This window comes from Pyrococcus woesei (assembly GCF_050496105.1).
GTDB classification, from domain to species: domain Archaea; phylum Methanobacteriota_B; class Thermococci; order Thermococcales; family Thermococcaceae; genus Pyrococcus; species Pyrococcus furiosus.
This window is the reverse complement of record NZ_CP179867.1, coordinates 1,622,243-1,731,944: the sequence shown is the minus strand read 5'-3', so window position 1 is coordinate 1,731,944 and position 109,702 is coordinate 1,622,243. Positions and strand designations below refer to the sequence as shown.

Annotated in this window: 126 protein-coding genes, 1 tRNA gene and 2 pseudogenes (1 of these 129 only partly in view); 65 read left to right on the top strand and 64 right to left on the bottom strand. The window is 40.5% G+C overall.

All coding sequences use genetic code 11. The features are described from left to right. Nucleotides 1-66: 66 nt before the first annotated feature. Nucleotides 67-1,113: a Xaa-Pro dipeptidase PepQ gene (gene pepQ, locus ACMFNG_RS09570; RefSeq protein WP_011012489.1), complete on the top strand. Its 1,047-nt coding sequence runs from the start codon at nt 67-69 to the stop codon at nt 1,111-1,113. Here the strand turns inward: pepQ and ACMFNG_RS09565 are convergent. After that, the gene (locus tag ACMFNG_RS09565) at nt 1,105-1,647 is read right to left on the bottom strand and encodes a hypothetical protein (RefSeq protein ID WP_014835389.1); all 543 of its coding nucleotides are present in this window, start codon (nt 1,645-1,647) and stop codon (nt 1,105-1,107) included. The genes pepQ and ACMFNG_RS09565 overlap by 9 nt on opposite strands. Nucleotides 1,648-1,771: 124 nt before the next feature. Between ACMFNG_RS09565 and gcvT the strand changes: the two genes are divergently transcribed. The 9 genes from gcvT (at nt 1,772) to ACMFNG_RS09520 (ending at nt 9,743) form a co-directional block, all read left to right on the top strand. After that, complete coding sequence (gene gcvT / locus ACMFNG_RS09560; protein WP_430515175.1) at nt 1,772-2,968, top strand: glycine cleavage system aminomethyltransferase GcvT; 1,197 nt, start codon at nt 1,772-1,774, stop codon at nt 2,966-2,968. A 69-nt stretch (nt 2,969-3,037) separates the two neighbouring features. Further along, on the top strand, nt 3,038-3,703 hold the full coding sequence (locus ACMFNG_RS09555) for a DUF257 family protein (protein WP_288073427.1): 666 nt from the start codon (nt 3,038-3,040) through the stop codon (nt 3,701-3,703). Beyond that, nucleotides 3,700-4,368: a DUF257 family protein gene (locus ACMFNG_RS09550; RefSeq protein WP_288073426.1), complete on the top strand. Its 669-nt coding sequence runs from the start codon at nt 3,700-3,702 to the stop codon at nt 4,366-4,368. The genes ACMFNG_RS09555 and ACMFNG_RS09550 overlap by 4 nt, the downstream gene beginning before the upstream one ends. A gap of 90 nt (nt 4,369-4,458) precedes the next feature. After that, nucleotides 4,459-5,103 carry a thiaminase II gene (gene tenA / locus ACMFNG_RS09545; RefSeq protein WP_288073425.1) on the top strand — a complete coding sequence of 215 codons (645 nt, stop codon included), beginning with the start codon at nt 4,459-4,461 and terminating at the stop codon, nt 5,101-5,103. Further along, a complete protein-coding gene (locus tag ACMFNG_RS09540) occupies nt 5,093-5,731 on the top strand; it encodes a TenA family protein (RefSeq protein ID WP_288073424.1) in 639 nt (212 codons plus the stop codon). The genes tenA and ACMFNG_RS09540 overlap by 11 nt, the downstream gene beginning before the upstream one ends. Further along, on the top strand, nt 5,724-6,977 hold the full coding sequence (gene cytX, locus ACMFNG_RS09535; RefSeq protein ID WP_288073423.1) for a putative hydroxymethylpyrimidine transporter CytX: 1,254 nt from the start codon (nt 5,724-5,726) through the stop codon (nt 6,975-6,977). Before ACMFNG_RS09540 ends, cytX begins: the two co-directional genes overlap by 8 nt. After that, nucleotides 6,974-7,771 carry a hydroxyethylthiazole kinase gene (thiM, locus tag ACMFNG_RS09530; RefSeq protein ID WP_011012481.1) on the top strand — a complete coding sequence of 266 codons (798 nt, stop codon included), beginning with the start codon at nt 6,974-6,976 and terminating at the stop codon, nt 7,769-7,771. The genes cytX and thiM overlap by 4 nt, the downstream gene beginning before the upstream one ends. Beyond that, nucleotides 7,768-8,391: a thiamine phosphate synthase gene (gene thiE / locus ACMFNG_RS09525; RefSeq protein ID WP_011012480.1), complete on the top strand. Its 624-nt coding sequence runs from the start codon at nt 7,768-7,770 to the stop codon at nt 8,389-8,391. Before thiM ends, thiE begins: the two co-directional genes overlap by 4 nt. Further along, nucleotides 8,388-9,743, top strand: a complete 1,356-nt coding sequence (locus tag ACMFNG_RS09520) for a bifunctional hydroxymethylpyrimidine kinase/phosphomethylpyrimidine kinase (RefSeq protein WP_011012479.1) — start codon at nt 8,388-8,390, stop codon at nt 9,741-9,743. Before thiE ends, ACMFNG_RS09520 begins: the two co-directional genes overlap by 4 nt. On the opposite strand, the gene shyA is transcribed toward ACMFNG_RS09520, so the two are convergent. The 4 genes from shyA to shyB are packed head-to-tail and all read right to left on the bottom strand — an operon-like array spanning nt 9,740 to nt 13,561. Next, nucleotides 9,740-10,978 carry an NAD(P)-dependent hydrogenase/sulfhydrogenase 2 subunit alpha gene (gene shyA, locus ACMFNG_RS09515; protein ID WP_011012478.1) on the bottom strand — a complete coding sequence of 413 codons (1,239 nt, stop codon included), beginning with the start codon at nt 10,976-10,978 and terminating at the stop codon, nt 9,740-9,742. The genes ACMFNG_RS09520 and shyA overlap by 4 nt on opposite strands. Before the next feature lie 2 nt (nt 10,979-10,980). Then, nucleotides 10,981-11,694, bottom strand: coding sequence for an NAD(P)-dependent hydrogenase/sulfhydrogenase 2 subunit delta (gene shyD, locus ACMFNG_RS09510; RefSeq protein ID WP_011012477.1), 714 nt, complete (start codon nt 11,692-11,694; stop codon nt 10,981-10,983). Beyond that, nucleotides 11,694-12,560, bottom strand: coding sequence for an NAD(P)-dependent hydrogenase/sulfhydrogenase 2 subunit gamma (gene shyC / locus ACMFNG_RS09505; RefSeq protein ID WP_011012476.1), 867 nt, complete (start codon nt 12,558-12,560; stop codon nt 11,694-11,696). Before shyC ends, shyD begins: the two co-directional genes overlap by 1 nt. Further along, nucleotides 12,557-13,561, bottom strand: coding sequence for an NAD(P)-dependent hydrogenase/sulfhydrogenase 2 subunit beta (gene shyB / locus ACMFNG_RS09500; protein WP_011012475.1), 1,005 nt, complete (start codon nt 13,559-13,561; stop codon nt 12,557-12,559). Before shyB ends, shyC begins: the two co-directional genes overlap by 4 nt. Nucleotides 13,562-13,719: 158 nt before the next feature. On the opposite strand from shyB, the gene ACMFNG_RS09495 reads away from it, so the two are divergent. The 3 genes from ACMFNG_RS09495 to ACMFNG_RS09485 are packed head-to-tail and all read left to right on the top strand — an operon-like array spanning nt 13,720 to nt 16,515. Then, nucleotides 13,720-14,556 (top strand): sulfide/dihydroorotate dehydrogenase-like FAD/NAD-binding protein, encoded by an 837-nt coding sequence (locus ACMFNG_RS09495; RefSeq protein WP_014835388.1) that lies wholly within the window; start codon nt 13,720-13,722, stop codon nt 14,554-14,556. Continuing rightward, nucleotides 14,557-15,981 carry an NADPH-dependent glutamate synthase gene (gene gltA / locus ACMFNG_RS09490; protein ID WP_011012473.1) on the top strand — a complete coding sequence of 475 codons (1,425 nt, stop codon included), beginning with the start codon at nt 14,557-14,559 and terminating at the stop codon, nt 15,979-15,981. A 33-nt stretch (nt 15,982-16,014) separates the two neighbouring features. After that, nucleotides 16,015-16,515 carry a hypothetical protein gene (locus ACMFNG_RS09485; protein ID WP_011012472.1) on the top strand — a complete coding sequence of 167 codons (501 nt, stop codon included), beginning with the start codon at nt 16,015-16,017 and terminating at the stop codon, nt 16,513-16,515. Here the strand turns inward: ACMFNG_RS09485 and ACMFNG_RS09480 are convergent. The 15 genes from ACMFNG_RS09480 to ACMFNG_RS09410 all read right to left on the bottom strand — a co-directional run bounded on the left by ACMFNG_RS09480 (nt 16,512) and on the right by ACMFNG_RS09410 (nt 28,268). Next, nucleotides 16,512-17,600: a VIT1/CCC1 transporter family protein gene (locus ACMFNG_RS09480; RefSeq protein ID WP_288073385.1), complete on the bottom strand. Its 1,089-nt coding sequence runs from the start codon at nt 17,598-17,600 to the stop codon at nt 16,512-16,514. The two genes, ACMFNG_RS09485 and ACMFNG_RS09480, sit on opposite strands and share 4 nt — an antisense overlap. Nucleotides 17,601-17,605: 5 nt before the next feature. Next, a complete protein-coding gene (locus ACMFNG_RS09475) occupies nt 17,606-18,079 on the bottom strand; it encodes a hypothetical protein (protein ID WP_014835386.1) in 474 nt (157 codons plus the stop codon). A gap of 472 nt (nt 18,080-18,551) precedes the next feature. Continuing rightward, complete coding sequence (locus tag ACMFNG_RS09470; protein ID WP_011012469.1) at nt 18,552-18,779, bottom strand: type II toxin-antitoxin system HicA family toxin; 228 nt, start codon at nt 18,777-18,779, stop codon at nt 18,552-18,554. Beyond that, nucleotides 18,776-19,006 (bottom strand): type II toxin-antitoxin system HicB family antitoxin, encoded by a 231-nt coding sequence (locus ACMFNG_RS09465; protein ID WP_011012468.1) that lies wholly within the window; start codon nt 19,004-19,006, stop codon nt 18,776-18,778. Before ACMFNG_RS09465 ends, ACMFNG_RS09470 begins: the two co-directional genes overlap by 4 nt. A 282-nt stretch (nt 19,007-19,288) precedes the next feature. Continuing rightward, nucleotides 19,289-20,680 carry an ATP-binding protein gene (locus ACMFNG_RS09460; RefSeq protein WP_223208976.1) on the bottom strand — a complete coding sequence of 464 codons (1,392 nt, stop codon included), beginning with the start codon at nt 20,678-20,680 and terminating at the stop codon, nt 19,289-19,291. 461 nt (nt 20,681-21,141) lie between these two features. Further along, nucleotides 21,142-21,264 carry a hypothetical protein gene (locus ACMFNG_RS09455; protein WP_011012465.1) on the bottom strand — a complete coding sequence of 41 codons (123 nt, stop codon included), beginning with the start codon at nt 21,262-21,264 and terminating at the stop codon, nt 21,142-21,144. A 156-nt stretch (nt 21,265-21,420) separates the two neighbouring features. Continuing rightward, entirely contained in the window at nt 21,421-21,870 is a 450-nt protein-coding gene (locus ACMFNG_RS09450) for a class II glutamine amidotransferase (protein ID WP_288073388.1), read from the bottom strand. A 49-nt stretch (nt 21,871-21,919) separates the two neighbouring features. Then, the gene (locus tag ACMFNG_RS09445; RefSeq protein ID WP_011012462.1) at nt 21,920-22,387 is read right to left on the bottom strand and encodes a class II glutamine amidotransferase; all 468 of its coding nucleotides are present in this window, start codon (nt 22,385-22,387) and stop codon (nt 21,920-21,922) included. A gap of 11 nt (nt 22,388-22,398) precedes the next feature. Then, on the bottom strand, nt 22,399-23,769 hold the full coding sequence (locus tag ACMFNG_RS09440; RefSeq protein ID WP_011012461.1) for a hypothetical protein: 1,371 nt from the start codon (nt 23,767-23,769) through the stop codon (nt 22,399-22,401). Between the two features lie 15 nt (nt 23,770-23,784). Further along, entirely contained in the window at nt 23,785-24,042 is a 258-nt protein-coding gene (locus tag ACMFNG_RS09435) for a DUF262 domain-containing protein (RefSeq protein ID WP_014835383.1), read from the bottom strand. Nucleotides 24,043-24,099: 57 nt separating this feature from the next. After that, nucleotides 24,100-24,657 carry an NYN domain-containing protein gene (locus ACMFNG_RS09430; protein WP_011012459.1) on the bottom strand — a complete coding sequence of 186 codons (558 nt, stop codon included), beginning with the start codon at nt 24,655-24,657 and terminating at the stop codon, nt 24,100-24,102. Nucleotides 24,658-24,861: 204 nt separating this feature from the next. After that, on the bottom strand, nt 24,862-25,515 hold the full coding sequence (gene dprA, locus ACMFNG_RS09425) for a DNA-processing protein DprA (RefSeq protein WP_011012458.1): 654 nt from the start codon (nt 25,513-25,515) through the stop codon (nt 24,862-24,864). Nucleotide 25,516: 1 nt separating this feature from the next. Beyond that, on the bottom strand, nt 25,517-26,224 hold the full coding sequence (locus ACMFNG_RS09420; RefSeq protein WP_011012457.1) for a hypothetical protein: 708 nt from the start codon (nt 26,222-26,224) through the stop codon (nt 25,517-25,519). A 22-nt stretch (nt 26,225-26,246) separates the two neighbouring features. Beyond that, complete coding sequence (locus ACMFNG_RS09415) at nt 26,247-26,630, bottom strand: hypothetical protein (RefSeq protein ID WP_014835381.1); 384 nt, start codon at nt 26,628-26,630, stop codon at nt 26,247-26,249. 147 nt (nt 26,631-26,777) lie between these two features. Further along, nucleotides 26,778-28,268 carry a hypothetical protein gene (locus tag ACMFNG_RS09410; protein ID WP_011012455.1) on the bottom strand — a complete coding sequence of 497 codons (1,491 nt, stop codon included), beginning with the start codon at nt 28,266-28,268 and terminating at the stop codon, nt 26,778-26,780. Nucleotides 28,269-28,338: 70 nt separating this feature from the next. On the opposite strand from ACMFNG_RS09410, the gene ACMFNG_RS09405 reads away from it, so the two are divergent. Next, nucleotides 28,339-28,608, top strand: coding sequence for a hypothetical protein (locus ACMFNG_RS09405; RefSeq protein ID WP_011012453.1), 270 nt, complete (start codon nt 28,339-28,341; stop codon nt 28,606-28,608). 733 nt (nt 28,609-29,341) lie between these two features. Here the strand turns inward: ACMFNG_RS09405 and ACMFNG_RS09400 are convergent. Further along, nucleotides 29,342-29,545, bottom strand: coding sequence for an antitoxin (locus tag ACMFNG_RS09400; protein WP_011012452.1), 204 nt, complete (start codon nt 29,543-29,545; stop codon nt 29,342-29,344). A 116-nt stretch (nt 29,546-29,661) separates the two neighbouring features. Here ACMFNG_RS09400 and ACMFNG_RS09395 point away from each other — a divergent pair, with 116 nt between their 5' ends. The 11 genes from ACMFNG_RS09395 (at nt 29,662) to ACMFNG_RS09345 (ending at nt 40,187) form a co-directional block, all read left to right on the top strand. Continuing rightward, nucleotides 29,662-30,081, top strand: coding sequence for a hypothetical protein (locus ACMFNG_RS09395; protein ID WP_011012451.1), 420 nt, complete (start codon nt 29,662-29,664; stop codon nt 30,079-30,081). A 78-nt stretch (nt 30,082-30,159) separates the two neighbouring features. Next, on the top strand, nt 30,160-31,581 hold the full coding sequence (locus ACMFNG_RS09390; RefSeq protein ID WP_048059091.1) for a hypothetical protein: 1,422 nt from the start codon (nt 30,160-30,162) through the stop codon (nt 31,579-31,581). Beyond that, a complete protein-coding gene (locus ACMFNG_RS09385) occupies nt 31,578-33,743 on the top strand; it encodes a hypothetical protein (protein WP_014835379.1) in 2,166 nt (721 codons plus the stop codon). The genes ACMFNG_RS09390 and ACMFNG_RS09385 overlap by 4 nt, the downstream gene beginning before the upstream one ends. Further along, a complete protein-coding gene (locus tag ACMFNG_RS09380) occupies nt 33,743-36,229 on the top strand; it encodes a DUF2341 domain-containing protein (RefSeq protein WP_011012448.1) in 2,487 nt (828 codons plus the stop codon). The genes ACMFNG_RS09385 and ACMFNG_RS09380 overlap by 1 nt, the downstream gene beginning before the upstream one ends. A gap of 9 nt (nt 36,230-36,238) precedes the next feature. Further along, entirely contained in the window at nt 36,239-36,946 is a 708-nt protein-coding gene (locus ACMFNG_RS09375) for a DUF2101 family protein (RefSeq protein WP_011012447.1), read from the top strand. A 68-nt stretch (nt 36,947-37,014) separates the two neighbouring features. Further along, a complete protein-coding gene (locus ACMFNG_RS09370; protein WP_014835378.1) occupies nt 37,015-37,422 on the top strand; it encodes an ACT domain-containing protein in 408 nt (135 codons plus the stop codon). Between the two features lie 249 nt (nt 37,423-37,671). Then, complete coding sequence (locus ACMFNG_RS09365) at nt 37,672-38,358, top strand: MBL fold metallo-hydrolase (protein WP_011012445.1); 687 nt, start codon at nt 37,672-37,674, stop codon at nt 38,356-38,358. Then, the gene (locus tag ACMFNG_RS09360; protein ID WP_011012444.1) at nt 38,358-38,612 is read left to right on the top strand and encodes a DUF504 domain-containing protein; all 255 of its coding nucleotides are present in this window, start codon (nt 38,358-38,360) and stop codon (nt 38,610-38,612) included. The genes ACMFNG_RS09365 and ACMFNG_RS09360 overlap by 1 nt, the downstream gene beginning before the upstream one ends. Continuing rightward, complete coding sequence (locus tag ACMFNG_RS09355; RefSeq protein ID WP_011012443.1) at nt 38,609-39,235, top strand: pyroglutamyl-peptidase I; 627 nt, start codon at nt 38,609-38,611, stop codon at nt 39,233-39,235. Before ACMFNG_RS09360 ends, ACMFNG_RS09355 begins: the two co-directional genes overlap by 4 nt. Then, nucleotides 39,232-39,741, top strand: coding sequence for a thermonuclease family protein (locus ACMFNG_RS09350; protein ID WP_011012442.1), 510 nt, complete (start codon nt 39,232-39,234; stop codon nt 39,739-39,741). The genes ACMFNG_RS09355 and ACMFNG_RS09350 overlap by 4 nt, the downstream gene beginning before the upstream one ends. A gap of 38 nt (nt 39,742-39,779) precedes the next feature. After that, nucleotides 39,780-40,187, top strand: coding sequence for an RNA-binding domain-containing protein (locus ACMFNG_RS09345; RefSeq protein ID WP_014835377.1), 408 nt, complete (start codon nt 39,780-39,782; stop codon nt 40,185-40,187). On the opposite strand, the gene folP is transcribed toward ACMFNG_RS09345, so the two are convergent. Genes folP through proS form a run of 4 tightly spaced genes read right to left on the bottom strand, consistent with a single transcriptional unit; the run spans nt 40,177 to nt 43,645 of the window. Then, nucleotides 40,177-41,001, bottom strand: coding sequence for a dihydropteroate synthase (gene folP / locus ACMFNG_RS09340; RefSeq protein ID WP_011012440.1), 825 nt, complete (start codon nt 40,999-41,001; stop codon nt 40,177-40,179). The genes ACMFNG_RS09345 and folP overlap by 11 nt on opposite strands. 4 nt (nt 41,002-41,005) lie before the next feature. Next, nucleotides 41,006-41,581 carry a TATA-box-binding protein gene (locus ACMFNG_RS09335; RefSeq protein WP_011012439.1) on the bottom strand — a complete coding sequence of 192 codons (576 nt, stop codon included), beginning with the start codon at nt 41,579-41,581 and terminating at the stop codon, nt 41,006-41,008. A gap of 48 nt (nt 41,582-41,629) precedes the next feature. Next, complete coding sequence (locus tag ACMFNG_RS09330) at nt 41,630-42,190, bottom strand: dephospho-CoA kinase (RefSeq protein WP_011012438.1); 561 nt, start codon at nt 42,188-42,190, stop codon at nt 41,630-41,632. Nucleotides 42,191-42,205: 15 nt separating this feature from the next. Further along, complete coding sequence (proS, locus tag ACMFNG_RS09325) at nt 42,206-43,645, bottom strand: proline--tRNA ligase (protein ID WP_011012437.1); 1,440 nt, start codon at nt 43,643-43,645, stop codon at nt 42,206-42,208. A gap of 67 nt (nt 43,646-43,712) precedes the next feature. On the opposite strand from proS, the gene ACMFNG_RS09320 reads away from it, so the two are divergent. Next, a complete protein-coding gene (locus ACMFNG_RS09320; protein WP_011012436.1) occupies nt 43,713-45,005 on the top strand; it encodes a lipopolysaccharide biosynthesis protein in 1,293 nt (430 codons plus the stop codon). Here ACMFNG_RS09320 and ACMFNG_RS09315 read toward each other — a convergent pair. After that, nucleotides 44,974-45,732: a metallophosphoesterase family protein gene (locus ACMFNG_RS09315; RefSeq protein WP_011012435.1), complete on the bottom strand. Its 759-nt coding sequence runs from the start codon at nt 45,730-45,732 to the stop codon at nt 44,974-44,976. The two genes, ACMFNG_RS09320 and ACMFNG_RS09315, sit on opposite strands and share 32 nt — an antisense overlap. Before the next feature lie 62 nt (nt 45,733-45,794). After that, complete coding sequence (locus tag ACMFNG_RS09310; protein ID WP_011012434.1) at nt 45,795-46,364, bottom strand: DUF523 domain-containing protein; 570 nt, start codon at nt 46,362-46,364, stop codon at nt 45,795-45,797. An 89-nt stretch (nt 46,365-46,453) separates the two neighbouring features. Here ACMFNG_RS09310 and ACMFNG_RS09305 point away from each other — a divergent pair, with 89 nt between their 5' ends. The 9 genes from ACMFNG_RS09305 (at nt 46,454) to sorA (ending at nt 53,394) form a co-directional block, all read left to right on the top strand. Further along, complete coding sequence (locus ACMFNG_RS09305) at nt 46,454-47,416, top strand: ThiF family adenylyltransferase (RefSeq protein ID WP_011012433.1); 963 nt, start codon at nt 46,454-46,456, stop codon at nt 47,414-47,416. A 2-nt stretch (nt 47,417-47,418) separates the two neighbouring features. Beyond that, nucleotides 47,419-48,510 (top strand): tRNA uracil 4-sulfurtransferase ThiI, encoded by a 1,092-nt coding sequence (thiI, locus tag ACMFNG_RS09300; protein WP_011012432.1) that lies wholly within the window; start codon nt 47,419-47,421, stop codon nt 48,508-48,510. An 89-nt stretch (nt 48,511-48,599) separates the two neighbouring features. After that, nucleotides 48,600-49,331 carry a Fe-S cluster assembly ATPase SufC gene (sufC, locus tag ACMFNG_RS09295; RefSeq protein WP_011012431.1) on the top strand — a complete coding sequence of 244 codons (732 nt, stop codon included), beginning with the start codon at nt 48,600-48,602 and terminating at the stop codon, nt 49,329-49,331. Further along, a complete protein-coding gene (gene sufB, locus ACMFNG_RS09290) occupies nt 49,321-50,748 on the top strand; it encodes a Fe-S cluster assembly protein SufB (protein ID WP_011012430.1) in 1,428 nt (475 codons plus the stop codon). The genes sufC and sufB overlap by 11 nt, the downstream gene beginning before the upstream one ends. After that, the gene (locus tag ACMFNG_RS09285) at nt 50,748-51,839 is read left to right on the top strand and encodes a SufD family Fe-S cluster assembly protein (protein WP_011012429.1); all 1,092 of its coding nucleotides are present in this window, start codon (nt 50,748-50,750) and stop codon (nt 51,837-51,839) included. The genes sufB and ACMFNG_RS09285 overlap by 1 nt, the downstream gene beginning before the upstream one ends. Before the next feature lie 129 nt (nt 51,840-51,968). Next, the gene (locus tag ACMFNG_RS09280) at nt 51,969-52,148 is read left to right on the top strand and encodes a hypothetical protein (RefSeq protein WP_014835376.1); all 180 of its coding nucleotides are present in this window, start codon (nt 51,969-51,971) and stop codon (nt 52,146-52,148) included. 104 nt (nt 52,149-52,252) lie between these two features. Continuing rightward, nucleotides 52,253-52,768 (top strand): rubrerythrin family protein, encoded by a 516-nt coding sequence (locus ACMFNG_RS09275; RefSeq protein WP_011012427.1) that lies wholly within the window; start codon nt 52,253-52,255, stop codon nt 52,766-52,768. Between the two features lie 76 nt (nt 52,769-52,844). After that, on the top strand, nt 52,845-53,009 hold the full coding sequence (rd, locus tag ACMFNG_RS09270) for a rubredoxin (protein WP_011012426.1): 165 nt from the start codon (nt 52,845-52,847) through the stop codon (nt 53,007-53,009). A 10-nt stretch (nt 53,010-53,019) separates the two neighbouring features. After that, nucleotides 53,020-53,394: a superoxide reductase SorA gene (gene sorA / locus ACMFNG_RS09265; RefSeq protein ID WP_011012425.1), complete on the top strand. Its 375-nt coding sequence runs from the start codon at nt 53,020-53,022 to the stop codon at nt 53,392-53,394. Between the two features lie 250 nt (nt 53,395-53,644). Here the strand turns inward: sorA and ACMFNG_RS09260 are convergent, their stop codons facing one another. Continuing rightward, the gene (locus ACMFNG_RS09260) at nt 53,645-54,040 is read right to left on the bottom strand and encodes a hypothetical protein (protein WP_430515174.1); all 396 of its coding nucleotides are present in this window, start codon (nt 54,038-54,040) and stop codon (nt 53,645-53,647) included. Between the two features lie 222 nt (nt 54,041-54,262). On the opposite strand from ACMFNG_RS09260, the gene ACMFNG_RS09255 reads away from it, so the two are divergent. Genes ACMFNG_RS09255 through ACMFNG_RS09240 form a run of 4 tightly spaced genes read left to right on the top strand, consistent with a single transcriptional unit; the run spans nt 54,263 to nt 56,233 of the window. Beyond that, complete coding sequence (locus ACMFNG_RS09255) at nt 54,263-54,808, top strand: 50S ribosomal protein L16 (protein ID WP_011012423.1); 546 nt, start codon at nt 54,263-54,265, stop codon at nt 54,806-54,808. A 40-nt stretch (nt 54,809-54,848) separates the two neighbouring features. After that, nucleotides 54,849-55,193 carry a dihydroneopterin monophosphate aldolase gene (locus ACMFNG_RS09250; RefSeq protein ID WP_011012422.1) on the top strand — a complete coding sequence of 115 codons (345 nt, stop codon included), beginning with the start codon at nt 54,849-54,851 and terminating at the stop codon, nt 55,191-55,193. Further along, complete coding sequence (locus ACMFNG_RS09245) at nt 55,190-55,951, top strand: 7-carboxy-7-deazaguanine synthase QueE (protein ID WP_014835375.1); 762 nt, start codon at nt 55,190-55,192, stop codon at nt 55,949-55,951. Before ACMFNG_RS09250 ends, ACMFNG_RS09245 begins: the two co-directional genes overlap by 4 nt. After that, nucleotides 55,952-56,233 (top strand): hypothetical protein, encoded by a 282-nt coding sequence (locus tag ACMFNG_RS09240; protein WP_011012420.1) that lies wholly within the window; start codon nt 55,952-55,954, stop codon nt 56,231-56,233. Here ACMFNG_RS09240 and ACMFNG_RS09235 read toward each other — a convergent pair. The 4 genes from ACMFNG_RS09235 to ACMFNG_RS09220 are packed head-to-tail and all read right to left on the bottom strand — an operon-like array spanning nt 56,230 to nt 59,003. After that, nucleotides 56,230-56,538 (bottom strand): DUF424 domain-containing protein, encoded by a 309-nt coding sequence (locus ACMFNG_RS09235; RefSeq protein WP_011012419.1) that lies wholly within the window; start codon nt 56,536-56,538, stop codon nt 56,230-56,232. The two genes, ACMFNG_RS09240 and ACMFNG_RS09235, sit on opposite strands and share 4 nt — an antisense overlap. A 35-nt stretch (nt 56,539-56,573) precedes the next feature. Then, nucleotides 56,574-57,563, bottom strand: a complete 990-nt coding sequence (locus tag ACMFNG_RS09230; protein ID WP_011012418.1) for a biotin-dependent carboxyltransferase family protein — start codon at nt 57,561-57,563, stop codon at nt 56,574-56,576. Further along, nucleotides 57,556-58,239 (bottom strand): 5-oxoprolinase subunit PxpB, encoded by a 684-nt coding sequence (gene pxpB, locus ACMFNG_RS09225; RefSeq protein ID WP_011012417.1) that lies wholly within the window; start codon nt 58,237-58,239, stop codon nt 57,556-57,558. The genes ACMFNG_RS09230 and pxpB overlap by 8 nt, the downstream gene beginning before the upstream one ends. After that, a complete protein-coding gene (locus ACMFNG_RS09220; RefSeq protein ID WP_011012416.1) occupies nt 58,236-59,003 on the bottom strand; it encodes a LamB/YcsF family protein in 768 nt (255 codons plus the stop codon). The genes pxpB and ACMFNG_RS09220 overlap by 4 nt, the downstream gene beginning before the upstream one ends. A gap of 383 nt (nt 59,004-59,386) precedes the next feature. Between ACMFNG_RS09220 and ACMFNG_RS09215 the strand changes: the two genes are divergently transcribed. Next, nucleotides 59,387-59,698, top strand: coding sequence for a hypothetical protein (locus tag ACMFNG_RS09215; protein ID WP_011012415.1), 312 nt, complete (start codon nt 59,387-59,389; stop codon nt 59,696-59,698). 88 nt (nt 59,699-59,786) lie between these two features. On the opposite strand, the gene ACMFNG_RS09210 is transcribed toward ACMFNG_RS09215, so the two are convergent. Then, nucleotides 59,787-59,874: transfer RNA gene (locus tag ACMFNG_RS09210), tRNA-Leu, on the bottom strand. A gap of 58 nt (nt 59,875-59,932) precedes the next feature. On the opposite strand from ACMFNG_RS09210, the gene ACMFNG_RS09205 reads away from it, so the two are divergent. Continuing rightward, entirely contained in the window at nt 59,933-60,832 is a 900-nt protein-coding gene (locus tag ACMFNG_RS09205; protein WP_011012414.1) for a hypothetical protein, read from the top strand. On the opposite strand, the gene ACMFNG_RS09200 is transcribed toward ACMFNG_RS09205, so the two are convergent. The 4 genes from ACMFNG_RS09200 to ACMFNG_RS09185 are packed head-to-tail and all read right to left on the bottom strand — an operon-like array spanning nt 60,829 to nt 64,914. Continuing rightward, nucleotides 60,829-61,845 carry a methionine synthase gene (locus ACMFNG_RS09200; protein ID WP_011012413.1) on the bottom strand — a complete coding sequence of 339 codons (1,017 nt, stop codon included), beginning with the start codon at nt 61,843-61,845 and terminating at the stop codon, nt 60,829-60,831. The two genes, ACMFNG_RS09205 and ACMFNG_RS09200, sit on opposite strands and share 4 nt — an antisense overlap. A 1-nt stretch (nt 61,846) precedes the next feature. Further along, nucleotides 61,847-62,776: a 5-methyltetrahydropteroyltriglutamate--homocysteine methyltransferase gene (locus ACMFNG_RS09195; RefSeq protein ID WP_011012412.1), complete on the bottom strand. Its 930-nt coding sequence runs from the start codon at nt 62,774-62,776 to the stop codon at nt 61,847-61,849. A 12-nt stretch (nt 62,777-62,788) separates the two neighbouring features. After that, entirely contained in the window at nt 62,789-63,811 is a 1,023-nt protein-coding gene (locus ACMFNG_RS09190; protein WP_014835373.1) for a methylenetetrahydrofolate reductase C-terminal domain-containing protein, read from the bottom strand. Between the two features lie 2 nt (nt 63,812-63,813). Continuing rightward, nucleotides 63,814-64,914: a cystathionine gamma-synthase family protein gene (locus tag ACMFNG_RS09185; RefSeq protein WP_011012410.1), complete on the bottom strand. Its 1,101-nt coding sequence runs from the start codon at nt 64,912-64,914 to the stop codon at nt 63,814-63,816. 141 nt (nt 64,915-65,055) lie between these two features. Between ACMFNG_RS09185 and ACMFNG_RS09180 the strand changes: the two genes are divergently transcribed. Next, nucleotides 65,056-66,408 carry an RsmB/NOP family class I SAM-dependent RNA methyltransferase gene (locus ACMFNG_RS09180; protein WP_011012409.1) on the top strand — a complete coding sequence of 451 codons (1,353 nt, stop codon included), beginning with the start codon at nt 65,056-65,058 and terminating at the stop codon, nt 66,406-66,408. 20 nt (nt 66,409-66,428) lie between these two features. On the opposite strand, the gene ACMFNG_RS09175 is transcribed toward ACMFNG_RS09180, so the two are convergent. The 3 genes from ACMFNG_RS09175 to ACMFNG_RS09165 all read right to left on the bottom strand — a co-directional run bounded on the left by ACMFNG_RS09175 (nt 66,429) and on the right by ACMFNG_RS09165 (nt 69,013). Then, nucleotides 66,429-66,845, bottom strand: coding sequence for a translation initiation factor IF-5A (locus ACMFNG_RS09175; protein WP_011012408.1), 417 nt, complete (start codon nt 66,843-66,845; stop codon nt 66,429-66,431). A gap of 61 nt (nt 66,846-66,906) precedes the next feature. After that, nucleotides 66,907-68,280 carry a sodium-dependent transporter gene (locus tag ACMFNG_RS09170; RefSeq protein ID WP_011012407.1) on the bottom strand — a complete coding sequence of 458 codons (1,374 nt, stop codon included), beginning with the start codon at nt 68,278-68,280 and terminating at the stop codon, nt 66,907-66,909. Between the two features lie 61 nt (nt 68,281-68,341). Further along, nucleotides 68,342-69,013 carry a 16S rRNA methyltransferase gene (locus tag ACMFNG_RS09165; protein ID WP_014835371.1) on the bottom strand — a complete coding sequence of 224 codons (672 nt, stop codon included), beginning with the start codon at nt 69,011-69,013 and terminating at the stop codon, nt 68,342-68,344. A 46-nt stretch (nt 69,014-69,059) separates the two neighbouring features. Here ACMFNG_RS09165 and ACMFNG_RS09160 point away from each other — a divergent pair, with 46 nt between their 5' ends. From ACMFNG_RS09160 to ACMFNG_RS09140, 5 genes are read left to right on the top strand one after another with little or no spacing between them, the layout of a single operon-like run. Further along, complete coding sequence (locus ACMFNG_RS09160) at nt 69,060-69,632, top strand: metallophosphoesterase (protein WP_011012405.1); 573 nt, start codon at nt 69,060-69,062, stop codon at nt 69,630-69,632. A 1-nt stretch (nt 69,633) separates the two neighbouring features. Then, the gene (locus tag ACMFNG_RS09155) at nt 69,634-70,548 is read left to right on the top strand and encodes a hypothetical protein (RefSeq protein WP_011012404.1); all 915 of its coding nucleotides are present in this window, start codon (nt 69,634-69,636) and stop codon (nt 70,546-70,548) included. A gap of 50 nt (nt 70,549-70,598) precedes the next feature. Then, nucleotides 70,599-70,922 carry a hypothetical protein gene (locus ACMFNG_RS09150; RefSeq protein WP_014835368.1) on the top strand — a complete coding sequence of 108 codons (324 nt, stop codon included), beginning with the start codon at nt 70,599-70,601 and terminating at the stop codon, nt 70,920-70,922. 3 nt (nt 70,923-70,925) lie between these two features. Next, a complete protein-coding gene (gene rpiA / locus ACMFNG_RS09145; protein ID WP_014835367.1) occupies nt 70,926-71,615 on the top strand; it encodes a ribose-5-phosphate isomerase RpiA in 690 nt (229 codons plus the stop codon). A gap of 1 nt (nt 71,616) precedes the next feature. After that, nucleotides 71,617-72,549 carry an RsmB/NOP family class I SAM-dependent RNA methyltransferase gene (locus tag ACMFNG_RS09140; protein ID WP_011012401.1) on the top strand — a complete coding sequence of 311 codons (933 nt, stop codon included), beginning with the start codon at nt 71,617-71,619 and terminating at the stop codon, nt 72,547-72,549. Here ACMFNG_RS09140 and ACMFNG_RS09135 read toward each other — a convergent pair. Next, complete coding sequence (locus tag ACMFNG_RS09135) at nt 72,546-73,280, bottom strand: hypothetical protein (protein ID WP_011012400.1); 735 nt, start codon at nt 73,278-73,280, stop codon at nt 72,546-72,548. The genes ACMFNG_RS09140 and ACMFNG_RS09135 overlap by 4 nt on opposite strands. 156 nt (nt 73,281-73,436) lie before the next feature. Continuing rightward, nucleotides 73,437-74,999: a sodium-dependent transporter gene (locus ACMFNG_RS09130; RefSeq protein WP_048059058.1), complete on the bottom strand. Its 1,563-nt coding sequence runs from the start codon at nt 74,997-74,999 to the stop codon at nt 73,437-73,439. A 167-nt stretch (nt 75,000-75,166) separates the two neighbouring features. On the opposite strand from ACMFNG_RS09130, the gene ACMFNG_RS09125 reads away from it, so the two are divergent. Further along, nucleotides 75,167-76,336, top strand: a complete 1,170-nt coding sequence (locus tag ACMFNG_RS09125) for a pyridoxal phosphate-dependent aminotransferase (RefSeq protein WP_430515173.1) — start codon at nt 75,167-75,169, stop codon at nt 76,334-76,336. On the opposite strand, the gene ACMFNG_RS09120 is transcribed toward ACMFNG_RS09125, so the two are convergent. The 6 genes from ACMFNG_RS09120 to ACMFNG_RS09095 all read right to left on the bottom strand — a co-directional run bounded on the left by ACMFNG_RS09120 (nt 76,329) and on the right by ACMFNG_RS09095 (nt 84,234). Then, nucleotides 76,329-77,318: an ABC transporter permease gene (locus tag ACMFNG_RS09120; protein WP_011012396.1), complete on the bottom strand. Its 990-nt coding sequence runs from the start codon at nt 77,316-77,318 to the stop codon at nt 76,329-76,331. The genes ACMFNG_RS09125 and ACMFNG_RS09120 overlap by 8 nt on opposite strands. 3 nt (nt 77,319-77,321) lie before the next feature. Next, complete coding sequence (locus tag ACMFNG_RS09115) at nt 77,322-79,520, bottom strand: NEW3 domain-containing protein (protein WP_149586329.1); 2,199 nt, start codon at nt 79,518-79,520, stop codon at nt 77,322-77,324. Continuing rightward, complete coding sequence (locus tag ACMFNG_RS09110; protein WP_011012393.1) at nt 79,517-80,443, bottom strand: ABC transporter ATP-binding protein; 927 nt, start codon at nt 80,441-80,443, stop codon at nt 79,517-79,519. The genes ACMFNG_RS09115 and ACMFNG_RS09110 overlap by 4 nt, the downstream gene beginning before the upstream one ends. A gap of 5 nt (nt 80,444-80,448) precedes the next feature. Next, on the bottom strand, nt 80,449-81,417 hold the full coding sequence (locus ACMFNG_RS09105) for an ABC transporter permease (protein WP_430515172.1): 969 nt from the start codon (nt 81,415-81,417) through the stop codon (nt 80,449-80,451). Nucleotides 81,418-81,610: 193 nt separating this feature from the next. Continuing rightward, on the bottom strand, nt 81,611-82,759 hold the full coding sequence (locus ACMFNG_RS09100) for an NAD(P)/FAD-dependent oxidoreductase (protein WP_011012389.1): 1,149 nt from the start codon (nt 82,757-82,759) through the stop codon (nt 81,611-81,613). 5 nt (nt 82,760-82,764) lie between these two features. Next, complete coding sequence (locus ACMFNG_RS09095) at nt 82,765-84,234, bottom strand: FAD-dependent oxidoreductase (protein WP_014835364.1); 1,470 nt, start codon at nt 84,232-84,234, stop codon at nt 82,765-82,767. A gap of 173 nt (nt 84,235-84,407) precedes the next feature. On the opposite strand from ACMFNG_RS09095, the gene ACMFNG_RS09090 reads away from it, so the two are divergent. From ACMFNG_RS09090 to ACMFNG_RS09080, 3 genes are read left to right on the top strand one after another with little or no spacing between them, the layout of a single operon-like run. Then, a complete protein-coding gene (locus ACMFNG_RS09090) occupies nt 84,408-84,686 on the top strand; it encodes a hypothetical protein (RefSeq protein ID WP_014835363.1) in 279 nt (92 codons plus the stop codon). A gap of 2 nt (nt 84,687-84,688) precedes the next feature. After that, the gene (locus ACMFNG_RS09085; RefSeq protein WP_011012386.1) at nt 84,689-84,976 is read left to right on the top strand and encodes a hypothetical protein; all 288 of its coding nucleotides are present in this window, start codon (nt 84,689-84,691) and stop codon (nt 84,974-84,976) included. Between the two features lie 15 nt (nt 84,977-84,991). Then, nucleotides 84,992-86,917, top strand: coding sequence for a molybdopterin-dependent oxidoreductase (locus tag ACMFNG_RS09080; protein ID WP_011012385.1), 1,926 nt, complete (start codon nt 84,992-84,994; stop codon nt 86,915-86,917). Here the strand turns inward: ACMFNG_RS09080 and upp are convergent. Together upp and ACMFNG_RS09070 are read right to left on the bottom strand one after the other, a co-directional pair. After that, the gene (gene upp / locus ACMFNG_RS09075; protein ID WP_011012384.1) at nt 86,886-87,584 is read right to left on the bottom strand and encodes a uracil phosphoribosyltransferase; all 699 of its coding nucleotides are present in this window, start codon (nt 87,582-87,584) and stop codon (nt 86,886-86,888) included. The genes ACMFNG_RS09080 and upp overlap by 32 nt on opposite strands. 4 nt (nt 87,585-87,588) lie before the next feature. Next, nucleotides 87,589-88,872, bottom strand: a complete 1,284-nt coding sequence (locus ACMFNG_RS09070) for a uracil-xanthine permease family protein (protein WP_011012383.1) — start codon at nt 88,870-88,872, stop codon at nt 87,589-87,591. A 128-nt stretch (nt 88,873-89,000) separates the two neighbouring features. Here ACMFNG_RS09070 and ACMFNG_RS09065 point away from each other — a divergent pair, with 128 nt between their 5' ends. Both ACMFNG_RS09065 and ACMFNG_RS09060 read left to right on the top strand, forming a co-directional pair. Further along, on the top strand, nt 89,001-89,702 hold the full coding sequence (locus ACMFNG_RS09065) for an IS6-like element ISPfu1 family transposase (protein ID WP_430515106.1): 702 nt from the start codon (nt 89,001-89,003) through the stop codon (nt 89,700-89,702). A 30-nt stretch (nt 89,703-89,732) separates the two neighbouring features. Further along, the gene (locus ACMFNG_RS09060; RefSeq protein ID WP_011012382.1) at nt 89,733-90,191 is read left to right on the top strand and encodes a hypothetical protein; all 459 of its coding nucleotides are present in this window, start codon (nt 89,733-89,735) and stop codon (nt 90,189-90,191) included. Here ACMFNG_RS09060 and ACMFNG_RS09055 read toward each other — a convergent pair. The 4 genes from ACMFNG_RS09055 to crcB form a co-directional block, all read right to left on the bottom strand. Further along, a complete protein-coding gene (locus ACMFNG_RS09055) occupies nt 90,188-92,086 on the bottom strand; it encodes a GNAT family N-acetyltransferase (RefSeq protein WP_014835362.1) in 1,899 nt (632 codons plus the stop codon). The genes ACMFNG_RS09060 and ACMFNG_RS09055 overlap by 4 nt on opposite strands. A 44-nt stretch (nt 92,087-92,130) precedes the next feature. Next, nucleotides 92,131-92,487 (bottom strand): Mth938-like domain-containing protein, encoded by a 357-nt coding sequence (locus tag ACMFNG_RS09050; RefSeq protein WP_011012380.1) that lies wholly within the window; start codon nt 92,485-92,487, stop codon nt 92,131-92,133. Between the two features lie 61 nt (nt 92,488-92,548). Beyond that, the gene (locus ACMFNG_RS09045) at nt 92,549-92,929 is read right to left on the bottom strand and encodes a DUF190 domain-containing protein (protein WP_011012379.1); all 381 of its coding nucleotides are present in this window, start codon (nt 92,927-92,929) and stop codon (nt 92,549-92,551) included. Nucleotides 92,930-92,934: 5 nt separating this feature from the next. Continuing rightward, nucleotides 92,935-93,306: a fluoride efflux transporter CrcB gene (crcB, locus tag ACMFNG_RS09040; protein ID WP_011012378.1), complete on the bottom strand. Its 372-nt coding sequence runs from the start codon at nt 93,304-93,306 to the stop codon at nt 92,935-92,937. A gap of 328 nt (nt 93,307-93,634) precedes the next feature. On the opposite strand from crcB, the gene ACMFNG_RS09035 reads away from it, so the two are divergent. Then, a complete protein-coding gene (locus ACMFNG_RS09035; RefSeq protein WP_430515171.1) occupies nt 93,635-94,672 on the top strand; it encodes a glycosyl hydrolase family 18 protein in 1,038 nt (345 codons plus the stop codon). Further along, a complete protein-coding gene (locus tag ACMFNG_RS09030; protein WP_317259669.1) occupies nt 94,632-96,863 on the top strand; it encodes a glycosyl hydrolase family 18 protein in 2,232 nt (743 codons plus the stop codon). The genes ACMFNG_RS09035 and ACMFNG_RS09030 overlap by 41 nt, the downstream gene beginning before the upstream one ends. Nucleotides 96,864-97,509: 646 nt before the next feature. Here the strand turns inward: ACMFNG_RS09030 and ACMFNG_RS09025 are convergent. Continuing rightward, nucleotides 97,510-98,841, bottom strand: coding sequence for a leucine/methionine racemase (locus ACMFNG_RS09025; RefSeq protein ID WP_011012375.1), 1,332 nt, complete (start codon nt 98,839-98,841; stop codon nt 97,510-97,512). 122 nt (nt 98,842-98,963) lie between these two features. Here ACMFNG_RS09025 and ACMFNG_RS09020 point away from each other — a divergent pair, with 122 nt between their 5' ends. Genes ACMFNG_RS09020 through ACMFNG_RS09010 form a run of 3 tightly spaced genes read left to right on the top strand, consistent with a single transcriptional unit; the run spans nt 98,964 to nt 100,486 of the window. Then, entirely contained in the window at nt 98,964-99,410 is a 447-nt protein-coding gene (locus ACMFNG_RS09020; protein ID WP_011012374.1) for an Lrp/AsnC family transcriptional regulator, read from the top strand. Nucleotides 99,411-99,423: 13 nt separating this feature from the next. Continuing rightward, nucleotides 99,424-99,846, top strand: coding sequence for an ATPase (locus ACMFNG_RS09015; RefSeq protein ID WP_158295418.1), 423 nt, complete (start codon nt 99,424-99,426; stop codon nt 99,844-99,846). Then, nucleotides 99,809-100,486, top strand: a complete 678-nt coding sequence (locus ACMFNG_RS09010; RefSeq protein ID WP_011012372.1) for an endonuclease III domain-containing protein — start codon at nt 99,809-99,811, stop codon at nt 100,484-100,486. Before ACMFNG_RS09015 ends, ACMFNG_RS09010 begins: the two co-directional genes overlap by 38 nt. Here ACMFNG_RS09010 and ACMFNG_RS09005 read toward each other — a convergent pair. Beyond that, entirely contained in the window at nt 100,483-101,064 is a 582-nt protein-coding gene (locus tag ACMFNG_RS09005; protein WP_011012371.1) for a rhomboid family intramembrane serine protease, read from the bottom strand. The two genes, ACMFNG_RS09010 and ACMFNG_RS09005, sit on opposite strands and share 4 nt — an antisense overlap. A 62-nt stretch (nt 101,065-101,126) precedes the next feature. After that, nucleotides 101,127-101,828, bottom strand: a complete 702-nt coding sequence (locus tag ACMFNG_RS09000; RefSeq protein ID WP_430515106.1) for an IS6-like element ISPfu1 family transposase — start codon at nt 101,826-101,828, stop codon at nt 101,127-101,129. 237 nt (nt 101,829-102,065) lie between these two features. Here ACMFNG_RS09000 and ACMFNG_RS08995 point away from each other — a divergent pair, with 237 nt between their 5' ends. Further along, nucleotides 102,066-102,347, top strand: coding sequence for a hypothetical protein (locus ACMFNG_RS08995; protein WP_237718475.1), 282 nt, complete (start codon nt 102,066-102,068; stop codon nt 102,345-102,347). Nucleotides 102,348-102,365: 18 nt separating this feature from the next. After that, a complete protein-coding gene (locus tag ACMFNG_RS08990; protein WP_011012367.1) occupies nt 102,366-102,509 on the top strand; it encodes a hypothetical protein in 144 nt (47 codons plus the stop codon). A gap of 619 nt (nt 102,510-103,128) precedes the next feature. Here the strand turns inward: ACMFNG_RS08990 and ACMFNG_RS08985 are convergent. Continuing rightward, the gene (locus tag ACMFNG_RS08985) at nt 103,129-103,500 is read right to left on the bottom strand and encodes a type II toxin-antitoxin system VapC family toxin (protein WP_011012366.1); all 372 of its coding nucleotides are present in this window, start codon (nt 103,498-103,500) and stop codon (nt 103,129-103,131) included. Beyond that, complete coding sequence (locus ACMFNG_RS08980) at nt 103,473-103,709, bottom strand: antitoxin VapB family protein (protein WP_014835359.1); 237 nt, start codon at nt 103,707-103,709, stop codon at nt 103,473-103,475. The genes ACMFNG_RS08985 and ACMFNG_RS08980 overlap by 28 nt, the downstream gene beginning before the upstream one ends. Before the next feature lie 96 nt (nt 103,710-103,805). Between ACMFNG_RS08980 and ACMFNG_RS08975 the strand changes: the two are divergent. Next, nucleotides 103,806-104,803, top strand: a pseudogene (locus tag ACMFNG_RS08975) (hypothetical protein); the annotation flags it as partial. Continuing rightward, entirely contained in the window at nt 104,803-104,937 is a 135-nt protein-coding gene (locus ACMFNG_RS08970; RefSeq protein WP_430515268.1) for a hypothetical protein, read from the top strand. The pseudogene ACMFNG_RS08975 and the gene ACMFNG_RS08970, both read left to right, overlap by 1 nt. Before the next feature lie 71 nt (nt 104,938-105,008). On the opposite strand, the gene ACMFNG_RS08965 is transcribed toward ACMFNG_RS08970, so the two are convergent. The 3 genes from ACMFNG_RS08965 to ACMFNG_RS08955 are packed head-to-tail and all read right to left on the bottom strand — an operon-like array spanning nt 105,009 to nt 105,894. Further along, nucleotides 105,009-105,386 (bottom strand): hypothetical protein, encoded by a 378-nt coding sequence (locus tag ACMFNG_RS08965; protein ID WP_011012361.1) that lies wholly within the window; start codon nt 105,384-105,386, stop codon nt 105,009-105,011. Beyond that, entirely contained in the window at nt 105,325-105,675 is a 351-nt protein-coding gene (locus ACMFNG_RS08960) for a glycosyltransferase (RefSeq protein WP_223209026.1), read from the bottom strand. Before ACMFNG_RS08960 ends, ACMFNG_RS08965 begins: the two co-directional genes overlap by 62 nt. Before the next feature lie 42 nt (nt 105,676-105,717). Beyond that, nucleotides 105,718-105,894: a hypothetical protein gene (locus ACMFNG_RS08955; protein ID WP_011012360.1), complete on the bottom strand. Its 177-nt coding sequence runs from the start codon at nt 105,892-105,894 to the stop codon at nt 105,718-105,720. A gap of 354 nt (nt 105,895-106,248) precedes the next feature. Between ACMFNG_RS08955 and ACMFNG_RS08950 the strand changes: the two are divergent. The 3 genes and pseudogenes from ACMFNG_RS08950 to ACMFNG_RS08940 form a co-directional block, all read left to right on the top strand. After that, nucleotides 106,249-106,696, top strand: a pseudogene (locus tag ACMFNG_RS08950) (L-threonylcarbamoyladenylate synthase); the annotation flags it as partial. A gap of 22 nt (nt 106,697-106,718) precedes the next feature. Further along, nucleotides 106,719-106,973, top strand: coding sequence for a hypothetical protein (locus ACMFNG_RS08945; protein ID WP_011012356.1), 255 nt, complete (start codon nt 106,719-106,721; stop codon nt 106,971-106,973). A 338-nt stretch (nt 106,974-107,311) separates the two neighbouring features. Next, nucleotides 107,312-107,809: a KH domain-containing protein gene (locus ACMFNG_RS08940; protein WP_011012355.1), complete on the top strand. Its 498-nt coding sequence runs from the start codon at nt 107,312-107,314 to the stop codon at nt 107,807-107,809. 183 nt (nt 107,810-107,992) lie between these two features. Here the strand turns inward: ACMFNG_RS08940 and ACMFNG_RS08935 are convergent, their stop codons facing one another. Both ACMFNG_RS08935 and ACMFNG_RS08930 read right to left on the bottom strand, forming a co-directional pair. Then, nucleotides 107,993-108,943 carry an ABC transporter ATP-binding protein gene (locus ACMFNG_RS08935; RefSeq protein ID WP_011012354.1) on the bottom strand — a complete coding sequence of 317 codons (951 nt, stop codon included), beginning with the start codon at nt 108,941-108,943 and terminating at the stop codon, nt 107,993-107,995. After that, a protein-coding gene (locus ACMFNG_RS08930; protein ID WP_011012353.1) for an ABC transporter ATP-binding protein crosses the window boundary here: on the bottom strand, nt 108,936-109,702 show its 3' portion. Its footprint extends 202 nt past the window's final position; the window shows 767 of its 969 coding nt (coding positions 203-969); its start codon lies off the right edge, out of view; the stop codon is at nt 108,936-108,938. The genes ACMFNG_RS08935 and ACMFNG_RS08930 overlap by 8 nt, the downstream gene beginning before the upstream one ends.

Sequence of the window (109,702 nt, the reverse complement as noted above, 5' to 3'; positions counted from 1 at the left end):
CATAATTATGCAGTTAATTTTGGCAAAATTTTTATTGTTTTCTCCCTTAGGGGGTGTGGTGGTTGTATGAAAGAAAGACTTGAAAAATTAGTTAAGTTTATGGACGAAAACTCAATCGATAGAGTTTTCATAGCAAAGCCCGTGAACGTTTACTACTTCTCTGGAACTTCTCCCCTGGGAGGGGGATACATAATAGTTGACGGTGATGAAGCCACTCTTTACGTTCCAGAATTAGAATATGAGATGGCAAAAGAGGAAAGTAAGTTGCCAGTTGTAAAGTTCAAGAAGTTTGATGAGATTTATGAAATCCTAAAAAATACTGAGACTCTTGGAATTGAGGGAACGCTCTCCTATTCTATGGTGGAGAACTTTAAGGAGAAGTCCAATGTTAAGGAATTTAAGAAGATTGATGACGTGATAAAGGATCTTAGGATCATCAAGACAAAAGAGGAGATAGAGATCATAGAGAAGGCCTGTGAAATTGCTGACAAAGCAGTTATGGCTGCCATTGAGGAGATAACAGAGGGGAAGAGGGAGAGGGAAGTTGCGGCAAAGGTGGAATATCTAATGAAGATGAATGGGGCAGAGAAGCCCGCATTTGACACAATAATTGCAAGCGGCCATAGATCAGCCCTCCCCCATGGAGTCGCAAGTGACAAGAGGATAGAGAGGGGCGATTTAGTTGTTATTGATCTTGGAGCACTCTACAACCACTACAATTCAGACATTACTAGAACAATTGTTGTAGGCTCCCCCAACGAAAAGCAGCGGGAAATTTATGAGATAGTTTTAGAGGCACAGAAGAGAGCAGTTGAAGCTGCAAAGCCTGGAATGACTGCAAAGGAGCTCGACTCTATAGCTAGAGAAATAATCAAGGAATATGGCTACGGAGATTACTTCATCCACAGTCTAGGCCATGGTGTTGGACTTGAGATTCATGAGTGGCCGAGGATTAGCCAGTACGACGAGACCGTGCTAAAGGAGGGCATGGTCATAACGATAGAGCCTGGCATATACATTCCGAAGCTTGGTGGAGTTAGAATTGAGGACACGGTTCTCATAACAGAAAACGGAGCCAAGAGGTTAACAAAAACCGAAAGAGAGCTACTCTGAGAGTATTTCAAGTAGAGCTAGAGCTGCTTTCATATCAATTTTTATCAGCTCCGTGTACACTGGGTCGAGTTTTCCATTTATGTAGACTTTCCCTTCTTTAACCTCCACATCAACAACTCCATAACCTATGGGCTCTATCCCTCCTCGGCATACGTTCTCCAGTATGCTTAAGGCGAGTAAAGACTCTCTATGCTCTCTTGACAAGTGCTCATCCTCGGCAATGTGCCTTGTGTGACCTGTAGGAATTCCAAATAGTCTCGCTAAGTTCCATCTCCTAATTTTCTTTAACCTTCTATCAAAAGATTCGCCAGCATTTTTCCTTATTTTTTCCATAGAAGACTCCAAAAACTCCGATAACTCCTCAAGAGTTAAGTCGGCATTTGGAGGGATATCAAAAGCTCTTTTAACAACTTCAGCCTTTCTGATTAATGTAGCTATTCTTTCAACTTTCTCAACCCTTAAAGCTAAGTAGGCATCTAAAGCGAATGTTCCTTTCTTTGACCTAAAGATCACATAGGGGAGTATTCCTTTCATCAAATCCTTTGTTTAAAAAAACTGTTTATATCCCTTTCTTTCTTGTCAGATTGTCGAAACAAAAAGCAAATTTAAAGCACAAAAATTATATTATGAAAGTAAAACTTCCAAGGGGGGTGATTACATGGCAAAAAGGGTTCACCTGTTTGATTGGCACAAGGAGCATGCAAAGAAGATAGAAGAGTTTGCAGGTTGGGAAATGCCAATATGGTATTCAAGCATAAAGGAGGAGCATTTAGCTGTGAGAAATGCGGTGGGAGTTTTTGACGTTTCTCATATGGGAGAAATACTATTCAAGGGCAAAGATGCCCTTAAGTTCCTACAATATACCACAACAAACGATATTAGTAAGCCTCCCGCAATAAGTGGGACTTACACCTTAGTTCTAAATGAGAGGGGAGCAATAAAGGATGAGACCCTAGTGTTTAACATGGGCAACAATGAATACCTAATGATTTGTGACGCAGACGCATTCGAAAAGCTTTACGCTTGGTTCACTTCCCTCAAGAAGACCATAGAGCAGTTTACAAAGCTCGATCTTGAGATAGAGCTCAAGACGTATGACATAGCTATGTTCGCAGTTCAGGGACCTAAAGCTAGAGATTTAGCAATGGATCTCTTTGGCATAGACATAAACGAGATGTGGTGGTTCCAGGCTAGATGGGTTGAGCTTGATGGGATAAAGATGCTCCTCTCAAGGAGTGGATACACTGGAGAGAACGGATTTGAGGTTTACATAGAGGACTTGAACCCATATCATCCAGATGAGGAGAAGAGGGGCAAGCCCGAAAAAGCCCTTCACGTTTGGGAGAGGATACTTGAAGAGGGGCAAAAATATGGAATAAAGCCCGCTGGTCTGGGAGCTAGAGACACTTTGAGGCTTGAGGCAGGATACACCCTATATGGAAATGACACAAAGGAGCTCCAACTTTTGAGCACTGACATAGATGAGGTAACTCCCCTACAAGCAAACTTGGAATTTGCCATCTACTGGGACAAGGACTTCATTGGGAAGGATGCCCTCCTTAAGCAGAAGGAGAGAGGCCTGGGCAGGAAGCTCGTCCACTTCAAGATGCTTGAAAAAGGCATACCAAGGGATGGATACAAAGTGTATGCAAATGGAGAGATCATAGGAGAGGTAACAAGTGGAACGTTGTCTCCTTTACTAAATATAGGAATAGGAATAGCCTTCGTTAAGGAGGAGTACGCAAAGCCGGGAGTTGAAATTGAAATTGACATAAGAGGAACAAGGAAGAAGGCGATAACGGTAACTCCTCCGTTCTATGATCCAAAGAAATATGGGTTGTTTAGGGAGGAGTAACTTCTTTCTTCTTCATTTTATAACCAAAAGGTATATATTTTTTCTTGCCTAATTTATTTGGGGATGCTAATGGATGATGTCATTTTTGAGTTATTAGATTCAATACAATTCGGCGAGACAGTTCTTTTAGAGTACCACACTTCCTTTGCTCCCGAATTCGTCCTTCTAAAGATAGCTGAGTATGCAAAAGCCAGAAACCTTCCACTTGTTATAGATGACAACTTTGATACTCTACCGCTCATAATTACTCGACTAAAAGTTCTTGGGATAAAGAAAGATATTCTAAATTCTGAAAATGTTTACGTGATAAAGACTGGAGGAAAAACGAAAGTTGGAAACGTCTTAGTTCATATAAAAGATGTCTCTGAACCCAGGATATACGTTCAAGAATACAGAAAAGGATTCCAACAACTTTCAAACATTGAAAGGTTCATAAACGTTGTATTTGGTCTTGAAAGATTATTCATGCTAATGAAGAATCCCCTCGAAATTTATCTTTCCATTACTGACATTCAAAAGTACCTTGGAAATAAGAAAAGAAAAGCATTTTACGTGATGAATGCCAATCTCCTTAGTTCTATAAACCCCATAGTGAAGCACGAATTTGAGAGAATTGCAAGCACTATAGGTGAGATTACAGCAGTTCACTCAACGGCCTACATCAAAATTCCCAAGACCATGAACCTCGAGCTGGTGGGAAATGAAGTAACAATTGACATGGGTGATGAGCTATGACATTCCAACTTCTTAATGATTTTATCAAAGATAAGCTCTTTGGAGAGACAGTATTACTGGAAAACTATTCTTACCTGGGAGTTGAGAGCCTTCTTTCCATTATAATTAAAGTTGGAGAAGAGCTTAATGTGCCAATTCTTGTCGAAGATGTGCTTGATACATTCTCCGTATACACAAAACACTTGGAGATGCTGGGAATAGCGACACCTGAACTCAAAATTTTAAAAATTGGAGGGAGTGGAGAAGAAGAGGGTATTGTTAAGAGAATTCCATTTGAGCTCGATATTCCAAGGTATCTTCTAGAGTATGGCAAAGCTTTCGAAGAGGTTGCGCCAAGGGAGAAATTTATAGACCTAGTTTTTGGCTTGGATAGACTATTCCTCTTAACCGAGAACCCAACCGATATTGCAAAGCTTCTCAACTCGATTAAAGATTTCGTGAGGAATGAAAACAGAACTGCCTTCTACTTTATCGAGGCTAATCTCCTAAAAGTAACAAAACCAATAGTTTTGCACCACTTAGAGGACATTGCCACTTCAGTAGTTAGGATAAATCAAGAAAAGAACATACTAACGTTTGAGCTAGTTAAGGATAAGTGGAGCGTAAAGAACAAGATTAGTAAGATAACAATTTCCTTCAGAGACATTCTCAGGGGAATTTTGTAGCCTTTTTATTTTTAAATGTTTTATAACTTGGTTTTTGAATGTAACAAAAGAGTTATAAAAATATAGTGGGAGGTATTCTAGGGGTTAACTATGATAACGACCAGACTTAGAGAGGAAGTTAATGAGATATGGGAGAAGATATTCAAGCACAATTTCGTAGTCCAACTTTACGAAGGAACACTTCCCCTCGAGAAGTTCAAGTTTTACATCCTTCAAGACTTCAACTATCTAGTTGGCCTTTCGAGAGCCTTAGCAGTAATAGCTTCAAAAGCTGAATATCCTCTCATAGCGGAGATACTCGAACTTGCTAGAGCTGAGGTAACAACAGAGATGAAAAACTATGAAAGCTTACTCCATAAACTTGGCTTCACGCTCGAAGATGCAATCAAGGTTGAGCCAACACTAGTAAATTCAGCCTACATGGACTTCATGCTCTCAACTGCTTACAGGGGAAGTGTGGTTGAGGGATTGACAGCTCTTCTCCCATGCTTCTGGAGTTACGCTGAGATTGCCGAATACCACAGAGAAAAGCTGGAGAGAAATCCTGTAAAGATTTACCGCGAGTGGGGTAAAGTTTACCTCAGCGAAGAATACCTAGAACTTGTCAAAAGGCTGAGAGAGATAATTGATTCCCAGGGAGGAGAGTACGAGAGGCTTAAGAGAATATTCATAACTGGGAGCAAGTTTGAGCTTGCGTTCTGGGAAATGGCCTGGAGGGGTGGCGATGTTTTCTGAAGAACTCCTCAGGGAGAACTGGGATATCTGGGAGAAGTTTCTCCCCCATAGATTTCTCATAGAAGTGGCAGAGAATACAATAAGGAGAGAAAGCTTCGAAAAGTGGCTGGTCAACGACTACTACTTTGTGAAGAACGCTCTAAGGTTTATGGCACTACTAATGGCAAAAGCTCCTGACTACCTCCTTCCCTTTTTCGCGGAATCAATATACTACATTTCAAAGGAGCTAGAGATGTTTGAGAAAAAGGCCCAGGAGCTGGATGTTTCTTTGAATGAAGAAATTGATTGGAGGGCAAAATCCTATGTGAACTACCTCTTAAACGTTGCCTCCCTGGGAAGCTTTCTAGAGGGATTCACAGCCTTTTACTGCGAAGAGAAAGCCTACTATGAGGCATGGAAATGGGTTAAAGAAAATTTAAAGGGGGATAGTCCCTATAAAGAGTTTATAAACCACTGGAGCTCCCAGGAGTTCGGAGAATATGTAAAAAAGATTGAGGAAATTCTTAACTCCTTGGCCGAAAAGCATGGAGAATTTGAGAGAGAAAGGGCAAAAGAGGTGTTTAGGGAAGTTTCAAAGTTTGAGCTGATATTCTGGGACATAGCCTACGGAGGTGAAGAAAATGTATGATATTAAGCCAGTTAAGGAGAGAATATTCGATTTCTGGAGCAACTTTTCAATATGGTTTGGCGCTGATTTTGGAATAGCTGTAATTTGGGCGGGAGCACTACTAACTCCCTACCTCTCGCTTAAAGAGGCCCTCCTCGTTATAATCCTTGGCCACCTCCTGGGAAATGCCGTAATGAGCTTGATAGCTGTAGAAGGGCAGAGAACGGGGCTTCCAACAATGGTCCTCTCAAGAGCTCCCCTGGGAGGTAAAGGATCAGTTCTACCTTCGATATTGAACTATCTCCAGCTCATAGGATGGACGGCAATAATGCTGATAGTTGGTGGGAAGGCCTTAGATGTAATATTCCCAGGGACTTATAGGCTATGGATATTAGTCCTAGGTATATTAGTTACGCTGTGGACCCTTTCTGGACCTGAGAGATGGAGATGGCTTGAAAAGCTTTCAGTAGTCCTCCTGGGAATATTGAGCGTTTGGCTTCTCTATGTGATATTCTCCAAATACTCATTCTCAGAACTTTGGAACAGGCCAGGAGAGGGAGGGTTGCCATTGTTAATAGCCCTCGACCTTGTAATAGCGATGCCCCTAAGCTGGGCTCCAACGATAGCAGATTATTCAAGAATGGCGAAGAGTGAGAGAGATGCAGCCTGGGGAACTTACCTCGGCCACTTAGCCGGTTCAGCCTTCTGTTACTTCCTGGGAGCCTTGAGCAACATAGCTGTTAAGCAACCAGATCCAATAAGCATAATAGCCACTTACGGCCTTGGAATTCCAGCTATGCTAATGGTCCTTGTCTCAACATTGAACACAACCTTCATGGACATATATTCTGCAGCAATAACGTGGAAGAATATAAACCCGAGAGCAAACGCAAAAACCCAGGTAATATTGGTTGGTGTCCTGGGAACTCTGCTAGCCTTAGTGTTCCCAGTAGATAAGTACGAGTCCTTCCTTCTGCTAATAGGAGGAGCATTCGTCCCATTAGCTGCAATAATGATAACGGACTTCTTCCTTGTAAATAAGGGAAGGTATGAAGTTGAGTCACTCCTCGAAGATAGGAAAGTCAAGGTAAGAGGAATAATCAGTTGGCTAATTGGGTTCCTCCTCTACCTGGGACTCACAATGGAGGCCTTAATTGGAGTGAAAGTACCAGTCTTAAGCGATTTAGGCAACTCAATAGGAGCAAGCATTCCAGTCTTTTTGATCTCTGCCATAATATATTACCTCCTTGAGAGGTGGGGAGAATGATTAGCGTCGGGGAGGCCTTAGCTAAGGTTAGGGAAAGAAAGCCCCTAGTCCACAACATTACAAACTTCGTAGTTATGAACACCACAGCGAACGCTCTCCTTGCCCTTGGAGCATCTCCAGTCATGGCACATGCAGAAGAAGAGCTCGAAGAGATGGTAAGGATTGCTGATTCAGTAGTCGTGAACATCGGAACTCTCGACAAATTCTGGATAAATTCTATGATCAAAGCAGCAAAACTAGCCAAAGAATATGGGAAACCCCTTGTACTAGATCCAGTAGGAGCCGGTGCAACGAGACTTAGGACGAAGACAGCTCTAGAGGTACTAAAAATAGGAGCTACCATAGTCAAGGGGAACTTTGGAGAGATATCCGCTCTGCTAGGAGAGGAAGGAAAAACTAGGGGAGTGGACTCCTCCACATATGACCCAGAGAGAGCAAAAGAATTGGCATTGGCTGTAGCTGAGGAATTTTCCACAATTGTTGCCGTTACTGGTAAAGTAGACTATGTAAGCGATGGTAAAAGAGTTTATGCAGTCTATAATGGCCACGAGCTTCTTGGAAGGGTTACGGGAACAGGATGTATAGTAGCGGCACTTACTGGAGCCTTCGTTGCAGTAAATGATCCGCTAACTTCAGCTGTCTCATCCTTGGTTGTCTTTGAAGTAGCAGCTGAAAAAGCAGCTGAAGAGGCAAAAGCCCCTGGAACTTTCCATGCTAAGCTCTACGACTGGCTCTACTTGCTAACCCCAGAGGATGTAGAAAGGCTAAAGAAAATTGAGGTGGTAAAAGTATGAACCTAAGGAACAAGCTGAAGCTCTACGTTATAACAGACAGAAGACTCAAGCCCGAAGTTGAGAGTGTAAGGGAAGCCCTGGAAGGAGGGGCTACTGCAATTCAGATGAGGATAAAGAACGCCCCAACAAGAGAAATGTATGAGATTGGAAAGACTTTAAGACAATTAACCAGGGAATACGACGCCCTTTTCTTCGTCGATGATAGGGTAGATGTAGCTTTAGCTGTCGATGCCGATGGAGTTCAGCTGGGGCCCGAGGACATGCCAATAGAAGTAGCTAAGGAAATAGCACCCAATCTAATTATAGGAGCATCTGTATACTCCCTTGAAGAGGCCCTGGAAGCTGAGAAAAAGGGAGCTGACTACTTAGGAGCTGGCTCCGTCTTTCCAACTAAGACAAAGGAAGATGCGAGAGTTATAGGCCTAGAGGGATTGAGAAAGATAGTTGAGAGCGTTAAAATTCCCGTAGTTGCAATAGGAGGAATAAATAAAGATAATGCGAGAGAAGTTCTCAAGACTGGAGTTGACGGAATAGCCGTAATATCCGCTGTTATGGGTGCTGAAGATGTTAGAAAGGCTACAGAGGAGTTAAGAAAAATCGTAGAGGAGGTTTTAGGATGAAAAGGTTAGTGAAGACTGCCCTCACAATTGCTGGGAGCGATAGTGGTGGAGGAGCGGGAATTGAGGCGGATCTAAAAACCTTTACAGCCTTTGGAGTCCACGGCCTAGTTGCCATAACCTCAGTTACTGCCCAAAACACCCAAGCAGTTACGGCAATCCACGATATTCCTCCAGAAGTTGTGGCAGAGCAGATAAGGGCCGTGGCCGAAGATATAGGGGTTGATGCCGCAAAGACAGGAATGCTAAGCAATGCTGAGATAATTAAAGCAGTGGCAAAGACCGTGAAAAACTACGACTTTCCACTCGTAGTTGATCCAGTAATGATAGCTAAGAGCGGAGCTCCCCTCCTTAGAGAGGACGCGGTAGATGCTTTAATCAAGTACATTCTCCCCTTGGCAACGCTTGTAACCCCAAACAGGTTCGAGGCAGAAAAGCTGAGCGGGATGAAAATTAGAAGCGTTGAGGATGCAAAGATAGTTGCGAAGAAAATCGCAGAGGAAACTGGAGCAGAGGCAGTGATAGTTAAGGGAGGACACATTGAGGGAGAGGAGGCAGTTGACGTTCTCTACCACAATGGAACTTTTAGGGAGTATAGAGCCCCAAAAGTTGAAGGTTGCACTCACGGTACTGGATGTAGCTTCTCCGCTGCCATAACAGCAAACCTAGCGAAAGGTTTGGGATTAGAAGAGGCAATAGAAGTTGCGAAGAAGTTCATAACCTTGGGCATAGCTATGGGCCACAGGATAGGACATGGTCATTGCCCAGTGAATCAATCAGCTTGGATAGAGATTCCTGCAGAGAAGTGGAGAATTTATGAAGAGTTAACGAATGCAGTGAGAGAATTCGAAAGCATTAATCCAGTAAGGCTAATTCCAGAGGTGGGAACTAACTTCGTCTACTCACTTCCACTTCCCTACGCCAGAAGCACTAAAGACGTTGCGGGGGTTAAGGGGAGAATCGTCAAGTACGGAAACTCAGTAAAGGCCGTGGGCCCTGTTGAGTTTGGAGCAAGCGACCACCTAGCTAGGGCTGTCCTCACTTACATGAGATTCTACCCAGAGTACAGGAGTGCCATAAACATTAGATACTCCAGAGAAATAATAGAAGAAATAATAGAGATAGCCCAGGAGAGGGGATTCAAAGTTTCATTCTACGATAGAAGAGAGGAACCAGAGGAGATAAAGGCCAAAGAAGGAGCAACGATACCTTGGGGAATAGAGACCGCGATAAAGAGGATAAAAGAAAGGCCCGACATCATCTATCACCTAGGGGATGTAGGAAAGGAGCCAATGATATTGGTGTTTGGTAGAAATCCAAGGGAAGTCCTTGAAAAAATAAAGATGTTAATTTAAAGCTTGACGAAGTGCACTGAACAGGAGATACACGGGTCAAAGGCCCTTACAATTACCTCAAGTCTCTTCTTCATATTTTCTTCAGACTCAGAGCCATAAAGCCTCTTTGCCTCCTCTAGAAGGCTTAACTCCATTAAGCGCTGGTTGAATGCCGTTGGAGTTATTGTATTTGACCACACAACTTTACCGTTCTCAATTCTGTAGTGGTGAACTAAGACTCCCCTTGGGGCCTCCACATATCCAACTCCTTCTCCGCTCTCCTGGGAAATCTCACCATTTCCTCTTTCAATGCCTTCGCTGAGTATTTCTTCAACTAATTGGGGAACTCTCTCCAAGGCATAGAGAAGTTCTATGGCCTGGGCCAGATTGTTGTAGATTACATACTTGCTCTCCAACTTATCCCTATACTCCTCCAACATTCTCGCCGCTTCTCCTTCTATTGACTCTCCCTTTAAGAGCAACCTGGGAAGAGCACCGACAAACACGGGGTTTCCTTTGTAGTAAGAGTGCTTTGCAAAGCTGTATCCGACTGGAACCTCGTCCACTTCATAATATTGGACTCTCTCTCCATTAATGATTAGTTCATCACCCCACAAGTAGTCTGAAGTAGCCATTAGAACTTCACCAACAGCTCCTCCCGCCTCCTGGGAAGCGAAGATTCCAACTATCCTCCTGGCAAACTTTATTAAAGATTTTGAATGCTCGGCAATCTTTTCAAGTTCCTCTTCACTCGGATACCTTCCAAAACCTCCAGGCTTTATGTTTATTCCGTGAATTTCCCTCCCACCAATTAGCTCTCTGATGGCATTTCCAAACGCTTTTATTGTCAAACCTTCCTTAACTAACTCTCCATGCCTCGGTATCATGGAAATAGCATCTGGGTAGCCAAAGACATCTGGGAGGGCAAGGAGGTAGAGGTGGAGTGCATGGCTCTCAATTATCTCTCCCCAAAGAGCTAATTCCCTAAGCTTTTCCACGCTCTCGGGAACATCTATTCCTAGGGCCTTTTCTATTGCTCTAACAGAGGCCACCGAATGAGCTATGTAACAGATGGCGCATATTCTGGCCTCTAAATCTGGAACATCCCAATAATCTCTTCCCAAGGTCAAAATCTCAAAAAACCTTGGGCCTTCTACGATTTTTACCCTAGCATCCTTAACCTCACCGTTTTCAATTACTATCTCTGCCTTTCCATTCCCCTCTACCCTAGTAAACTCATCAAGCTCGATTATCATAACTACCACCTCGCAAAAGTCCTTAGTTTCCTAGCAATCTCCTCATCAGGAAGAATTTCCTTAAGAACTTCGAACATTCCAGGAACGTTGTTGTCCAAAGAAGGCCCCCTACACCCAATGCATCCCAGTCCATAAGATGGGCACTTCGCATTGCACCCTCCAGCAGTTACTGGACCTAAGCAGGGAATTCTCTTCTTTAGAAGAACGCACTCATATTCATTCAACTTACACTCCAAGCAGACGGGATAATCCTTAGCTACAGGCTCTATACCTTTTGCTATATCTATCAAAACTTGGAAAACCTCTTCTTTATCATATGGACATCCTGGAATAGCAAAGTCTACGGGAACATAGTCCGTCACTGGTTTTGGATTCAAGAGTTTTACTGGGGGCTTTCCATTCCCATAAACTCTTCTGTAAGCCTCTTTCGAGTTTTCAATTACTCCTTGAACGCTTCCATGAGTTGCACAAGTCCCCAAAGCTATCAGATATTCGCTCCTATTCCTTGCATCTCTTAAAACCTCCAAATCCCTCTGTGTCGATACAGTTCCAGTTACCAAAGCAACATCAATTTTTTCCCTGCTCTTTTTGGAAGTTGCCATGTGGAATTCAGCTATTTCATAGAACTCGAGGAGGTCGAGAAGCTTATCATAGAGGAATAGTAGGTTGAGCGCACATCCACCACAGTCCGTAAGTTCAAAAACACCCAACTTCATCATATCAACCCCCTTGTGGAAAGAGCATCCCAATAAGTGAAAACGGGACCATCCTTACAGATGTACTTAATGGATACACTCGTTCCAACTATGCAGTGACCACACTTTCCAACTCCACACCTCATTCTTCTCTCCAGTGTCATGTATATTCTCCCTGGAGACAATCCCCTATCTAGCAGTTCCCTTATCACATACTTGTACATAACAGGAGGGCCACAGATTAAAGCGTAAGAGTTTTCAACGTCGAACTCCTCTCCCCTGAAGAGGTCAGTTACGACTCCTTTGCACACCTTCTCCGAAAAGCCCCTTTCTAAGTAGATACAAGAAGGAGTCTCTACTTCGTAAGCAAGCTTTACGTGGCAGTTCAACTTTTCCCCATGCTTTAGGAGGTGAATTATTTCATCCCTAAAGAGGATATCCTCGTAGCTTTTTGTACCGTAGAAGAGGTATATCTTCTCATACTTTCCGCTGTCTATTGCATACCAAAGAACGCTCCTTAACGGAGCCATTCCAAGTCCACCCGCTATTAGGATTAAGTTTGATCCCTCCATGAGATCCATGGGAAATCCATTTCCATACGGCCCCCTTATTCCGATAATATCTCCCTCGTTCATTTTGTGTATGAACTTTGTCATTCTCCCCACTCTTCTGATGCAAAGCTGTATTGGCCTTCTTGTTGGAGAGGAACAGAGGCTTATGGGAAATTCTCCAAACCCCCTTATGTCAACTATTACGAACTGCCCAGGTTTGAATGTAAAGTTTTCCTCAATTTCGTTGTCAAGGAATTTTAACGAGAACAACTTTTCCCGAGAGGTGAGTTCCTTCACCTCAATAATTCTTGCATCATAACTCCTGTAGGGGTTCATATCAACCCCTCCCTAACCTCGTCGAGAACCTTAACGTGCTCTATTCTAGCCGGACAGAACTCATCACACCTTCCACAGCCAACGCAATTGAAGCCTGCCTCAGGATCAAAGTAGTTCTTGCAGTAGTATCTATGCCTAAATCTGTCAAGCCTCGTGGGCCTAAAGTTATGACCCCCAGCAACTAGGCCGTGGGTGGGCATAAAGCAAGAATCGTACCTCCTCATTCTCAGGGCCTCATAAGCCCTTACCCAGGTGTCACAAACTTCGTAGCACCTACAGGTGGGGCAAACAATGGTACAATTCCCACAGCCCAAGCATTTTTCAGCATATTTCTTCCATACCTTACTTGTAAACGCCAAGTCAAGAATATCTGCAAGTCCTTCCTTGTTTAAGGACTTCTTGAATGCCTTGGCTCTTTTCTCTTCAAACTCCTTAAAGTTTCTTAGGTCTTCTTCAGTCACATCGTCAAAAATATCTTGATTCTCCCATACGAACTCGTGACCCTTTACACTCCCAACCCTAACGAGCCATCCATCGGGCAATTCATGGAGAAAGATGTCAAACCCATCCATTGCAAAATCTGTTCCAAGGCTCTTGCAAAAGCAGTATTCATCGGGCATGCAGCTTATTCCCACGATAAAGGCATTTTTTCTCCTTCTTTCGTAGTATGGGTCTGGCGGATTTGAGAGATAGACTTTGTCGAGGATCTTTATACCGTGAATATCGCAGGAATGAACACCAAAGAGGACAAACTTTCCATCCCCATCAACTTCAGTAACTTCATTTTTCTGAATTTTGAACATAGCATCCCTTGGCCTTATGAAGAACTTCTTTGGGGGAAGTATTGTTCTCGTATAGTCAAGACTTAGCTCGTCAATGCTGTTTACTTCTTCAAATCTATAAGTTGAATTATGTCTAACAGGCCCATAGACCCTGCCAACCTCTTTTAGCCTGTTAAAGAATTCTGGGAAATATTCAGAATGTAGCTTTACATATCTCAACTTTTCTCACCTCCTTTATTATTTTTGTTACATAAAACTCATGATAAGAATTTCCAAAACGTCATTTTGACAACCTTAGGTTTTGAACAAAAGGTAAAGAACTCCGAAAGAAATTTTTATTACCTTAGGAATTTAAATCTTGTAGGGTGATGTGCATAATGTTCAAAATTTTAAGAAAAGAGAGGCTTGCTCCAGGAATTAATTTGTTTGAAATAGAATCTCCAAGGATAGCAAAGCATGCAAAACCTGGACAATTCGTAATGATTAGGTTGCATGAAAAAGGGGAAAGAATACCCTTGACAATTGCCGACGTTGACATAAGTAAAGGTTCAATTACAATTGTCGCACAAGAAGTTGGAAAAACAACCCGTGAGCTAGGAACTTATGAAGCGGGAGACTATATACTCGATGTTCTAGGCCCCCTGGGAAAACCAAGTCATATTGACTACTTTGGAACTGTGGTTATGATAGGGGGTGGTGTTGGAGTAGCTGAGATATATCCTGTAGCAAAAGCTATGAAAGAAAAGGGAAATTATGTAATCTCAATACTTGGTTTCAGGACTAAAGACTTAGTTTTCTGGGAAGATAAACTAAGATCAGTCAGCGATGAGGTTATAGTGACTACAAATGACGGTAGTTACGGAATGAAAGGATTCACAACCCACGCCCTTCAGAAGCTCATAGAAGAAGGGAGGAAGATAGACCTAGTTCATGCGGTTGGCCCGGCAATAATGATGAAGGCAGTTGCAGAGCTCACAAAGCCCTACGGAATAAAGACAGTTGCAAGCCTAAACCCGATCATGGTTGATGGGACTGGGATGTGTGGGGCTTGTAGGGTTACAGTTGGTGGTGAAGTCAAGTTCGCATGCGTAGACGGCCCAGAATTCGACGCACACCTTGTCGACTGGGACGAATTGATGAATAGACTTGCTTATTATAGAGATCTGGAAAAGATAAGCCTTGAAAAATGGGAAAGGGAAAGGAGGATGGTCTAAATGCCTAGGCTTATTAAAGATAGGGTTCCTACTCCTGAGAGGTCTGTTGGGGAGAGGGTTAGGGATTTTGGTGAGGTTAATCTTGGTTATTCTTGGGAGTTGGCTTTGAGGGAGGCTGAGCGTTGTCTCCAGTGTCCTGTTGAGTATGCTCCTTGCATTAAGGGTTGTCCTGTGCATATTAACATTCCGGGTTTCATTAAAGCCTTGAGGGAGAATAGGGATAATCCTAGTAAGGCTGTTAGGGAGGCTCTTAGGATTATTTGGAGGGATAATACGTTACCAGCAATTACTGGTAGGGTTTGTCCCCAGGAAGAGCAGTGTGAGGGTGCTTGTGTGGTTGGAAAGGTTGGTGATCCAATAAACATTGGAAAATTGGAGAGGTTCGTGGCTGATTATGCAAGAGAGCACGGGATTGACGATGAATTATTACTAGAGGAGATTAAGGGGATTAAGAGGAATGGGAAGAAAGTCGCAATCATTGGAGCTGGGCCCGCTGGCCTAACTTGTGCCGCAGACCTGGCAAAAATGGGTTATGAGGTAACAATCTACGAAGCCCTCCACCAACCAGGAGGAGTACTAATATATGGCATTCCCGAATTTAGGTTACCAAAGGAGATCGTCAAGAAGGAGCTTGAGAATCTGAGGAGGCTTGGAGTTAAAATTGAAACAAATGTTTTGGTAGGAAAAACTATTACATTTGAAGAGCTTAGGGAAGAGTACGATGCAATATTCATAGGAACTGGAGCTGGAACGCCAAGGATATACCCCTGGCCTGGGGTAAATCTCAATGGTATTTATTCTGCAAATGAGTTCCTCACGAGGATTAACCTAATGAAGGCCTACAAATTCCCAGAATACGACACTCCAATAAAAGTCGGGAAGAGAGTTGCGGTTATAGGTGGAGGAAACACAGCAATGGATGCTGCTAGGTCAGCACTAAGACTAGGGGCTGAAGTTTGGATTCTTTACAGAAGAACAAGGAAGGAGATGACGGCTAGAGAGGAAGAAATAAAGCATGCCGAGGAGGAGGGAGTTAAGTTCATGTTCTTGGTAACCCCCAAGAGGTTCATTGGGGATGAAAATGGAAACTTAAAAGCTATAGAGCTGGAGAAGATGAAGCTAGGAGAGCCCGATGAAAGTGGAAGAAGAAGACCAATTCCAACAGGAGAAACCTTCATAATGGAGTTCGATACAGCAATAATAGCAATAGGCCAAACCCCGAACAAAACATTCTTGGAGACCGTCCCAGGGCTTAAGGTGGATGAGTGGGGTAGGATTGTTGTGGATGAGAATTTGATGACTAGTATTCCTGGGGTTTTTGCTGGTGGTGATGCTATTAGGGGTGAGGCTACGGTTATTCTAGCAATGGGCGACGGGAGAAAAGCAGCAAAAGCCATCCACCAATACCTAAGCAAAGAAAAGTAACGTTTTTATTCCCGCTTTCATTCTCTTTTTTAGGTGGACATATTGGGCAGAGCTGTTAGAACTAAACCTATTGAAATCGTTGGAATCAAGATAGGGGACAAGGAGGCACTAATCAAGGATCCAGACGACGAAAAGATGGTATTTCAAGCGATAATAGACATAGACGAGCTCATTATGAATATTGGAGTTTTGGCAATGAAGAGAGAGAACAAGTTTCTTGGATTGATGAAAGGGGATTTTGAAAAGGATTGGATGGTCATGATTGAGATTCCTTCAACCTTTAGAGTCACCGAATGGGGAATTGGGAACTTTATGGGAAAGAAAGGAAGAACTCTTGCCATCAAGGGAAAGGGATACGTGAAGTATTTCAAATATAACCCTAGTTCCGATGAATTTATCTCCAAGGGTAATATTAGAACGGACTTGATTATGCTTGCTGGAAATACTTCATTTAGAAAGCTTGGGAGGGATTATGAGATTATAGAGAGAGGATTAGAAACTTTCAAAATATCCCTCAAAAATTTGGGAATTTAAAGTGTGGATATGTGAAAGAGGCTCTCCATTAACCTTCCGAAGAGATAGCTCAGAAAGGCCGCTCCTAAACCCGTGGATATCATCTCGACGACTTTCTTCTTTATTGAAATTCCCGAAATTGCTGATATTACACTGGCAACTATTGCAAGAGCAGTACCAGCTAAGAGAATTGAAAAGGGCAACGCTGTCAAAGACGATGAAGCAATGAAGTATGGTAAAACTGGGAAAGCAACACCCGTTAGATAGGCCAAGCCCGTGTAGAGGGCAGAGCGCAACTCATTTTCCCCACTCTCTTGAACGAGAAGGTTTATGAGTGCATCCTCATTTGAGGACAGCTTTTCAACGACCTCTTCAACAACCTCCTCAGGGATTCCCGTCTCTAAAAGCTTTCTTGATAACTCTTCCTTTGCCTTTTCTGGTGAAACTTTAAAGAGAACTTCCATCCTCTGCCTAACGCTCTCGTTCACTTGCCTCTGTGATCTAACTGAGATGAAAGCCCCAATTCCCATAGAAAGTGCTCCCGCAACACCAACTATTAAGCCACTAATCCCTACTACCCTGGGATTGTGAAGGTAAACTGCTGAAAGTCCAGTGACAGCTCCCAAAAGCTCCACGAGGCCATCATTCATTCCAAGAACAAAATCCCTTATGTTTTCTGTATGAAAGCGTTTTTTGCTCTCATGGAAGAAGCGTTCATGCTCAAGTTCATCTAAAATTACCTTTGATAAAATCTTTCTCTCTTCCTCGCTAAGCTGATATTTGGTCAGAAAGTTGAAGTACTTTTGAATGGCCGAATTTTCGCCCATTTCAAGCAGAGAAACAATAATTCCCGGGCCAAGAAGTTTCCTAAGGAGCTTTACAAAAAAGAGGTTAATCTTGTTGATTTTTGGCTTTTTGGGCGTTCTTCCCCTTTTAATTAAAAACTCATGCCAAAATCTTGCATGATTTGACTCAATTTTAGAGAGCCTCAGAAATTCTTCTCTTAATTTGGGATCTTTTTCACTGTTTCCCAGGTAAGCGTAAAGGATAGAGTCTTTGTACTCGTCCTCGTAAAATTTGGTGGCAAGATTTAGCATCTCCTCCATTTGCCTCACCACTTGTTTCCTCTATACCCTATGAACATCCCCCTAAATGCCATGCCCATAAATTCTTCAGCCAGAAATCCATCAAAAAACTCTCTAGTTTCCTCTTCGCTCAACCACTCTATGTGTTCGGGAATTCCTTCTTCAAAGTAATAAATGAGCTCATCTGAACTTCTCTTGACTATATCAAGAGTGTAAATCTTCTTTCCAAGCTCTTGGGCCTTTCTAACTTCTCTGCAGACTAAAGAGGAGAACTTTCCTAGGATTGCAACTGCCACAAAGCATTCAGCATCCTCAATCATGTGGCTCGTATCTTTAATTCCATAATCCGAGGGGATGATAACGTTTGTTGAGCTGAGCTTTTCCTCTATTATTTCTAGTATGGCTTTCTCAGTCCTTGTGTGGTACAACAAGACAGGCTCACTTAAGTATACTAATGGTCCTTTTTTCTCCTTCTTTCTTCTTTTTAGGAAGCTGAACATTGGAAACACCTCAGGTGGGGACTATACCTCATCATCGACCCCGTTTCAGCAGGGATGACACTCTTCATCGGTTACTAACATCAAACTCCCTTCTTTAGGCTTTATTTCCCAAACAGTTGGAGATGTTGTCATCGGTTACAACTCACCTTTCATCTCAACTTTATGAAGTAATCCGTAGAGAGACTTAATAATCTTTTTTGTTTTCTCAAACATACCAATATCACCAGTAATTGTTATACGTCATCGGTTACTGTTCAAATTTCTTTTCTTCATGACTCTCCATCTGTACCTCTACCCCGTGTATTTTCGTGTTTGAGCATGTAAATTTTCCTGAAGAAATTTCTTCACACTTGTTCTTAAGTCGAGACCGTAATATATGCCACTCTCTTCATGCCATCACCAGCGGAAGTAGTATGTCCGATATCGGTAGAAAGTCAACTTACCACCGACGCTTGCAAAAATTATTAGGATCTTAGGGATCTTCAAGAAGCTTAATAAAAATCTTTACTGAAACCCCAACCTCTCGAATGATGGCCCTGAGAAGACCAGTCTTTATCCTCTTGTGCAATGGGATAACAATGATTTTTCCACTAGGTCCCGTGAGCACAACATGAGAACCCTTTTGCCTTGCAGGCACATAACCCAGCTTTCGAAGGGCTTTGATAACGTCTTCACCAGAAACGTCTCTCGGAAGCTTCATAATGAAACCTCGACAATTTGAGTCTTGTCTGAGTGCTTGACAAACTTCTTCAAGGTCTTGCCCATTCGTCTCTCCTCGAGTACTTCGAGATAAAGCTCAATAGCCTCCTTTATGTTTTTTAGAGCTTCCTCTTTAGTTTCCCCTTGGCTCATGCAACCGGGAAGTGCAGGAACATATGCCACATATCCCCCTTCTGGTTGCGGCTCGAGAATGACCTTGAACTTCATTTTCCCACCAATTTGTATTCTGCACAAGTGGGGTTAAATATCTTTCCCACCTCTTGTTTATATGTTGTTGTGCACTGTATAGTACTCTTGGATTCTGAACTTTTACCTTACCTTGGGCTTATCTAAATCTAAGTTAAGCAAAGCTTAGATATACACAACATATCAAAGATTTCCAGGCAAATCTCTCTCGTTTCTTATGGGTATTGTGCTGAACAAAGTGAACACCCCAGCACTAGTGACAGGCTATCACTTTCAAATGTTTAAAGCTCTGGGAGATAATTTTCATAGCATCAGTAAAAAGAGCTCCCTTGGTACAAACCATACTTCTCCTTTCTTTTTCAAAGGACCATTGTAGATCACCACACCACAATTTAATCCCGTCTTCTTCATAGTCTTAATAACTTGGCGGAGACCCTTCTTTCCCCAGCCAACCTCAATTACAATTCCTCTGGATTGCCCTTTCAGGATAAAATCTGCACCTCCTTTTTGGGCATCATAGTGAAGCCCCAACTTCTTCTCCTTAGCGAGTAAGTGGAGATAAAGTGCTACGGCATCCTCAAGAAGCATGCCAAGCGTTTTTGAATCCCTTTCAAAGAGTCCAAACTCGTAAAGCACTGCACTCCTAAGCATTGGTGCCAAAAACTTGTACTTTGGAGTCTTTCGAGCAACTTTACCTAAAGAACCGTAAGCCCTTACTGGGAAGATAACCTCAAGATCCTCGAGCTTCTCAATCAGCTTCTCTACCGTTCCCTTAGCAAGCCCCAGCGTTGAACTTAATTCATCATATGCTAAGCTCTCACCGGAAGCAAGAAGAAGTAACAGGCCAAGAGCCTTTTCCCGTGTCGTCTCAGAAAGTCCCTCGAGCACTAAATCAACTTCGACAATCTTTCTCAGTATTTCATAAGCATCTTCAAGCGGATTCTTGGAAGTAAGATAAATGGGTAGCGAGCCTTGAATGAGGTAATCCTCAACATCCTTTTCAGTGAACTTCAGTAGGACTCCATCAAGCTTCTCTTCGACTCCGGAGAAATCACAGTTGAGGAATGCATGTTTTAGAGCTGCACTAAGTTCCTCAGGGATTTGAAGGCCACGCTTGAGGAGCAGATACTCGGTGAAGGTAAGAGGCGGCACTCTAAGCTTCTTGGCTCTTCTCATCAAGTCAGGATCGAGCTTAAGAGGGAGTGAAGAGGATCCAGTAACTACAATCATGAGATTGCTTGCGGAGTCGTAAAGGTCTTTTACTGTGATGCCAAAGTTCTCATCATAGTGGGCTTCGTCAATGAATAGGAAGGTAGGCTGACTGAACTCTTCAATTCTTTCACCGAGGAGACGTTCGTATGCTTGAACAAAGTAATTTAGGCTTATTCCCAGTGGACGAAGCTTGTCGAGGGAAACGTAAACAAGTCTTTCTCTTGGGATTTGAGGAAGAAGTTTGAAGTATATCTGAGCGAGCATGGTGGTTTTTCCGACACCCCGGAGACCATAAAGGACGAGGAGTTTATTCTCCCGTGTTCTGAGGAATGATTCAATTTCCTCTTTAAGCTTTGCGAGAGGTTTCCTTTCAGGTCGTTTTTCCCCAGTTGGGGTAAAAACGTACTTTCTAAGCCTGGCCTCGGCTGTATCAATTGTCCTCCTCACGATGCTTTCTACAAGTTTTTCCTCCACGCCTCTCATCTTAGTGTAGTTCATTGCAATAGGATAAAAACCTATCGTTTTATACTATACAATTGATATTAAGTGCAAACTAAGTGTGAAGAATCTCCAGTTTTTCTGTTTTTCTCAACTCGCTAGCGGAGATGTCACCTATGTCCTTTGCTCTGCTGAGAAAAGTCACGCCTCGAACAAGACTCTATTTCATAACTCCAGCAGATTGAGTATGTAAATCTTTAGGAGCTTTTAGTTGCCAAGGTCAAAGAGGAGTCGTCACTCCACAAGCCGTCAAGAATTGAAATTTCCTTGGGTTTTGGATAGTTCAGTTCCATCTCAAGCCTGCTGGTGAACTGGAAGGTCAAGGCTGAAGGCATCTCCAATAAGGATTCCTCAGAGACCGCCCTCAAGCCTTGAGCGGAGCACACTCACCACCTTTCAAACTTGCCATCATTAAAATCCCCGCTCTCTACCCTTTCTCCACTTGGTTAATGAACCCACTCCCAAAGAATAGCCTTTCCGAACTTTGTATCCGTTTCAACTAGCTTGTAGCCGGCATTTACTTCCATGCGATTGATTTCCTCGAATGTTTCCTTATCAACCTCATACACCTAAACCCTCAACCTTCCTCTGCCCTTGACAGCATAAGGAAGAACGTCAACGTAAAAGGTCATAGCCCTCAATCCAGTCCTCGCCGAAGAATCTACTGTTCTTTAGGTAGCCATGCAGCGGCTTACTTTTCCTCAGGGTGCCGTAAACTGTTATCATCATGCTCCCATAATCAGTTTAACTATCGCTCTCCCGTAATTGTTTATTGCAACCCTATTCTTGGTTATTTTCAGGAGTTTTAATTCTACGAGCCGTTTAACGGTCTCGTCGAGCTCGACGTTCTCCCCGTTCAAAACTGCTCTGAGGACTTGTATGGCTTCCCTGTCAAGCATTGGCTCGATTTTCCTGCCAATCTTGAGTAGCAAAGCGTCGTCCCTGAAAATGTAGGAGATTCTTTTTTCTAATTTTTCCCAGTTTTCATCGGTGAGTCTTCTTGTGGCTACGAGGTATGCATACTCGTCCTCAGCTTTCGCCTCTCCAATTGAGACTTCAAAGTCCTCGCCAAGGAGCCTTGCACGACCTTTGTGCGGCGGGTGACGCTTCAGCAGCCACTTTCCTTTACTCGGATAATGACTATATGCAAAGAGATATCTTCCATTGCTCATCAGAACGTTTAGTGTCCCGTAATCGCTGAGTTGGCTTAAAAGCTGATATAGTTTAGTGAAGAGCTCTCATGGTTCCTATCCCCTCCAAGTTCTCCATTATGTAGCAGAATGCTGCTTCTGAGTCCGTCGTTCCTAAAGGCTTGAAGCGTTTGGGCAGTTCTTTAACACCGTTCAGTACTCCATTGTGGGCGAAAATCCACTCATCATACTGTCCAATGCTTTTAATTCTCCTCACAAAAGGATGAGTGTCCAGGTAGTTGATTTCACTGGTGGCGAATCTTACGTGGCTTATGATAATTTGGCTCCTTATGTTAAGTCTTGGAAGTGTGAGGGCAATCATACTTTCGTAAGCCGGGATAGGTTGTTTTATCAGTGAAGCGGCTCTCTTTCCGTTGACAGCTGTTAGATACCAGCTAATGCCCCAGCCGTGGGGGTTAAGCTCGCCTTTCCTTACAAAGCCCCGCCACGTGAAGTTTACGCTCACCCCTTTGTTTGCGTTAACGTCGAAGAGCTCACACATATCCCCGTCCCTCACGGTACTACTTCGTAAATCCTAATTACTATCCTATTGCTTCCGAAGTCAAAGTCTCTCCTAAATCTGCAGATTACTGTAGGCTCTGGCCAATTGGTGGGCTCTCCCATACTAGATTCTACTCCTCTAATTAGCCACTTAGCTCGTTTTTCTGTTTTTGTTTTGTTTTTAAAGAGGATGTAGTCTTTGGTTAGTTTGAATCCCTTATTAGTTTCTAAATCAAAGAACTCCTCTAGACAGTTTCTTGGGTTGCGGTAATATCCTATCATCTCATCATCTACTACATAAACAAAGTATCTCTTTGTTTTTTCACTTGACTTTACTCTGAATGATGCCAACCTTAATAAATCCGCAAAGGCTGAACCAGCTATTTGTGACCTTGGAATATTATTTCTACTAGGGATTTTTGTTTTAAATTTCATCTCGAATGCTAATGCCGGCCTGTTCTCTTTAGCAGCTACAAATGTGTCAAGCTTTGCATATTTTCGGTTGGGAACTTCTGGATGAGGATATTCGAGATAAACGTCGAGAGGATCTATTCCTCCAACAGTTGTCAATGCATGGAACATCATGTATCTAATTGTGTCCTCGCTTTCTTGGTGAATTTTTTCAAGCTCAGAACACTTCTCAACTATTGCTCTGAGTCTCTCTTCTACGAGAGAAGCAAATCTCTCAAAAACACTGTACATCTTTTTGTCAAATTCATTAGGTGGAAATTGTAGTATTGGGAGTTCGATAATGTTGCTACCAGAACCCCCTTCTGTTGAATCCTCTCCTGTTTCTGGTGTTATTTTGGCTACCCTAAATCCAAGCCTTCTTAGATACCTTACGGCTGCATGGGTATTAAACTCGGCTGGATCCAAAAACTCACCATTGGCATATTTGTTTGCTAGAGATACCACATACTTTGGGGGATACCTCTTGCCATTATATATCAGAGAGTAACTTTTTCCTTTGAATTTTCCTGAGACTCCATTCTTATCAATTTCTTCGATAGCCTTTAACACATGTTCCTGGGAAATATTTTTGGAAATTGGCATATTAACCACCTCCCTCCTACCTTTAAATCTCCCAGCTTTCTCCATTTTTAGAAGTATTGCTTTATTTTCCCACATTTCACTAGACCATTCAGGATTTTCCGTACGAACGGGAATGACGTAGTCTAGATCAATTTCATCAATCGTTCTCACTAGTTCCTTGTCTATCCTAAATTCAACTATCTCTTTTATGAAGTTTGATAGATCAATACCTCCTGTTTGGCTCTTGTAAAGCCTGTATCCATCTCCAGTTGGGTGGATAGAGATGGGAATCTTCAAAGAGAATTCTCTACCTTTTCTTGTTATTTTCCAGCCATTGAAGAGCAGAAGCAATGAAGTTAACCTCTGTTATCCGTCAAGCACGTAGTAGCTGTCGCCTCCGTGACCTACTGTAAAGTCTGCTAAAGGTGCTGAGAATGGATCGTCCGTTATGAACTCCTCCCTTGATGGCTTCCAGAAGAGTGTGGATCCTATTGGATAACCATGAATGATAGAGTCTATCATGGACTTTATGTCGTCTTCGTCCCAGACATAATCACGCTGGAATGCTGGAAGATAGTAGTTGTTTCTTTCCTTAAGACTCTTCCAGAGGTCAAACACTCTCATTTTTCGACTCTGAGGTTGAAGAAACTCATGCCTCACACCTCTTCAGCGAATGTTGATCTAAGAAAATGTATGGATGGTAGTAAAATTAGTTTCTTTTGAAATCATTTTCCTATTAAAAGTTTCGTTGAGTCCACTGAACTCAAGGAGGTTAATTACTTGATACCTGTTCTTGATGACATTTGCGGTAGAGTCTGGAAAAGCTACAAAAAGTACTGTCCTGCCAAGTTCTCTCGCTTTTTCTGCAAGGGGCAGAAAGTCTCTGTCACCTGAAACGATTATGAGAGCATCAATTGCGGGCCTCTCATAAAGTATGCTCATCCCATCAACTATCATGGTTGCATCAGTCGTGCTTTTTGGTCCATTTTCCTTCATAGTAGACTCCGCTAAGACGACTTTGATACCCATTTTTTCTAAGTTGTTGGCAATGTGAGGATTTTTTAGGAATATGAACGGGTTTGCATAAATTCTGGCTATTGTGACTTCATAACCAAGAGATTTGAGATACTCAAAGAATTTCCTCCAGTCAATATCTCTATCAAGTTGCACTTTTCCACCGAGGGCATTCTTAAGGCACATCACAACATTTTCACCATCAATCAACACAGCCGCCTTCATCCTCCCCACCTTTTCCGTAATATTATGCAAGCAGTTTTTGTAATGTTAATCTTCTTCATTATGTAATATTGTTGTTGTCATATTTAAGTTTTTCGGTTTAATAATTTGAGCGATCATGGTTATGATTTCAACTGACTTAGAGGATGTTACCTTTGAGGACATCAGGAGGTAATGCTCTCACAACACTACTGCCTTGCAAAGCCTTTAGAAGTCTAAAATTGGAAAGCCCTCATTTTTGAGCTTTGCATTCCCACTAGCTGGAAGATTAGTTACCAGAATAATCCTCCTCTGTTGTTTGGCAAATTTCACTGTGTGCATTGTCCCGTCTTTCAACTCAGATTCAATGACCACTACAGCAAATGAAATCCCACTAATTATCCTATTCCTGCGGACAAAATGATACTTTTTCGGTTTAGTACCTTCAGGTAGCTCCGAAATAAGAAGACCTCCACTTCTAATTATCTTCTCAGCAAGTTTTTCGTTGCTTTTTGGCACAATATCGTTTACAGGAGACGGAAGAACGCCAATTACATGGGCCCCAGTCTTCAAAGCAGTCTTTATGACAATTGAATCAATACCCAAAGCGAGGCCAGAAACAATAACAAATCCTTGTTTTGCATAAAATTCGGCTACTTTTTCAGCATAATACTCTCCCCTCTCACTAGGCTGTCTTGTGCCTACAATTGCAACTGCTGGTTTGTTTAGTAATCTAACGTTGCCAATAGCATAAATTATCTTCGGAGGATCTTTTATCTGTTTTAAAAGAGGGGGATAATCGGGGGAATCAATTGGTATCCTGGTGATCTTCCTTCTAGAGGTGCTTGGGTTGGTGTATTCGATAAGCTTTTTTTGAGTCAAGTTACCTCACCAATTTTGTCCTTGCCAAAGTAATTAAATACACTTTCGATGCCCCACATTCAAAAATTATTCTTACACATGCTCTTGCGGTATCGCCTGTGGTGAGTATGTCATCAAAGAGCACGACTTTCATATTCTCTAACCTTTGTTTGCAGGTAATTGAAAGGTAATGATCTCTTTCTATAGGACGTTTGTTTGGGGATGCTAAATGGGATTTTTGAACAGAATACCATCTTTGCAAGATTCTAGTACCATTTTTGATTTTCAATTCATTGGAGACATAGTCTACTAGTAATTTGTGCCCAAGACTAATCTCGCCTTTCTTGCTACTGGGTATTGGGATTATTATGTCAGGTTTCAGCTTTTTAAAGCGGATTAAGTTAACAACATCCTCTGCAAATTTTGAAATTACATTTAAGTACCCCTTCTTAAAATCTAAAACGCTTTTGGAAAACTCATCTTGTTGCGTCTTATTTTGTGGTAGATAATAGCCCAAGAAATAGTAAGGGACTCTCTTACCGTTAATCCACAAGTCCTCAGAATGAAACTCCGGAACTTTTTTAGGATCATAAAGTGGGAGCTTTATTATCGTTTCAATGTCTTCAGTCCTGAGGATTTCCATTTCGCAGCCTCTGCAAACAAAAATAGTACCTCTGGGAGTTTCTCTGGACGTCATCAAACTCCCACAATTAGGACAGAACTTCATCATGTAGTCACCTCAAGGCTTTAAATTAAGGAGATAAACAGTTCAAATCAATTTTTAACCAATCAAAACCCTCTTCAAGTCCTTTCATTAAAGAATCATTTTTGAAAATTTCAACATATTCAAGCAGAACTCTTGCTTTTGAGACATCCCATTCAATTTCTTTTGCCAACACTTTAAAGCAGTGTTCTTGAGTAGTCTTCTCGAATTCTTCACTTGCTAATTTCTTAGTGCATTCCCAACAATCAGCTACGAGGTAATCAATCAACGCTTCAAATAATACTTGTCCATTTTCACGGCCTCTCATTCCCCTAGCTGTGGAATACACTCTTGTTCTTTCATTTTTCTCATGTACAAGATCCTTACTCCCAACAATTAACCTTGGCTCAGTAAAACTACCAATGGTCTCCACCCTATCACCTCTTCCGTAATATTATACTAGAAACTTCCGTAATATAAAATTTTTGCATTTTGTAATATTGTTGTATTTTAAATTTTTCGGTTTTTCATAGTGCATGCCTCTTCAAGTACTAGAATTAGGAGACAAAAAGAAGAAAAGTTAAAGCTGTTCTTTGAGAATAAGTTCTTCCAAGATCTCTTTTACTTTCTTTCCATAGAACAGCTCCAGTATTCTGACGAGAGGCTTTGGAAATGTTGTTGTGAACACTTCAGAGGGCTTTGAAAACGCTGAGAGCAAATCCTTACCCCCCTCTTGCCTTACAAGCAGATAGTCAAGAAATGCATCGACACCCTTAGCAACACTGAGAATCTCTAACACTTCCTCATCAATTTCTCCTTTCTCGACTTTTGCCCTCGCTTCAGTAACCTTTTCATCACTTAACCCTACAGCTTCATAGTATGCTTTTTTAGCAATGCTCCTTAATCTTTCAAGATTCTCCTTAACTTCATTTTTGCTTGGCCTTCTCTTGAGAGCTATTCCATCTATCTTAAGCTCTCTTTCTGAAAACTCCATCCCAAATAGGGGTAGGGGATAGTCCTCAAAACAGTAGGGCAGAAATTCAACATGCATGAATTCTTGACCCCCTTCAGGATAAATAAACGGCTTGGTGCCTTCTCTGAATAATATCTCTATCTCTTTGTCAAAGTTATGGCAGAAAATGCTCTTGTAATCATCAAGAGTCAAAGCTTCATCCCCTTCAAGCTTTGCCTTTATCTTTTCAATAACATGAGGACAATCCACGAAGGCATTAAAGAGAATCTTCTTGTGAAATTTCAGTACAATTTCTGGTGGAAATTCTTGAATTGCTCTTATTGGGTACTCAAACACAACATAGTAAAAGTCGAGAGTATTCACTTCTGGACCTAACCTTAGGAATATCTCATTATTCTCTTTGAAAACACCCACGTATGTGTAAAAGAACGCCTCAGGGGTTTCAAAATCGCTAGCGACGGTTTTCTCAAAAAGCAAGTTCACGATTTCTTCTGGAATGTTATCCTGCTTGACGTAGGCTTTCACAAGACGCTTCAAGAAATAATGGATGTGCTTTAAGTCAGAAACACTTATCGGTTCCTCATGTTCATAAATTAGTATGTACTTCCTGCCTACTTCATCCTCATTAAACGTCCTCCTCTCCTGCAGTTTCTCCAAGCTGTCAAGGGACTCCTTAATCAGCAAGTAAGCCCTTGGAGTGATTATCCCTGCCTCGTTCAATTCATCAATGAGGCTTTTAGTTGCATTGATCAAAAGCCTCCTGAGAATTGCTGATGGGGAAGTCTCATGCTTGAGTGCCAAAGCGTAAAGCTTCACCCACAATGGAAACGAAATCCTGAGGGAGAGGAGTTTTGGAGTGAGGTTTTTCTCAAGCTCTTTAAGGTAGTCTTTTTTCGAGGACTCCATCAGCTCTTTTGCCTCAGCAAACTTTTCCTCCTTTACGAGCTCTGAAATTAGCTGTTGAATTTTGTTCTTCTCAATAAATTTTGACTCTTTTGTTTCAAAGTCGTAGTACGGTACTTTACCTGTCAAGGCTGCAATGTACTCCATGTCTTGTAAATTTTTGTAATTTAGTGTATTAATATCCTTGTATTTCATAATCTTCACCCAACTGTAATTTAATAGAAAAGTATTTAAAGTTTGCTAGAAATGGTCTATTGGTGATACTGTGGTTGTAGTCCGGGTTCTTAAGCCTTCTGAGATTAAGGCTTCTTATCCAAACTGGGCTGAGATTCTTGAAGAAACAGGATGGTGGTTTGAGGAAGGTGAAATTATAGTTGTCGAGCAGGAGAACAAGTTGGAAGAATTGAAAACAATTCTGCATGAAGTTTTTGAGTTTTATCTTGAGAGGTATTTTAGATTTTCTCACGAGCTTGCCCATCAATTGGCCTTTAATCTTGAGGAGTTTGCTGAGAAGTATCTAAAGAAAGTGCAGTAATTTTGCATTACGGAAATTTTAGGTTGTTAAGTGGAGAACAACTTCCATACAATAGTGGTCAGAAACTTACCATATTTCTGGTAAAAATTTCTGAAGCCTAGAATTTCAAGAAATTCTGATTTTAAGGGCTCCTTGAGGGTGTTTGTTGTATTTTGGGGTGGATATTGGCAAGTGTCCAAGTTGTGGTTCCTCTAAGCTGATTTACGACTATGAGCGGGAAGTTGCAGATATTGCAAGGGTTACTGAAGTAACCGTTTTTTATTTTATGTCTAAGTTATCCCAAATACACTGAGAATATTATTAAATATGCCTGGTTTTCGAACGCTTTTGCAGGTTTGTAGTCTTCCTCCGAGATTTCATGCATTGTCTTTACCAATCAAGTGACTACTCTAGCGCTTCTTTCTCATAAGGAACTTTTTGAATTAATATTTTGATTCAACTTCTCCAAGATTTATGGGCTTGATTTTAACTCTTCCAGCACTTCTTTAGGTGTTTGTGCTTCATTAATAGTAGCACAGCAGAAATCCCATTAATTATGCTTAGGTTTGTTTTGAGAGATAATTAATCTAGCTAGTTTACAGCTAAAACTCATTGTTTTATGAGTTTTCATAATTGTCGTTTTGGTTCACTAGTTTTTTTATCCTGAGAGCCAAGATAATCTAATATTCTACGAGATAATGCCTTTGCGTTCTCGTCACCAATCCTACCCAGAATATAAGAATCTACAAAGACTTTAGAGAGATTCATAGTGGGTCTCCTTAAGCTTCTTATAATCTATACCCTCAACTTTCTCGATAATCATTGAATCCAAGATTTTCTCAATCTCCTCCTCATCAATTATCTTAATGATGACCTTTGAATGCTCCTTGAGCTTTAACTTTTTCCAAGGATAAGTAGTAAAGCAGAAAGAATAAGGTTTAGAGGGTTTGAGTATCAATGTGAATTTGGCAGGAGCTAATGTTAGTTCTCCACTATCATCTTAAGGTATCAAAGAACTTATTCTAGGAAGGTTTAAATGCCTATTTCTTTATAACGTGAAAGGAGGTGCACAAAATGATAAAGAAAATCACGATCTCAGATCTCATTAGAATGGGAGATGAAAAGGAAAGAGAATGGTTCATGTTTCACGCTGAAGTAGAGAGAATCTTCAACGATACCGAAATTGTGGGGATAAAATATCAGGCAACGATTACCTATGTTATTGGAGAGTTAGATGAAGATGTTCTAAATACAGTTTTTGAAAGTAACTGGAATAAAACAGCAGAGGTACTCAAAAAGCATGAAATCGAAGTTGAAGATATAAAAATTGACAAAAATGAGAAGAAAGTAGAGATAAAGCTCAAAACTTCTGGAATAGTATATCGGGAGGGCCTTTTTGAATTTGAAGATATAAAAGAGCTTTTAAAAGATGTACTAGCGAGAAAGATTGAGGAAGCGTGGATCAGTGTCTTGCAAGAGCATGGATACATATAGATGAATCAAAATCGTTAAATAAGCCATACACAATATAATTATGAAGTGGTGGGAGCGTTGAGGGGTCAAGTATTTTCCATGGATGCACTGGTCTCAATGGTAATTGTAGTTATGATAATTGGAACGGTCTCTGCTACATCGGAGAGCATAAAGAATGAGATAGTTTCACTTATCGATTGGTATGAGAGAGCTAACGTAGCTGAGAATATGTTGGATGTTCTTTTAAAGAGCCCAGGTGAGCCCGAAGATTGGCATCTAGATATCTCAAAGTTGGAAGTTGTTGGACTTAGAAGTTCTAACAGGAGCTACGCTCTAGATTATCTCAAAGTTATGAAGCTTTCTTCTCCCGAGGTTATTGGAAAAGCCATAGATATTTCCAACGGGAAAGACTTCATGCTTGAGGTCTTTCTCTCAAGATATAATGTTAGCATTAACGGGACTTTTCCCAGAGTATACCTTGCAAATGTTACTTTTGGACTTGATAATCCTTCTGGTGGGGCCAATTTTAGAGTGGAAAGCCCAGATGGAAGAGACTTTACCGTTAGCTACATTCTCTTAAGAAGATCTGACGGAACCGAATATGAAAATGAAGAAGTCTGTAAATTAGTAAAGGGAAACGTACTAAAGCTTGGTAATAAAAATAATAAAAAAGAGGATGAAAGTTATATAAATTATATGAAGATAATAACAACAGAAAGCACTTCAATAGATGATAAAAAAGACGATAGGCCTCCTATCATTGTACCTCCGGGAACTGTTATAGAGATATTCATTCTCAATAAAACAAGTGACCTTCAAATTAACTTCAATCCATGCTGGCAGACGTTAAAGATTACTGGACAGGGAAACGTCGTAGTCACTGTTTCCGCATACGACAGCACAGTTCCAAATATCCTAGGAAACTACACATTTGCTCAAGTTGTTGAACTTCAGGATATTCCTACTTTGTCCTTTAGCGTGATAAACGGAACTGTTATCAACGATAAAATTATAATCGAGGCATCAATGGAGCGTTCTCCCTGGGTAGAAGTGGAAAAGAGAACAGTGAGCATTGAGACCTTTCTCTACGACCTCTCAGCAAATCCATCCTCTGAAGTCCCTATGATCTATGGAGTTCTTAGATCTCAACTTCCTGCGGGCTCTTACCTTAAGATTACAGTTCCCGATCTTCCAGGAAACATGTCCTTTGTAGTGCTATCAAAATCCGATATGAGTGGACTTATGATATACAGAATGCCTTTTGAAAACATCGTTAGAGCGGTTGTAGTTCATGGAAACACTTCAATTCACTATACTGGAAACAGTACTTCGATATCAATACCCCTAAAAGATCTCTTTGGCAATCCCCAAGAAGGAGATACAGTTGCAATGTGGCTCTACTCTTTGGAGGGATGGGACAGAGGTTCAGTAAAGATAGAAATAATTCCAGATATTAAGTGGGCGCTTGCTCCAAAATTAGACGCTGCTATAATAAAACTGTGGGTGTGGGATGATTCATGAGGAAGGGATTCATATTTACCCTCGATGCTCTCCTAGCCTTACTATTAACAACTGTAGTTGTAGCTGGTACTTTTTCCCTACTGAGGACTGAGAGAGAGGTATATTCAAGTTATTTAGTCTCCCAATACCAGCATACTGCAGAGAATGTTCTTATTGTTCTTAGGACGGCACCATTAAACCAGCTAGTCTCGTCTGAAATAATTTTAAAGTGGAGTGAGAGTGGAATATTGGATTCCGAAATAGTCTCACCAGATATGTCACCCTTAGATATCGTTGCTACTTATTGGGCAACAGATCCCATATTTCCGGAAAAAGATCTAAAGCATAAGGCTGAGATAATTTTAGGCTACATCCTTAACCAAACTTTGAAAGGATATAACTACGAACTCTTGATTAATAATTACACGAGCCCATATCTGAGAAGAGTTGGAAGCAACTACTCTAAAGCTCCATATGTTTCAGAGGCCACTCTTCTAATGAGTGGTTATGCATACAATCAGACCCCCAGGGGATATATGGCAAGGGCATACTTAACTAGAGCTACATCCGTTAGAGAAGACTTATTCGGATTTATGAGAGTTCTTGCTGAGGCCTGGGCAGGAATAGAATGGAAGAACACATTACATATATGGAGTAACGAGTTATATGTAAATGCAACCATATACCTACCTATTGATAGCAAAATTTTAGAGGCAGATGGAAACTTTGTAAAAAGAAGTGACGAAAAAATGGAGGTCTATATTAATGGGAACAGAGTATCTCTAACCTCAGGGGCTCCAAATGCCCCCGACATAAAAGATTACCTCGTTCCTGGGGACAACGTGATAGAATTCAAATTTTATAATTCCTCTTCTTATTGGGAAATGGGTATAGGAAGCGGTACAACAATATATGTGAAATACCTAAGTAGCATTCCATATGTAGAAGACCCGGGAGTCATAAAAATTTATGACGTCACCTCCCAATATACAGGGTTTATTTACTTGCTTGAAAACTTCGTCCCAGGAGATATTGAGAGTATAAATATGAAATTTAAAGTTAAAGGGGCTCAAGTAGTTAGGTTATACTATGGATTAGGAGAAAATCTTTGGCTAATTTCCGAGAAATACGTTGATCCCGCATCAATCGAAACTGTGGAGTTTACTGATGATGAAATACGAGAGGGATTATCTCGGATAGGAGTGTCGTATTCAAATCTCTCCAAGATGGTCTTTGACTTTGTATTAGCTGTTGATGCCAAGTATGACGAGAACATTGGAAGATTTCTTTATGGAGGAGGTTATTACTTTATATGGTATAATGGAGAGTATTACCCTATAACCTGTCCTGACTGTGGAGGGGTAAGAACTCGCAGACTCTATGGATATCCAGACTCCATAATTGAAATTAAGTACACGCCAAAAATCTTGAGAACTCCCTACAGCATTCCAGTATCAATAAAGGTAGGCTACTCGGACATCAAATACTCTGATTACACTGGATGGGACTGTGGAACTGATACATACAAGAGTCTGAGCTTTAAGTATACCCTCCCTCCCTATGCAGAGCCCTGGTATGTAGATCTCTGGGTTGGCTATTGTTTTGCATCAAGCACTACCCAGAGGCTAATTGAAAATAGATACGAGTTTTACAGCGGGCCAAATGGCGTTTATTCATTAAGAATTGCCTATACTAGGTTAAACGAGCAGTATATGATGATTCCAAATCAAGAAAACACATTCACAGCAACACTTGATGTTGGAGTAGACGAAGGGGGAACATCTTATAGAAAGGGGGCTACTAGGGGAGTAGTAAAGTATTTCCTAAATGCGTATGCTGGCTATGGAAAGGTCTTTCCAAAGTATATACGGGAAGGATGTGGGGGATATAATATAACATACCACTGGACTGATGGCATAAACGTTTATGAGGATACAATAACAGCAGGTGAAGAGCCTTATTGCCAGTTAAGTGCAGAAGAACTCCTCGAAGGAAGCAAACAATATGCCGTAGATGACGCCATAATTAGACTCTTCAAGAATCTTGGAGGGTACGGGACTAGGGACTCACCAATTACAGTTAAGCTCCCAGAAAATGTGAATATAGAATTTGCGTCAATGGGAGAGATTCCAGGTTTATTCGAGCCAATTCAAATAACCCTTAGAGTATGGAGGGAGAGTTAATGAGGAGAGGGTTCATCATAAATTCTACACTCTTAATTCTAATTATCCCTCTTCTTCTATTGGCAGCAACATATGCCGAGATATCCTCCTATGTAATGCATTCCCAAGCAGAAAGATCCCAAGCAGAGAGAACGTACAGCGTTGTGAATTTCCTTGAAATTGAGCTGGAAAAGAGCGTTGAAATTTCCGGAAAAAGAGCAATCATTGCTACCATTGACTATGTAGCTACTACTACAAACTTTATCAGTGGAATGGCTAACAAAACAATTGCCGAGCTGATATTTTATGGACGTTCCTCTTCTCTTCCAGGGTACGATGCTACCAGGATAATGGGCAATCAAACTCTTGAAGCATGGCTTAGTGGAGTTGAAAGAATTCTAAAGAAGCAGGGATATATACTCAAACCTTCAAAAGACGAAATACTTGCAAATACCGAAATTCTGGTTGCACCCCTTGATGCTTTCACAATTGTTATCAAGATTAGAATTCCCAACATCACCATAGAAGATCTTTCTGGGAAAGTTATTTATAGTGGCTCTCTACCGAGAAAAGGATATGCATACTCCATAGTAAACCTAAATAATCTTGAAGATCCTTTCCACTCCGCAATGACAAAGGGTAGGTATAAACGCTCATTGAGAGCCTGTGAGTACGCTTATTCCAACATATCTCCCCCCTTTACTTTTGCCGAAGGTGAGGGGATTGGAAGTGGAGTTTTAGTTGGGAGATTTGGCATTGAATTTATTTCTAACGCTACCCATATAGTGGATTCCGACACAGGTTACTATATCACAAATCTTACAATTAATGGTGTTAAAGTAAGTCCGAGAGATTTTATTCTTAATAATGGAGATAGGGGAGTTTTGGTATTTGAGGGAGGAAAGGGAAGCGAAGTTAGATGGTGTTCGTCACTTCAGTACAGGATAAACTTGACTATCCAAAATAACGTAGGAATTGACTTAGATGATTATCAAATACCATTATTAATATCTACGGCAAAAGGATTTACACAGGAAATTCTCGACTTCATATTTTCAAACACCCAAACTACCAATGATCAAGATATATTCAGAAAAGGCGCTGCAATCGAAATTTATGACTCAAACTGCAATCCGATTCCATTTTGGATAGAATACTGGGATCCAACAAACCAGAAAGCACTAATTTGGATTAGAGACAGCATTCCGAATGGAGGCAGAAAAACGTATTCACTGTACTTTGGTAGCGGAACACCAACAAAAGGAAATGGAGAGGCCGTATTCATATTTTTTGATGACTTTGAGGATTCTACATGGACGGACAAGTGGGAGGCTGTTGATGTCACACCAACTCAAAGCAACGGGGAACTTTATATTCAAGGAGGTAATAATGTACTTGCAGTAAAAAGTAAGTACTATATTGGATTTACAGGGTCATTCTCTGTAAGGTTTAGAATGAAAGGAGAGATAAGGATTATAGGGAATAAAATAAATTGGGACAGTGGAGTTGGAGTAGAAGACAACCAAGGAGGTATCCTATTGTTCACAGATGATATAGATCCTAATGTTATAAATGGTAATAAAGATTCCGGTGAGGGAATAGCTATTCATAGACCCTGGCGGAACTACCTAACAACTGGAGACTCTGGACGTTCTGATATCACTACTTACCACACCTATGAAGCCATTATGAATAATGTTAGTGAAGGATATTATGATGCAAAATTTAAAGATGTCCTTGACAGCAATGCAAACTCACAAAACAGATTAAACGATGATTATAATGAGTATTATAATTATTATTATCTAAGGATTTTTTCTGAGCTCGCCTACATTTATCTTGTCACGGATAGTGAATACGATTATATTTGGACATACTATGACTATGTCTTAGTTAGAAAAAGACCCAACACAGATCTACTCGATGATCCCTACTTTAATGGAATAACGTTTTATTGGAAGAGTACAACTCCAAGTGATGTAATTGAGAGCAAACCAACAACTTCCGCAAAAGAGATAGTTAACGCCTCAGTCTACGACATTCAACCTTTCATAAGCTGCCTTGAAGATCAAAGGTATTTTGCACTCGAAAGTGGATGGTCATTCTTTGAGAGGCTCGAGGGGAGTAACGCAAATCACGACAAATACGTAGCATTAGCTCATAAAATGCAAGAAGAGCTAAACTACAAGCCTCCTAGCGGATACTACCCAATAGGCCTAGTAAGCTTTATGATACCTCATCCTTCCTACGACCAAAAGCTTTCCACTCTTATGGCCAATTTTGGACTGACAATAACTAATGTTAGCAGTGCAGACTACTATTTCCTTACATATTACTTCAGACATGGAGATAAAGTTGAAGGATATAGAGTTTGGGGCATATCTTTCGGAAGTTATTCGGGAACAAATCTATCACTAATTCCGTTCTTCCTCGATGAGAATACAGCTAAAGAAATATTCGGACCAAGAGGAGCATGTGAACTCTTATATGGCTATAATTGTCAGTGAGGTGAAATCATGAAACTGGAAGAATTCTTATACCTCCTGGGCGAGAAGATAGAGGTAGGAATCTGGAAAATTTTCTATATAACCAAAAACCTTCTTCTTCCCTCTCCTTCCCAGGAACTCCCTAGATCTATCCTGGGAAGATTAGCTAAGAGAGCAAAGACTCCCCACGAGCTACTTAGCTTAAAGCTTCAGTTAGTCTTCTTGGTGTATCTAATCTTTAGCTTGCTCCTTGTGTTCATGAATTTTTGGAAAATTTTTATAGTTGTGGCCTTTTTTTACTTCCTCTACCTGAGATATCTTCTAATTACGAACAGAGAATTTTTCATCGATTATCAACCCTATAGAGCATTTTATCTAAGCCTATCAATTATCGCAACAATATCGTACGGTGGATTTATTATAGTAAGAGAGTATTCAACTTCACCCTACCACTACTACATATACTTACTTGCAGTTTTAGCTACTGTTCTAGTCTTTAGGCACTGGTTTAAGTCAAAGTATGGGAGAGATTACACTTATGGAGTTGTTGAAGAAGTTAAGGGGGACTTAGTTAGAGTTTACGTGCACGATGACATAGCAGCCAATGTTAAGCCCGGCTACTATTGGCTTCCAGCGGTTCCCGACGCAGAGCCTGGAAGGATAGTTAAAATATTGGTGGAGGAGCAAACGCTTAGAGGAGCAAAGCCAGTGAGAATAATTGAAGTGTACATGGAATAGGCTCAGGGGGTGTTCACCTCATCACTCTTCAGGTGGCTTGCTATTCATCATCGCCGGAGGTGATTGTGTTGAGGGAGTACCTCCTTATTAAGATTCATGAAGATGGAGTTATTAAAATTCCCCAGGAGCTCGCCTATGAGGTTGGCCTAGTTAAAGGAGCTTACTTTTTGGTTGAGATTGACACAGACATCAAGGAGCTCCACGTTGAGAGGGTTGCTCTCCCAGGGAAAAAGCTGGTGGAGATTGAGCTTGTGGTTGAAGATAAACCTGGAGTCCTTGCAAAAATTGCAGGCATTTTGGGGAAAAATGGAATAAACATCTTGTTTAACGAAGCCGAAGAGCTCGAATCATTGGGACTATCGGCAATAGTTGCTGTCGTTGACGTTAGTGGGGCAAAGATATCACTAAAAGACTTGGAAAGTACACTAAAAGAAATAAACGAGGTTAAGGAAGTAAAAATAGTGGAGATAGAGTGATGTCCCCTCCCCGACCGCCCCCCGCTCACTTCTCACGGGGGTGTGAGAGGGGAGGGGCATTCTTAACATCTCCAAACCAAATTATAAACCTTATTGAGTTCCCGCACATAGTGCCCCTGGGACAAAAAATTTTAAGGTGAAACTCCCAGGAGATAAAAAGGGCGATGAAGAGTTTAACCCCTCCTGACGGTTGCGCTCCCCCGGATGAGGAGGCGGTCCCCCCTGGAGCCCTTCTTTGAGGTGAAAACTATGGTTCCGATCATAATAAAGCCGGACATCTTAATGTTAAAGGGAGAATATCTTGATTCCAACATATACTTTCTAAAAAGTGGGAAAGAGCTGCTGATAGTTGATAGTGGAACGGGAGTTTTTTGGAATAGATATCTAAGCATAGCTCAACAGGAGGGATGGTTTAAGAACATATCTAGGGTTGTGATTTTCAATACCCACGAACACTTTGATCATGTTGGGGGTAATCATATTTTCATGAAATTCTTTAAAGAAAAAGGAATAGAAGTTGAGTTTGCTTCCCATAAAGATACGGCAAGAACACTCGAGGAGGGAGATGACTCAATAATCTTATCTTACCATTATGGCAGAAAGTACGAGCCCCATCCAGTAGATATTAAGCTTAAGGATGGAGATCTTCTCTCCATAGGGGATGTTAATCTAACGGTAATTCACACTCCAGGACACACTCAGGGGAGTGCTTGCTTATACTATGAAGACGAAAGAATAATGTTCTCAGGGGATACAGTTTTCTTAAATGCATATGGAAGGACAGATTTGCCAACGGGGGATGAAGAAGAACTGATAAGATCTCTAGAGAGACTTGCAAGATATGAAGTTAGACTTGGCCTCCCTGGGCATGGAAAGTTAATAGATGATTGGAAGTCTAACATCTATAGAATACTCGACCATCTGGAGGGGCTTTAATGAGAAAAGGGAGCGTAAAAGAAGTTTTAGCAAAAATAAAATATGATCCCAGGGAGAATGAGGAAGATTACTTTATAATAATCGAACACAGAGGAAGTTATGGCAACGTTAGAAAAATACCAGTCTCATTGATTGAGCTCGGTCACGGTTATTTCTTTGTTGGAGAAACACAAATTCCGTATCATAGGATACTTAAGGTTGTTAGAAAAGATGGGAGGGTAGTTTGGGAAAGCAGGAAGAGGGGGTTAAAATGAAAGTATTAGTTACCGGGTTTGAGCCGTTTGGAGGAGAGAAAATTAACCCCACCGAAAGAATAGCAAAGGATCTTGACGGGATTAAGATTGGAGATGCCCAAGTATTTGGGAGAGTCCTCCCAGTGGTCTTTGGGAAAGCCAAGGAAGTATTGGAGAAAACATTAGAGGAGATAAAGCCAGACATAGCAATTCATGTGGGATTGGCCCCAGGAAGGAGCGCAATAAGTATAGAGAGGATAGCCGTCAATGCTATTGACGCTAGAATTCCGGATAATGAAGGGAAGAAGATTGAGGACGAGCCAATAGTCCCAGGAGCCCCAACGGCGTATTTCTCTACACTTCCAATAAAGAAGATCATGAAGAAGTTACACGAAAGAGGAATTCCCGCTTACATCTCAAACTCCGCTGGACTTTATCTCTGCAACTACGTTATGTACCTAAGCCTCCATCACTCAGCGACTAAAGGATATCCAAAGATGAGCGGATTTATACACGTCCCTTACATCCCAGAGCAGATCATAGATAAGATAGGGAAGGGCCAAGTGCCTCCAAGCATGTGCTATGAGATGGAGCTTGAAGCTGTTAAAGTAGCCATAGAGGTTGCGCTCGAGGAGTTGTTATGAGAGCCAAAATAGCTGTAGTCCTAATTTTATTTCTCTTCTTTAGTGGGTGCACAAGCAGAGAGAATGAGCTTCGAGGAAAAGTCGTGGGAGTTGTAGATGGAGATACTGTCTATGTAGAGCTTGAGAGTGGGGGAAAAGTCAAGGTTAGGCTTGTGGGTATAGATGCTCCCGAGTTAGAGGAAGAAATAATGAGGCCTGGGGAGTATGGAAACATAACCAACACCTCATGCCTTCTCAAATATGGGAAGATTGCAAAGGATTACCTCAGGAACTTAACCCTGGGCAAGGAAGTTGTTCTCATAATGGATAGATATCAAGGTGAGCGGGATAAATATGGAAGATTGCTCGCTTACCTCTATTTAGATTCAACTGATGTCAACGAGCTTATGGTGGAGAAAGGACTTGCTAGAGTATTCTATGAGAAAAAATTTGAAAAAATGAAGGAATATTTAAAGAAAGAAGAAATAGCGAGAGAAAACCGATATGGGTTGTGGAGTTGTAGTTAAGTTTTTAATTGGAATTTTACTCCATGGTATCGATGAACATGTTTGAGGAAGTTGAAGTTGAGGCCTATGTTTATCCCACAGAAGATATAGAAAAGGTAAAGAAGGCAATGCTTAACTTAGTCCCAGGGCTAAAGTTTGAAGCTTTTGATAAGGGAGAGTACATGATTCTCGTTGGAAGGACAAGGGACAAGAGAGCTTTACAAAGACTTTATGAGCTCTTTAGGGGGCAGCAGATACTTGATACTGCCAGAATGATGCTCGAGGAGGGTTACTTTGGCGAGGAGATAATAATTAAGGTCCACAAGCAAGTGGCCTATGTGGGGAAGGTAAACTTCAACGAAGAATCACCTCTAGGTCCGATAACAATAATAATAAGAACGAAGGAGCCGCAAAAGCTAATGAAATGGCTAGCTCCAAGGACTAAGGACGGAGTTCCTATAGAGTGAATCTCCGAATGAAGTCTGCAACCTTTATTACATCTAGGGTTTCTTTGACGTCATGAGCTCTTATTATGTTTGCTCCATTTAACACAGCTATCGCCGTAGCGGCCAAGCTTCCTTCAAGCCTTTCACTTGGATCCTCCCTTCCCGTTATAGCTCCAATGAATGACTTCCTTGATATTCCAACTAAAATTGGAAGTCCAAAGACTTTCAGTAACTTTAAATTCGCTATTACCTTCGAATCCCAAACATACCAGGGAGGATATTCGGGCCTGAAAAATCCTATGGCTGGGTCTATTGCTATGTTCTCTTTCTCTATCCCGTTTTTGTATGCTATCTGAAGACTTTCCTTCAAGGAGTCTATCACTTCATGAACTGGATCTGAAAAGTTCCTTACATTTTCTTGATGTGCACATATAACGACGGGGACATCATATTCTTTAACAACTTTAACCATCTCTGGGTCTCCCTTAAGCCCAGTTACATCGTTCACAATGTCTGCCCCAGCTTTTATTGCTTCCTCAGCAACCTTAGCATTAGTTGTGTCAATACTTATCGGGACATCTACAGCATCTCTAATAGCTCTTATAGCTTCAACGGCCCTTCTAATTTCCTCTTCAACTGGTATCTCAGTTTCTAAGTAGGGAGCAGTTGATTTTGCGCCAATATCTATAAACGCCGCCCCCTCTTCAACCATTCTTACCGCTGTTTCTATAAGCTCTTCTCCTCTCTTCACACTCCCCTTGAAGAAGCTTTCAGGGGAAACGTTTATGACTCCCATTACTTTGGGAGTATCTAACGAAACTCCAGCAAACTTCATGAAATCAAAGCTCCTCCTCTTCTTCCTCTAGCAGTCCATACTTATCCAATTCTCTCAACAGCTTTCTCACTGCCTCCCAGGCATCTGCTTCACTCTTTGCACCAGAACAAACGATCTTTCCAGACGAGAATAGGAGAATCACTGACTTTGGTTCCTTGACTCTATATATCACACCTGGGAACTGCTCTGGTTCATACTCACAGTTTGGCAAGGTTAAGGCTACCACGTCTAAATTAAATTCCCTACCAATGTCACCGCTAAACACCATATTCTGCACATCTATCTGTGGTGCCCTCTTGAACTTAACTCCAATGCTCTTCAGCTTTTGAGCAAGCTTAGCTACAGCCCTTTCAATGTCTTGAACGCTTTTAGCGCCGGTAACGACAAGTTTTCCAGAGCTGAAGATCAAGAGAGCAACCTTCGGATCATCGAGATGACAAATAATACCTGGGAACTCTTCAGGATTGTACTTAGAATTTGGGCACAAATCAAGAACTTTTTCAAGGTCGAGCTGAGCGAAAAGATCGACGGAAGCAACTATGTTCTCTATCCTGAGCTTAACCTTGCTCATATCCACCATCTTAGCACCCCCTTTAAAAAGCCTTTTATAAATACCTAGGTTAAACTTTTAAATCTTCCCATCAAAAATCATGGAGATTAGCTTCTCTATGTTTGCCTTTAATTGATCAAAACCACACTCATTAACTATTATGTAATCCGCTAGGGCTATGACCTCTCCAATGCCGAAGTTTAACTCCTTCCTATCTCTCTCTACAAATTCCTCCCAGGTCTTCGGATCATCACTTCTCTGCCTCTTTAATAGTCTCTGGAATCTAGATTTTGGAGAGGAATGAATTGCCACAACCTTTATCTCTTCGTTTTTGAATTCTTTTCTGAATTCTTCTACTTCGTAGGGACTTCTAACCCCCTCCACCACAACAACTGGATTTAGTTCCAATAATTTCCTAACCTTGGGTACTGTAAGAATGGCGACAGCTCCTGGCCCCAATTCTTCCCTTACTTTTAAGCTCACTTCTTTTAATCCTTCGGGAGTCTTTGGAATACCCCTTTTTTCTGCCTCCTCCCTAATTGCATCCCCCATTGAAACAACAGGTATTCCTCTTTTTTCGAACTCTCTAGCCACAACACCCTTTCCCGAGCCTGGCATTCCTGTCAAAAGAAGTATCATGGGGGAGGAACCCCCTCAGTACGTTCTTGCAAACCTAGCTATGAATTTAGCTTCCCTACCACATACGGGACACTTCTTACCTTCCACCCTTGCACTCTCCTCAGGATAAGGGATTCCAAGCATTTTAGCCTCCAGCTCCTCTTCCATTTTAAGTCCACACTCCTCCTCTCCACACCATGGAATCTCCACTATACCTCTCCTGTCATTGAATAGTTCCTTGGCCTCTTCAATTGTGTCAACCCGTTTGATGTGGCTCTCCAACCACTCTTTGGCCCTCTCGTAGAGGTACTGCATTATGTCATCAAACAGCTCCCTAACTTTATCAACTAGCTCTTCCCTTGAAACCGTTATCTTTTCGAGCTTGTCCCTCCTTGCAAGAACAACGGTCTTTTCAGCGGCATCCCTCGGCCCAACTTCAATTCTCACTGGAACCCCCTTAAGCTCCCAATCGTAAAACTTCCATCCAGGCCTCTTGTCTCTCAAGTCTAAGTGCACCCTTATTCCAGCAAGCTTTAGCTCTTCCTCAATCTCTCTTGCATATGAGTAAACTTCCTCTTCACTTCCCTTCTTTGGGATTGGAACTATAACAACTTGGATTGGGGCTATGGTTGGTGGAAGAACCATTCCCCTGTCGTCTCCGTGAATTGCTATGACTGCAGCTAGCAATCTTTCACTCATGCCAAACGTGGTCTGGTGAACGTAGTCGTGAGTACCGTCCTCCTTCTCATAGAGGATGTTGTATGCCTTGGCAAAGTTCTGCTTATAGTTGTGCATCGTTCCTATCTGCAAGGTTCTTCCATCGGGCATTACAACTTCAGCTCCCAGGGAGTAGTAAGCTCCTGGGAACTTGTCCCATTCTGGCCTTTTAGATATGACATATGCTATTGCTAGCTTTTTCATTAGGTTATCAAAGATCTCAAGGTCTTCCTTTATCTGTCTCTCTGCATCTTCAAAGTCTGCATGAGCTGTGTGGGCCTCAAAGAACCTGCTAATTTCCCTAACTCTAATTAGAGGCCTAGTGTGCTTTGTCTCATACCTATACACGTTGACTATCTGGTAAACCTTGAAAGGCAAATCAGCGTGAGACCTTATCCAGAGGGCAAACATTGAGTACATTGCAGTTTCACTTGTTGGCCTCAAAACTAATCTAACATCCAACGGCTCATGGCCAGCATGGGTTACCCAGAAAACCTCTCCCTCAAAGCCAGCAATATGCTCGGCCTCCTTTTGGAACTCAGTTTCAGGGATTAAAGCTGGAAAGAGAACTTCCTGATGGTCCGTTCTCTCCATCTCTTCATGAATGAATTTTTCAATGTTCTTCATTATTTTAAGCCCATATGGAAGCCAGACGTTCATTCCTTTTACAGGGTACCTTTTGTCTAGGATTCCAGCCTCCTCTATTACTTCATTAAACCACTCACTGAAGTTTTCACTCCACTTCTTTCTCTCTACCATCCAACCCACCTAAGGTAAAGCGGGAGATTATTTTTAAATAAGTTTTGTTAATTTTCGCTCGATATCCATGGACAGAAAGAAAGTTATGGTGAGGCATTCAATTGCAAGTTTAGTAGCCTTAGGAATATTTGGGGGGAGCAGATTCCTATATAACGTCATCATAGGGAGAAAGTATGGGGTTGAAACCCTTGGATATACTAACTCTATAATTTCGCAAGCATTTTTTGTAGCTGGATTTTTGGCATTTTTCTCAGTTGGCCTGGGGAAATTTACCTCCGAATTCCTGGGAAAAGGAGAATACAATAGGATAAAAAAGCTCACCGGAATTTCCTTCACGTTTCCCTTTCTGGGTTTAATTCTAATTCCCTTAAACTTTCATGTCGCTCTGCTTTCAGTACTAAGGGCAATTCAACTAACTTTTAGAAGCTTTATTTATGGACTTCACAAAGGCGAACTTTATGCTTATTCTGTTATATTAGCCTTCCCATTTTTCCTCCTTGGCTTTTTAGATGGACCTCTTCTTCCTTATTATCTCCTCCTGGGAACAATTGGAATTTTCTCACTCTCTTACCTTGTATCGAGAAGCTTAATTGGTCTCCCAGGGAGAGAAGATACTAAAGCACTTATTGGCTTTTCAACATGGGCATTTCTAGGCACTATTGCGGGGATATTTCTACTACAAGCACCCTATTTTCTTACGGAAAAGCTTGCAGGAAACATCGAGGCGGGAATAGTCTCTGTGGCGCTCTCAACGGCGTTCCTACTTTCTTACCTCCCACAAATACTCCAATCTGCGATAGTCCCTCTCTATGCCTATGACTACGCTAAAGGGGATGATAAAGCAATAAAAGAACTGGCCGAAAACTCAACTTTACTTTTATCTCTTTTCTCCTCCCTACTAGTCTTTGGATTAATTTTTGCAAAGTCATTTGTTGAGGTGCTGTTTAACATTAAGATGGGAGCAGAACTTCTTTTAGCTCTAATAGGAGTTGAGTTGTACATAGCATACAATCCACTGATTAACCTTCTAACAGCAACGAAGTTTGTGAAAAAATCAGCAATATTTTCTCTGATTGGTGCCATGGTGTCAGGAATATTTTGGATTCTTTTAATCCCCAGATTAGGAGCTATAGGAACCCTTTTAGGCCTCACCCTTGGTTACGCAATAATTTTTGCACTGGTCTTGTGGGAAAGCAAGAGAAAATTCAATATAAACGCGAAAATACTAAAACCAACCCTTTTAGCTATTCCTCTACAATTGTTGTCCCTAAAATTCCCTTATACAATTTTGATTTACCTTATTACAGAAATAAAGGATATAGAAAAAGTTATGGCCTTCCTCCGTGATATAAGATCTTAATGATTTCCTCAGGTAAGCCTTCTGCCCTAATTCTTTCCTCGATTATCTTCTTATCGTATTCAACCTCTATGAACTTTGGTTTTAAGGTATCTACATCAACTAAGGCAAATGTTGCCTTGTGTTCCTTTCCAGGCGGGAAGCCAACGCTTCCTGGGCAGACAACTCTTCCGTATCTTGTCATCGCATCTACCGGATACATCGGACTTGCTACTATGAGCATTTCGTAGTCTTTTACGGGCCTCATAATGGCCTCGTAGTAGCTGGTGGGTTGCTCAGCAAGAACTTCTCCGTCGAAGGGGTTTATAGGACTGCCATAGACTCCAAATACCTCATTGCCTCCAATTTTATCAACCAGATATATTGGAAGATCCCTAAGGTACTCTCTTCCCTCATGCCCAAGCTTTTCCCAAGTGAACTTTAAGGCCTTCTTTACATGGCCAGGAAGCTCGAGCTTATCTATATACCCAGGATCTGTGGCATGAGGATCACTCATTGCAATTATCTGGTCATATTTTCCTCTAATTATCTTCACATTTTCCTTCTTGGTCAAGTCTTTTATAACCTCAATAACCTCTTTTGGATATGGGAACAAGCCAACTATGTTTCCTAAAATATAGTACTTCTCAATCTCGTACCCTTCCTCTCTCATCTCCTCTATTCTCGATAATGCTGCTGTTAGTGCCGGTAAGTTTCCCGCTATGTTTGCAAGTACTGCAACGTACACCATTTTCCCACCTCCCGATTTTTCTTACCAAAATTAACTAAATTCTTAGGGGTTTTTAAATGTTTCTATTCTTTGACTACTTCTCTTATTCTTCTAATGCTCTCCTCTATATTATCCTTATCAAATTCAACGAATATTGCTTCTGGAAACCTTGCCATTAATATTTCAAACAAGAGCCCAGGAGCATTAATAACTTTGAAGTTTTTTGTCAACTCTTTGTACTTCCTCAATCTCTCTTCCTTTGATAGGTAGAAGAACTCCTGAACAGCCACATAAGGAAATTCATCAGGATTGCTAGAGGTCGTTGTGAAAACTCCACAAGTGGGAGATCCCTTAACTCCAACAAACACAACTTTTTCTGGCTTTTCTTCCGTCAACACCCTCCCTATAAAATCGGCGATTATCTTTGATCTTTCCCTCGTTCCCAGCCTTTCTAAGACTTCTCTACTCATTGGAGGTCTCGGCCATCCTACGGCTAAGAGTTCTGGACAGGGATAAAGGAAAATAAACCATTCATCACTAAGCTCAGCTAAAAGTTTTCTCAGTTCACTTGATGTTTTGTATTCTTTGTCTTTAGGACCCCTGTAAACATAGAAAGGAGTTAAGAGGCAAGGTGCCACTACCAAAATCTTCATGTATCTTACTTAGTTTTGAAGTCTATAAGGGTTGCTGATCATCAGTTAATTTATTAATTCCCAAATATCAATCTAAGTAGGGTGAGAGCATGAGAATTGACTTTTCAAGGCATTTTCCCATAATAGGAATTGAAGGACAGAGAAAACTCCAAGAGAAAAAGGTTGCTGTTGTAGGAGCTGGAGCTTTAGGAAGTTGGGAAGTTTACTTTCTCAAAAAATTGGGGGTTGGTGAAATAATAGTAGTGGATAGGGATTTTGTAGAGGCGAGTGATATTCCCAGAACAATCTATACGGAAAAAGACATTGGAAGGCCAAAGGTTGACGTGCTTAGAGATAGGTTTGGTGTTAAAGGATATTTCGAAGATTTAAACCCAGGAACTCTTTATCTCTTAGACGAAGCTGATCTCATACTTGATGGGACGGACAATATATATACTAGACAGGTAATAAATGACTACGCAATAAAAACTGGAAAACCATGGATATATGTGGGTGTTTTAGCTACTTACGGCAATATAATGCCAATTATCCCAGAAAAAACTGCATGTTTTAGGTGTATAATGCCCAAATTGCCCTCCCGTCCTCTACCAACATGTGCCACAGCAGGAATCATGAGCTATGTACCCCCACTAGCTGCTGCAATTGCAGTAAGCCTCGCAACGAAAATCCTGCTAGGAGAGGAAGTCAAGAGCGAACTCATATTCTTTGACACAAAAACACTAGAATTTGAAAAAATTGAGATTCCCAGGAGAGATGATTGTCCTGCATGTGTTAGAAAAGAATTAACATTTCTGGAGAAGCAAATAAAAATCGAGAGAATGTGTGATGGATCAATACAAGTAGTACCTCCTGAGAGGCTTGAGGTAGACCTTGAAGATCTTGCTAAAAGATTAGAAGAAATGGGAATTGAATACATTTTGACCTCTCAGTTTATCCAGTTTGAAGATGAAGACTACGAAGTTCTTATATTCAAAGGAGGGAGAATGATTATAAGAGGAGCAGAGGATGAAAAAACTGCAAAGAACATTTTCGCCAGATACTTAGGTGGATAACAATGATTATTGTTAGATATGGTGAAATTGCAATAAAAAGGGGAAAACGAAAAGAATTTGAAAAAAAGCTAGCTGATAATATAGAAAAAATACTCAAGAGAAAAGGAATTCCAGGAAAGACAAAAATTTCAAGGGGTAGGATATTAGTCGATGCTCCAAATGAAGCTACAAATATAATTGCAAAGACGCCAGGAGTAGTTTCTGTATCCCCAGCAGAGGTTATGGAATATGAAGAGATTCCAAATTACCTTAAAAAGACTCTTATGGGTTTTAATCCAAAAAGCTTTAAAGTAGAGACGCAGAGATTAGATAAAACATTTCTAAAAACATCTCTTGAGATTAACAAAGAAATTGGAGAATTTGTAGTGAAAGAGTTTGGGTGGAAAGTTGACTTAGAAAATCCTGAGTTAGTTATAGGAATAGAAATAATTGATGGAAAAGCCTACGTGTTTTTCGAGAAGATTAAGGGAGTTGGAGGGCTTCCTGTCGGAACTCAAGGAAAGGTAGTTGCTCTAATAAGTGGAGGAATTGATTCTCCAGTGGCAGCATTTTTAATGCTGAAAAGAGGAGCAGAAGTAATAGCCCTTCATTTTGATCAAGGAACTAATGCCAAAAAAGTTGTGGAGAAAGTTGTCGAGATACTTAGTGATTACTCCCCTGAGCCAATAGAGTTAATAGTAGAGAATCATTTTGAAATTTTGAAACCTTATGTTTCAGTGCTAGCCAAACTTCAAAAAAGAGAATGGACATGCATACTCTGCAAAATTGCAATGTTAAAAAGAGCAGCAGAAATTGCAAAAGAAGAAGGAGCACTGGGAATAGTTACGGGTGACTCCCTGGGTCAAGTTGCTTCTCAAACGCTTAGCAACTTATTCATAGAAACCATCAGTGTGGATTATCCAATATACAGGCCATTAATCGGTTTTGATAAAGAAGAAATTGTTTCAATAGCAAAAAGAATAGGTACCTACGATGCGTTCTTGGAGTACCCCTATTGTGAATGTCCCTTTAGACCCAACAGAGTTATTACACAAGGAAAGATCACTGAATTTTATTTTATAAGAGATGAGCTTAGAAAAGAGGGTCTTCTGTAACCCTCTATATTTTACCCAAATTTGGGTAAGAAAGACTTAAAAATGTATATTTTTACTCAAAATTAGACAAGTTAGGAATGGTGATCACCATGCTAAAAGTAGAGAATCTATGGGTTAAAGTCGAAGATAAAGAAATACTCAAGGGCATTAACTTAAATATTGGAGAGAACGAACTCCACGTAGTAATGGGACCTAATGGAAGTGGAAAATCGACCTTAGCACTAACAATCGCTGGCCATCCCAAGTATAAAGTTATACAGGGGAGTATACTATTCGAAGGAGAGGAAATAACGTCGCTTCCTCCAGAGGAACGTGTAAAAAAAGGAATATTTCTGAGCTTTCAACACCCTGTAGAAGTAGATGGAGTAAAGATAATTCATTTCCTACAGAGAATTCTCAAAAATCTAAAAGGAATGGACGAGATAAAAGCATATGAAGCTATTTACACGGCTATCAAGGAACTCGGTCTAGATGAATCAATTCTAACGAGGTTTCTAAATGTAGGATTTTCAGGAGGCGAAAGAAAGAAATTAGAGATGCTTCAGGCTTATTTAGTAGAACCTAAACTTTTGATTCTTGATGAACCTGACAGTGGGGTTGACGTCGATTCTTTAAAGACAATAGCAAAAATTATACGAAGACTTTACGAACGGGGAACGTCAGTGCTTTTGATTACCCACTACGGAAGGATATTGGAGTATCTAAATCCAACAAAAGTCCACGTAATAAAAAATGGAAAAATAGTAGCCTCAGGAAGCATTGATCTTGTCAAAATTATAGAAGAGAGAGGATATTCGGCGGTGGGGGACAATGAAGAGTAAAAGTCACTTAGAAGAAATTCTAAAAGCGGGATCCTTAGAAGAAATCTTAGGTACTGCCGTTCCGTATCCTAAAGAGATTGAGATAAAGGGGAAAATTAGTAGAGATACTATTGAAGAGTTATCTAAAGTTAAAAATGAACCCTCCTGGATGTTAAGGCATCGATTAAAAGCCTTAGAACTCTTTGAAAAATTGCCCATGCCGAAATGGGTCGTTGGAATTGAAGAACTTGATTTGGATAACCTAGTATTATACACCAAACCTGAAATTCAAAATGAAGTAAGAGATTGGGATGATCTTCCTGAAAACATTAGGAAGACGTTTGAAAGGCTAAACATTCCAGAGATAGAAAAAAGGTTTCTTTCCGGATTAACCGCTGTATTTGATAGTGAGAGTATATACTCAAAATTGAAGGCAGAGTTCGAGAAAAAGGGTATAATTATGGTGCCAATGGAGGAGGCTGTAAGAAAGTATCCTGACTTAGTCAAGAGATACTTTGGAAAAGTCTTTCCTCCTGGGGATCATAAATTTGCAGCCCTTCACCATGCTCTCTGGAGTGGTGGGGTCTTTGTATATGTTCCAAAGGGAGTAAAGATACCATTTCCAATTGAGGCGTTCTTTGTAATAGGTTCTGCGTTAGAAGGGCAATTCGAGCACACATTAATAATTGCAGATGAGGGAAGTTATCTCCATTTCATTGAAGGATGTAGTGCTCCAATGTACAAGGGATTTTCATTCCATGATGGAATGGTTGAAATCTATGCCCATAAAGATGCAACTGTTAAGTTCACTACGATCCAAAACTGGAGCAGAAATGTGATTAACTTCAATAATAAACGTGCAATAATCGAAGATAATGCATACGTAGAGTGGATTGAGGGAAGCATAGGAAGTAGGATAACTTATACATACCCATCGAGCGTACTTAAAGGCCCTGGAGCAAAAACTACCCAATATGTAGTTTCCCTTAGTAATGGACCTTATTTGAAAGATACTGGAGCAAAAACTTGGCATTTAGCTCCTAATACTAGCTCAAAGATAGTTTCTAAGAGTATAAGTGCTAACGGAGGCATTAACATATATAGGGGTCTTGTGAGGATAATGAAAGGCGCAATAAACTCAACAGCAACTGTTTCTTGTGATTCACTAATATTGGACAAAGAGAGCAAGGCCTATACATATCCCCACAATCAGAACGATGAGCCAACTGCAAGCATAATACATGAAGCAACTACAGGGAAATTAAGCGAGGACAAGCTCTTTTACTTAAAGGCTAGAGGAATTAAAGAAGAAGAAGCAAAGAGTCTAATTGTCCTAGGTTTTATCTCTGAAGTTCTTGAGGATCTGCCTTTTGAATATGTGGAAGTTTTGAAGAAAGTTATCGAGCTAGAATTTAGCGAGATTGGAGGTGTTGGTTGATGAAAGTAAATCTAGAAGGATTGACCTACCAGAAGTATGGTGATAGCCCAACAATCAAGAGCTATACTAAATGGCATTTATTCGAAGAAAATTCTCCTCTTACACTCCCAACTCAAGCTCCTGGGAAAAAATTGGGAATAAGGGGACATATAATTTTTTCTGGTAGTGACGTAGAGTTTAATCTACCTAACAACATTGAAGTGGGAGAAGGGAGCCTAAATTTATCTCACTCCCAGGAGTCTAGAATTCTAGGATTTCATTTTTATGCCCTGAAGAAAGCTTACAAGATAAGAATAGAGAGAGACTTAAGGGAGCCACTGATTATAGTTTCCCATCTATCAGAAAAAGCATTCGTCAGTCATCATTTAAGCATTGAAATTGAAAAGGCCTCTGCACCAATTATCCTCTACGACATATCCGAGAAGGGGACAAAATCTTTAGTAGTGGAGCTGGCAATAAGAGAGGGGAGTTCTGAAATATTAACAATTGGAAACCATTCCTCTCTATCTCACTTCCTACTGAGAGCAATCTTGGACAGAAACTCAACGCTTAAAACTTTCACCATAATAAAAGGAGGAACTATGAGTCATCACAGAGAAGACTACTCCCTAGAAGGAAAGGAAAGCAAACTTGTTCTTGCAGGATTGCCTGTTGGCATAGGCTCCGCGGTAGACTATATTACAAATATTGTCCATTATGGAAAGTCCAGTAAAAGCAAGATACGAGTACACGGATTTTCCTATAAAAATGGATGGGTGGTCCATAGGGGAACATCAAAAATCTCTGAGGAAGCAGAAGGAGCAAGTAGTGAGGTTTCTTCCCATGTGATAATTATGGATAGAGGTTCCCTTGGAGTTAGTGTTCCTATGCTAGAAGTGGACACTGGGGACATTGAAAATGCATCGCATTCATCAAGTGTTACACAAATAGATGAGGAAGCATTATTTTACCTGAGATCACGAGGACTAAATAGAGAGGAAGCCCTTCGATTATTAATATATGGAATTGGAGAAACTTTAACTAGCAATTTGTATTTCTTAAAAGGAAAAGCTAGAAGTACAGTAATCGACGTAATACAAGCTCTCATTTAGTCATTGTTTTTAGAGTGGCATACATTAATAATCAAAAGGAAGCTGAACCTCTTACAACTTTGAAAAAGGTTTATAAGGGAAACTTAGAAAATAAAAATGCCTAGCAATGAATGAATGGAGGTGAAGGAGATGGTTGAGCTACTAGTCAAGTCAAAAGTTAAGGAGTTTGTTTCAAGCATCGACAAGGATATGAGAGTAAGCCCGGAATTCTATGAAGCCCTCGAAGCTGAAGTCAAGGCCCTCATCGAGAAAGCCGTTAAGAGGGCCCAAGCTGAAGGCAGAAAGACTCTCTATGCAAGGCATGTTTAACTTCCTTCTACCTATTTTTTCAGTTTTATTCACGGCATATTTTTTGAACTGATTTTAAGAAAAAGTTAAATATTGAAGGATATAGATATATTCTGGTGGTCCACATGGTCGTGAAAAGAACAATGACTAAAAAGTTCTTGGAAGAAGCCTTTGCAGGCGAAAGCATGGCCCATATGAGGTATTTGATCTTTGCCGAGAAAGCTGAACAAGAAGGATTTCCAAACATAGCCAAGCTGTTCAGGGCAATAGCTTACGCAGAGTTTGTTCACGCTAAAAACCACTTCATAGCTCTAGGAAAATTAGGCAAAACTCCAGAAAACTTACAGATGGGAATAGAGGGAGAAACGTTCGAAGTTGAGGAAATGTACCCAGTATACAACAAAGCCGCAGAATTCCAAGGAGAAAAGGAAGCAGTTAGAACAACCCACTATGCTTTAGAGGCGGAGAAGATCCACGCTGAACTCTATAGAAAGGCAAAAGAGAAAGCTGAGAAAGGGGAAGACATTGAAATAAAGAAAGTTTACATATGCCCAATCTGTGGATACACCGCTGTTGATGAGGCTCCAGAATACTGTCCAGTTTGTGGAGCTCCAAAAGAAAAGTTCGTTGTCTTTGAATGATATTTATTGTTTGACAACATTGGTTCGAACCATAAACCTTATAAGATCTGAATAATAACATCTGGATGGTGGTATCATGGCAAAGTGGGTTTGTAAGATATGCGGATACATATATGATGAAGATGCAGGAGATCCAGACAATGGTATTTCTCCTGGAACTAAGTTTGAGGAGCTACCAGATGATTGGGTTTGCCCCATTTGTGGGGCTCCAAAAAGTGAATTTGAAAAGTTAGAAGATTGAGGTGGTGGAGATGATTAGTGAAACCATAAGAAGTGGGGACTGGAAAGGAGAAAAGCACGTCCCCGTTATAGAGTATGAAAGAGAAGGGGAGCTTGTTAAAGTTAAGGTGCAGGTTGGTAAAGAAATCCCGCATCCAAACACCACTGAGCACCACATCAGATACATAGAGCTTTATTTCTTACCAGAAGGTGAGAACTTTGTTTACCAGGTTGGAAGAGTTGAGTTTACAGCTCACGGAGAGTCTGTAAACGGCCCAAACACGAGTGATGTGTACACAGAACCCATAGCTTACTTTGTGCTCAAGACTAAGAAGAAGGGCAAGCTCTATGCTCTTAGCTACTGTAACATCCACGGCCTTTGGGAAAACGAAGTCACTTTAGAGTGACGGTTTTCATTCCCCTCCCCCGCCTACTTTTTATTCTTTTATGATAGAAGTCAGTAACCACTTCTTCATCAAATTTTCTGGAGAATTATGAAAGTTGACTGTAAATATGTTGAGTGGGTATTCACCTCCCACTTCCGAATCTCCAAAGAAGCCAGTGATGGAGAAATGGATCACAGATCTCAAATTCTCCGTTAATGCGGTATATCAGCTCCTTCTTTGAGTACTGAACTAATGAAGCTGAGCTAAACTTTTATAAGGAACTCAGAAAGTCCCCTTCTCCTCTAGCTATAGCTAGAAGAACCTTCTCCTGGGAGAGAGGAAGTGAGCCCCATATCTCGATGTAGCTGGCTTCACTATCCTTGACTAGTTCTTCAAACGTCTTTTCTACGTCTTCCATTTCAAGACTTCCCTTGAGCTTTCTCCTGGAACTGAAGACCACAACCACTCTCTTCCCAAGATGTTCTGCTAGCCGTTGGGGTAGTCCCAGTGACTCATCAAAACAAATTTCCTCTTCTCCAAAGGTAAATTCAAAAATTATCACGTTCTGACCACTTAAAATCTCCACCTTCGGCTCTTCGAGCTCCTTTTTTCTATCTGCAAAGTTCTTACCTATAACAGGTTCACCGTATCTGAAGGGATTCTCCATTACAGTTTTAGCTGTAACAGATGATGTTGCCTTGCGAGTAGGGTAAATTTTAGATCAACAGGCAAAATCATTAAGATCTTAGAACGAATGTTTTTGAGAGATTACTTGTTTACACGACAAAGCTTCCCAGCCCCAAGTTAAGTCTTTTTCTCTTTGCCAAAACTTTTATAAGTCTACAAGCTTGTTAGGGAATAGGCTTCACTATCACCGGGAGGTGAGAATATGGCTCTAAGGCCAGCCAAGATTGACAGGTATGTTGATAAGCCTGCATATACCAGAAGGGAATACATTAGAGGAGCCCCAGGCCCAAAGATAACCATCTTCGATATGGGAAATCCTGCTGGAGATTTTGAGTTTGAGGTTTCACTTCACACTGCTGAACCCGTTCAGATAAGACAGAACGCTCTTGAGGCCGCAAGACAACAGGTTAACAGATACCTACAGAAGAACGTCGGTAGAAGCAACTACCACTTCAAGATTAGAGTCTACCCATTCCAAGTGCTTAGAGAAAACCCAATGGCTACGGGAAGAAAAGCTGACCGTTATGGAAACGGTATGAGAAGGCCATTCGGTAAGCCAATAGGACTTGCTGCTAGACTAAAGAAGGATCAGAAGATCCTCTCAATAAGGGTTAACAGACAGCACCTTAAGTTCGCCATAGAGGGGGCAAGAAGAGCTGCAATGAAGTTCCCATGCAAGTGCTACTACAGAATATACGACAAGGAAGGAAACGACGTAACAACAAAGATTCTCTCCCAGAGCCTATAACTTTATTACCTTTTTCTCCCCATTTTAATTTGGTGATTAGATGAAGGCTAGGATTATCTATAGAGCTTCTTTTGATGCAGCACACGCAGTTAAGATTGAAGAGTGGGAAGAACTTCATGGCCATACATTTTCTCTTGAAGTTGTTGTTGAAGGAGAGATAAAGAAAGGATATGTCATGGACTTTCTTAAGCTTAAGAAAGTAGTTGATGGTGTTGTAAAGGAACTCGACCACAGAAACCTCAACAAAATTATGGACAATCCAACTACGGAAAACATAGCCCTTTGGATATCTGAGAGAATTAGAAAGAACCTCCCAGGTGATGTAAAGCTCAAGAGACTTTCCCTTTGGGAAGGTAACGAGTTTGGAGTGGAACTGGAATGGTGAAGGTAATCTTGGGGGAAATATTCAATAGTTGGCAGGGAGAAGGAGGGAGTGTTGAAGGCTCAGCCTTTGGAAGGAGGCAGATATTTGTCAGGTTTGCTGGGTGTGATTTAAGGTGTACATATTGTGACTCTCGGAAGTATATAGATCCCAGGAGTGTAAAAAAGTATAGAGTTGAAGTGGAGCCATTTTCTGGAAAGTTCAAATACTTTAACAACCCCGTAGACGTGGAAGAAGTTATAAAGTGGATTACAAAGTTAGATACCGGAGATATTCACTCCATTAGCTACACTGGAGGAGAGCCAACGCTTCAAATATTGGGCCTTGCCTCGCTAATGGAAAAAGCAAAAGAGCTTGGCTACGACAACTTTCTGGAAACTCATGGGGGCCATCCTCATCTAATTAAGAAAATAGCCTACCTAACGGATTATGCAAGCGTTGATATTAAAGATGAAAGTGCGAACGCGACCAAAGATTGGAGAAAGCTGGTAGTTAATGAAATAGCTAGTACAAAGATTCTAAAGGAGGCTGGAGCAAAAGTATATGTTAAGCTCGTTGTAACAAGAGAAACTAGGATTGAAAACGTGCGTTGGTATGCAGAAATGCTAAAGGGAATAGCTCCAATGGTAATACAACCAAAAGAGCCCATGGATATGCCTATAAAGAAAGTTATGGACTTCTACAATGTTGCCGCGAAAATCATGGGGAAGAAGAATGTTAGCCTGAGCTTTCAAGTTCACAAATACTTAGGGGTGCTTTAAATGGAGGAACTATTTGAGTATTTGGAACTGCTTAGAGCGAGGATGGAATTTGCAGAGATGTTTTATGGCTTCAGAATGAACTACATTCCCCTCTACATTAATGATGATATTATCGTGCTCGACAAAAACGATGGTAAGATAAAAAGGCTAAGCACCAAGCAAGAGCTTAACAAAGATGAGTTGAGGAAGTACCTTCCAAAGATTAAGAAAAACATTGAGAGTGGGTTTGTAGATCTACTATTAACAATGAACTTTCACTCAATCCAAACTCCAGAGGATTAATACAGCATTTTCGCCATTTGGGCATGAGGAACTCCCTGTATTCTTAAGACCCTACTCTCATCTATGTACCCTAGCTCAATGGCTTTCCTAACAACTCTTTCTCCAGTTAAATTTGCTATGGTGGCTTCCTCAAGAAGCCTTCCAAGCTCTTCTACATCCATAAGTTCCCCTTTGTAAAACCTCTCCTTAACCTCAAGCTTGAGTTCCCCTTCTCTAAACGTTTTTCCAAGCAATTCTTCATCACAAGCAGCCACTAGGACTTCGCCCTGGACCCTATAGACCTTCACATACATCCTTCCAGCCATTTCTTATCCCAGCTTATAGAAATAAGGAGAAGTTATTAATCTTCCTCCATACCAGCGAAGATTAGGAATTCTTCTTTTCCAACCTTAATTCTGTAGAGATTCCATTCATCTTGGAGAGCTTTTCTTATTGCATTCATTATTCTCTCACGCTTCCTTAACTCTTGAACTGCTTCATTTACACTAACTGCCTTAAATCTAAGCTTTTCTCCTGGCCTAGTTTGAACCACCATTGGGATATCGACTCTTATCACAGTCGCTATTTTTGCATATCCTCCAGTTGTCTGTGCATCCGCCAACATTATTATCGGTTTCCCGTTTGCTGGAACTTGTATGGCTCCCCTAGGAATTGGTTCAGTTATTATATCCGCTCCCTTTTCGGAATGTTCTATTCTAGGTCCCTCTAACCTGTATCCCATTCTATCTGATTCAGGAGTTACAGTGTATTCAGAGGTGAGAAAAGTCCTCATTCCCTCTGGGGTAAAATGTTCTATGTTCGGCCCCAGGATTACCCTAACAGTCTTATCAAACCTCGGTCTTAATTCCTCAGGTAACCTTTTTCCCGCTTTTCCCGTTAGAAGGGAGTAGCCGAGCTTTAGTTTATCTCCAGGTTTGAGCAAGCCTCCAAATTTTGCCCTTAAGTAAGTGGAACAACTTCCCAAAATCTTCCTGCACTCAATTCCCCCCGAAAATGCTATGTAGCCATACATTCCTTTGCTTAACCTCACCGTAAGTACATCTCCTCTCTTAGCCCAATAACTCTCCCAGGGCTCCAACTGGGTATCGTTTAGATAAAGTGTGGCATCTCCAGTGACTGCAAAAACAGCCGAGGTGTGAAATTTTATGGATATTCCTCCCGCGGTGAACTCTATTAGCGGAGTATTGTCAGGATTCCCCACTAAATAATTTGCAATTCTCGCGGAAACTTCATCCATAACTCCGCTTACAGGTACACCGTACCTCTGATATCCCCACCTTCCCAGGTCTTGAACTGTGGCAGAAGTTATAACAGAGAGTACTTCAATCATTTCCCCACTCCTCCCTGTAAATTTCCCAGAATTCGTTCTCATCTATTGGGACGAATTTCACATAATCTCCAGGAGAAACGATGCTGGGGGGAATTTTTTCTGGATTAAAAGTTCTCAAGGGCGTTCTTCCAATAATCCTCCAGCCCCCTGGGCTTTCTATAGCGTACCATCCAGTCTGCTTTCCTGCAATTCCTACGCTTCCAGCAGGAACTTTTAAGCGAGGCTTCTCAAGCCTCGGTGTAGCAATTCTCTCATCCATTCCACCCAGGTAAGCAAATCCTGGGAGAAAGCCAAGGAAATAAACCCTATAAAGCGGTTTTGAGTGAATTTCAATTACATCATCCACACTTAATCCATTGTATTTAGCTACGAACTCTATGTCTGGCCCGAATTCCCCTCCATAAGCTATGGGGATTTTAATGATTCTTTTTTCCTTCCTTTCAACTTCATTAATCTTGATTTTTCCTATGATGTCTATAACTTCTCGATAGTCTATCATTAAGGGATCAAAGTAAACATAAAGAGCCGAGTAAGAGGGAACAACATCTAGAAGCCATTCAGGATTGTAGTTCAACAAATAATCTGCCAAAGCATGAACTTTTCTGTTTGTTTCTTCGCTGATATCTTCGCCAAATATTATCGCAATGCAAGAGTCCCCAACCACTCTAACTTTCATTTTATGAAATCCCCCATCGGGAGTACCTTTACTCCCTCCTCCTCTAGTCTTCTTCTAATATAGGCGGTAATCTCTACTGCTTTTGGATTATCTCCGTGGACACAGATGGTATCAACCTCTAACTCAATCCATTCTCCATTAATAGCTCTGATCCCTCCATCTTTGACCATTGAAATTACTCTCTCCGCTATTTCTTCCTTATCTTCTATAACTGCCCCAGGCCTTGACCTTGGAACTAAAGTTCCATCTGGATTATAAGCCCTATCGGCAAATCCTTCTTGGGCAACTCGAGCACCCATTTCCCTTGCTATTTCCACGACCCTAGAACCTGCTAAAGTCACAACTATCAACCTCTTGTCAAAATCCAGAATGCCCTCTATGACTGCCCTAGCTAAATCTTCTTCTTTTACCATCGCGTTATATAATGCCCCATGAGGTTTAACATGCTGTAATTCTAGACCTTCCGCTTTGACAAAAGCATATAATGCCCCTATTTGATAGAGTATATAGTTCCTAGCTTCTTCTGGAGTTAATTTCATATATCTTCTCCCAAACCCCATTAAATCAGGATACCCAGGGTGAGCTCCAACTTGAACATTGTTTTTCTTAGCCAATCTTACAGTTTTTCTCATTACTAGTGGATCTCCAGCGTGCCATCCGCAGGCAACGTTTGCTGAAGTTATGTATTTCATAACTTCATCGTCTAAGCCAAGCTTATACCTCCCAAAACTTTCCCCAAGATCTGAATTTAAATCGACCTTCATGAGAGATCCCTAAATATACTAGTTTTGGACTTAATTAATGTATTCCTGAGGATAACAAAGAAGAGATAATACTCAATATCCGTTCTGATCAGCCAAACTTTTGTTAAGCTTGTGAATATTAAAACGGCTGCCATCTTCATTGGCTGGCTTTCTGGGGGAACGGTTACTCTCCAAATCTTCGCTTGGGCTTAAACCCCCACATACTCGAGATCACCACTACACCACAACAGATAGCACGCTTTACGCTTTTTTTAAATTATTTAGAGAACACCTCATCCTCCACCTCCCATCCCACGTCCTCTTTTTCAGCCTTTTCTATGAAAGCTTCGAGAGAAGTATCCTCTATAAATGACTATGGACTATCAAACCCATGAGGTGATACTATGAAGCGCTGGGGACTAATATTTCCTACCCTCTACTTTTTCTTCCTTTTCATAATGATTTTTGTTTTTAATTTCCCTCGAGAAGTGACCCGGCAATGGATGTGGATCCAAGTGGGAGGTATAGTATTTATGATAGCTTTGGGATTGTACTTTGATGGATATGCCTCCTTAAAAGAGGTAATAACAATTGGAGCCTTCACACTCTTATGGCTAGGGCTATCTTTTACTGTGAACATCAGAAAAGAATACTTCACACTTTTAGGTCTCATTATAGAGCTTGTTTTAGATTTAGCACTTCGGGAGGGAGGATAAAATCCACTAGTTATGCTCCCAAGAGTTTAAAATTAGGGAGGAGAGGAGCTCTTTTTTAAGGATTTTTCAATATCATGTAGAAGTAGAATGGTGCGGGGGCGGGGATTTGAACCCCGGAACCCCTACGGGACGGGACCCTAAATCCCGCGCCTTTGACCAGGCTCGGCAACCCCCGCAAGTCCAATGTAATAACATAAGCATAGGTTTATAAGCTTTTATCTCCAATCTTATATTATGAAGCCCTATCTCCATAGATTTATGCGGGACTTTATCATGGGAGATACTCCAGAAGAAGTCTCTGAGCTAGTTCTTTCTACACTCAATGAGTTTTCAATTGACTTAAGAGAAATCTTGGAAATCAACGACTATCCAATCAAGATCACAGTCATTGACACCTGGGAAAAAGTTAGAGGGGACAGGATAATTGTTCTCCCTTACAGTGAGTTAACAGATGATGGAAGTCTATACTTTCTCAAGCAAGATTTGGAAGAGGCCATGGATAATCCTGATCTTGAAAAACTCAAGTTGCTTGCCTGGGAAATGCTAGTTTCAAAGGTTTCATATCTCTTATATAAGAATTTTGAGGAAATAAGAAGCTTAAATAACAGAAATGACATAGCAATCTTAGCCTCTCTACTCACAACAACAACTTTACTCTCTCTTGACGATATAAAAACAATAGCAGCTACCCTTGAAGCTAAGATATCTGTAATAAAGGAGGATTTGGAGAGTGTAGATGTCCTCTTTTCGTCAATAGATGTTCTCAGATATGATGAACAGGAAGCAGTATACAATGAAGTGAGAATGAAAGTTATTAGAGCGGGAGCCCAATTTCTCGATGCTTCCATAATTAACTGGATGTTTCTTCAAGCTATTACTTTAGCCCCATTAATAGATCCGAAGAATGAGATAAAAAGGCTAATTAAGGAAAGAGTATTTTCAGGGGACTTGAGCAAAAAGCTTGACGAAGTATTCAGTGGCATTTGGGCATTTTATGACCTGATAAAAATAGTGGGGAAGGGAAGATTTGAATTAGTTGAGCTTAGAGATAAAATACTGGAGTACAGGCAACGGCTTGGACTTGAATTTTATCCCTCCACCCAAGACTTCTTTGAAAAAGCCACTGTTATTTAGATATCTTTCAAAGTTCTGAATTCTATTGTTGTCTTTCCTTCTTTTTCTAGTTCTTTTCTCACACCTCTGACTGCTTGAACCATGTTAACAAGCTTTTGGTATGCAATCTTTCTATCCAGGAGCTTTAGACCACAGTCAGGGTTTATGTAAACCCACTCTGGTTCAAGGTAAGTGAAGACCTTCTTTATTGCTTGCCTTATCTCCTCTACACTCTCCACCCTGGGATTGTGAACATCAACTACTCCAAAGCCAAGCTCCTTATTTGAAAGCTTCTTAAGGAAGTCCATGTCTCTAAAGTTTCTATTTGCAAATTCCAGCGCAAATTGAGTAACCTTAATTTCATCAAAGTAATCGGCCAGAAGATTGTAGTTTGAATAACACACATGCAGTCCCACTTTCATTTTTATGCCTTTTACAGCCCTATTTATAGCATCTACAGCTAATGGAACTTCAGAGGGATGATTAAGCATTGCAGGTTCATCCAGTTGGACAAACTTTGCCCCGTGCTTTTCAAGTACCTTAAGCTCTTTGTTTATTATTTCAGCCAGATCCATGACGAAACTCTCTTTATCTGGATAATACTCATTGAAGCTCCACTCGGCAATTGTATACGGTCCAGTTATTGGAATTTTTACAATCTCTCTAGTAGTGTTTTCCTTTACCCAAAGAAATTCATCAAGCACTAGAGGCTCCTCGTATTCCAACTTATCTACAGCAGCCGCCTTATTAAAATAGGCATTCCCCCAGACTCTTACTGGCCCATAAAACTTAAATCCCTTAATTTTTGAAGTAAAATACTCGGTCATCTCACTTCTTCCCATCTCACCATCCCAGGGAATGTCAATGCCAGCTCTTTCATGCTCTCTCAACACCGAAATGCTTGCATCTCTAACCGCTTCCTTAAAATCTTCTTCTGGAATTTTTCCTAGTTCTCTTAGCTTGTACATTCTAAGCAACCATCTAGGCTTTGGGTAACTTCCTATAACACTTGTAGGAAGAATAGGAAGCTCCATTTTACTCACCTCCAAGCCTACCTAAAAGTCTCAGCTTTTTCCAAGCGACACTTTCAGGAAGGAAATCTAAAAGAGTGTTAGGTGTAACGTATATAGTTTCAAACTTTGCCAAGTACTTCCTAATCTTATCCCTAAGCCTATCTGCCCTCTCCATTTTTGTTGTTCTGGCGTCCACTATTCCAAGCCCTATCTCTCCACTGTATTCTTCTGGAACTGAACCTTCTATTAAATCAACGTTGAGTATAACTCCCTCAGGTAAAACTTGAGGAGTTCCAAAGTACGTTACTACCCACAACTTCTTTATCCTTCCAAGGTCTTCAATTATGTTCTTTGCAACTTCTTTATCTACTCTGTCCTCGATATTCTTAGTAGCTTCACTTATCTCAGCCGCCAGAGATGGTTCCTGAAGTTCCACGATTTTAACATCTAACTCTTTTATTAACTCCCCTATCACCTGGGCATAAGCTTCGGCAAGGTCGGTTAGTGTCTTATAGTACTCGTTGATTGAGTGGTATGCAAGAGTTACGGGGCCAGGTAACACAGCCTTCAATGTAGCCTCTGGATAAACATCTTCCTTTATCTCCTGGGCTATTGAAATCCACTCAGGAATTGGGTTTTCTTTCAACGCTATCTCTCCCCTAACTACAGGAGATCTATAGAAGAAGTTGTTTTCATAGAATTTGAAGAGGCCATTCACCTCTATACCATCAATGAACCTTATAAATGGGTTGAAAATATCGTCCCACCTGTACAATCCATCTGTTATGACTTTGATTTTTGCATCCCTAAGCTTCTCAAAAGCTCTTCTTGTATATTCTCTATACGCTTCTTCTAACTTCCTCTCATCTAATCTTCCTATGTAGTATTGCTCAAGTTTTTTAGCTAATCCTATTGGTCTCGGCAAACTTCCTATAAGGGCTGGAACAATCATTCCTTACACCCCCTAAAGCAATTCCTTCAGCAAATCTAACACCTCGTTCAATTTTTCCTCCCACCTAGTCTCTTCAAAAACAATGACGTTAATTCCCCCAAATTCAAGGGAAGAAATTTCCTCCACTATTGCTCTAATATCATCACCTGTCTTTATCCCCATTTTTCTTAGTATGGGCTCTAGTTCCCTCTTTAATGGATAAAGAATTGAAACAACCACTGGAACTTCATGGGGAGAATACTTAAGTGCTTCCTGGAGTATTTTTGGAATTTCTCTTACAACTTTTCTATTGGCAACCACTTGGCTTATAACGAGATCAGCGCCCGCAATAATTTTTCTTGCCAATCTTTTTCCTTCTAATTTTGCCGGATAGTTGGGATTTACAGTTCCTGCTATAAATGGACGCTCTTTAACCTCAACTCTTTCGCCTGTGGGTAGAACGCCAGAAAACATCAACTTTGCCAGCCTTATCATGTTCGCCGAATCCAAGTCAAATACTGGTTTTCCTTGGAGTATAAATCCTGACCAGTCACCAGTTGTTATTAATATACCCTCAAAGTCAAACTCTAGAGCTGTTCTGAATTCTGAAGATATTGCTATCACATTTCTGTCCTTAGCTGTTAGGTGGGGCATAACAGAATGTCCCTTCGATTTTAGCCAAGTTCCCAGGGCTGTAGGAGATATGTGAGGGTAACCTAATGGATTGTCTGGAATTGTGTAAAGATCGCCAACTTTCCTAAATTCCCTTACTCCTTTTTCGAACAACCTAATGGGAAATTCGACTGAAATAGCCTTTCCCCGCCCTAGATTTTTTATAAAGGAGCTTCTCTTGATCTCAACTTCTTCCCCTTCGAAAATCCTTTCCATCTCTAAGACTACAGGGTGCTCTACCAATAGAGGAGCTCCATCTAAAAGCTCAAATTTTTCCATTAGAGAGTACCATGGACAGAGATTTGAATTTACCTCACACTTTCCATCGAGTGCTCCTCCACAGGGACCGTTTAGAAGATCCTTTGGACAACCAAACACCCTCACACCTAACACCCCTTAAGGGCCCTATCTAAGTCCTCTATTAGCTCATCAACCTCTTCTATTCCCACAGAAAGCCTAATTAGACCATCCGTTATTCCAAGAAGGTCTCTAGTTTCTTTTTCCATGTTCTTTACGGCGCTTTTTACAGGATAAGTTGCAAGACTTTCCACACCTCCAAGAGAGGGAGAGGGAAATATTTTCTTTAGGCTTCTAAGGAATGCAAGTGCGCTTTTTTCACTTCCCAGGTCAAAAGAAACTACTCCCCCATAAAGATCCTTCCTAAATAATCTCCTAGCTATGCCATGATAAGGATCACTAGGTAGTCCTGGGTAGTGTACTTTCCTAACCTTTGGATGATCCTGCAGGAATTCTGCTATTGCTAAGGCATTTTTACTCTGCTTTTCAAACCTAACATTTAGGGTTCTCATGCCTCTTTCAACCATCCAGGCGTCAAATGGTTGGATTATCGTTCCCAATCTTCTCCTCCAGTCCCATAAATCATTTAAGAATTTTCCATTCCAAAGAATTACACCACCAGTAACATCGTTGTGTCCCGCAATGTACTTTGTCAAGCTATGAACGACGAAATTAACTCCATCTTCAAGGGGCCTGTAGAGGATGGGGGTAACAAATGTGTTGTCAACTATTAAAGTGATTTCTTCCTCTCTGCATTTTTTAGCAACTTCCCTAACGTCGATTACCTTTAAAGTTGGGTTAGTCATTGTTTCAATGAAAACAAGAGTTGTATTGGACGTTATAGTTTCACAAATTTTTTCTGCTGAGGGATAGGCAAGCCTTACTCTAACTCCAAATTTTTCTAAAAGCTTTGGTACCTCAATTGTGGTTCCATACCCCTCCATTGACATAACAATTTCGTCTCCAGCTTTAAGCAAGGATAGGAACAAAGTCGAGATAGCCCCCATTCCACTGTTAAATGCCAGGGCATTCTCAGCATTCTCTAGCTTAGCAAGCTTATCTTCCAAATTTCTTACTGTTGGATTTTCTTCCCTTGAATACTTTAGCTCTGTACCTCTTTCAGTAAGATAGGCATCCCCTATCTGCTTGAATACTGCAGTCAAATAGATAGGATAATGAAGAGGCTCCATTCTCTCACCTCTACCAAGACTTCTAAATTTACTTTATATATTTTTCGACATAAAAATGACACATAAATATAACCACAAAGAATTAAACTTGCAAAAGTAACTGGGAAAGAGTTTATAAAGAACTCTTAAGACGTAGCGAACATGGAGTTATTTTATCGAGTCACAATACATGAGATAGTCGCTGATGCTCTAATGTTGGTAGAGGAGAAAGAACTTTCATCTAAGCATGCTCTGGAAAAAATTTTCAAAAAAGTTGAAGGCAAAGATAAGGAGAAGGCTAGAGGAATAGCTCATGCTTATGTCTTCGAAATTGAAAAGTGGAGAGCCAAAATAGATTTTATCATAAACTCTGTTCTTAGGGGATCAAAAGTTGAAGATTTAGATCCTTATCTAGCAAATCTCCTTCGAATTGGAGTTTTTGAAATGAAATTTAAAAAGATAAATCCAGCAATTGCGACTGATTCCATAGTTCGGGTTGTTAAGGAAAAGTTTGACTTAACTCGGGCTAAATTTGCAAACGCTATTCTCAGGGAAGTTGAGAAGTTCAACGTTGAGAAGGCCTTAAAGCGGCTAAAAGAGAAGGACAGAATAGAATGGTTAGCCGTTAGGTTCTCCCATCCCAGGTGGTATGTAGAGTATGTAATAGACCTACTTGGCTATGATGAGGCAGTTAGACTCCTCCTAAGCAATTTAAAGCCTCAAAGGTATTATGTGAGGATAAATTCCCTAAAAGCTGATATTGAAAAAGTAAAGAAATACCTAGAAGAGAACGGGGTAAGAGTAGCATATACTCCTGTAGATGATGTTCTCAAGGTTCTAGAATATGAAAAACCCATAACAAAGTTAGAAGGGTACAAGAAAGGATACTTCGTCATTCAAGACTTAGCATCTGCATATGTAGCCCATGTTTTGAGTCCTGAACCTGGAGAAAGAGTGCTAGACTTAGCAGCAGCTCCTGGAAGCAAAACATTCCATGCTGCCGCTTTAATGGAGAACAAGGGGGAGATTGTGGCAGTGGACTATTCCTATGAAAGACTAGTTAGAATGAAGGAAAGAATGAAGAAGCTTGGAGTTAAAAATGTCAAGCTTGTTTATGCAGATGGGCAAAGTTATATTGACAAAGAAAAGTTTGATAAGATAATTCTCGATGCCCCCTGTTCTTCTTCTGGCACCTACAGGCAGTTTCCAGAAGTAAAGTGGAGGTTTAATGAAGAAAAAATAAAAAGGATAATCAGTGTTCAAAGGAACATGCTCATAAATGCTTTTAGAAACCTCAAAGAAGGTGGAGAAATGACGTATTCCACATGTTCGGTGAGAATAGACGAAAATGAGGAAAATGTAATGTTCGGCTTAGAAAGAGGTTTTGAAATAGTGGATTATCCCTTCTCCTGGGGAGATAAGGGATTTTTAGAAATCGGGGATAAAACGTTTAGAACTTGGACTCATAGACATGACTGCAACAGCTTTTTCATAGCAAAGCTAAGAAAACCTTGAAAAAGAGAAAGGAGAAAAATTCACTCCTCTTCTCCTTTAATCCTCATGATCTTAATCCTGCCAAGAGTTTCCCAGTATTCGACGTTGATACCTTCCTTTATTTTGTCCTTTATCTCCTCTTCAACTCCTGTATCTAACGGAACTTCGAACATTTCATAGGTCTCCATGTCCATAATTTGTACTGTGTCTGGAGTAACTGCGATAACTTGGGCTGTTCTCTTGTCAATTATTGGAACATCAACTTCTGCACTTGTTGGCTTGACAATGCTTCTAACTTTTCCATCAAATATTCCAACAGCTTCAATTCTTGCCTTTGCTGATCCGTGTTTTCCGGGAGAGGACACTGTTATGTTGACTATTCTACATGGCTCATCGTCAATAATTATATACCTTCCAGGTTTGAGCTTACTCACTTGAACTTTTGTCTTATCTCCCATCTTCATCACCTCTACTTTTGTCGAGAAAAAAATGAAAAAGTGTCATTTATTAGTTTTTTGATCATCTAGTGGACTTTAATAGGAAATTGTTAAACACTAAAGGAGACAGTAGGAGGAATCCTAGGACTATTCCAATTAATGCTACATCTCCACCAGATTGTAAAGCTGGAACTAAAGCAACGATAAAGAATATTGCTATCAATATTGCAAATATTGCTTCTGCAACTTTTCCAGAGCCTTTAGTGGCTTTCAGAGCAGGTAGTGACTCAATTAATGCAAACAGTGGAAGCATTAGAGCTACAAGAACTACTAGAACTTCCTTTATAGCAGGTAAAGATAGCAGAGTGCTCAATATCCCTGTAATGATAGAAACTATTAGGATAGCATTTTTCCTTGTCACTTGGAACATATCTGAAATTATTTGCCCTCCCGTTTCTATTAAAACTAGCAAAGTTGTGAAGCCAGCAAAGAACAATGAGATCATTAAGAATGCAATTATATATGTTCCCCCTTCCATTCCAAGCTTTCTTAGGATATCTGGTATTCCATATACAGTGTCTATAAGTCTAAGAAAGTTCATTCTTTCGGGAGAAGTATATTCTCTCCACAAGGGGAGGAAGTATTTGTCGTATACATCAAGAGCTTCCATGGCTTTTCCTTTCTCAAATGCCGACCAATAAGCTTGATGAGCGGCTCCTATTGAGTACGTAAGTATCAATGCTGCGGAAAGAGACAACAGTGCCTGCAGAATTACTACAACTGCGAGCACTTTTTTTATGTCAAATTTCCACCCAGAAATCGTCATTCCAATAATATAGTAGAATCCAACACCTAGACCAAACATCATGAGAGTCGTTAAGAATGTTAGGACGACTGTCCTCATGTTAAGTTCTCCGCTAAATGAAAATACTGTTTCTAAGGTTGTTCTTACGAATTCCCTGGAAGTCTCCTTTACTACAACTTCGCTGACCTTTGAGCGTAAGAAGAATACGGAAATTATAATCAGGATTATAAGCAGTATAGAGAAGATGGCTATTGCATCAAGAGATCTCCCTCTGGTTCCAATTAATATAATCATTGCAACTAGAGCAATGATTAGTCCAAATCCAGGGGCTCCAATGCCAAATAGTTTTTCAACCGCCAATCCTGTATAATGAGCCACTACAGCAGAAACAAAGAACAGGAAACTTACTAAAACTACTGAAACCGCTGGAAGTCTAGCACTCTTCACCATAAATTCATGGATTCTGTATGTTTTTTCTTTAATTGAATTTATCTGTCCAAGTACTCCAGCAACTACAACTGCGGAAAAGACTAGCATTAGTACTAATCCCTTTAAGCCAATGGTCATGTATATTTTTGGAATCACTGTAAATGTCCATATTCCCAAAGTATATCCTACAATTATAAAAATCAAGTACAAGCTCCTATTCATCGAGCCTTCCCCCCGTTCATCTTTATTTGTCTTTCTCAATACAAAATATTATAAATCTTTTTTACTTTATAACCTCCCACTCATAAGAAACTATGACCTCATTTACAATTGTCCAGGCCATTAATGGTTCTCTATAAAGGCTTATCTTCACTCCCTCCACTTTGCTTCTGAAGTCTCCATGAGGAAAGCCCCCAACTATAACAACAGGCTTTTTAAAGCTAGCCAACAGTTTTCCAAAGTGTTTCGGTATCATAAACTCTCCATTTTCGTGCATTATAAATACAGCATCTGGAGATATCTCATTTATTAACTCAGCTAAGGTTTTCTTTTCCAATCTTAAGAGCTGTAAATCCTCCGGAACTACTTTCTTCTCAAACAAACTCTCCATAAGGCCAATAAACCTGTTATAATTTCTTGGAAGTCTAGTAGAAGGATCTACGTAAATCACTTCATCATTCCTTGTGTGAACGTAAACTCTAAGCCTATCCTCTTTATTAAGGATACTATCCAAAGCATTTAATAGGCATATATGAACAATATCGGGCCTTCCCCTCCTTTCTCCATCCTCTAACTGTCTCAGTGCTGCATGATGATATGTAGAATCAAGGATTATTTTTTCTGGCTTCTTTTTTCTTCTCTTGGCATAATTCACAATGGCTGGATGATCAATTATACTCTCAGGAACTAGCTCAAGTTCAGAGTCTGCTATAATTAGATGAAGTCTCTTCTTCACGTTTTCACCCCTAAATAAATAAAAACATGAACACAAAAATTTATTGATGCTCTCCATATTAAGGAAGAAAAATAGGAAAATTGAGGAAATAAAGAGAGGAAAAAGAAAAATAATGCACATAAGTGATACCCCTAGAAGTGTCTACAAGTTTCTTGGAGAGCTAATAGCAGAAACTCAGCCTGACGTGATAATTCACACTGGAGATTTAGTCGACAACCTAAAGCTCGAAAGAAAACCATGGCTTAAAGAGAAGTATGCAGAAAGTCTCAAAAAATTATCCTTTATCTTTGGGAAGTCTGGAGCTTTGGTGTATATAGTCCCAGGAAACGAGGATGATGTTGAATTAATAAAGAGAATTATTCTCAATTCTATTCTTGTAAAACCAGGGTCAGTAATAAAATTGTACGGCTTAACCTTTGCGCTCTCGCACAAGCCAGAAGACATTAAGGAAATACAGGCAGATTTTAAGTTGTATGGACATGACCCTAAATGTTTCGAGGGGTTAAATGGTATTCATTCTGTGAATTTTATAATAATTCCAGAGAAAAAAGTCGTTAAAATAAACTATCCCCCTGGGACAAATTTTGATAGAGGATACAGAATTTTTAGGGGGCTATAACATGAGAAGTTTTCGATTTGGTCCGGGAATTATTTGTGTAAAAGGGGATAAGAACAAAATACTGAAGAAAACAAAGACAACTCCTCTCTCCCTTTCAGAGGCTCTTGCCAAAAGTGATGAGTTAGATACTATTATTGTTCTGAACACCCAAGAAGCAATATTAGTTAAGATGTATCCCTGGGTTGCTCTTCAAAATATAATTCACTACGTAGAGGATGCTGAGAGTAAAGGAATAATCATCCTAATTAGAACTCCTAATCCTTCTAAAACCAGCGAGATTATTAAGGAGAGACTTAACGGAAAACTCCTAGATCCGATCGAAGCAATATTAAATTCCTCCTACAACGAAACTATATTAATGCTAACGAGAAGGCCCATTACAAGGCCAATAAGGATAGAAGATGTGGAGGCTTCCCTACTACTTCCATACAACTTCCACCGCGTCTACGGAAGTATAATCCTTGAGATTCCATTAATTCTAATGGAGACATTAACAGAATGGAAGGAGATCATAATAAAGGTTTACGACACAGCAAGAAAATACCGAGAAAACATAGAGAGGTTAATAATCGCAGTTGAAGACTTAGACCTTGGATTTATAGTAGGAGAAGGATGGGATTGGGATTACCCACGACCTCTCCTTAAAGTCCCCGTATACAAGTTAAAATTATTCACCTGGGAAGATCCGAGGAGGATAAAATTCCTCCTTAAGGGATTGGAATACGTGGGTTACAGAAGACTGTGTGATATAGACGTAATAGTGGAGAATAAAAAGATAGAATGGATAGAACTAGGAAAATTTAGATCAAAGTTTGATCTCGCAAGCAGGGCTAGAGAAGAGTTGGAAAGAAGCTTAAGCGAGGAAGCTTTGGAAAAGATAAAGAGTATAGAAGAGAAGTTATTATCGAAAGGCTAAAAATTTTTAAGAGAAATAACACAACAAAAAGCGCTAATGGGGGATGAAAAGTGAATCCGGAAAACAAGATGATGTTAATGGCATATGGGATATTTGCAATTGCAGGGATAATTAGCGGAATTCTAGGAGCTTACGCTCCCCTAGGATGGATAATTGGGTGGATAATATACATTCTCGCCCCAAAGCTTTTACTTAACCTAGTTCCAGACTTACCCGAAGAACTTAGGAACGAAAGAGTGATACTCAGAAAAACATTTTGGAGCTTTTTCTTCTTCTGGCTATACTTTACAGGACTTACATACACTCTTATAACTAACTATGAACCAGTAGCATATTATGAGAAAGCTCTTTACTACAACATAACGAAGGGATGAACTATGAATGTGGAAGAAATGAAAAAGGCCGTGGCAAGGGCAGCACTTGAGTTTATAGAGGATGATATGGTGGTTGGACTAGGAACAGGCTCCACCACAGCATACTTTATAAGATATTTAGGAGAGATGATAGAAAAAGGAAAAGTAGAAGATATCTATGGAGTACCCACCTCCTATCAAGCAAAAATTCTTGCTATGGAAAGTGGGGTGCCAGTTCTTTCATTGGATCAAGTAGATGCAATAGACATAGCGGTAGATGGTGCTGATGAAGTAGATCCAAATCTTAACTTAATCAAAGGCAGGGGTGCTGCCCTCACAATGGAAAAAATAATCGAGTATAGGGCTGGAACATTCATCGTGCTGGTGGATGAGTCAAAGCTTGTCGATTATCTCTGCCAGAAAATGCCAGTTCCAATTGAAGTTATTCCAGCTGCATGGAAGGCGATTTTAGAAGAGTTAAGCATATTCAATGCAAAGGCTGAGCTCAGGATGGGAGTTAAAAAGGATGGTCCAGTTGTTACTGAAAATGGGAACTTTATCATTGATGCAAAATTTCCAAGAATAGATGATCCCCTCGACATGGAAATCGAACTTAACACTATCCCAGGAGTAGTTGAAAATGGAATTTTTGCCGATATAGCGGACATAGTATTAGTAGGGACAAAAGAAGGAGTAAAAAGATTAGAAAGGTAAAATGTTGGAGAAACTTTTTTCCCTCGGTTATTCTAAAACTTTTGCAGAAAGATACTATCAACTTTGGGGTGAAAGAGCTATAAGAATTGCTGAGGCCATGGAAAAACCCTTGCCCAGGTGTTTTAGAGTCAATACGCTTAAAGGAACTATCTCAGAGATAACTAAGAGATTAATGAAGAAGGGGTTCCAATTCACCAGAGTCCCCTGGGCAAGAGAAGGATTTTGCTTAACTCGTGAACCATTTTCAATAACATCCACGCCTGAATATCTAACAGGCCTCATCTATATTCAAGAGGCAAGCTCAATGTACCCCCCAGTTGCCCTAGATCCAAAACCAGGGGAGATAGTTGCAGACATGGCCGCGGCCCCTGGGGGAAAAACCAGTTATATGGCCCAGTTAATGGAAAATAAAGGATTAATCTTTGCCTTTGATGTAGATGAGGAAAGGTTAAAGGAAACGAGGCTTAACCTCTCCAGGTTAGGGGTTTTAAACACAATTCTTATTCACAAGTCATCCTTGTATATAGATGAGCTAAATATGAGCTTTGATAAAATCCTCCTCGATGCTCCATGTACCGGTTCTGGAACAATTCACAAAAATCCTGAGAGAAAGCACAATAGAACGTTAGATGATATAAAATTCTGTCAAGGGCTTCAGATGAAGATGATAGAGAAAGCCCTTGAAGTTCTGAAACCCGGAGGAATTTTAGTCTATTCAACATGCTCGTTAGAACCAGAGGAGAATGAATTCGTAATTCAATGGGCCCTAGATAACTTTGATATTGAACTCCTTCCCCTGAGGTATGGAGAACCTGCCTTGATTAATCCCTTTGGCATCGAGCTCAGTCCAGAAATAAAAAAGGCAAGAAGATTTTATCCTGACACTCACAAAACAAGTGGATTTTTCATAGCTAAAATTAGAAAGAAAGGCTAGAGAAATGCATGCCTATGTTTTGTAAGTCCATACAATCCATAAGCTAACAAGGCAAAGTCCACTATAGAGAGTATTATTACAACATAGGCATAAACAACTATAAATGTCTCACTTTTGCCCAGATACTCAGCGGCTGTTCTTATAGCCTCTGGATCTCTCAAAACTCCATAGAACATCCTAATTAACATTGGACTCTGAATCATGGGTATTGGAGCGACTGCATAAGCAAGCATTAAACCTGTATATCCTCTTCTCTGCAAGCTCAGCATTGAAAGAATCGCTGGAATTGCTAAAATTAATGCAGTTACTGCTAATTCGGGCCTTGTAGATAGTCCAGCTAGAACAAAATAAAGCGCCATTCCGAATATAAAAGACCTGTAAGCCTTTTTAAGCTTTCTTAGCATCGTTGGTTTAAAGTCGTAGAAAGCAGTTTTAGAGTATAAGTTCATTTTCTCCACAGCTTTGATGTATTCCTTTTCTCCCATTCTCTCTATTGCCTTATCGTTGGTGTTGTTCTTTATCTCCACTGATCTCTTCCTCAAAAATTCCGCCATTTGAACGTTGTCATTTTCCACCTCTCCACTTAACTTAAGAAAGTTCCCCGAGGCTTCTTCCAACAGAGAGATTAGCTTTCTCTTTCTTTTCTCCTCAAAAACTTTAACCTTCTCAAGTTTTTCAATTGTCTTGATCAGGTTCTCAGAAACCTCTTTAAGAATCTCTGGGCTCTTCACAAAAGCACACCCCCAAATAAAAAAGAAAAGAGAAAACTAAAAAGCCTTTAGGCTTTTGCTTGTTCGGCCTTCATGAGCTTACTTATACTCCAGCCCATCATGATGAATATTATCAGCCACGCAACTATCATGTACACGGCCCACATATTCTTCACCTCACACTTTGATTATCACTTCGTTCTTCGCTAGCTCTTCTCCGTACTTCTTCTTAATTGCATAGTAGGTTTCGATTGCACCAAGGAGGAGCATTGCCACTATTGCGATCTTTGCTGGTGTTTCTAATGTCTTGGAAACTAGGTCAGAGAATGTTCCGAACAGTGGAAGAGCGATGAAAATTGGAGCAATTATTACGGTAATCCACTTGTAGATTGTTGGAACGTTGATGTATGCTCCCTCGTGTAGTTCCCTCCAGAAGTTGTCAGGCTTGAACAGCCATACTCCAACTATTATGTCAAACAGTGCAAGTAATGCTAACTGGAAGTTTATCCATGCATCTACCTGATCAAGGTAACCGCTAATGTACACTACTGGGATTCCAAGGAGGAAGTATATGACGAACACAATCCAAGTTCCAGTCTTTCTTGATATTCCTAGATCTTCCTCCAGTAAAGCCGTTAGATAGTTGTACATAGCTATTGCTGAAGTAAATCCTGCAAACCAGAGGAGGAGGAACCATAAGGCTCCAAAGAACCTACCTGCAGTTCCCATCTGAACAAATATGTTTGGAAGGCTTGTGTATGAGAATCCAAGTCCAAAGTTCTCTGAAATCCATGCTAATGCAGCATTGCTACCCTGGGCAAGAACATCTTCCGGCACAATCTTTGGAGCGTATGCTACAGCCAATGGAACTGCAATTGAACCACCGAGAACAACTTCAGCAAACTCGTTCAGTGAAACTGTAGCTAATCCTGAGAGTGCAACATCATCTTTTGGTCCAAGATACGAAGCATAGTTCTGTATAATACCCATTCCGAGAGAGAGTGTAAAGAATATCTGACCACTTGCCGCAAGCATTACTTCCCATAGGTGATCCTTTAGATAGCCCCAGTTTGGTGACCAGATGAACTCGAATCCCTTAATTGTGGACCAGTTGGGATCTCCGAGGGGTGATCCCAATGCAAAGACGTAGATAACTAAAATGATTGCGAATATGTACAATAGTGGCATCATTACCTTGACCCATCTCTCAATTCCCTTGCTTACACCTTGGCCAACTGCTATTGCTAGTAAGACCACAGTAATGCCCCAGAATAAGAACACCAGTCCATGGTTACTGAGGTAGCTAGCAAAGAACTCTGCCGTATTCTCCACATTGAAATAAGCTCCACTAATGCTAAACCATGAGTAAGCTGCCGACCATCCAATTAGGTGAAGGTAATAGCTGTTAAGTAGAGTTGTTGTTGCAAATGCTAGAGCTCCACCAATGAGACCGAAGAATAGTGCACCCCTTGGCTTTAGGGTTTCTCTTGCCATCAGATAAAAGGTTGGGCCCAATGTTCCGTGACCGTATTTACCTCCATATCTTCCCTGCACCCACTCTACCCACATCACTGGAATTCCAAGGAAGAACAGTGCCAAGAAGTAAGGAACCATGAATGCTCCTCCACCGTTCCCAGCAACCTGGGTTGGGAACCTGACGAAGTTTCCTAGACCAATGGCATTTCCTGCCATCGCTAAAATAAGTCCAATTTTTGTTGCCCACCTATCTCTCTGCTCCATTCGTGACCACCTCCAGAATTTTACAAATATCTCCATATTTTCACCGATATATAAACTTTCTCCAGGACAATTGCCGAAAAATGACAAAAATTTGGTTTTACAACTTTGTAAATCATAAAATATAGGTTTATAACTCCCAGGATTATATTTTATCTGGGTGAAATGCCATGGCACTTAGCGACAAGCTTGATTTAGTTAATCCCTCTGAGATTAGGAAGCTCTTCGATTTGGCCGCTGGCATGAAGGATGTAATTTCATTGGGAATTGGAGAGCCCGACTTTGACACTCCAGCTCATATAAAGGAATATGCAAAGGAAGGCCTTGACAAAGGCTTGACCCATTATGGTCCTAACGTTGGATTACCTGAACTTAGGGAAGCCATAGCAGAGAAGTTAAAGAAACAGAATGGAATTGAGGCAGATCCAAACAGTGAGATAATGGTTTTAGTTGGGGCGAATCAAGCCTTTCTAATGAGCCTAGCAACCTTTCTAAAGGATGGGGAGGAGGTATTGATCCCAAGTCCAATGTTCGTGAGTTATGCTCCCGCGGTAATTTTAGCAGGTGGAAAGCCAGTGGAAGTTCCCACATATGAGGATAACGAGTTTAGAATAAACGTCGATGATCTGAAAAAACACGTTAGCGAAAAGACAAGAGCGTTAATAATAAACTCACCAAATAATCCCACTGGAGCAGTGCTAACTAAAAAAGACCTCGAAGAAATAGCTGACTTTGCAAATGAGCATGATCTAATGATAATAAGCGATGAAGTTTATGAACACTTCATATATGACGGAGCTAAGCATTACAGTATAGCAGCCTTGGATGGAATGTTTGGGAGAACAATAACAGTTAATGGCTTCTCAAAAACGTTTGCAATGACCGGATGGAGACTTGGCTTTGTAGTAGCGCCTTCCTGGGTAATTGAAAAGATGGTAAAGTTCCAAATGTACAACGCAACGTGTCCAGTAACCTTTATACAATACGCAGCAGCCAAAGCACTAAGAGACGAGAGAAGCTGGAAGGCAGTTGAGGAAATGAGAAAGGAATATGAGAGGAGAAGGAATCTAGTGTGGAAAAGACTTAATGAAATGGGACTGCCCACAGTTAAACCTAAAGGAGCATTTTACATCTTTCCAAGAATCAAGGACACTGGATTGAGTAGCAAGGAGTTCAGCGAACTAATGCTGATGGAGGCAAAGGTGGCTGTTGTCCCAGGAAGCGCCTTTGGAAGAGCTGGGGAAGGATACATAAGAATAAGCTATGCAACGGCATATGAAAAGTTAGAAGAAGCAATGAATAGAATGGAAAAAGTTCTAAAGGAGAAAAAGCTCATCTGAGATCCCGAGTAAGAAATCTAACGTACGCTATCGAAAAAGGAAACAGAAGTTCAATTATTAGTATTGCCAAGTTGTTTATCCCATAGCTAAGGCTGTCGACCAAAGGAAGGTACTCATAGTAGCCCTCCTCACCAGCAAATGTATACAACATTAGCTGAGCAAAATGCATCACGGGATTCAGATAGCTAATTCTCCTTTCCCATGCATCCTTTTTTTCTTGCCACTCCCTATACAAATCATAGCAGTGCTCAGTTGTTGTTTCTGTTGTTACAACTTGTTGCCCATTAATTTCCACAGTCCTCGTTACCATTATAGGATGACACTCGGGAGGATCTCCCACTATGGACTCTGCGATATTACCTGCTACTATTGGATATATTATAACAAAGAATATCACGAGACCAACTGAAATCAGAAGGGCAGTCTCTGGACTCTTTATTAGTGTTGAGATCATAATTCCAAAGCTCAAAAAGACAAGTGTATAAGTTAGTATAAACACCGAAAGCACGAAAAGCCTTGCAACTGAAAATCCTTCTACGGGAATTCCAAAGATTAGAGATAGTGCTAGGGTAAATATAAACCCGACAAATATTACAATCAGGAGAGCTATGGCGTTTCCCAAAAACTTGCCATTTATTACCTGATCCCTATAAACTGGATGACCAAGGAGAACCTTAATTGTTCCCTCCTTAATCTCTCTGTTTATTGAATCTGCACCCAAGAGTATTCCCAGGAGGCCACCAAAAAATACCCAAAGATTGGAGTTTGTCATAAATATTTGGGAAATTGGTGTCATGTAGACCCATCCGCTAGCCCCCATAATGCTCTGATGAACTACACCAACCTCTTCCCCAACCCATTCTTTTGAAAAATAAATTGCAAGGCCAAGAAAAATTAAATAAACGGAGAGCAAGATTATGAATCTCTTCGTTTTAACTGCTGTATAAAGTTCCTTTAATGCTATGTTAAGTTCAGCCTCCATAGATTATCTCCTCCCAACCCTTCTTATCATGATAATTACTACAAGGAATGCGACTATCAAGAGTGCTAGGCCAATGTAAGCTGAGGTTGATCTTTGCCTTACAACGACTCTAAGAGTGTCTTGCCATTCCTGTTGGTCGGAGGTGACCTTAATGGTAACCCTGTATTCTCCAGCAGGTGTTCCTTCTGGAACCTTTACTTTTAAAGTTGAAGTAAAGCGATCCTTTGGAGCCACCATCGGCGCTGAATCTGGATCAACTTCAACTTTCCATCCTTGAGGCGCTGAAACTTCTATCTTAACATTGGTTACAGGTGCGTTTCCATAATTAACGACCTCTATTTCGGTGGTTTTCTCTTCTCCAGCAGTTATGCTAAGGCGATAATTCATTAAGTTGACGTACATTTCATAAGTGCCAATTAAGTGAACAGTAATTGGTATTTCCTCTTTTGTTCCACTGCTAATGCTCTCCACTATAATAGTCAAGTTATAGTCTCCTGGAAGTGCATTCAAAGAAGGATAGACGCTTAAGTAGACATTCTTTGATTGTCCTGGGTCTACTTCAACTTTGTTCACCTCAAGATTACTATCTGGACTTAGAGTAAACATTGCATTCCAATTTTCTGGAAGGCCCCTTACTGAGAGTCTGTACTCATCGCTATTTTTACCAAGATTCTCAATTGTTATCAGGAATGGAGGATTTGGAGTTCCCAGAAGAATCGAATATACGTCAGATTCTGTGTCTACTGCAAAATAGTAAGGTTTCCTCGAAAGGATTATCTTAACGTCCTTAACTTCTCCATCTTCAACTTCTACTTTTTTCGAAGCTTTTTCATACCCCTCTTTTTCCACATAAATTTCATATTCCCCAGGTTTAATCGAGATTTCTGCCTTTCCACTTGAATCCGTTCCCATCTCCTTATCCCCAACAATGACTTTTGCTTTGGGAACTGGATTACCTTCTTCATCTATGATTAGGATGTTAAGTGTGGCATTTTCCCCCTTGTATGTCTTATAGATGTTGACAAAGAACGTTACAACTTTTGTTTCTGAGTATTCATTTCCGCTAATTGATAACGTTACAGGAATTTCATACCTCCCAAGATCGGCTCCTCTTGGAACATCCAAACTTATTTCAAGGGTCTTCGAGTCTTCTTCACTTAGGTGAATCATGCTAACTCTGCTTCCCATATATAGGCTATGGGCATCCCACCCTTCAGGGACCCCTATCTCTACACTCACATTGGCTTCGATCGTACTTTGTATTACAAGGGGGAATTTAATCTCCTCTCCAGCCTCTGCATCCTGGGAAATTATTGAAGTAATAACCTCGACTTTTCCTTTTCTAGTTTCTCCTTTTACATCGATAACTACTCTGTGAACTTCTGAATTAACCTTGAACTCAATTATTTCTCTTCCACTGTACTCCTCTGGAATTTGAACATTCAGTGTTAAGGTTACAGCAGACTTTTTTGGAATTTCAATGCTCCTTACTGCAATTCCCTGATAAAGAAATTCTGCACTCCAATCTTTGGGAATTCTTAAGAATTCTAAGGAGATTACGGTGGAGTTATCTCCTCTATTTTCAATAACTATTGGAAAACTTAGAACGTCTCCTGGTTTAGCGACAACTTCCTTGTAGGGAAAAGAAACACTAATTTCGAATGTTTTTTCCCCTTTAACAGTAACTTGAGGTAGTTCATAAATCACTAGGCTTTTTCCAGTGAACTCTAATATATACTTGTCTACCTTAACTGACTCGTTAGCTTTTATGTAAAATACTGATGTACCGCGCTCAATTGTAATTTCTGTAGAGTTTACTTCCAGTACCTCAAAGTTTTTAACAAAGCTACCTTTTTCCACCTTGTATTCTTCTCCTATGGCTTTCCATAGAACTACAATAAATAATCCTTTTTCTGCATCATAACTCCCACAAGAGACAATTAGATTTCCTGTTTCAACTTCTGCACCAAAGTCAGCTTTCAATATCTCTTTTATTGAGTTGTTGGCTTCAATAATTACATAAGGACTGCCGTCAATCCCAAACTCGATTCTAATTAGGTACTCATTAATCTGCAGTTTCTGATCTTCTTTAAGATGTCCAGAGAAAACACTAACCTTCTTGACGTATTCTTGTGCCCCAAATACTGGAAGTGCAGAGAGTAGGAAAAGCAACACCATGGCAAAAGCAAAAAACCTTTTCATTCTTCGTCCCCCCTCTTATAAATTGTTCTTAAGAACACGTCCTCCAAACTTGGCTCCTCTACTTCAAGGCTTAAAATTGTGATATTTCTCTTCTGTAGTTCCTCACTAATATCTTCTCTAATGTCGGATTTTGCAAATATTATTGCCTTGTTTTCGGACAATTTTTCAATCCTAATAATTTCTGGGTGAACGATCTCTGGTATAGGTTGTTTAGTTTCCACCTTAATCTCATATCCTTCAAGCTCCATAAACTGCTTTTTAATTTCTTCAAGGGTTCCAACAGTTCTTAGTTTTCCCTTTACAATTATGCCCACTTCATCTGCAAGCTCCTCAACCTCGCTTAACACATGTGAAGAGAAGAATATAGTCTTCCCAGCTTTTTTCTGTTCCCTTATTATACTCTTTACAAGATATGCTCCTTCAGGATCCAAGCCGCTCGTAGGTTCATCAAGTATCAATAGATCTGGATCATTAATCAATGCCTGAGCTAAGAGGAGCCTCTGCTTCATTCCTTTGGAAAATGTCTTAACCCTTCTAAATCTCACATCCCACAGACCGACAAGTTTTAAGAGTTCCTCTATTCTCTTTTCTTTTTCTTGCCTAGACATCTTGTAAAAATTGGCAAAAAATTCGAGGTTTCTCCATGCTGTTAGTTCTTCATAAAGCGTTGCATTCTCAGGCAAAAAACCAAGCCGCTCTTTGGCCTTTATGGGTTCTTTAAATATATCATATCCAAAAATTTTTATGGAACCGCTATTTGGAACTATCAGCCCAAGCATGCTAAGTATTGTCGTAGTTTTGCCAGCTCCATTTGGACCTAAAAATCCAAAGGCAATTCCCTCTTTCACGTTCAAGGTAAGACTATCTACTGCCTTAAACTTTCCATAACTTTTTGTTAAATTTTCAATCTCAATAACGTACATTTCTATCACCTCAGATCTAGCTTAATGAACTTTAGGTAGCTTAGGAATAGGGAAATAAACAATGTAACTATTATCGGAATTAAGTCGGGGAGGCCTAGAATTATTCCCTCGATAATGCTTCTATCCTCAACTATGCTAACACTTTCTTCACTTCCCCCTAAAAATGTCAAACTTCCTAAGATGTCCTCTCCAGCCTTTGAACCATATATAAGGCTACATATTTCCCCAAAATCCGTAGGAAGAGATAAAATGATGATTTTAGAATAAGTTGAATAATACCTGTTTATCCACTCCTGAAACTCTCTGTTTTGAGTAAAAACAGGCGTATTGTTCTCGTATTCAACGATTAAGCTTGGTGGCGTTCCTGCTGTAGCAAAGGCCACTATTGAGGCAACTATCGGGATTACAAAGACAAATATTATGAAAACAAATATCCCAGCAAGCAGACTATTAGTTGGATTTCTCATTATTACCGATAGAAGAATACCTAATGCGTAAAGTGCCACTCCATAGAGTATTGTAATTGGATAAATTGCGAGAAGCCTGCTGATATCATATCCAGTTACTCCAGCACCAAATACGAGCGCAATTCCTATCATAAAGACATAAAAGAGTCCCACGGTTACAGCAATAGTTATAGCCCCTCCCAGAAGTTTTCCAAAGATTATCGTGTCCCTATAAATAGGCTTAGCTCCAAGAACTTTAATTGTGCCTTGTTTTATCTCAGAATTTATAGCTGTTGAAGCCAAGAGAAGGGAAAGTAACGTTACACCATAAACGTAAGCAGTGGAAAATGACGTGAGGAAGAGTTGCTGAAATGGAGTCTTGAACTCAAAGCCAAGTGTGTTCATTATTGAGTTCAGCTGACTTATGAATACCACTGCAATTACTAAAAATATTCCTAAAATAACGTAGAATCTTTTTGTTCTAATGCTTATCTCGAATTCTTTAATCGCTATATTCAGTACTGACACATTATCACCCACTCTTAAAAATTTTTTGACATTGAAATTATTCCACAGCATCACTCTCAAAAAATTACACACATACTTAAAAATTTTTTGACATTGAAATTATTCCACAGCATCACTCCTAGGATAATATAACTAATGATCTTTCATGAGCCTGCTATCAAAAAAGAAGCTAAAAACTAAAAGAAAGAAGATTTCAACCCATTTGAAGAGCAACAGTTCTTAATTCTCCCCTTTCAAATCTGTGAGGATCGTACCACTCTACTGGAAGTTCTGTCTTACCTTTTGTGATTAAATCAGCAACCATCTCAGCTACCGCTGGAGCCATCATAAATCCATGCCCTGAAAATCCTGCAGCGATGTAATAATCACTTACACCTTCAACTTTCCCGATAGCTGGGTTACTGTCGGGAGTTTTTGCGTAATAACCTGCCCAGGTTCTTAGGATTAGTAGATTCTTTAGAGCTGGTATTATCTTTGAGAAATAGTAGCTAACTTCTCTTAGAAACTCATAAGTTGGAGTCAAGTCATATGTTGGCCCCACTTCATAACCAACTCCTCCTATAATCCCTCCATGCGCAGTTTGTGTTAAATAAGCGTGACCATACTTGAAAGATATGACCATCGGCTTTATAGTTCCTCTTTTAATCGGTTGGGTTATCACTGCTTGATGCTTGTAGGGCTCAATTGGAATGGAAGTTTTAATACCAGCCATAGCATTTATCAACTTTGCCCATGCATTAGTTGCGTTTACAACAATCCCCGTCTTTATTACCCCTCTATTTGTTTTTACTCCCTTAATCTCATTATTTTCGATGATAAATCCCTTTACCTCCGTGTATTCAAGTATTTTTGCACCATACTCCTTTGCCTTAAGTGCAAAGGCCGTTGTAGAGTGAAACGGATCTGCTTTTCCATCCGTTGGATTCCACGAAGCTGCGATTACTTCGCTTATATCCAAGAGTGGAACTATCTCCTTCGCCTCTTCTGGGGTTATCAACCTAGTAGGAACTCCAAATTTGTTCTGGATCTTTATGTTTTGCTTAAATATCTCAACTTCCTCATCATCATACAATAAGAAGAGGTAACCTGTTTGCTCGAACTTAAAACCATATTCTTCACTGTACTTCTTCCAAAGCTCTACAGAGCGCTTCATAACTTGAACGTTTGCTTCATCGTTAAATTGCTGTCTAATTCCCGTTCCACATCTAAAAGTTGAGCCAGAACCAATGAACCTCTTCTCAACGAGGGTAACTTCTTCTCCTCTCTTAGCGAGCTCATGAGCTATCGTAACTCCAACAATACCCCCACCAATCACGACAATTTCACTTTTTTCTGGAATCATCCCTCTCACCTCCTAGATAGAATTCCTAACTTTACGGTTTTTATTGGGGGCCTTGCCACAGGTAGGTCTATTTCACCTAGCTTAATTCCCGTAACCTGGGAAACAACTGCTGCCCCATTGAAGAGGCAGAAACGTCCCTGGCAAAAGCCCATAGCTAGATGGGTTAACCTTTTAATTATTTGAAGATCTGTTATGCCCTTTTCGACTACATCATATACCTTTCTTAAGGAGACATCACATCCACATATCTGGACGTCATCCAAGTTCAGCTTGTTTATTGGGATTTTTGGCACAGGAAGAGCTTCAGGTTCAAATTCCTTAAGCTTTTCTTTGTATATGCATGGTTCTGAATCTATTCCAAATTCCCTAAGAATATATGCTCCAACTAGCCTTCCTTCCAGGTAATTTGTATAGTGGGGCTTTATCGTCACTGCACTGCCTGCTACATATACCCCCTCTCTAATCTGGTTATATTCATTTACAACGGGCCTATAATATCCCCTCCTAAAGTGTAATTTTCCTCCTGCCTGGGTAATGGGATTTATGTCAGGCCTTTTACCATCAGCAAATATTATTGCATCAACCTTGTACTCATTTCCATTGAAGTCAATAACCTTCTCAACCTTCTCTTTCCCTTCAACCCTTTTTACAGAGGGCACCTCTACGTAATCAATTCCCCATCTCTCGAGTTCATATATTACTTCCTCCGCCTTACTTCCAGTAACAGCTACATTCCAACCTGGAGCTACTTCCCAAACGTTCATTACCTCAAGCGCAAAATCACGCCTAAAGACCCCAGGCATGTCGTTGTTTTCAAAGAGCATTATGTTATCCACCGCACCAGTAGCTAAAACTACCCTTTTAGCCAGAAATTCTATTAGATTATTTCCTTTAGTTGCTGGAACTAGAAAGTATTCCCCTTTATCAAAAACTCCCAGGGCAACTGTGCCAAGATATACATTAGCTTTAACTTCTTTAGCGAGCTTATCAACGACTTTTCTTGAGCTTTCTTCAAAGCCCTCCGCTGTTGAAGTCTTTAAAAACATATCCCCACCTAACCAGCCTTTCTCCTCAACTAGTGCAACGTTTAGGTGTTCCTGCATCTCAAGAACAGCTCCCAGCCCTGCGGGGCCACCGCCAATTACTAAAACATCAACCACAACTTGTTTTACTTCTCCATCCTGTGGAAGTGGTTCTTCGTGAAAATCACCGTAGGTTTGTCTTTGTACTTTCATTCCATCTTTAACCTTTGTTTTCCTAGCATCGACACCCTTTACTCCATTTATGATCATTGGGACTGGACCAAAGGTAAATGCCCCCCTTTTTCTTCCTTCTAGGCTTGTTGTTAGCCAGTATATTCCATTGGCCAATAGTGCAACGGGCAATTTTTCTCCTTCATAGGCTTCCAGTTCCTTCCCTTCGAAATATATCCTAACTTTTTTCTTCTTCTTTTCCGTTAAGTCTAGTGGCCTCAAGTTTCTCACCTCTTTGAAATAATTTATTCCAAGCAAATATTTCGAGAAATGTCTTATAAAGAAATTGGAATATAATTAATGAAAATTTTTTCAATTTTAACGCTTCAGAAAGGCCTATAAAGGTTCGAAATATGAATAATCTAATGATAAAAGTGAAACTAAGGTGGTTAAAAATGCCCATAATTGGGTTTGCCGAAGTTAACGCCACTATTCACGAGATACCCTCTCTAATAATGGAGAACCTAAAAGAATTTGGAATTGAGGTTAGCTTTTATAGGCATCATTGGGCAGGAGATTTGCCTTTTGGACTGTTAATAATTGAGAGCAACAAAGGACCCCTAGCTATTAGGTGGCACTTTGGAAAGAAGTTCTCTTTAAGACTTGAAGAGGTTAGTGAAGAAGCATTTGAGGAGTTTGTTGAAGAGACTCTAGACTACCTAGGAGGTGATTAAAAGTGAGCGTTAAAGAAAAACTTAATTATGTAATTAAGGAATTCAATAGATTACATGGAAGTGAAGCACAGGCTGAAATCAAAGAAATAAAGGGAAAAGAAGTTATTATTGAATTCAAGGGTACTTTCTGTAAAACGTGTGGGCTCTATGATTATTTTGACGACATTAAATGGGAAGCCCTAGATTTCGGAATTAAAATTAGGCCTGTAGAAGTGTTAGAGAGTGAAGAGGACTTTGAAAAAGGTAGATATGTAGTTCGATACATTTTAGAAGATCAAGGCAGAGATTAGAGAGGGAGAAGAAAAATGTTCTCAGCTTGCATGAGAGACTGCTATGATACATGTGCAATTATAAGCGAGTTTAAGAACGGTAAACTAACTGTAAAAGGCAATCCGAAGCATCCAATAACAAGAGGATTTCTATGCCCAAAAGGAGCCTTGTTGCCAAAGTGGTTTCACTCTCCTGAAAGGTTAAAAACTCCCCTGATTAGAAAAGGGAAAAGAGGAGAGAACAACTTTGCAGAAGTTTCTTGGGAGGAAGCAATTAAACTTGTGGCCAAAAAGCTGAAAGAGACAATAGAAAAATTCGGAAGTGAGAGCATCCTTGTATACAGATACGCTGGAGATAGAGGAGTTGTTAACTACAACTTCCCACTGAGGTTATTTCACTATTTAAATGCAAGGACAATTGAAAGCGGAATTTGCGATAGAGCTGGTCAAGAGGCATTGAAAGATGTCTATGGAACAGCTGTTGGCCTTGATCCCGAAGAAATTCCCAATCATAAGTTAATTGTTTATTGGGGCATAAATGCATTTTGGACTAATCTCCATGGCTTTATGCTTGCCAAGAGGAACAACGTAGAAATTTGGACGGTTGATGTTATTAGAACTGAAACTGCAAAGAGGAGTTCTAAGTTCTTCCAAATTAAGCCAGACACTGATGTTTTATTTGCACTGGGTATCGCAAAAGTTATGATAGAGAATGGATGGTACGACAAAGAATTCGTGAAAGAAAACGTGTATGGATTTGAAGAATTCAAGAATTACATAAAAACATTATCCCTTGATTACATAAGTAAAGAAACAGGAATTGAGGTTGAGAAGATATTTGAATTTGCTCAGGAATTTTGGGAGAAGAGAGGGATAATTCACATAGGATATGGATTCCAAAGATCACTGGCTGGAGGAGAGGGTGTTAGAGCAGTCTCCCTTCTTCCAGCTCTTGTAGGCCACAAGTTTGGCTTCATTTATGACATGGTCACAATAGATAAGAGCTATGCTGAAGGAAAGTTCTTAAGAACAGAGCCAGAGAATCCTCTACCTCAAATGGAGCTCGCGGAAGCAATTGAGAGCGGAGAGATAAAATTCCTCTACATCTATAATTCAAATCCTTTGGCTAGTTATCCAAATCAGAACAGATTAAGGAGGGCTCTTGAAAATGCAGATATTTTCGTTGTTACCCACGACATCTTCATGACAGACACCGCTTTATACTCGGATGTAGTCTTACCTGCCAACACATTCTTTGAAAGATTTGACATAGTTGACTCCTATTATCATAGGTATGTGCTATTAAATGAGCCCGTGGCCAAAGGCCCTGGGAAAAGCAACAGTGAAGTAACGAGATTGCTTGCAAAGGAACTCGGTATTAATAACCCATATATATACGAAAATGACGAAGAAGTCGTTAAAAAAGTCCTGGAAATTAATGGTATTAGTTTTGAAGAGCTAAAAGAGAAAGGCTTCGTAAAAGTTCCCCAAAAGGAAAGAGTTTGGCCCACTCCCAGTGGAAAAATTGAGTTTTACTCCCAAAGAGCTGTAAAGAGAGGTCTGTCTCCTTTCCCCACTTACAAGAAGTTCAGAGGAAAATACCCCCTAAGGTTACTAAGCCCCACATATAGAATGACAATAACAAGCCAGTACCACAATACCTATGGGATAATAGATGAAAAAATTTACATGAATCCCAAGGATGCCCAGGAGAGGAAAATAAAAGATGGGGATAAAGTCATTGTTTTCAATGAATATGGAAGGGTAATAACAAGGGCAAAGATAACCGAGGACGTTCCAAGAGGAGTTGTTGTCATGTACAAAGCTTTCTGGCCTTCACTCCTTGGCTGGAACGTTAACTTCCTAACAACAGACAAAAAAGTAGAAGAGTATGGAAAGGCCTCAGCTTTCCACTCAACATGGGTTGATGTTACTCTATATAGTGAACCTGAGGAAGGGTAGTGATTTTCACTGGCTCTCCAAAAGCCCTGTCTCCAGCATCCCCCAATCCTGGGAGAATATAACCTTTATCATTTAATTCCCTGTCTATCTTGGCGACGAAAATTTCAACCTCCGGGAATTTTTCTTTTATTCTTGTAATTCCCTCTGGAGCAGCTAATACTCCAACAACTAATGTCCTCTTTGGAGTTCCGTATTTCTTAACTTCCTCAAGAACTCTTAGTAAAGTTGAGCCAGTTGCTATCATCGGATCAGCCACTATAACGGTATCCTCAGGAGTTATCTGGGGAATCTTAATGTAGTTCATCTCGATTTCGAACTTTGGAGGTTTTCCTCTAGCAGCTGAGACTATTCCAACTCTTGCATGCTCAAAAACTTTTATTAGTCCTTCCATAAATGGTATGGCCGCCCTCAGAACTGTTATTATTACCACATTCCTTCTATCTTTGACTATTATTCCCTCGGTTTCTTCCAATGGAGTCTCAACCTTAACCTTTTCTACGTCCATTGTCTTTGTGATCTCATACCCCATGTATCTTCCAAGCTTGACAAGGCCTTTTCTGAACTTTATACTGTCGGTGTCTTTGTCTCTAAGTTCCGTTAGTATTTCCATAATATAGGGAGAATCCTCAAAGGAATAAACTCCACCCCATCTCTTATCCTCAATCATATTATCACCTCAACACCTGCTCTAACACAATAGCCGTTATAGCTCCAACGGCCATTCCAGACTCCAATATGCTTGCAATTATTTGTGGGAAGTGTTCCAAGAACTCTGGTGGAAGCTGTGGAGCACCAAGTCCTGCAATTAAGGCCGTTGCTATTATTATTGTGTTCCTGTCATTTAGTTCTACTTTCTCCTTAATTAACCTTAGCCCTGTAACGCTAATCATTCCATAAAGGGCAAGGGTAAGACCTCCAAGCACTGGGGCAGGCATTGCAGCTAACAATCCCGCAAATTTTGGGAACAGAGAGATTACAATGAGTATAATCCCACCAACCTGGACAACGTATCTACTCGCAACTTTTGTAAGAGCCACTAGTCCTATGTTCTCTGAATAGCTTGTTGTTCCACATGCTCCCAATACTCCAGCAATTGAACATGCAATTCCTTCACTCATTATTCCCCTATTTATGTGCTTATTAGTTATGGGAGCCTCTGCAATAGCTGAGATTGCATGATAATCTCCAACGCTCTCTATAATGCTGACCATGAATGCAAAGAGCAGAGTTATAATTGCCCCCACATCAAATACTGGAGTTCCCCACGGGAATATCTTTGGAACACTGACAACTGGAAGCTCTTTTACTAGCTGAAAATCTGCTAATCCCAGGGGGATGCTGACTAAATATCCCACAAATGCTCCAACTATAACGGGCATTGCCCTTAATGTACCTCTGCTTTTTAGAGCAACGTACACAGTTGTTCCAAAGGTTATAAGAGCAACGATTGTTGCTCTTGGAATGCTCGCTCCAGATGGGTCGGCGAAGTAGTTAAAGAAATACTTTACCGATACGTGAGCCAGAGAGAATCCTATAAGCATTATTGTAACTCCTGTAACTACGGGCGTAAAGAGCTTTTTGATTTTCCCTACTATTCCCAGCCCACCAACTAGAGCCTCTATTATTCCGCCAACTATTAGGGCTCCCTGGGTAGCGGCCATTCCAAGGCTCTTCCCTATGCTTATCAAACCTGGGATAAATGCAAAGCTTGAACCTTGGACTATTGGATACCTCGAACCAATTGTGGTTTGGAGAATCGTTGCAATTCCCATTGCCAACAAAACGGCCTGGATCATGGTTGCTATCTCTCTTGTCGAAAGCCCTACTGTGGTTCCAACTACTAGTGGAACTGTAACTGTTGCTCCAAACATTGCAAGGACGTGCTGAAGCCCAAAGAGAATAGCTCTTTTTGGTTCAACTTTCTCATCTATTTTAACCTTAATGTCAGGACCCATTAAAGCCCGCTCAAAGTGTGTTAGAAAACCTTTAAAAAACTTTCTTTTAGTGCTTTGATACTGTTAGGATAAGCTGTGGGGTGTCAGGTTTAAGTTACTGGCAGTACTTTAGAAAAAGAAGGGGGAACATGAAGTCTGAAACCATTATTTACTGGGTGGTTTCAGCCTTAAAACCCTTTCGTCGCAACAAAATCCCACCAGAAAAGAAAATCAGGGGAGTAGAATTATACCTGCGAGGCCTCAGTTACCGGCAAACCGCCAGAATACTCAAAATCAGTCACGTAACAGTCTGGGAGGCAGTCCAAAAACTCGCAGAAGCAGTTTACAAGCCAAAAATCCTCGCAGTCAAAAAACAGCGAAACTTCATCGCAGTTGACGAAACAGTAATAAAAATCAACGGGAAGAAAAGATACCTCTGGGCTGCAATTGACGTTGAGAGCAAGGAAGTTTTAGCAGTCTGGATTACGACTGTTAGAAACTGGTGGATTGCCAGGGACTTCATTCTAGTTGTTTTAAAGTCGTGTGAAGGGCAGCCTGTCTTTCTGGTTGACAGGGCGAGCTGGTATAAGTCTGCTTTTAAGAGTTTGAGGTTGGGTTATCTGCATGTGACTTTCGGGCCGAGGAACAGTGTTGAGCGCTGGTTTAGGACGTTGAAGGAGAGGACGAAGCGTTTCTGGAATAATTTCAGGGGTAAAGACTGGAGGAGGGTTCATAGGTTTGTTTTTCTGTTTGCCTTCTGGTATAATTTTGTCAGAATTCATTCTAGTTTTGGTGATCCGCCTGGTGATGTTACTGAATGGCTTCAGGAGGTGATGCCCCAGTTATCCTAACAGTATCAGTGCTTTATAGGGGAAGTACAAATGGAGTATGAAGAAAGCATTGAAAGTAAATTGCTAATGACACTCACTCTCATCCCTTTTTTAATGTCAATATTCATAATAGGATTCGCTACTTCAGTTCTTGGAGAAGAGATTCCAAAACAAGTTATCCTTTTTGTAGGAGGCGTGTTTGCCCTAACCCTAATAATGACACTTGATATCACTAAAATAACAATAAAAATCGACGATGAAGGGATTAAGATCAAAGGAAGAATCGGACTATTGGTTAGAAAAAGGGTAAAGATCGAGGACATAGAATACTACAAAATTGAAGAAGGTTTTCTAAGCTGCCAGGTTCTATATGGGTTTAGATTTAATCTCCCGGCTAAGGCTTGTGTTTTAATAAAAAGAAAAACGGGAGCACCTATAGTTTTTACGACCAACAATCCAGATGAAGTTTCTTATGCTCTTTCTACCCTGGGAATTCCCAGGGCTCCCTAGAGCTTATCTTTCATTATTGCCGTTCCATAACCAACGAATAATATCCTATCAGGATCGAGCGCCTTAACAACTTCAGGCCGATGAGTTATTATAACCGCCGTTATTCCTGCTTCCCTTATTATTTCTGCAACTTTTCTGGCAACTCTCATTGCAGTTAGGGTATCTAAGTGGGCAGCAAATTCATCAATCAAAATTAAGTTCGGCTTTTCTGCCAGCAAAGAAGCAATTTTTGCTCTTTCTTTTTGCCCCGTAGACAGTTCTGAAAACTTGGCCCTATAGAGAACTGCATCACTGAGTCCTGCCCTATTCAATACCTCCACAGCGGCATTTAAGTCTCTAATTTTTCTGTAAACGTGTTCTAATATACTCTCCGAACCAAATTCAGGTTCAAACTCTCCCGGTATTAAAACGGAAACCTTAGCATTATCAGGAACCTTAATTTCTCCATTTGTTGGCCTATACTTTTCTTCCCAGTACTTCATTATTGCTCCAAGAATAAGTCTCAGTAACGTGGTCTTCCCAGCCCCACTGGCCCCTACTACTACTATAACTTCACCTGGCTTTATTTCAAAGTTCAAGTTTCTCAAAACGGGTCTTTGGATTACTCTATGCCTAACTCCAAAAGCTTTCAAAAGATCCTGGATTTCTTCAGGAAGACCTTTAATATCAAGCTCACTTTCAAACACTTTACTTACATTCTTAAAAACTATCGGACCATTTAATGGCTCAACCTTTCCATAACTTGGCTTCCATAATGGTTCCTTAGGAGCATATGGATCATTTTTGAAGTAATTTTCTAGGTATTCTTTAGCCTCTTCAGTCAGAGGATAAATCAAAACTGGTCTTCCGCTAGCCGTTTCCCAAACGTATCTAAATCCAACTTTCTCAAAAAATGGATTGTATCTAGCCATTTGAGCAATAGTTTCAACAAAATGCTTCTTTTTCCTCATTTCAGGAATTCTTCTTTCAGCAATCCATTCCAATGCAGCTTTCACGCTTAATTGGCCAAGACCATCTGACCTATAATCTGGGTGAACTACAACTCTCGCTATCCTAGCCCCCGCAGTGTTGCTCTCCCTAAGAGCTCTCTCTTTAGCCTTTTCCCATAAGAGAGAGCGAGCAATTTTCTTTGGATATTTCTTCCTAAGTTCAACAAAGAGTTCATACATTATCTTTTCCGGCCAGAAGCTAGGCTTAAGCCAATCCTTTGGAAAAACTTTCTCCCTTATGTTTTTGTCAATTTCACCATTGGGAAGCTTTCTATGCATTAAGGGAATTGGGGGATCAACCCTAACATAGGCAAGCACTCTGGGCTCATATTCCTCCCTCTTCACAAGTTCAAGAAGTAAAAACCTTGAAGCTGGAGTTGAACCTTTAATTTCTAAGATATGAACATGTTTGTCCGTTTTACACTTCGGACATATTGGTTTTGTGTTGGCTTCTATTATAATACCGCACTTTTCACATCTCCACAAGGCGACTTTTTCCTTTTGAGACGCATAATGATACTGTTCAAGTTCAGCTATAGCCTCAAAATCACTTTCGTAAGTTGCCTCCCTCGCCCTTATTTCGTACTCGTAGAGAAGCTCAGCTGTTAGAGGTGAAAATCTCTTAGTTTTGTATATCTTTTCCCACACTGGCCAAACTTTTATTTTTTCGCCGTTATAGAATTTGTAAAGCTCATAATCATTAAATTCCAGAATTTTTATTCCTTCTTTTTCTCTTGGAGGCCTAAGTATCTTTATCTCAACTTCATCACCCTCTAAGAACCACTGGGCAATTCCGCTCATGTAAAGCCTATATGTTTCCCCATTCGCCTCAACTTCCAGCACTCCAAACCATCTGTGTTTAAACTTTGGAATCTTGCTCTCCTTAACTTTCCCCCTAATGAGCATTAAACCACCAAATTAGTTCTTGGGATAAATAGATTTAACTTTTTCTAACAGGTAACATGAATTATAGCTAAAATTTTCTTTTTACCCCATAGTTCTTCTAGAATCTTTAGAGCCTCCTCTGTAGGCCTTTCAATGACCTCCTTGTTTTCAACTAGCTTTCTACTTTCGGGGAGCAGTGAGAGCATTCCATAAATTCCAGTTCCCACTATAAGCACTTCAAAATCCTCATTTAAGTACTCCTTTAGTTCTTCTGGATCAAGTTTATGACTTGTCCCGTGCTTTTTCTTGCTGATTTCTTTTTTCCTCCTCTCGATTCTTCCTGAAGGGTAAATGACTATATCATGCCGAAACTCCTTTCCGTTAATTTTAACCAAACCAAATTTAACTTCCTCCACCTTCATACGGCTCAGCCTCCACCGGTCCCGGGCATCAATACCCCAAAGGCCAATCTACATCATCGCCTCACTCTTCCCTGACTGCATCTTCTTCAAACTTTTCTATTTCTTTCTTGGGCCCTACCCACAAGACTATAACAGGTTCAACGGTTATCATGCCATCTTTAATCATTGGCTTTATTATGTTTACTGCTTTTTCTATTACATGTCCCCTATCGATAACCTCTATTACAATTGGCAAGTCAGTAGAAAGCCTTAGAACGTCAGTAGAGTGAATTCTGCTCTTTTTTCCAAATCCATATATGCCCCTATAAACAGTTGCTCCGGCAACTCCAATTTCCCTGAGCTTTTCAACTATTGCTTTATATAAGGGTTTTCCATCCCAGGAATCGTGTTCCCCTATGTATATTTTCAACCGAAGAGTATTCCAGTGTTCGACCTCAACCATTTTTCTCACCTTCTTGCAAGTACAAACCCTAAGAATACTAGGAAAATTGTGGCTAAAACATTAGCGAAGATATTAAGGAGTGCAGTTAAGTATTCCCCCTCTCTTATTAAAGAAAATGTTTCATACGAAAAGGTGGAGAACGTGCTTAGTCCACCACAAAATCCAGTACCAAGAAAGAGTCTGCTCTCTCGAGATACATCAAGGCCCCAGAAGATAAGGCCGTAAAGATAACCCAGGAGAAAACTAGCTAAAGAGTTTACTAGGAGGGTTCCTACAGGGAAGCTCCTATATACAGGAAGAACTCCAGAAAGATAGTATCTCGCTACAGCTCCTGTTCCTCCTCCAATCAATACTAAAGCTACTTCCCTAAGGTCCATGGTTGAAAAGAGTCTAACTAAAGATAAAAGCGTTTTGTAGGTTATACATTTATAATTTTTGCATAATTTATAATAATGCAATTATATGTAACTTAGCAAAATTCACGATAATTTAATAACTAAAAAAAGTTTTAAGAAATTTTTCTTCTTATCAAAGAATTTATACACAGTTTTTTGAAAGAGAGAAATGCATGATAAAAACCAAGTACTTTATAAAAATTTTGTCATTTGTATAATTGCAAAAAGGTATAAATTTATATAGATCACCTGCATTATACCACCATGAAATTCCTTATTCCATAGAGAACATTAGATGGGAGGGGAAGTTATGAAGACTAGAATGCTCGGTATTGTGCTTGCATGGTTGGTTGTGTTGAGTCTAGTGTCTCCCACCATATCTCTATTCTATCCAGTATCGGCCCAACAAACAGTGCAGCTAGATGGCTATGCAATCTCATGGGACGTTGTCAATTTAACTTGGACCCCAGTAGAAAACGTAAATGGATATGAAATTTACAGAAGCACTTCAATGGAAAACCTAGTCTCTCTTCAAAACCTCCTGGTCTATGTAAACTGGAGCAGTTATCCAAAGTATGAGCCAGGTAAAGAATATAACCAAGGAGATATCGTTGAATATAACGGCAAACTTTACAAAGCGAAATACTGGACAACCTCTCCACCAAGCGACGATCCCTATGGAGCCTGGGAATATTTGGGTGAGGCAGAGCCAACTACAAACTACTTGGATCAATTTAGACTAAAACCAGAAACTACGTACTACTATGCAGTAGTCCCAGTATTTAAGGATGGATCAAGAGGAGAGCCTTCTAACATAATTAGGATAACCACCCCAAAGGAACCCTTCAGAGTTGTTGTCTACTATATATCATGGGGAATTTATGCAAGAAAGTTTTTCCCTGAGGACATTCCATTTGAGAAGGTAACTCATGTGAACTATGCATTCCTCAATCCAAAGGAAGATGGAACTGTCGACTTTTATGACACCTGGGCTGATCCTCAGAACCTTGAGAAGTTCAAAGAGTTAAAGAAGAAGTATCCTCAAGTTAAAATTTTAATTTCAGTAGGAGGATGGACATTAAGTAAGTACTTTTCAGTAATTGCTGCAGATCCAGCAAAGAGAGAAAGGTTTGCAAGAACTGCCCTAGAAATAATTAGGAAATACAACTTGGATGGCCTTGACATTGACTGGGAGTACCCAGGCGGAGGAGGAATGGAAGGAAACTACGTGAGCCCAGACGATGGAAAGAACTTCGTGCTGTTAGTTAAGACTGTAAGAGAGATATTTGATCAAGCCGAATTAGAAGATAAAAAAAGAGTATCTCCTAACTGCAGCAGTTCCAGCTGATCCAGTTAAAGCTGCAAGAATAAATTGGACTGAGGCTATGAAATATCTCGACTTCATCAATGTAATGACATATGATTATCATGGAGCCTGGGATCCAATTACCGGACACTTAGCTCCATTGTATGCCGATCCGAATGCTCCTTATGAGGATCCAAATATAAAGTGGAACTTCAATGTAAACGCCTCCATTCAATGGTACCTAAAGCATGGAGTCAATCCAAAACAGTTAGGCTTGGGACTCCCATTCTATGGAAGAAGCTTTGCAAATGTTCCCCCAGAGAACAATGGATTATACCAGCCTTTCAGTGGAACACCAGCCGGAACTTGGGGGCCTGCATATGAAACCCATGGAGTTATGGACTATTGGGATATTGAAGAGAAGAGGGCAAGCGGACAATACAACTACTACTGGGATCCAGTTGCAATGGTTCCCTGGTTATATTCTCCAAGCCTTAAGATCTTCATAAGTTATGATGATAAGAAGAGCATTGGAATAAAAGTAGACTATGCCCTCAAGTATAACCTGGGAGGAGTAATGGTTTGGGAGATAACTGCAGACAGAAAGCCTGGAACGAACTCTCACCCATTGCTGGATACAATATTAGAGCATATAGCCCAGGGAGGAGGAGTTGTTCCAACACCATCACCAACTCCAACCCCAACTCCCACACCCACTCCAACACCAACAACCACGACAACCACTTCCACACCAACTCCTACAACTACCACCACACCATCACCAACAACTACTACAACCACAACGACTACCACGACAACAACATCCACAACCACAACGCCAACCACTACAACTACCCCTGTCCCAGTCTCAGGATCTCTAGAGGTAAAGGTAAACGATTGGGGTAGTGGTGCTGAGTATGATGTGACTCTTAATTTGGATGGACAGTATGACTGGACTGTGAAGGTTAAACTAGCCCCAGGAGCCACTGTAGGAAGCTTCTGGAGCGCTAACAAACAAGAGGGGAATGGCTATGTCATCTTCACTCCAGTAAGCTGGAATAAAGGGCCGACAGCAACATTTGGATTCATAGTAAACGGACCACAAGGAGACAAAGTAGAAGAAATAACCCTAGAAATAAACGGACAAGTAATTGACATATGGACACCAACCGGAGGGACAACTCCCACACCCACTACCACAACCACATCTACCCCAACTCCCTCACAAACTCCAACGCCAACTCCCACACCCACCCCAACTCCTACTCCTACCCCGACTCTAACTCCTACGCCACTTCCTGGGAATGCAAATCCAATACCAGAACACTTCTTTGCTCCCTATATCGATATGAGTCTATCAGTACACAAGCCCTTAGTAGAATATGCAAAGTTAACTGGAACTAAGTACTTTACCTTGGCATTCATTCTCTATAGTTCAGTTTACAACGGTCCAGCTTGGGCAGGCTCAATTCCTCTAGAGAAATTTGTTGATGAGGTAAGAGAACTCAGAGAAATTGGTGGAGAAGTAATAATAGCGTTTGGTGGGGCTGTAGGACCATATCTTTGCCAACAGGCCAGCACGCCAGAACAATTGGCTGAATGGTACATAAAGGTAATTGATACATATAATGCCACTTACTTGGACTTTGACATAGAAGCCGGTATCGATGCAGATAAACTTGCAGATGCCCTACTCATAGTCCAAAGAGAAAGACCTTGGGTAAAATTCAGCTTTACCTTACCCAGCGATCCGGGGATAGGACTAGCAGGAGGATACGGTATAATAGAAACGATGGCCAAGAAGGGGGTAAGAGTAGATAGAGTCAATCCAATGACGATGGATTACTACTGGACTCCTTCTAACGCAGAAAATGCAATCAAGGTAGCTGAAAATGTGTTCAGACAATTAAAGCAGATTTATCCCGAAAAAAGTGATGAAGAAATTTGGAAGATGATAGGATTAACTCCAATGATAGGAGTAAATGATGACAAGAGTGTGTTTACATTAGAAGATGCTCAGCAACTTGTTGACTGGGCAATTCAACATAAAATAGGATCACTAGCCTTCTGGAGTGTAGACAGAGACCACCCAGGACCAACAGGAGAAGTTTCACCACTCCACAGAGGAACAAATGACCCAGATTGGGCGTTTAGCCACGTATTCGTAAAATTCATGGAGGCATTTGGATACACATTCTCCGCTCAAACTAGCGAAGCTAGTGTTCCAACATAATTTTTCCACCCTCTCTATAATTATTTTATTTATTTTTGTTGTTCTCGAAACTCACAGCAGGAATAATTGAATGAGGTACAGTAAACCTCACATGAAGTCAAGTTGAAAATGTCAAAGGCTACTAGGTAATACAAAAGCACATATATAATCTGTTTACTTCCAGCGAGTCTTCCAAGATAGTTAAGGCAACTACTTCATATTAACCATATCTCCCTCAGAGGATGGACTCTCCGTAAGTATTTTTCCTGTTGCTATAGACCCAAAAGAGAAAAGAATTCATTGAGAGCTCAATTAGAATACTGCAATCTTAGAGAGTATTGACATTTAGTATCAGACAAGAAAAAGATAGAGGTAAGGGTGGAACAACAGATAGAACCTGAGAGATCTACAGCAGAAACTCATAAAAGTTATAGATTATTAGGGCATTGTGGAGAGAGAAAAACAAGAATAATTTAAGTACTACCAAGACAATCTAACAGTCTTGGAGAAGTTATAATTTGGGATCACCGCAGACAGAAAACTCAAAACTCATGTTATCCTCTTTAACAGTAACTTCTGATGAGTTGGAAAAAAACTTTCAGTCTGGCTTCCAGATAGATCTCCCCTATTGAAAGTTCTAGTATCAAGTAGAAAAAGGGAAAGAATATTACCATCCTCTTACATTTTTTATTACTTCGTCTGGAACTTTTCCTTCCTCCACATCTTCAATTGCTTGATCTAAAATTTCTAAACCCTCGTCTAGCACATCCTTTTCAATTGTTAAGGGAGGTTGGATTCTTAGAACATTTCCCTGTAGAAAAGTTACAATTAAGCCAAGTTCGAAAGCTCTCCACACAACTTTTTTAGTTTCTTCAAAGGCCCTTTCCTTTGTCTCTCTATCTTTAACCAACTCAACACCTAACATTAATCCTAAGCCACGAACATCACCAACTAACTCGTGCTTCTTTTTTAGTTCTTCGAGTTTCTTTTTCGTATATTCACCTAACTTTTCCGCTCTCTTTAGCAAATCTTTTTCTTCAATCTCTTCAATAACTGCAAGAGCTGCTTTAGCAGCAGTTGGATTTCCAGATAGGGTAAACGCGTGACTAAGTGGAGGAAGAGAATCCATGATTTCTGCTCTTCCTATGGTTGCACTAATCGGAAGACCCCCTCCAAGAGGTTTTGCAATCGTTATTATATCAGGTTTAACATCAAAGTGTTCAATTGCAAACCACTTTCCAGTCCTTCCAAGTCCACTCTGAACTTCATCAACAACAAGGAGGATTCCATGTTCGTCTAAAATTCTTTTCACCTTTTTGAAGTAGTCTTGTGGAGGCACTATCATGCCCGAATCTCCTTGGATGGCCTCCGCAAATAAAGCTGCCACACCCTCAGAATACACCTCTCCCTCGAATTTTTCTTTAATATACTCCACACACTCCATTTTACAGCTATTACGATCTTTCCCAAAGGGACAGCGATAACAGTTTGGGTAAGGGATATAATGAACCCCACTGAGCTCTCCTACAAGGGCTCTAACCTGAAAGTCCAATCCAGTTAGGCTCATTGCCCCATACGTTGATCCATAAAAACTCTTCATGTAACTTAAAATCATGTTCCTCTTAGTGTACGCCCTAGCAAATTTTATTGCTCCATCGTTTGCATCTGCACCACTTAATCCGAAAGAAACCTTTGCATTTTCTATAGGAGCAATCTCTACTAACTTCTCGGCCAACAAGAGAGGCTCTATTGGGAAGAGGTATATATACGATGCATGAACTAGTTTCTCTATCTGATCTTTTATTGCCTTAACAACCCTGGGGTTATTGTGACCAACGTTTTGAACGGCTGCATCGCTTAAGAAATCGATATATTCCTTTCCAGTAATATCCCACACTTTTGCATTCTCCGCTTTAACGGGAATGAGAGGGTAGTAAGTCGTCCTATTTGCTGGAGCTATAACTTTCTCATATCTCCTAACTATTTCCAGAGGTTCCATATCCCACCCTCAATTAATTATATTTTTCGCAAAAAGTCAATAATCTTTTCCCCAAATTTTTGCTAATTCGATATAAATATTTATATAGAAATTGCTGATTACTCAAATTTATGAGAGAAAATATGCTGGATGAGCTAGATAAGAGGATACTATACTTTCTCCAAGAAGACGGGAGAAGAAGTTATTCAGAAATAGCAAGGATTCTAGGAGTTCCAGAATCAACTGTAAGAGTTAGAGTAAAGAAGATGCTAAAAAATGGTATCATAAGGAAATTTGCAGCACTAATAAATCCATTTAAAGCAGGCTATGAAATAGTTGCGGTAATAGCTGTAGATGTAGAGCCAAACAAAGTTAGAGAAGTAGCAGAAAAGTTAGCAGAGCTGAATGAAGTTGACGTGTTAGGAATAGCTACCGGAGCTCACGATATATTCATGCAAGTCACAGTAAAAAGCCTCAGAGAACTTGAGGAATTTCTCCTAGATAAGCTTGGAAAAATAGAAGGAATTAAAAGCACAGAAACCTCAATCCTAACAAGTGTAAAGAAGTGGGGATATGCAAGGGTATTCTAGGAGGGGAAATATGATGATTATCTTAAAACCCCTCATTGAAGTTGATCTTCCAGAAGACTTTGTCGACATAATAAAAGCAAAATTGAAGGGCCAAACGGTCAAAAGCGGAGAGATTATTACAGTGGATATATTAGGAAAACCTATTGAATTCAAAGTTCTCTATGCAGAGCCATCACCAGTTAAGGTAACTCAAAAAACCCAGATAAAATTCGCAAAAGGGAATGTATTTGAAGTATCACTTGATTTTAAGGCAAAAGACTGCATAATTACAGATGCCTTTATAGTCTTGACTGGTGAAAGTGAGGTTCTAATATTAAACCATAACTTTGAGGAGATAAGAAGAATAGAGTTCGAAAATTTGAAAAAGATAGTAGTCAAAGGAGATTTGGTGGTATTGATTGGAGAGGAAAAGGTTAAGATCCTCAAGCTTCAATGAAACCTTAGAAGAAAAGAAAGCTAGAGCTCAAAGGATTATTGAAATTCTTAAAAGAGAATATCCCAGGGAGAGACATGTCTCTGGAGATCCCTATAGAACACTAATAAGATGTATAATTTCCCAAAGGAATAGGGATGAAGTCACTGATAAAGTTAGTGAGGAGCTATTTAAAAGGTATAAAAGCATAGAAGAAATCGCCAATGAGTCCGTAGAAAATATGCAAGAATTCCTCAGAAAGCAAAAGGTAGGACTTTGGAAAAATAAGGGGAAATGGATCGTGGAAGCCTCAAGAATTATTCTCTACAAATATGGGGGAAAAGTGCCCAATACTCTCGAAGAGCTGATGAAACTCCCAGGAATTGGAAGGAAGTGTGCTAACATCGTTCTAGCCTACGGCTTTGGAAAGCCAGCGATTCCCGTTGATACCCACGTATATAGGATAAGTAGAAGATTGGGGCTAGCTCCTATAAATTCAACGCCAGAAAAAGTTGAAGAAATACTAAAAACCTTAATCCCCGTAGAAGAATGGATATACGTTAATCATGCTATGGTTGACCATGGGAAAAGCATATGTAGACCAATAAAGCCTAAGTGTGAGTTATGCCCTTTAAATGAGCTATGTCCGAAGATAGGAGTTTAGGAAAACCAATAGCTCATATCCAAAAGTTTTCTCTTCAAATCTTTTCCATAGATATAACCTAATAAAATTCCAACAATTAAGCCACCAAAGTGGGCAACGTAATTTACTCCCGGAAAGATGCTATTAATTAAGAATAGGAAGAGTGCATTAATTAAGGCTTTCTGCATGTTCTTTCTTAACACTCCTTCAACTGCTAATAATGCTCCCACTATAGCAAATAATCCGCCACTAGCTCCTCCTGATGCTACAAAGGGGGGCAAGACAAAGAGGGATAAAATATTCCCAATTACCGCGCCACTAAAGAATACGATGATAAATTTCCTGCTACCCAAGAGACCCTCCAAATCCATGCCAAGGTAAATTAACCAGAACAAGTTTAGAGCAAAGTGAATATACCCCATGTGAATAAAAATCGCCGTTATCACCCTCCAAAATTCACCCAGATAAACATAAAGGTTTATTTGAGCAAATTGCATAATTGCTTTGTCAAATCCCACCACTATCTCGTATACAAACCCAACAACTATCATGAAAGCTAGAATAGAAGTTCCTGGGAAATATCTAAATAGGTTTTTCATTCTTACCTCCCAATGTTGAAAGTCAGATTGGTTATATAATTTTTATCCTGCATCTGATACTGTTAGGATAACTGGGGCATCACCTCCTGAAGCCATTCAGTAACATCACCAGGCGGATCACCAAAACTAGAATGAATTCTGACAAAATTATACCAGAAGGCAAACAGAAAAACAAACCTATGAACCCTCCTCCAGTCTTTACCCCTGAAATTATTCCAGAAACGCTTCGTCCTCTCCTTCAACGTCCTAAACCAGCGCTCAACACTGTTCCTCGGCCCGAAAGTCACATGCAGATAACCCAACCTCAAACTCTTAAAAGCAGACTTATACCAGCTCGCCCTGTCAACCAGAAAGACAGGCTGCCCTTCACACGACTTTAAAACAACTAGAATGAAGTCCCTGGCAATCCACCAGTTTCTAACAGTCGTAATCCAGACTGCTAAAACTTCCTTGCTCTCAACGTCAATTGCAGCCCAGAGGTATCTTTTCTTCCCGTTGATTTTTATTACTGTTTCGTCAACTGCGATGAAGTTTCGCTGTTTTTTGACTGCGAGGATTTTTGGCTTGTAAACTGCTTCTGCGAGTTTTTGGACTGCCTCCCAGACTGTTACGTGACTGATTTTGAGTATTCTGGCGGTTTGCCGGTAACTGAGGCCTCGCAGGTATAATTCTACTCCCCTGATTTTCTTTTCTGGTGGGATTTTGTTGCGACGAAAGGGTTTTAAGGCTGAAACCACCCAGTAAATAATGGTTTCAGACTTCATGTTCCCCCTTCTTTTTCTAAAGTACTGCCAGTAACTTAAACCTGACACCCCACAGCTTATCCTAACAGTATCATCGATTATGCCGAAAAGATAATAAAATTTGTTGAGGCGGTTGCAGATGAGCTTAAAACAACTAAAAAAACTCGTAGATAGGATAGTTAAATATTTAAACGGAGAAGCTACTGTAATTCTTTTTGGCTCATACGCTAGAGGGGGATTATAACAAGGTCAGTGACTTTGACATCGTTGTTATTTGATAGGTTAGATAAGAATCCGCTGAAAAGAACAAAACAATTGTATGCCTTAAATGGAGATTTTCTATCAGTTGACATAATAGCCTACACAAGGGAGGAGTTCTTGAAGGCGTTGAAAAACCTCTCCCCAACTGCACTCGATGCTATTTCTTATGGAAATGTTTTGTATGATGATGGATTTTACAAAATAGATAAGGAAAAGTTTGAAGAACTCAAGAGGAAAGGACTAAGAAATGGGAAATACTGGATGATAAACAGTTATTAAAGTTGTGGTGAGATGGTTATGGACTTTTTCAAAAATTTTATCGGAAAGAGAGTAAAGAAGAGAAAAGGGCTTAAGTTTACGTGGAAGGGGGCTTTAAGGGAGTTGAAAAGTAAGTATTCATCAGTTGAACTTCAGCATAAAGCTCTCGAGTGGTGGGAATAATATAGTTTATTTTTCAGATCTTGAAGACATAATATTGCCGCCTTTGACACTACCTCCTTACATCTAGCTTTTCAATATTTAACTTCTTTGATGATTCTTCTCAACTTTTCTTGAGTGTCATTTCCTTAAAGCTGTATCATAAAAAATTCAGAGAATCACAAAACGAGAGTTTTATCCTAATGTTTCTTGGTTTTCTGAGGATTAAAAGGCTGTAACCCGAGTAGTGTTGATGCTCTTGAACCAAATATTTGACTATTTGGAATTTTAATAAATACCAGATGGGCCGAAGAGCACTCGAGGAAAGATGATAAGTAAGATGAGGATAACGGATCTAGTAGAGAAGAAGTAATCCATCCACTGAGAATATTGAAGAACCATATTGAACTCGACAAGAAGAATGGTTTTACAGTGTAGAAAGGAGGAGAGAAAATTAAGCACCCTATAAGTTCGTTGAAATAAAAATAAGTGTTAATATGGAAAGTTTAGAGGGAAAATTCATGCAAATTGTTGGGAAAATTGAGAGGGAATAGATAATTTGAGAATATTTTTGACAGAAAAAGGAGAGCTCATGAGATTCGGTGAATCAAGATATTTTTGAACTCTTTATTAAAGGACAAAACTACCTCAAAATCTCCACTTCAAGTCCAAACTCTTTGAGGTGTAAAAAGTCCTTATCTAGTGTTATTAAAGGGAGGTCGTTAACTAGGGCTATTGAGCCAATAAACAAGTCTCGTATTCCTAGCATTATTCCTTTTTCTCTGAGCTTTTTGTAGAGATATGCTGCTATCTCAGCACTCTTCCCGTCAAATGGAAGTTCTTCAAGTGAGTTTAACCAAATTAATTCTTCCTTTTTTGGAAATCCCAAAAATATTTCAAACTTTGTTATTGAGGTTATATAAAAGGTGCTATCTGTACTCAGTACTTTTTCAAGGATTCTTCGGTTTCCTCGAGCTATTTCGATTATCACATTTGTGTCAAGGACTGCTCCCATTTCTCGAACTCTCCCTCAAGCTCTTTAAGCCTCTTCTTAACTTCCTGATATTCCTCTTCACTTAAAATACCAAAAATACGCTTGAGAACCTCTTTATTCCCCTTTCTTTCTTTTAACAGTTCTCTGAGGACTTCGCTAAACGACTTATTTCCCTTGATTCGGAGTAACTCGTTATAGACATCATCCGAGATAGTGATTGTCTTAACCATAATACTCACCATAATACATTGAATGCATGCATCATATTTAAGCGTTATGGAGTTTGGATGGACAGACAAGAACATGGCTTACTTTAGGTGATACAAATGGTATCAAAGCCCCACGGAGGAAAGCTGATTAGGAGAATAGCTGCACCAAGAACTAGGGAAAGGATTCTCAGTGAGCAACATGAATATCCCAGAGTTCAAATAGACCATGGGAGAGCTATAGATCTGGAGAACATTGCTCATGGGGTTTATTCTCCCCTTAAGGGATTTCTAACGAGGGAGGACTTTGAGAGCGTTCTTGATTATATGAGATTGAGTGATGATACTCCCTGGACAATCCCAATAGTCCTCGATGTTGGAGAACCTACCTTTGAGGGGGGAGATGCAATTTTACTATACTATGAGAACCCTCCCATAGCCAGAATGCACGTTGAGGACATCTACACCTATGACAAGAAGGAGTTTGCTGTGAAGGTATTCAAGACGGATGATCCAAATCACCTAGGGGTTGCGAGGGTTTATTCAATGGGTAAATACCTAGTTGGTGGGGGGATTGAACTGTTAAATGAGCTCCCGAACCCGTTTGCCAAGTATACTCTAAGGCCAGTGGAGACTAGGATTCTCTTCAAGGAGAGGGGTTGGAAGACTATAGTAGCATTCCAGACGAGGAATGTCCCTCACTTGGGTCATGAATATGTCCAAAAAGCCGCCTTAACATTCGTGGATGGCCTCTTCATAAATCCAGTGCTAGGAAGGAAGAAGAAGGGGGACTACAAGGATGAGGTCATAATTAAAGCTTATTATCTTATTATGAAGTATTGTTCGAACACTACTCACCACGCGATAATGAGGAAGACTTCAACGAGTTCCCAGACCTGAGGATAACTCCAATGTTCATAAGGGAGGTCTTCTACTGTAAGAAGTATGGTGGAATGGTTAATGCGAAGATCTGCCCTCACAGTGAAGAATTCCACGTCCACATAGGCGGCACAAAGCTCAGAAAGATGATAATGAACGGGGAACAACCTCCAGAGTACATGAGGAGGCCAGAAGTCTATGAAGTTATAAGGAGCTTTGAGAATCCATTTGTGGAGTGATGAAAGTGGCCAAGTCTCATAAGAATATGAAACCTTGGAGGAAAGTGAGAATTAAGTTGGGGATAGCAGACGTTGATAAAGGGAATAAGAGGGCCAAATGGAGAGAAGTGGGACACGAAGGTCTTCTACCCTGAGGAGATATATCCAGTTGCTAGGGGAGATAAGCCAGATATGGAATATTATTTTACCGATAGCTCTCTTAACCTCAACGTTGGGATGCTCGAGCTTCAGTATTTTTTACAATTCCACTATTAGAGTAAACCAGCTCGTAAAGCTCTTCAGGCCTTATAAAAAGCCTTGCAAGGGTTGTGTTGAATTCTTCTTCATTCATAAGCACTGCATACTTGTAGTTGAGGTTGATGTAGAGGTAAGCGTTGAAGTTCGAGGATGTTAAGTTCGGCTTAATGATTTTCCCCTTGTATTCCACATAGACCTCCTTTGGAGTAATTGCCCTTCCATCAGCATTTATTACAACATTCCACCCTTCGCCGGGCTTTGCTATAACCCTGTATCTTCCCCTCTCAAACACTAGCGCTCCAATGGAAGAGCTTATGGGAAGAACAACTAAGCCATGAGAATGCACTCCGAACGCCTAACTTCATTAGTCTCTTTTGAGTAAGCCTGGAAACCGAAACATTATAAGTTGTTAGCTTTGAAGTTAAAATTTCAATTTTCTCTCCCACTTTTCCTAGCCCTCCTAAGTAATCACGCCAATAATCCTTCCACAGTTCGTGCCATGTAATTACGAGAGGGATTTTTCTTGTTACACTATGAAACTTTGCTGAAAGACAAGAAAGATATGAAAATTCCTGACAGTCAATTATGTCAAACTTTCCCTTAAATTTTAGAAGAAGTTTACTGGCAAAATATATGGCTTCCCCAATCGATCGTCTACCACCCTTGTAAATATGATCTCATTTTCTGACTGTACGCAGCTTTATTCCCTTTAAGTCACCATTGTTATTCCAATTAAGGGAAAACCAGTAAACTTCATGCTTCTTTGCTAATCTTCGCCCTATTTCATACACCCTTTTTTCCACCCCTCCTTTTACAAAGGGATATATTGTATCATAGATGTAAGCTATTTTCATCGAAGGTAAATAAAAATTTAATTCTTTTTGCTTTATGCTAAACTGCTTAGTTATCTGCTATTTGGAACTAAAACCTTTTTTATCCCTTTCCCTAAAAGGGAGGGCTTTGGCTTAGTTGTCCTTGAAGCCAACTCTTTTAAGGTTCCATCCGTGGGAAGGAGAGTGGGATAAGGGATAGGAAGAACGGTTGCACCTTTTCAAACCCTTGGTGAAGCGTACGAGTATTTAAAAGAGCTCCTGAACCCCAGGAGGGAGGAGAAAAGCTGGAGCGATCTCTTACAGGATTTCAAAGTTTTACAGCATGGAGGAGTCCTGCAAGAGGATCTTACGGGAAGATAATAAAATGACCATAGGATAGCTGCTAAGCTCATAAAGGGGGATAAGCTAGTGGCTTTTCCCACAGAAACCATCTATGGTCTAGGAGATGACGCCTTGAACGGGGAAGCTGTGAAGAGGATATTTGAAGCCAAGGGAAGACCAACAGATAACCTACTTATAGTGTACATGGCTAAATTCTCCCAGTTACGGGCTAGCTAGGGAAGTTTCCGAGGAAGTTAAGGTTTTAGCCGAGAGGTTTTGGTCCGGTTCATTGACGATAGTCTTCCCAAGGAGAGAACTTGTACCAGACGGAACCACAGAAGGTTTAGATACTACTGTAACGATAAGGATGTCCGCGAATGAAATAGCCTCAAAGCTCATAGAGTTCAGTAAAAAGCCCATAGCTGCTCCCTCAGCAAACATAAGCGGAAAACCTATTCCTATTACTCCAGAACACGTTGCAAATGACTTCTACGGGAGGATAGTCTAGCAGGAATTTCTTCAAAATGCTAGGTAAGGATTTTGAGAGAAGAATTAAGGAGACTCCAATCGAAAAGTATGAGGAGTATTACATGAGAAGCGGAGTGGAAGCACCTAAGAAGCTTTACGACACAAACGTGATAATAGATGCCGTAAGATCAAAAGATCAAAAAAGAAAAAATTGCTGGATACACTACGATAATGAACCTTATGAGATTCCACGTGGAATAGGGCTCGATTTTGAAGTAAATACAGCTACTACACTTGAAGAGTGTTTCTAGCCTTAGGAGTACCATAAAAGATAGTTGAACAGGAGATGCCAGTCTCTGCTGTTGATGCAATAATAGTAGTGGTAGACTTGAGTAGAGACTTCACCCTTATAAGTGAGATGATAACCACTTTTAGTTCCATTGCCTTAAAATTATGAGCTTATAAATTTCCCATGTCTTTGCAGAAGATCGCAAGCTGGCTTTGGAGATAAATATAATCCTTTCTTTAGAACCTGTATGAGGTTGAGCTAAGACGAGCCAGAGGATTTCAATGCTATTATTTAAGAAAGATTTTTAAGTGCTCTTTGTGTAGTGGTTTTAGCCCTAATTCTCAGCTGGAGGTGAGAAGAGTGAAGGCGCCGATCTGTGAGGTTTGTTTGAAAACCGAGGATATTCTCTGTCCTGCGGATGAAAAAAAGCTGGAGGAGGGTATTATAACTGAGCTGGACGTTAAAATCTCAAGAATGCTCTACAAGTTGCTCGGAGATGCTGATGTGGAGTTCAAGAAGGCAGTTGAGGCAGGAGATCTTATAGTTCTCATAGTGGGAGAAGGCGATGTTCCCATAGTTATTGGAAAGGGCGGGAAGAACATAAAGTATCTCACTAGGGAGTTAGGAAAGAGGGTTAGGGTAATAGAGAGTACAGATGACGTTAAGAAGCTTGCTGTTGATCTACTTTACCCAGCTGGCGTCTTTGGCGTAAATGTTGTGTACAAGCCTGATGGTGGGCAATACTACAAAGTTTTAGTTTTTAGCAGGGACAAGAGCAAGCTCCCAGAGAAGTCTGAAGTCCTCGAGAGCATATTAACTCAAATCACCGGCGTGGAGACAAAGATATCCTTTATTTAATTTTTTGGCAAAACTTTTAATAATTTTTTAGAGATTTATTTTTTGGCGAGTGATGATAGGGACTGGCACCGACGGATGATGAAATGTAAAGACGGAAAGATGAAGAGCCCTATGAGCGCTGACGCCCTTTCTAATTTTATAGCTTCTGATTTAACCTCAAATCTTATTTTACCTTTGCTGATTTTACTTGTAAAGATAACATGCTACGTGGTGGTTTTTTTCTGGTTGGGTTGTTTGTGGTGGTTTTTTGTAGCATTCTTCTCTAGCGTAAGGGCATCTGGGCGCGTACCTGCAGCCTTGAATCTCATAAATCCCTTCCTCTTCCCTCTCAGGCTCAATCCCCTTAAACTCCCACTTCACATTCAAGTCAGGAACACTCTCCAGCAACATTCTCGTGTAGGGGTGTAGGGGGTTGTTGAAGATTTTCTCAGCATCACCCCACTCGACAATCCTCCCCCTGTACATGATCACAACCTTATCACTAATGTAATAACCCAAGGCTAAATCATGTGTAATGAAGATTACTGAAGTCCCAACCCTATCCCTGAATTCGCCCAACAAGTTTAGAATGTCAATTCTAGTTGAAGCATCGAGCATTGACACTGCCTCATCTGCAATCAAGAGTGATGGTTCAACGAGTAATGCCCTGGCAATTAGGATTCTTTGTAATTGCCCTCCACTCAACTGGTGTGGGTATTTTCCCAACACTTCACTGGGGTTAAGGCCTACGCTTTCTAAACTCCTCTTGATCATTTCTTTTTTCTCCTCTTCACCAACATTCCCCAGGAAGTTCTTGAATACTAGGTCGAAGACTCTGTCAACCTTGTGGAGGGGGTTGAAGCTGGCGAAGGGGTCTTGGAAGACTGCCTGCACGTTCTTGTAATAATACCTCCTCAACCTCTCCTTGTCAAAACTCCAAATGTCCTCCCCCTTGAAGAGTATCCTCCCAGAAGTTGGCTTAATCAACCTTAGGATTAGTTTTCCGATTGTAGTCTTCCCACTCCCACTCTCCCCTATCAAGCTTACTATCTCACCCTCCTCAACCTTGAATGATACTCCATCCACTGCCCTAATCTCATATCCACCAAAGAGTCCCGAGGTGAAGGTTTTTGTCACATTCTCGAGTTCAAGCACTTCCCTCACCCCCGAGGAGGTGGCAGGCTGCGTAATGCTCTTTGGAGACTTGGACTAATTTTGGCTCTATTTTTGGACAGTGTTCCATTGCGTAGGGGCATCTTGTGTAGAATCTGCAACCTTGGGGTGGGTTTAGTAGGCTTATTGGATAACCTGGGATTCCGTGGAGTTTTTGCCTCTTGTAGTGTACACCCATTCTTGGGAGGGAGTCGAGGAGCATTTGCGTGTAGGGGTGGGCTGGGGATTCTAAAACCTCCTCCATTGGCCCGATTTCAACAACCTTCCCCGCGTACATCACCATAACCCTGTCTGCAATCTGTTTTAGCAAGGCTAGATCGTGTGTAACGAAGATTATTGATTTTACAATCCCCTCCTGCATGAAGTAGTGGAGTAATTCAATGACAACTCTTTGTGTTGTCACGTCTAGGGCTGATGTTAGCTCATCAGCAATTAGCAAGTCTGGGTTTAGGAGGGTTGAGACTACCATTGTGGCTCTCTGCCTCATTCCTCCACTCAATTCCACTGGGTACATTTCGGCGACCTTTGGTGAGAGTTTTACCATGCTTAGTCTTTCTTTCAAGAGTTTTTCGACTTCCTCTCTATCTTGCATGCCGTGTTCCCTTGCCAAGTCCCATACTATGTCCTTGATTTTTTTCGTTGGGTTTAGGGCGTTCATTGCGTATTGTGGGATTATTGATAACTCCTTGTATTGGATTTTTCTTGCCTCCTCCCTCGAGAGTTTCATTAAGTCTTTCCCCT

What these genes read in the sequence shown, in the direction of transcription:
- pepQ (WP_011012489.1), top strand. Translation starts at nt 67, where the DNA reads ATGAAAGAAAGACTTGAAAAATTAGTTAAGTTTATGGACGAAAACTCA.
- ACMFNG_RS09565 (WP_014835389.1), bottom strand. Translation starts at nt 1,647, where the DNA reads ATGAAAGGAATACTCCCCTATGTGATCTTTAGGTCAAAGAAAGGAACA.
- gcvT (WP_430515175.1), top strand. Translation starts at nt 1,772, where the DNA reads ATGGCAAAAAGGGTTCACCTGTTTGATTGGCACAAGGAGCATGCAAAG.
- ACMFNG_RS09555 (WP_288073427.1), top strand. Translation starts at nt 3,038, where the DNA reads ATGGATGATGTCATTTTTGAGTTATTAGATTCAATACAATTCGGCGAG.
- ACMFNG_RS09550 (WP_288073426.1), top strand. Translation starts at nt 3,700, where the DNA reads ATGACATTCCAACTTCTTAATGATTTTATCAAAGATAAGCTCTTTGGA.
- tenA (WP_288073425.1), top strand. Translation starts at nt 4,459, where the DNA reads ATGATAACGACCAGACTTAGAGAGGAAGTTAATGAGATATGGGAGAAG.
- ACMFNG_RS09540 (WP_288073424.1), top strand. Translation starts at nt 5,093, where the DNA reads ATGTTTTCTGAAGAACTCCTCAGGGAGAACTGGGATATCTGGGAGAAG.
- cytX (WP_288073423.1), top strand. Translation starts at nt 5,724, where the DNA reads ATGTATGATATTAAGCCAGTTAAGGAGAGAATATTCGATTTCTGGAGC.
- thiM (WP_011012481.1), top strand. Translation starts at nt 6,974, where the DNA reads ATGATTAGCGTCGGGGAGGCCTTAGCTAAGGTTAGGGAAAGAAAGCCC.
- thiE (WP_011012480.1), top strand. Translation starts at nt 7,768, where the DNA reads ATGAACCTAAGGAACAAGCTGAAGCTCTACGTTATAACAGACAGAAGA.
- ACMFNG_RS09520 (WP_011012479.1), top strand. Translation starts at nt 8,388, where the DNA reads ATGAAAAGGTTAGTGAAGACTGCCCTCACAATTGCTGGGAGCGATAGT.
- shyA (WP_011012478.1), bottom strand. Translation starts at nt 10,978, where the DNA reads ATGATAATCGAGCTTGATGAGTTTACTAGGGTAGAGGGGAATGGAAAG.
- shyD (WP_011012477.1), bottom strand. Translation starts at nt 11,694, where the DNA reads ATGAAGTTGGGTGTTTTTGAACTTACGGACTGTGGTGGATGTGCGCTC.
- shyC (WP_011012476.1), bottom strand. Translation starts at nt 12,560, where the DNA reads ATGAACCCCTACAGGAGTTATGATGCAAGAATTATTGAGGTGAAGGAA.
- ACMFNG_RS09495 (WP_014835388.1), top strand. Translation starts at nt 13,720, where the DNA reads ATGTTCAAAATTTTAAGAAAAGAGAGGCTTGCTCCAGGAATTAATTTG.
- gltA (WP_011012473.1), top strand. Translation starts at nt 14,557, where the DNA reads ATGCCTAGGCTTATTAAAGATAGGGTTCCTACTCCTGAGAGGTCTGTT.
- ACMFNG_RS09480 (WP_288073385.1), bottom strand. Translation starts at nt 17,600, where the DNA reads ATGGAGGAGATGCTAAATCTTGCCACCAAATTTTACGAGGACGAGTAC.
- ACMFNG_RS09475 (WP_014835386.1), bottom strand. Translation starts at nt 18,079, where the DNA reads ATGTTCAGCTTCCTAAAAAGAAGAAAGAAGGAGAAAAAAGGACCATTA.
- ACMFNG_RS09470 (WP_011012469.1), bottom strand. Translation starts at nt 18,779, where the DNA reads ATGAAGCTTCCGAGAGACGTTTCTGGTGAAGACGTTATCAAAGCCCTT.
- ACMFNG_RS09465 (WP_011012468.1), bottom strand. Translation starts at nt 19,006, where the DNA reads ATGAAGTTCAAGGTCATTCTCGAGCCGCAACCAGAAGGGGGATATGTG.
- ACMFNG_RS09460 (WP_223208976.1), bottom strand. Translation starts at nt 20,680, where the DNA reads ATGAGAGGCGTGGAGGAAAAACTTGTAGAAAGCATCGTGAGGAGGACA.
- ACMFNG_RS09445 (WP_011012462.1), bottom strand. Translation starts at nt 22,387, where the DNA reads ATGTGTGAGCTCTTCGACGTTAACGCAAACAAAGGGGTGAGCGTAAAC.
- ACMFNG_RS09435 (WP_014835383.1), bottom strand. Translation starts at nt 24,042, where the DNA reads ATGAGAGTGTTTGACCTCTGGAAGAGTCTTAAGGAAAGAAACAACTAC.
- ACMFNG_RS09430 (WP_011012459.1), bottom strand. Translation starts at nt 24,657, where the DNA reads ATGAAGGCGGCTGTGTTGATTGATGGTGAAAATGTTGTGATGTGCCTT.
- ACMFNG_RS09420 (WP_011012457.1), bottom strand. Translation starts at nt 26,224, where the DNA reads ATGATGAAGTTCTGTCCTAATTGTGGGAGTTTGATGACGTCCAGAGAA.
- ACMFNG_RS09410 (WP_011012455.1), bottom strand. Translation starts at nt 28,268, where the DNA reads ATGAAATACAAGGATATTAATACACTAAATTACAAAAATTTACAAGAC.
- ACMFNG_RS09395 (WP_011012451.1), top strand. Translation starts at nt 29,662, where the DNA reads ATGATAAAGAAAATCACGATCTCAGATCTCATTAGAATGGGAGATGAA.
- ACMFNG_RS09390 (WP_048059091.1), top strand. Translation starts at nt 30,160, where the DNA reads ATGGATGCACTGGTCTCAATGGTAATTGTAGTTATGATAATTGGAACG.
- ACMFNG_RS09385 (WP_014835379.1), top strand. Translation starts at nt 31,578, where the DNA reads ATGAGGAAGGGATTCATATTTACCCTCGATGCTCTCCTAGCCTTACTA.
- ACMFNG_RS09380 (WP_011012448.1), top strand. Translation starts at nt 33,743, where the DNA reads ATGAGGAGAGGGTTCATCATAAATTCTACACTCTTAATTCTAATTATC.
- ACMFNG_RS09375 (WP_011012447.1), top strand. Translation starts at nt 36,239, where the DNA reads ATGAAACTGGAAGAATTCTTATACCTCCTGGGCGAGAAGATAGAGGTA.
- ACMFNG_RS09365 (WP_011012445.1), top strand. Translation starts at nt 37,672, where the DNA reads ATGGTTCCGATCATAATAAAGCCGGACATCTTAATGTTAAAGGGAGAA.
- ACMFNG_RS09360 (WP_011012444.1), top strand. Translation starts at nt 38,358, where the DNA reads ATGAGAAAAGGGAGCGTAAAAGAAGTTTTAGCAAAAATAAAATATGAT.
- ACMFNG_RS09355 (WP_011012443.1), top strand. Translation starts at nt 38,609, where the DNA reads ATGAAAGTATTAGTTACCGGGTTTGAGCCGTTTGGAGGAGAGAAAATT.
- ACMFNG_RS09350 (WP_011012442.1), top strand. Translation starts at nt 39,232, where the DNA reads ATGAGAGCCAAAATAGCTGTAGTCCTAATTTTATTTCTCTTCTTTAGT.
- ACMFNG_RS09345 (WP_014835377.1), top strand. Translation starts at nt 39,780, where the DNA reads ATGTTTGAGGAAGTTGAAGTTGAGGCCTATGTTTATCCCACAGAAGAT.
- folP (WP_011012440.1), bottom strand. Translation starts at nt 41,001, where the DNA reads ATGAAGTTTGCTGGAGTTTCGTTAGATACTCCCAAAGTAATGGGAGTC.
- ACMFNG_RS09335 (WP_011012439.1), bottom strand. Translation starts at nt 41,581, where the DNA reads ATGGTGGATATGAGCAAGGTTAAGCTCAGGATAGAGAACATAGTTGCT.
- ACMFNG_RS09330 (WP_011012438.1), bottom strand. Translation starts at nt 42,190, where the DNA reads ATGATACTTCTTTTGACAGGAATGCCAGGCTCGGGAAAGGGTGTTGTG.
- proS (WP_011012437.1), bottom strand. Translation starts at nt 43,645, where the DNA reads ATGGTAGAGAGAAAGAAGTGGAGTGAAAACTTCAGTGAGTGGTTTAAT.
- ACMFNG_RS09320 (WP_011012436.1), top strand. Translation starts at nt 43,713, where the DNA reads ATGGACAGAAAGAAAGTTATGGTGAGGCATTCAATTGCAAGTTTAGTA.
- ACMFNG_RS09315 (WP_011012435.1), bottom strand. Translation starts at nt 45,732, where the DNA reads ATGGTGTACGTTGCAGTACTTGCAAACATAGCGGGAAACTTACCGGCA.
- ACMFNG_RS09310 (WP_011012434.1), bottom strand. Translation starts at nt 46,364, where the DNA reads ATGAAGATTTTGGTAGTGGCACCTTGCCTCTTAACTCCTTTCTATGTT.
- ACMFNG_RS09305 (WP_011012433.1), top strand. Translation starts at nt 46,454, where the DNA reads ATGAGAATTGACTTTTCAAGGCATTTTCCCATAATAGGAATTGAAGGA.
- thiI (WP_011012432.1), top strand. Translation starts at nt 47,419, where the DNA reads ATGATTATTGTTAGATATGGTGAAATTGCAATAAAAAGGGGAAAACGA.
- sufC (WP_011012431.1), top strand. Translation starts at nt 48,600, where the DNA reads ATGCTAAAAGTAGAGAATCTATGGGTTAAAGTCGAAGATAAAGAAATA.
- sufB (WP_011012430.1), top strand. Translation starts at nt 49,321, where the DNA reads ATGAAGAGTAAAAGTCACTTAGAAGAAATTCTAAAAGCGGGATCCTTA.
- ACMFNG_RS09285 (WP_011012429.1), top strand. Translation starts at nt 50,748, where the DNA reads ATGAAAGTAAATCTAGAAGGATTGACCTACCAGAAGTATGGTGATAGC.
- ACMFNG_RS09280 (WP_014835376.1), top strand. Translation starts at nt 51,969, where the DNA reads ATGGTTGAGCTACTAGTCAAGTCAAAAGTTAAGGAGTTTGTTTCAAGC.
- ACMFNG_RS09275 (WP_011012427.1), top strand. Translation starts at nt 52,253, where the DNA reads ATGGTCGTGAAAAGAACAATGACTAAAAAGTTCTTGGAAGAAGCCTTT.
- rd (WP_011012426.1), top strand. Translation starts at nt 52,845, where the DNA reads ATGGCAAAGTGGGTTTGTAAGATATGCGGATACATATATGATGAAGAT.
- sorA (WP_011012425.1), top strand. Translation starts at nt 53,020, where the DNA reads ATGATTAGTGAAACCATAAGAAGTGGGGACTGGAAAGGAGAAAAGCAC.
- ACMFNG_RS09260 (WP_430515174.1), bottom strand. Translation starts at nt 54,040, where the DNA reads ATGGAGAATCCCTTCAGATACGGTGAACCTGTTATAGGTAAGAACTTT.
- ACMFNG_RS09255 (WP_011012423.1), top strand. Translation starts at nt 54,263, where the DNA reads ATGGCTCTAAGGCCAGCCAAGATTGACAGGTATGTTGATAAGCCTGCA.
- ACMFNG_RS09250 (WP_011012422.1), top strand. Translation starts at nt 54,849, where the DNA reads ATGAAGGCTAGGATTATCTATAGAGCTTCTTTTGATGCAGCACACGCA.
- ACMFNG_RS09240 (WP_011012420.1), top strand. Translation starts at nt 55,952, where the DNA reads ATGGAGGAACTATTTGAGTATTTGGAACTGCTTAGAGCGAGGATGGAA.
- ACMFNG_RS09235 (WP_011012419.1), bottom strand. Translation starts at nt 56,538, where the DNA reads ATGGCTGGAAGGATGTATGTGAAGGTCTATAGGGTCCAGGGCGAAGTC.
- ACMFNG_RS09230 (WP_011012418.1), bottom strand. Translation starts at nt 57,563, where the DNA reads ATGATTGAAGTACTCTCTGTTATAACTTCTGCCACAGTTCAAGACCTG.
- pxpB (WP_011012417.1), bottom strand. Translation starts at nt 58,239, where the DNA reads ATGAAAGTTAGAGTGGTTGGGGACTCTTGCATTGCGATAATATTTGGC.
- ACMFNG_RS09220 (WP_011012416.1), bottom strand. Translation starts at nt 59,003, where the DNA reads ATGAAGGTCGATTTAAATTCAGATCTTGGGGAAAGTTTTGGGAGGTAT.
- ACMFNG_RS09215 (WP_011012415.1), top strand. Translation starts at nt 59,387, where the DNA reads ATGAAGCGCTGGGGACTAATATTTCCTACCCTCTACTTTTTCTTCCTT.
- ACMFNG_RS09205 (WP_011012414.1), top strand. Translation starts at nt 59,933, where the DNA reads ATGAAGCCCTATCTCCATAGATTTATGCGGGACTTTATCATGGGAGAT.
- ACMFNG_RS09200 (WP_011012413.1), bottom strand. Translation starts at nt 61,845, where the DNA reads ATGGAGCTTCCTATTCTTCCTACAAGTGTTATAGGAAGTTACCCAAAG.
- ACMFNG_RS09195 (WP_011012412.1), bottom strand. Translation starts at nt 62,776, where the DNA reads ATGATTGTTCCAGCCCTTATAGGAAGTTTGCCGAGACCAATAGGATTA.
- ACMFNG_RS09185 (WP_011012410.1), bottom strand. Translation starts at nt 64,914, where the DNA reads ATGGAGCCTCTTCATTATCCTATCTATTTGACTGCAGTATTCAAGCAG.
- ACMFNG_RS09180 (WP_011012409.1), top strand. Translation starts at nt 65,056, where the DNA reads ATGGAGTTATTTTATCGAGTCACAATACATGAGATAGTCGCTGATGCT.
- ACMFNG_RS09175 (WP_011012408.1), bottom strand. Translation starts at nt 66,845, where the DNA reads ATGGGAGATAAGACAAAAGTTCAAGTGAGTAAGCTCAAACCTGGAAGG.
- ACMFNG_RS09170 (WP_011012407.1), bottom strand. Translation starts at nt 68,280, where the DNA reads ATGAATAGGAGCTTGTACTTGATTTTTATAATTGTAGGATATACTTTG.
- ACMFNG_RS09160 (WP_011012405.1), top strand. Translation starts at nt 69,060, where the DNA reads ATGCTCTCCATATTAAGGAAGAAAAATAGGAAAATTGAGGAAATAAAG.
- ACMFNG_RS09155 (WP_011012404.1), top strand. Translation starts at nt 69,634, where the DNA reads ATGAGAAGTTTTCGATTTGGTCCGGGAATTATTTGTGTAAAAGGGGAT.
- rpiA (WP_014835367.1), top strand. Translation starts at nt 70,926, where the DNA reads ATGAATGTGGAAGAAATGAAAAAGGCCGTGGCAAGGGCAGCACTTGAG.
- ACMFNG_RS09140 (WP_011012401.1), top strand. Translation starts at nt 71,617, where the DNA reads ATGTTGGAGAAACTTTTTTCCCTCGGTTATTCTAAAACTTTTGCAGAA.
- ACMFNG_RS09130 (WP_048059058.1), bottom strand. Translation starts at nt 74,999, where the DNA reads ATGGAGCAGAGAGATAGGTGGGCAACAAAAATTGGACTTATTTTAGCG.
- ACMFNG_RS09125 (WP_430515173.1), top strand. Translation starts at nt 75,167, where the DNA reads ATGGCACTTAGCGACAAGCTTGATTTAGTTAATCCCTCTGAGATTAGG.
- ACMFNG_RS09120 (WP_011012396.1), bottom strand. Translation starts at nt 77,318, where the DNA reads ATGGAGGCTGAACTTAACATAGCATTAAAGGAACTTTATACAGCAGTT.
- ACMFNG_RS09115 (WP_149586329.1), bottom strand. Translation starts at nt 79,520, where the DNA reads ATGAAAAGGTTTTTTGCTTTTGCCATGGTGTTGCTTTTCCTACTCTCT.
- ACMFNG_RS09110 (WP_011012393.1), bottom strand. Translation starts at nt 80,443, where the DNA reads ATGTACGTTATTGAGATTGAAAATTTAACAAAAAGTTATGGAAAGTTT.
- ACMFNG_RS09100 (WP_011012389.1), bottom strand. Translation starts at nt 82,759, where the DNA reads ATGATTCCAGAAAAAAGTGAAATTGTCGTGATTGGTGGGGGTATTGTT.
- ACMFNG_RS09090 (WP_014835363.1), top strand. Translation starts at nt 84,408, where the DNA reads ATGCCCATAATTGGGTTTGCCGAAGTTAACGCCACTATTCACGAGATA.
- ACMFNG_RS09080 (WP_011012385.1), top strand. Translation starts at nt 84,992, where the DNA reads ATGTTCTCAGCTTGCATGAGAGACTGCTATGATACATGTGCAATTATA.
- upp (WP_011012384.1), bottom strand. Translation starts at nt 87,584, where the DNA reads ATGATTGAGGATAAGAGATGGGGTGGAGTTTATTCCTTTGAGGATTCT.
- ACMFNG_RS09070 (WP_011012383.1), bottom strand. Translation starts at nt 88,872, where the DNA reads ATGGGTCCTGACATTAAGGTTAAAATAGATGAGAAAGTTGAACCAAAA.
- ACMFNG_RS09065 (WP_430515106.1), top strand. Translation starts at nt 89,001, where the DNA reads ATGAAGTCTGAAACCATTATTTACTGGGTGGTTTCAGCCTTAAAACCC.
- ACMFNG_RS09060 (WP_011012382.1), top strand. Translation starts at nt 89,733, where the DNA reads ATGGAGTATGAAGAAAGCATTGAAAGTAAATTGCTAATGACACTCACT.
- ACMFNG_RS09055 (WP_014835362.1), bottom strand. Translation starts at nt 92,086, where the DNA reads ATGCTCATTAGGGGGAAAGTTAAGGAGAGCAAGATTCCAAAGTTTAAA.
- ACMFNG_RS09050 (WP_011012380.1), bottom strand. Translation starts at nt 92,487, where the DNA reads ATGAAGGTGGAGGAAGTTAAATTTGGTTTGGTTAAAATTAACGGAAAG.
- ACMFNG_RS09045 (WP_011012379.1), bottom strand. Translation starts at nt 92,929, where the DNA reads ATGGTTGAGGTCGAACACTGGAATACTCTTCGGTTGAAAATATACATA.
- crcB (WP_011012378.1), bottom strand. Translation starts at nt 93,306, where the DNA reads ATGGACCTTAGGGAAGTAGCTTTAGTATTGATTGGAGGAGGAACAGGA.
- ACMFNG_RS09035 (WP_430515171.1), top strand. Translation starts at nt 93,635, where the DNA reads ATGAAGACTAGAATGCTCGGTATTGTGCTTGCATGGTTGGTTGTGTTG.
- ACMFNG_RS09025 (WP_011012375.1), bottom strand. Translation starts at nt 98,841, where the DNA reads ATGGAACCTCTGGAAATAGTTAGGAGATATGAGAAAGTTATAGCTCCA.
- ACMFNG_RS09020 (WP_011012374.1), top strand. Translation starts at nt 98,964, where the DNA reads ATGCTGGATGAGCTAGATAAGAGGATACTATACTTTCTCCAAGAAGAC.
- ACMFNG_RS09015 (WP_158295418.1), top strand. Translation starts at nt 99,424, where the DNA reads ATGATTATCTTAAAACCCCTCATTGAAGTTGATCTTCCAGAAGACTTT.
- ACMFNG_RS09005 (WP_011012371.1), bottom strand. Translation starts at nt 101,064, where the DNA reads ATGAAAAACCTATTTAGATATTTCCCAGGAACTTCTATTCTAGCTTTC.
- ACMFNG_RS09000 (WP_430515106.1), bottom strand. Translation starts at nt 101,828, where the DNA reads ATGAAGTCTGAAACCATTATTTACTGGGTGGTTTCAGCCTTAAAACCC.
- ACMFNG_RS08990 (WP_011012367.1), top strand. Translation starts at nt 102,366, where the DNA reads ATGGACTTTTTCAAAAATTTTATCGGAAAGAGAGTAAAGAAGAGAAAA.
- ACMFNG_RS08985 (WP_011012366.1), bottom strand. Translation starts at nt 103,500, where the DNA reads ATGGGAGCAGTCCTTGACACAAATGTGATAATCGAAATAGCTCGAGGA.
- ACMFNG_RS08980 (WP_014835359.1), bottom strand. Translation starts at nt 103,709, where the DNA reads ATGGTTAAGACAATCACTATCTCGGATGATGTCTATAACGAGTTACTC.
- ACMFNG_RS08970 (WP_430515268.1), top strand. Translation starts at nt 104,803, where the DNA reads ATGAAAGTGGCCAAGTCTCATAAGAATATGAAACCTTGGAGGAAAGTG.
- ACMFNG_RS08955 (WP_011012360.1), bottom strand. Translation starts at nt 105,894, where the DNA reads ATGAAAATAGCTTACATCTATGATACAATATATCCCTTTGTAAAAGGA.
- ACMFNG_RS08945 (WP_011012356.1), top strand. Translation starts at nt 106,719, where the DNA reads ATGCTAGGTAAGGATTTTGAGAGAAGAATTAAGGAGACTCCAATCGAA.